This is a genomic window from Rhodococcus sp. T9N, assembly GCF_024436645.1.
Classification (GTDB): Bacteria; Actinomycetota; Actinomycetes; order Mycobacteriales; family Mycobacteriaceae; genus Rhodococcus_F; species Rhodococcus_F qingshengii.
Genome location: NZ_JAMSKS010000020.1, coordinates 1 through 115343 on the forward strand (window position 1 = coordinate 1; position 115343 = coordinate 115343).

Annotated in this window: 107 protein-coding genes and 7 pseudogenes (1 of these 114 running past the window's edge); 58 read left to right on the plus strand and 56 right to left on the minus strand. The window is 61.5% G+C overall.

Features of this window, described 5'->3' with window-relative positions; all coding sequences use genetic code 11:
• Positions 1-433 precede the first annotated feature (433 nt).
• Entirely contained in the window at positions 434-1042 is a 609-nt protein-coding gene (locus tag M1L53_RS25950; protein WP_064074603.1) for a hypothetical protein, read from the minus strand.
• Positions 1043-2034: 992 nt separating this feature from the next.
• Here M1L53_RS25950 and M1L53_RS25955 point away from each other — a divergent pair.
• Positions 2035-2874, plus strand: coding sequence for a nucleotidyltransferase domain-containing protein (locus tag M1L53_RS25955; protein WP_064074604.1), 840 nt, complete (start codon positions 2035-2037; stop codon positions 2872-2874).
• Positions 2871-3494, plus strand: coding sequence for a metallophosphoesterase (locus M1L53_RS25960; RefSeq protein WP_064074605.1), 624 nt, complete (start codon positions 2871-2873; stop codon positions 3492-3494). Before M1L53_RS25955 ends, M1L53_RS25960 begins: the two co-directional genes overlap by 4 nt.
• Positions 3495-3507: 13 nt before the next feature.
• On the opposite strand, the gene M1L53_RS25965 is transcribed toward M1L53_RS25960, so the two are convergent.
• Positions 3508-5142: a tetratricopeptide repeat protein gene (locus tag M1L53_RS25965; RefSeq protein ID WP_261949281.1), complete on the minus strand. Its 1635-nt coding sequence runs from the start codon at positions 5140-5142 to the stop codon at positions 3508-3510.
• A 164-nt stretch (positions 5143-5306) separates the two neighbouring features.
• Here M1L53_RS25965 and M1L53_RS25970 point away from each other — a divergent pair, with 164 nt between their 5' ends.
• Entirely contained in the window at positions 5307-6062 is a 756-nt protein-coding gene (locus tag M1L53_RS25970) for a hypothetical protein (RefSeq protein WP_197486209.1), read from the plus strand.
• Positions 6063-6211: 149 nt separating this feature from the next.
• Here the strand turns inward: M1L53_RS25970 and M1L53_RS25975 are convergent, their stop codons facing one another.
• From M1L53_RS25975 to M1L53_RS25990, 4 genes are all read right to left on the minus strand, one after another.
• Entirely contained in the window at positions 6212-7387 is a 1176-nt protein-coding gene (locus tag M1L53_RS25975) for a hypothetical protein (RefSeq protein WP_058038015.1), read from the minus strand.
• A 200-nt stretch (positions 7388-7587) separates the two neighbouring features.
• The gene (locus M1L53_RS25980) at positions 7588-8997 is read right to left on the minus strand and encodes a hypothetical protein (protein ID WP_058038016.1); all 1410 of its coding nucleotides are present in this window, start codon (positions 8995-8997) and stop codon (positions 7588-7590) included.
• A 100-nt stretch (positions 8998-9097) separates the two neighbouring features.
• Positions 9098-14098, minus strand: coding sequence for a DEAD/DEAH box helicase (locus tag M1L53_RS25985; RefSeq protein WP_058038017.1), 5001 nt, complete (start codon positions 14096-14098; stop codon positions 9098-9100).
• Positions 14099-14194: 96 nt separating this feature from the next.
• The gene (locus M1L53_RS25990) at positions 14195-14365 is read right to left on the minus strand and encodes an XRE family transcriptional regulator (RefSeq protein WP_397517566.1); all 171 of its coding nucleotides are present in this window, start codon (positions 14363-14365) and stop codon (positions 14195-14197) included.
• 185 nt (positions 14366-14550) lie between these two features.
• Between M1L53_RS25990 and M1L53_RS25995 the strand changes: the two genes are divergently transcribed.
• A complete protein-coding gene (locus tag M1L53_RS25995) occupies positions 14551-15126 on the plus strand; it encodes a hypothetical protein (RefSeq protein ID WP_054801997.1) in 576 nt (191 codons plus the stop codon).
• A 365-nt stretch (positions 15127-15491) separates the two neighbouring features.
• Here the strand turns inward: M1L53_RS25995 and M1L53_RS26000 are convergent, their stop codons facing one another.
• From M1L53_RS26000 to M1L53_RS26055, 12 genes and pseudogenes are all read right to left on the minus strand, one after another.
• Positions 15492-15635, minus strand: coding sequence for a hypothetical protein (locus tag M1L53_RS26000; RefSeq protein ID WP_172827053.1), 144 nt, complete (start codon positions 15633-15635; stop codon positions 15492-15494).
• A gap of 26 nt (positions 15636-15661) precedes the next feature.
• On the minus strand, positions 15662-16363 hold the full coding sequence (locus M1L53_RS26005; RefSeq protein WP_058038019.1) for a hypothetical protein: 702 nt from the start codon (positions 16361-16363) through the stop codon (positions 15662-15664).
• A 392-nt stretch (positions 16364-16755) separates the two neighbouring features.
• A pseudogene (locus tag M1L53_RS26010) lies at positions 16756-16872 on the minus strand (SOS response-associated peptidase); the annotation flags it as partial.
• 48 nt (positions 16873-16920) lie between these two features.
• A complete protein-coding gene (gene arsA, locus M1L53_RS26015) occupies positions 16921-18675 on the minus strand; it encodes an arsenical pump-driving ATPase (protein ID WP_064075214.1) in 1755 nt (584 codons plus the stop codon).
• A gap of 17 nt (positions 18676-18692) precedes the next feature.
• Complete coding sequence (gene arsD / locus M1L53_RS26020; protein WP_058038021.1) at positions 18693-19100, minus strand: arsenite efflux transporter metallochaperone ArsD; 408 nt, start codon at positions 19098-19100, stop codon at positions 18693-18695.
• Between the two features lie 34 nt (positions 19101-19134).
• On the minus strand, positions 19135-20202 hold the full coding sequence (locus tag M1L53_RS26025; RefSeq protein ID WP_058038028.1) for an ArsO family NAD(P)H-dependent flavin-containing monooxygenase: 1068 nt from the start codon (positions 20200-20202) through the stop codon (positions 19135-19137).
• A 66-nt stretch (positions 20203-20268) separates the two neighbouring features.
• Entirely contained in the window at positions 20269-20679 is a 411-nt protein-coding gene (locus M1L53_RS26030) for a low molecular weight phosphatase family protein (protein ID WP_054802002.1), read from the minus strand.
• A 28-nt stretch (positions 20680-20707) separates the two neighbouring features.
• Positions 20708-21703: a thioredoxin-disulfide reductase gene (gene trxB / locus M1L53_RS26035; RefSeq protein WP_058038022.1), complete on the minus strand. Its 996-nt coding sequence runs from the start codon at positions 21701-21703 to the stop codon at positions 20708-20710.
• 41 nt (positions 21704-21744) lie between these two features.
• Positions 21745-22161 (minus strand): arsenate reductase ArsC, encoded by a 417-nt coding sequence (locus tag M1L53_RS26040; RefSeq protein WP_058038023.1) that lies wholly within the window; start codon positions 22159-22161, stop codon positions 21745-21747.
• 41 nt (positions 22162-22202) lie between these two features.
• Positions 22203-22859, minus strand: coding sequence for an arsenate reductase ArsC (locus M1L53_RS26045; RefSeq protein ID WP_371335444.1), 657 nt, complete (start codon positions 22857-22859; stop codon positions 22203-22205).
• A 24-nt stretch (positions 22860-22883) separates the two neighbouring features.
• Positions 22884-23981, minus strand: coding sequence for an ACR3 family arsenite efflux transporter (gene arsB / locus M1L53_RS26050; protein WP_011133472.1), 1098 nt, complete (start codon positions 23979-23981; stop codon positions 22884-22886).
• Positions 23978-24364, minus strand: coding sequence for a helix-turn-helix transcriptional regulator (locus M1L53_RS26055; protein ID WP_020971547.1), 387 nt, complete (start codon positions 24362-24364; stop codon positions 23978-23980). Before M1L53_RS26055 ends, arsB begins: the two co-directional genes overlap by 4 nt.
• 109 nt (positions 24365-24473) lie before the next feature.
• Here M1L53_RS26055 and M1L53_RS26060 point away from each other — a divergent pair, with 109 nt between their 5' ends.
• Together M1L53_RS26060 and M1L53_RS26065 are read left to right on the plus strand one after the other, a co-directional pair.
• Entirely contained in the window at positions 24474-24878 is a 405-nt protein-coding gene (locus tag M1L53_RS26060) for a MerR family transcriptional regulator (protein WP_011133470.1), read from the plus strand.
• On the plus strand, positions 24875-25213 hold the full coding sequence (locus M1L53_RS26065) for a hypothetical protein (protein WP_020971548.1): 339 nt from the start codon (positions 24875-24877) through the stop codon (positions 25211-25213). The genes M1L53_RS26060 and M1L53_RS26065 overlap by 4 nt, the downstream gene beginning before the upstream one ends.
• A gap of 102 nt (positions 25214-25315) precedes the next feature.
• Here the strand turns inward: M1L53_RS26065 and M1L53_RS26070 are convergent, their stop codons facing one another.
• On the minus strand, positions 25316-25774 hold the full coding sequence (locus M1L53_RS26070) for a heavy metal-responsive transcriptional regulator (protein WP_011133469.1): 459 nt from the start codon (positions 25772-25774) through the stop codon (positions 25316-25318).
• 305 nt (positions 25775-26079) lie between these two features.
• Between M1L53_RS26070 and M1L53_RS26075 the strand changes: the two genes are divergently transcribed.
• The 4 genes from M1L53_RS26075 to M1L53_RS26090 are packed head-to-tail and all read left to right on the plus strand — an operon-like array spanning position 26080 to position 29578.
• Positions 26080-26460, plus strand: coding sequence for a helix-turn-helix transcriptional regulator (locus M1L53_RS26075; protein ID WP_011133468.1), 381 nt, complete (start codon positions 26080-26082; stop codon positions 26458-26460).
• Complete coding sequence (locus M1L53_RS26080) at positions 26453-28405, plus strand: cation-translocating P-type ATPase (RefSeq protein ID WP_020971549.1); 1953 nt, start codon at positions 26453-26455, stop codon at positions 28403-28405. The genes M1L53_RS26075 and M1L53_RS26080 overlap by 8 nt, the downstream gene beginning before the upstream one ends.
• Positions 28402-28926: a signal peptidase II gene (gene lspA / locus M1L53_RS26085; protein ID WP_011133466.1), complete on the plus strand. Its 525-nt coding sequence runs from the start codon at positions 28402-28404 to the stop codon at positions 28924-28926. Before M1L53_RS26080 ends, lspA (M1L53_RS26085) begins: the two co-directional genes overlap by 4 nt.
• Before the next feature lie 49 nt (positions 28927-28975).
• The gene (locus tag M1L53_RS26090; protein WP_020971550.1) at positions 28976-29578 is read left to right on the plus strand and encodes a cadmium resistance transporter; all 603 of its coding nucleotides are present in this window, start codon (positions 28976-28978) and stop codon (positions 29576-29578) included.
• A gap of 362 nt (positions 29579-29940) precedes the next feature.
• Here M1L53_RS26090 and M1L53_RS26095 read toward each other — a convergent pair whose 3' ends face one another.
• The 6 genes from M1L53_RS26095 to M1L53_RS26120 form a co-directional block, all read right to left on the minus strand.
• A complete protein-coding gene (locus tag M1L53_RS26095) occupies positions 29941-31308 on the minus strand; it encodes a rhodanese-like domain-containing protein (RefSeq protein WP_003944677.1) in 1368 nt (455 codons plus the stop codon).
• Between the two features lie 53 nt (positions 31309-31361).
• Positions 31362-31631, minus strand: coding sequence for a metal-sensitive transcriptional regulator (locus M1L53_RS26100; protein ID WP_003944639.1), 270 nt, complete (start codon positions 31629-31631; stop codon positions 31362-31364).
• A 78-nt stretch (positions 31632-31709) separates the two neighbouring features.
• The gene (locus M1L53_RS26105; RefSeq protein WP_003944622.1) at positions 31710-32483 is read right to left on the minus strand and encodes a sulfite exporter TauE/SafE family protein; all 774 of its coding nucleotides are present in this window, start codon (positions 32481-32483) and stop codon (positions 31710-31712) included.
• Positions 32483-32899 carry a DUF302 domain-containing protein gene (locus M1L53_RS26110; RefSeq protein ID WP_011133463.1) on the minus strand — a complete coding sequence of 139 codons (417 nt, stop codon included), beginning with the start codon at positions 32897-32899 and terminating at the stop codon, positions 32483-32485. Before M1L53_RS26110 ends, M1L53_RS26105 begins: the two co-directional genes overlap by 1 nt.
• 44 nt (positions 32900-32943) lie before the next feature.
• Positions 32944-33195 carry a YgaP-like transmembrane domain gene (locus M1L53_RS26115; protein ID WP_003944652.1) on the minus strand — a complete coding sequence of 84 codons (252 nt, stop codon included), beginning with the start codon at positions 33193-33195 and terminating at the stop codon, positions 32944-32946.
• 26 nt (positions 33196-33221) lie between these two features.
• A complete protein-coding gene (locus M1L53_RS26120) occupies positions 33222-35378 on the minus strand; it encodes an MMPL family transporter (RefSeq protein WP_019747395.1) in 2157 nt (718 codons plus the stop codon).
• A gap of 544 nt (positions 35379-35922) precedes the next feature.
• Between M1L53_RS26120 and M1L53_RS26125 the strand changes: the two are divergent.
• From M1L53_RS26125 to M1L53_RS26135, 3 genes and pseudogenes are all read left to right on the plus strand, one after another.
• Positions 35923-36309: pseudogene (locus tag M1L53_RS26125) on the plus strand (HAD-IC family P-type ATPase); the annotation flags it as partial.
• A gap of 56 nt (positions 36310-36365) precedes the next feature.
• A pseudogene (locus M1L53_RS26130) lies at positions 36366-36686 on the plus strand (DUF3703 domain-containing protein); the annotation flags it as partial.
• 91 nt (positions 36687-36777) lie between these two features.
• Positions 36778-37116 carry a hypothetical protein gene (locus tag M1L53_RS26135; protein ID WP_003944633.1) on the plus strand — a complete coding sequence of 113 codons (339 nt, stop codon included), beginning with the start codon at positions 36778-36780 and terminating at the stop codon, positions 37114-37116.
• Positions 37117-37480: 364 nt separating this feature from the next.
• On the opposite strand, the gene M1L53_RS26140 is transcribed toward M1L53_RS26135, so the two are convergent.
• Positions 37481-37846, minus strand: coding sequence for a DUF4229 domain-containing protein (locus M1L53_RS26140; protein ID WP_019747393.1), 366 nt, complete (start codon positions 37844-37846; stop codon positions 37481-37483).
• A 128-nt stretch (positions 37847-37974) separates the two neighbouring features.
• Here M1L53_RS26140 and M1L53_RS26145 point away from each other — a divergent pair, with 128 nt between their 5' ends.
• The 6 genes from M1L53_RS26145 (at position 37975) to M1L53_RS26170 (ending at position 43718) form a co-directional block, all read left to right on the plus strand.
• Entirely contained in the window at positions 37975-38613 is a 639-nt protein-coding gene (locus M1L53_RS26145) for a TlpA disulfide reductase family protein (protein ID WP_003944602.1), read from the plus strand.
• Positions 38610-39254: a TlpA disulfide reductase family protein gene (locus tag M1L53_RS26150; protein WP_261949282.1), complete on the plus strand. Its 645-nt coding sequence runs from the start codon at positions 38610-38612 to the stop codon at positions 39252-39254. Before M1L53_RS26145 ends, M1L53_RS26150 begins: the two co-directional genes overlap by 4 nt.
• Positions 39251-40057, plus strand: coding sequence for a cytochrome c biogenesis CcdA family protein (locus M1L53_RS26155; RefSeq protein WP_261949283.1), 807 nt, complete (start codon positions 39251-39253; stop codon positions 40055-40057). The genes M1L53_RS26150 and M1L53_RS26155 overlap by 4 nt, the downstream gene beginning before the upstream one ends.
• Positions 40054-41685, plus strand: coding sequence for a cytochrome c biogenesis protein ResB (locus M1L53_RS26160; protein ID WP_058228113.1), 1632 nt, complete (start codon positions 40054-40056; stop codon positions 41683-41685). Before M1L53_RS26155 ends, M1L53_RS26160 begins: the two co-directional genes overlap by 4 nt.
• A gap of 89 nt (positions 41686-41774) precedes the next feature.
• Positions 41775-43283 (plus strand): apolipoprotein N-acyltransferase, encoded by a 1509-nt coding sequence (gene lnt, locus M1L53_RS26165; RefSeq protein ID WP_231917504.1) that lies wholly within the window; start codon positions 41775-41777, stop codon positions 43281-43283.
• A 213-nt stretch (positions 43284-43496) separates the two neighbouring features.
• Positions 43497-43718, plus strand: coding sequence for a PASTA domain-containing protein (locus M1L53_RS26170; RefSeq protein WP_261949285.1), 222 nt, complete (start codon positions 43497-43499; stop codon positions 43716-43718).
• A 294-nt stretch (positions 43719-44012) separates the two neighbouring features.
• Here the strand turns inward: M1L53_RS26170 and M1L53_RS26175 are convergent, their stop codons facing one another.
• Positions 44013-44339: a metal-sensitive transcriptional regulator gene (locus M1L53_RS26175; protein WP_051720984.1), complete on the minus strand. Its 327-nt coding sequence runs from the start codon at positions 44337-44339 to the stop codon at positions 44013-44015.
• A 521-nt stretch (positions 44340-44860) separates the two neighbouring features.
• Between M1L53_RS26175 and M1L53_RS26180 the strand changes: the two genes are divergently transcribed.
• From M1L53_RS26180 to M1L53_RS26205, 6 genes are all read left to right on the plus strand, one after another.
• Complete coding sequence (locus tag M1L53_RS26180) at positions 44861-45703, plus strand: F510_1955 family glycosylhydrolase (protein ID WP_030537778.1); 843 nt, start codon at positions 44861-44863, stop codon at positions 45701-45703.
• A 7-nt stretch (positions 45704-45710) separates the two neighbouring features.
• Entirely contained in the window at positions 45711-47636 is a 1926-nt protein-coding gene (locus M1L53_RS26185) for a copper resistance protein CopC (RefSeq protein ID WP_030537779.1), read from the plus strand.
• Positions 47637-48155: 519 nt separating this feature from the next.
• Complete coding sequence (locus M1L53_RS26190; protein ID WP_223304577.1) at positions 48156-48827, plus strand: DUF305 domain-containing protein; 672 nt, start codon at positions 48156-48158, stop codon at positions 48825-48827.
• Between the two features lie 143 nt (positions 48828-48970).
• Positions 48971-50197: an Ig-like domain-containing protein gene (locus M1L53_RS26195; protein ID WP_037127158.1), complete on the plus strand. Its 1227-nt coding sequence runs from the start codon at positions 48971-48973 to the stop codon at positions 50195-50197.
• 399 nt (positions 50198-50596) lie between these two features.
• Complete coding sequence (locus tag M1L53_RS26200) at positions 50597-50956, plus strand: BlaI/MecI/CopY family transcriptional regulator (protein ID WP_019747377.1); 360 nt, start codon at positions 50597-50599, stop codon at positions 50954-50956.
• Positions 50953-51900, plus strand: coding sequence for a M56 family metallopeptidase (locus M1L53_RS26205; protein ID WP_019747376.1), 948 nt, complete (start codon positions 50953-50955; stop codon positions 51898-51900). Before M1L53_RS26200 ends, M1L53_RS26205 begins: the two co-directional genes overlap by 4 nt.
• A gap of 239 nt (positions 51901-52139) precedes the next feature.
• On the opposite strand, the gene M1L53_RS26210 is transcribed toward M1L53_RS26205, so the two are convergent.
• Positions 52140-53369, minus strand: a complete 1230-nt coding sequence (locus M1L53_RS26210) for a prolipoprotein diacylglyceryl transferase family protein (RefSeq protein ID WP_051720982.1) — start codon at positions 53367-53369, stop codon at positions 52140-52142.
• A gap of 586 nt (positions 53370-53955) precedes the next feature.
• Between M1L53_RS26210 and M1L53_RS26215 the strand changes: the two genes are divergently transcribed.
• On the plus strand, positions 53956-54720 hold the full coding sequence (locus M1L53_RS26215) for an acyl-[acyl-carrier-protein] thioesterase (protein WP_030537783.1): 765 nt from the start codon (positions 53956-53958) through the stop codon (positions 54718-54720).
• A gap of 149 nt (positions 54721-54869) precedes the next feature.
• Here the strand turns inward: M1L53_RS26215 and M1L53_RS26220 are convergent, their stop codons facing one another.
• Positions 54870-56051, minus strand: coding sequence for an ATP-binding protein (locus M1L53_RS26220; RefSeq protein WP_030537784.1), 1182 nt, complete (start codon positions 56049-56051; stop codon positions 54870-54872).
• Positions 56048-56806, minus strand: a complete 759-nt coding sequence (locus tag M1L53_RS26225; RefSeq protein ID WP_030537785.1) for a response regulator transcription factor — start codon at positions 56804-56806, stop codon at positions 56048-56050. The genes M1L53_RS26220 and M1L53_RS26225 overlap by 4 nt, the downstream gene beginning before the upstream one ends.
• A gap of 140 nt (positions 56807-56946) precedes the next feature.
• On the opposite strand from M1L53_RS26225, the gene M1L53_RS26230 reads away from it, so the two are divergent.
• The 6 genes from M1L53_RS26230 (at position 56947) to M1L53_RS26255 (ending at position 65526) form a co-directional block, all read left to right on the plus strand.
• Complete coding sequence (locus M1L53_RS26230; RefSeq protein ID WP_030537786.1) at positions 56947-57216, plus strand: SHOCT domain-containing protein; 270 nt, start codon at positions 56947-56949, stop codon at positions 57214-57216.
• 81 nt (positions 57217-57297) lie between these two features.
• Positions 57298-58881, plus strand: coding sequence for a multicopper oxidase family protein (locus tag M1L53_RS26235; RefSeq protein WP_030537787.1), 1584 nt, complete (start codon positions 57298-57300; stop codon positions 58879-58881).
• Between the two features lie 514 nt (positions 58882-59395).
• A complete protein-coding gene (locus M1L53_RS26240) occupies positions 59396-59623 on the plus strand; it encodes a heavy-metal-associated domain-containing protein (RefSeq protein WP_030537788.1) in 228 nt (75 codons plus the stop codon).
• 48 nt (positions 59624-59671) lie between these two features.
• A complete protein-coding gene (locus tag M1L53_RS26245; RefSeq protein ID WP_047270630.1) occupies positions 59672-61975 on the plus strand; it encodes a cation-translocating P-type ATPase in 2304 nt (767 codons plus the stop codon).
• 363 nt (positions 61976-62338) lie between these two features.
• Entirely contained in the window at positions 62339-64801 is a 2463-nt protein-coding gene (locus tag M1L53_RS26250; protein ID WP_058228111.1) for a cation-translocating P-type ATPase, read from the plus strand.
• A gap of 38 nt (positions 64802-64839) precedes the next feature.
• Complete coding sequence (locus tag M1L53_RS26255; protein WP_047270628.1) at positions 64840-65526, plus strand: DUF305 domain-containing protein; 687 nt, start codon at positions 64840-64842, stop codon at positions 65524-65526.
• A gap of 755 nt (positions 65527-66281) precedes the next feature.
• Here M1L53_RS26255 and ccsA read toward each other — a convergent pair.
• The 7 genes and pseudogenes from ccsA to M1L53_RS26290 form a co-directional block, all read right to left on the minus strand.
• Positions 66282-66458, minus strand: a pseudogene (gene ccsA, locus M1L53_RS26260) (cytochrome c biogenesis protein CcsA); the annotation flags it as partial.
• Positions 66459-66573: 115 nt separating this feature from the next.
• Positions 66574-67050 carry a hypothetical protein gene (locus M1L53_RS26265; RefSeq protein WP_047270626.1) on the minus strand — a complete coding sequence of 159 codons (477 nt, stop codon included), beginning with the start codon at positions 67048-67050 and terminating at the stop codon, positions 66574-66576.
• 314 nt (positions 67051-67364) lie between these two features.
• A pseudogene (locus M1L53_RS26270) lies at positions 67365-68541 on the minus strand (IS3 family transposase).
• A gap of 205 nt (positions 68542-68746) precedes the next feature.
• Positions 68747-69435 (minus strand): annotated as a pseudogene (locus M1L53_RS26275) (cbb3-type cytochrome c oxidase subunit I); the annotation flags it as partial.
• 132 nt (positions 69436-69567) lie between these two features.
• The gene (locus M1L53_RS26280) at positions 69568-71190 is read right to left on the minus strand and encodes an NlpC/P60 family protein (RefSeq protein WP_081377629.1); all 1623 of its coding nucleotides are present in this window, start codon (positions 71188-71190) and stop codon (positions 69568-69570) included.
• A gap of 255 nt (positions 71191-71445) precedes the next feature.
• Positions 71446-72297: a hypothetical protein gene (locus M1L53_RS26285; protein WP_052959930.1), complete on the minus strand. Its 852-nt coding sequence runs from the start codon at positions 72295-72297 to the stop codon at positions 71446-71448.
• A 250-nt stretch (positions 72298-72547) separates the two neighbouring features.
• Positions 72548-72910, minus strand: coding sequence for a helix-turn-helix transcriptional regulator (locus M1L53_RS26290; protein WP_047270658.1), 363 nt, complete (start codon positions 72908-72910; stop codon positions 72548-72550).
• Between the two features lie 101 nt (positions 72911-73011).
• On the opposite strand from M1L53_RS26290, the gene M1L53_RS26295 reads away from it, so the two are divergent.
• Together M1L53_RS26295 and M1L53_RS26300 are read left to right on the plus strand one after the other, a co-directional pair.
• Positions 73012-75027: a heavy metal translocating P-type ATPase gene (locus M1L53_RS26295; protein ID WP_047270622.1), complete on the plus strand. Its 2016-nt coding sequence runs from the start codon at positions 73012-73014 to the stop codon at positions 75025-75027.
• A gap of 195 nt (positions 75028-75222) precedes the next feature.
• Entirely contained in the window at positions 75223-75390 is a 168-nt protein-coding gene (locus tag M1L53_RS26300) for a hypothetical protein (protein WP_155419211.1), read from the plus strand.
• A 272-nt stretch (positions 75391-75662) separates the two neighbouring features.
• On the opposite strand, the gene phoU is transcribed toward M1L53_RS26300, so the two are convergent.
• From phoU to ccsB, 5 genes are all read right to left on the minus strand, one after another.
• Positions 75663-76328, minus strand: a complete 666-nt coding sequence (phoU, locus tag M1L53_RS26305; protein WP_047270619.1) for a phosphate signaling complex protein PhoU — start codon at positions 76326-76328, stop codon at positions 75663-75665.
• Positions 76329-76561: 233 nt separating this feature from the next.
• A complete protein-coding gene (locus M1L53_RS26310; protein WP_232354283.1) occupies positions 76562-76738 on the minus strand; it encodes an ANTAR domain-containing protein in 177 nt (58 codons plus the stop codon).
• Between the two features lie 1506 nt (positions 76739-78244).
• Positions 78245-78574 (minus strand): hypothetical protein, encoded by a 330-nt coding sequence (locus tag M1L53_RS26315; RefSeq protein WP_054827429.1) that lies wholly within the window; start codon positions 78572-78574, stop codon positions 78245-78247.
• On the minus strand, positions 78571-78840 hold the full coding sequence (locus tag M1L53_RS34910) for a WhiB family transcriptional regulator (RefSeq protein ID WP_052959928.1): 270 nt from the start codon (positions 78838-78840) through the stop codon (positions 78571-78573). Before M1L53_RS34910 ends, M1L53_RS26315 begins: the two co-directional genes overlap by 4 nt.
• A gap of 270 nt (positions 78841-79110) precedes the next feature.
• Positions 79111-80097 carry a c-type cytochrome biogenesis protein CcsB gene (ccsB, locus tag M1L53_RS26320; RefSeq protein ID WP_047270614.1) on the minus strand — a complete coding sequence of 329 codons (987 nt, stop codon included), beginning with the start codon at positions 80095-80097 and terminating at the stop codon, positions 79111-79113.
• 931 nt (positions 80098-81028) lie between these two features.
• On the opposite strand from ccsB, the gene M1L53_RS26325 reads away from it, so the two are divergent.
• The gene (locus M1L53_RS26325) at positions 81029-82372 is read left to right on the plus strand and encodes a magnesium transporter MgtE N-terminal domain-containing protein (protein WP_047270613.1); all 1344 of its coding nucleotides are present in this window, start codon (positions 81029-81031) and stop codon (positions 82370-82372) included.
• A 43-nt stretch (positions 82373-82415) separates the two neighbouring features.
• Positions 82416-84038, plus strand: a complete 1623-nt coding sequence (locus tag M1L53_RS26330; protein ID WP_047270656.1) for an Nramp family divalent metal transporter — start codon at positions 82416-82418, stop codon at positions 84036-84038.
• Positions 84039-84101: 63 nt separating this feature from the next.
• On the opposite strand, the pseudogene M1L53_RS26335 reads toward M1L53_RS26330, so the two are convergent.
• Positions 84102-84365 (minus strand): annotated as a pseudogene (locus M1L53_RS26335) (cytochrome b); the annotation flags it as partial.
• Positions 84366-84566: 201 nt separating this feature from the next.
• On the opposite strand from M1L53_RS26335, the gene M1L53_RS26340 reads away from it, so the two are divergent.
• The 3 genes from M1L53_RS26340 to M1L53_RS26350 all read left to right on the plus strand — a co-directional run bounded on the left by M1L53_RS26340 (position 84567) and on the right by M1L53_RS26350 (position 85283).
• A complete protein-coding gene (locus tag M1L53_RS26340; protein WP_223304459.1) occupies positions 84567-84698 on the plus strand; it encodes a MerR family DNA-binding transcriptional regulator in 132 nt (43 codons plus the stop codon).
• Positions 84699-84759: 61 nt separating this feature from the next.
• Complete coding sequence (locus tag M1L53_RS26345) at positions 84760-84978, plus strand: MerR family DNA-binding protein (RefSeq protein ID WP_261949286.1); 219 nt, start codon at positions 84760-84762, stop codon at positions 84976-84978.
• Positions 84975-85283 (plus strand): hypothetical protein, encoded by a 309-nt coding sequence (locus M1L53_RS26350; RefSeq protein ID WP_047270607.1) that lies wholly within the window; start codon positions 84975-84977, stop codon positions 85281-85283. The genes M1L53_RS26345 and M1L53_RS26350 overlap by 4 nt, the downstream gene beginning before the upstream one ends.
• Positions 85284-85419: 136 nt before the next feature.
• Here M1L53_RS26350 and M1L53_RS26355 read toward each other — a convergent pair whose 3' ends face one another.
• Positions 85420-85683 (minus strand): DUF4229 domain-containing protein, encoded by a 264-nt coding sequence (locus M1L53_RS26355; RefSeq protein ID WP_080961187.1) that lies wholly within the window; start codon positions 85681-85683, stop codon positions 85420-85422.
• 230 nt (positions 85684-85913) lie between these two features.
• On the opposite strand from M1L53_RS26355, the gene M1L53_RS26360 reads away from it, so the two are divergent.
• From M1L53_RS26360 to M1L53_RS26390, 7 genes are read left to right on the plus strand one after another with little or no spacing between them, the layout of a single operon-like run.
• A complete protein-coding gene (locus M1L53_RS26360) occupies positions 85914-86555 on the plus strand; it encodes a TlpA disulfide reductase family protein (protein WP_047270605.1) in 642 nt (213 codons plus the stop codon).
• Between the two features lie 26 nt (positions 86556-86581).
• Positions 86582-87196, plus strand: coding sequence for a TlpA disulfide reductase family protein (locus tag M1L53_RS26365; RefSeq protein WP_047270604.1), 615 nt, complete (start codon positions 86582-86584; stop codon positions 87194-87196).
• Entirely contained in the window at positions 87193-88002 is an 810-nt protein-coding gene (locus tag M1L53_RS26370; RefSeq protein WP_058228108.1) for a cytochrome c biogenesis CcdA family protein, read from the plus strand. Before M1L53_RS26365 ends, M1L53_RS26370 begins: the two co-directional genes overlap by 4 nt.
• Positions 87999-89630 carry a cytochrome c biogenesis protein ResB gene (locus M1L53_RS26375; RefSeq protein ID WP_054827427.1) on the plus strand — a complete coding sequence of 544 codons (1632 nt, stop codon included), beginning with the start codon at positions 87999-88001 and terminating at the stop codon, positions 89628-89630. Before M1L53_RS26370 ends, M1L53_RS26375 begins: the two co-directional genes overlap by 4 nt.
• The gene (lnt, locus tag M1L53_RS26380) at positions 89627-91228 is read left to right on the plus strand and encodes an apolipoprotein N-acyltransferase (protein ID WP_054827437.1); all 1602 of its coding nucleotides are present in this window, start codon (positions 89627-89629) and stop codon (positions 91226-91228) included. Before M1L53_RS26375 ends, lnt (M1L53_RS26380) begins: the two co-directional genes overlap by 4 nt.
• 60 nt (positions 91229-91288) lie before the next feature.
• Positions 91289-92089 (plus strand): DUF3105 domain-containing protein, encoded by an 801-nt coding sequence (locus M1L53_RS26385; protein ID WP_047270598.1) that lies wholly within the window; start codon positions 91289-91291, stop codon positions 92087-92089.
• A complete protein-coding gene (locus M1L53_RS26390; protein ID WP_047270597.1) occupies positions 92082-92825 on the plus strand; it encodes a DUF305 domain-containing protein in 744 nt (247 codons plus the stop codon). The genes M1L53_RS26385 and M1L53_RS26390 overlap by 8 nt, the downstream gene beginning before the upstream one ends.
• 59 nt (positions 92826-92884) lie before the next feature.
• Here the strand turns inward: M1L53_RS26390 and M1L53_RS26395 are convergent, their stop codons facing one another.
• Together M1L53_RS26395 and M1L53_RS26400 are read right to left on the minus strand one after the other, a co-directional pair.
• Entirely contained in the window at positions 92885-93820 is a 936-nt protein-coding gene (locus tag M1L53_RS26395) for a cytochrome c oxidase assembly protein (protein WP_054827426.1), read from the minus strand.
• 42 nt (positions 93821-93862) lie between these two features.
• A complete protein-coding gene (locus tag M1L53_RS26400) occupies positions 93863-94405 on the minus strand; it encodes a copper resistance CopC family protein (protein WP_223304457.1) in 543 nt (180 codons plus the stop codon).
• A gap of 183 nt (positions 94406-94588) precedes the next feature.
• On the opposite strand from M1L53_RS26400, the gene M1L53_RS26405 reads away from it, so the two are divergent.
• The 3 genes from M1L53_RS26405 to M1L53_RS26415 all read left to right on the plus strand — a co-directional run bounded on the left by M1L53_RS26405 (position 94589) and on the right by M1L53_RS26415 (position 96232).
• Positions 94589-95245 (plus strand): DsbA family protein, encoded by a 657-nt coding sequence (locus tag M1L53_RS26405; protein WP_047270652.1) that lies wholly within the window; start codon positions 94589-94591, stop codon positions 95243-95245.
• Positions 95242-95892 (plus strand): vitamin K epoxide reductase family protein, encoded by a 651-nt coding sequence (locus tag M1L53_RS26410; RefSeq protein ID WP_052959927.1) that lies wholly within the window; start codon positions 95242-95244, stop codon positions 95890-95892. The genes M1L53_RS26405 and M1L53_RS26410 overlap by 4 nt, the downstream gene beginning before the upstream one ends.
• A gap of 148 nt (positions 95893-96040) precedes the next feature.
• Positions 96041-96232 (plus strand): antitoxin, encoded by a 192-nt coding sequence (locus M1L53_RS26415; protein ID WP_047270593.1) that lies wholly within the window; start codon positions 96041-96043, stop codon positions 96230-96232.
• Between the two features lie 131 nt (positions 96233-96363).
• Here the strand turns inward: M1L53_RS26415 and M1L53_RS26420 are convergent, their stop codons facing one another.
• The 6 genes from M1L53_RS26420 to M1L53_RS26445 form a co-directional block, all read right to left on the minus strand.
• The gene (locus M1L53_RS26420; RefSeq protein ID WP_223304456.1) at positions 96364-96900 is read right to left on the minus strand and encodes a hypothetical protein; all 537 of its coding nucleotides are present in this window, start codon (positions 96898-96900) and stop codon (positions 96364-96366) included.
• Between the two features lie 28 nt (positions 96901-96928).
• On the minus strand, positions 96929-98686 hold the full coding sequence (ctaD, locus tag M1L53_RS26425; protein ID WP_047270592.1) for a cytochrome c oxidase subunit I: 1758 nt from the start codon (positions 98684-98686) through the stop codon (positions 96929-96931).
• A 117-nt stretch (positions 98687-98803) separates the two neighbouring features.
• Positions 98804-99754: a M56 family metallopeptidase gene (locus M1L53_RS26430; RefSeq protein WP_047270591.1), complete on the minus strand. Its 951-nt coding sequence runs from the start codon at positions 99752-99754 to the stop codon at positions 98804-98806.
• Positions 99755-100114 carry a BlaI/MecI/CopY family transcriptional regulator gene (locus M1L53_RS26435; protein ID WP_003944627.1) on the minus strand — a complete coding sequence of 120 codons (360 nt, stop codon included), beginning with the start codon at positions 100112-100114 and terminating at the stop codon, positions 99755-99757.
• A gap of 32 nt (positions 100115-100146) precedes the next feature.
• A complete protein-coding gene (locus tag M1L53_RS26440) occupies positions 100147-100920 on the minus strand; it encodes a M23 family metallopeptidase (protein ID WP_358344645.1) in 774 nt (257 codons plus the stop codon).
• 244 nt (positions 100921-101164) lie between these two features.
• Positions 101165-103096 carry a bifunctional copper resistance protein CopD/cytochrome c oxidase assembly protein gene (locus M1L53_RS26445; protein ID WP_047270589.1) on the minus strand — a complete coding sequence of 644 codons (1932 nt, stop codon included), beginning with the start codon at positions 103094-103096 and terminating at the stop codon, positions 101165-101167.
• Between the two features lie 179 nt (positions 103097-103275).
• Here M1L53_RS26445 and M1L53_RS26450 point away from each other — a divergent pair, with 179 nt between their 5' ends.
• From M1L53_RS26450 to M1L53_RS26475, 6 genes are all read left to right on the plus strand, one after another.
• Positions 103276-104196: a cation diffusion facilitator family transporter gene (locus M1L53_RS26450; protein ID WP_003944635.1), complete on the plus strand. Its 921-nt coding sequence runs from the start codon at positions 103276-103278 to the stop codon at positions 104194-104196.
• Complete coding sequence (gene lspA / locus M1L53_RS26455) at positions 104193-104720, plus strand: signal peptidase II (RefSeq protein WP_011331644.1); 528 nt, start codon at positions 104193-104195, stop codon at positions 104718-104720. Before M1L53_RS26450 ends, lspA (M1L53_RS26455) begins: the two co-directional genes overlap by 4 nt.
• 244 nt (positions 104721-104964) lie before the next feature.
• Positions 104965-106026, plus strand: a complete 1062-nt coding sequence (locus M1L53_RS26460; RefSeq protein WP_011331645.1) for a multicopper oxidase domain-containing protein — start codon at positions 104965-104967, stop codon at positions 106024-106026.
• Entirely contained in the window at positions 106023-107285 is a 1263-nt protein-coding gene (locus tag M1L53_RS26465; protein WP_011331646.1) for a ZIP family metal transporter, read from the plus strand. Before M1L53_RS26460 ends, M1L53_RS26465 begins: the two co-directional genes overlap by 4 nt.
• On the plus strand, positions 107282-107701 hold the full coding sequence (locus tag M1L53_RS26470) for a ubiquinol-cytochrome c reductase iron-sulfur subunit (RefSeq protein WP_011331647.1): 420 nt from the start codon (positions 107282-107284) through the stop codon (positions 107699-107701). The genes M1L53_RS26465 and M1L53_RS26470 overlap by 4 nt, the downstream gene beginning before the upstream one ends.
• Before the next feature lie 89 nt (positions 107702-107790).
• A complete protein-coding gene (locus M1L53_RS26475) occupies positions 107791-108507 on the plus strand; it encodes a TIGR02206 family membrane protein (RefSeq protein ID WP_003944610.1) in 717 nt (238 codons plus the stop codon).
• Between the two features lie 443 nt (positions 108508-108950).
• On the opposite strand, the gene M1L53_RS26480 is transcribed toward M1L53_RS26475, so the two are convergent.
• Positions 108951-109832 carry a metalloregulator ArsR/SmtB family transcription factor gene (locus M1L53_RS26480; RefSeq protein ID WP_037131630.1) on the minus strand — a complete coding sequence of 294 codons (882 nt, stop codon included), beginning with the start codon at positions 109830-109832 and terminating at the stop codon, positions 108951-108953.
• A gap of 99 nt (positions 109833-109931) precedes the next feature.
• Here M1L53_RS26480 and M1L53_RS26485 point away from each other — a divergent pair, with 99 nt between their 5' ends.
• Genes M1L53_RS26485 through M1L53_RS26495 form a run of 3 tightly spaced genes read left to right on the plus strand, consistent with a single transcriptional unit; the run spans position 109932 to position 113587 of the window.
• Entirely contained in the window at positions 109932-111284 is a 1353-nt protein-coding gene (locus M1L53_RS26485) for an NAD(P)-binding domain-containing protein (RefSeq protein WP_003944612.1), read from the plus strand.
• 10 nt (positions 111285-111294) lie between these two features.
• Entirely contained in the window at positions 111295-112530 is a 1236-nt protein-coding gene (locus M1L53_RS26490; RefSeq protein WP_011331649.1) for an MFS transporter, read from the plus strand.
• A 16-nt stretch (positions 112531-112546) separates the two neighbouring features.
• Positions 112547-113587 carry an NAD(P)/FAD-dependent oxidoreductase gene (locus M1L53_RS26495; RefSeq protein WP_003944645.1) on the plus strand — a complete coding sequence of 347 codons (1041 nt, stop codon included), beginning with the start codon at positions 112547-112549 and terminating at the stop codon, positions 113585-113587.
• Positions 113588-113668: 81 nt separating this feature from the next.
• Here the strand turns inward: M1L53_RS26495 and M1L53_RS26500 are convergent, their stop codons facing one another.
• The 3 genes from M1L53_RS26500 to M1L53_RS26510 form a co-directional block, all read right to left on the minus strand.
• Positions 113669-113929 carry a hypothetical protein gene (locus M1L53_RS26500; RefSeq protein ID WP_003944643.1) on the minus strand — a complete coding sequence of 87 codons (261 nt, stop codon included), beginning with the start codon at positions 113927-113929 and terminating at the stop codon, positions 113669-113671.
• The gene (locus M1L53_RS26505; RefSeq protein WP_003944658.1) at positions 113926-114729 is read right to left on the minus strand and encodes a hypothetical protein; all 804 of its coding nucleotides are present in this window, start codon (positions 114727-114729) and stop codon (positions 113926-113928) included. The genes M1L53_RS26500 and M1L53_RS26505 overlap by 4 nt, the downstream gene beginning before the upstream one ends.
• 94 nt (positions 114730-114823) lie before the next feature.
• Positions 114824-115343: the 3' portion of an SOS response-associated peptidase gene (locus M1L53_RS26510; protein ID WP_003944653.1), read on the minus strand. Its footprint extends 203 nt past the window's final position; 520 of the gene's 723 nt are visible here — the last part of the coding sequence; its start codon lies beyond the right edge, outside the window; the stop codon is at positions 114824-114826.

Here is a 115343-nt window from a genome sequence, read left to right on the forward strand (position 1 = left end):
TACTCCTCAGTGACTGATACTTTCAAAATCGATCACGGAAAGTGGGCCAGAACCAAGATTCAGATGCCGTTGACACACTGCGTTGTCATGACATAGCTGACACTAACTCAGGTGCAGGGGTTGTTAGGTTTTTGCGTGGTCCACCGCGTCCGTTGAGGCCGCGATGGTAGGTGCCGCGAGCGCCATCACGGAAAGTGGGCCAGGACCAGTTTTCAACCGTCGTCAACACGAACCACTTAGGGCTCCAAACTTGGCCCATTTGTACTCCCACGACGTCACTCGATCAGGTTGTCCATCAACAAAACTCGGACGACAGTCTCGCTACCGACCCTTGACTGGACTCTCCACGACGCGATTCATGCGCGCAATCGCCGGCGTTCGCGGACTAGCTCGGAGCTCTCGGGTGACCGGCCCGTTCGAGACGTCCGACAGGTCACGCGCCGAGGGGAATCGGGGCTCTGTCATGGAATACGCGCAGCACGTTCGCAGAGTGGTGCATGTCCTCGACAACGCGGTGAGCGGGTGCCCCATATTTGGCGACGAGATCGAGACGTGATTTCGTCCGTTCGCGGTCGAGGCGCAAGCCAGCTTCGCGGAACGACGAGGCGTCGATAATCCGGTAGGAGAACAACGCGTCTGTCTTCGGCATCCACCGCGCCAGGAACTCGCGGTCCATGCGGTGGGAGCTGCCGCATAGTGGAGTCGAGCTGTCGACGCCCCACCGCGCGAGGAGATCGACAATATCGGATTCGAAGCCGGACAGATCCTGCGGTGCGTTGTCGCCGGCTGCTGCGATTTCAGTACGTAGATCGGCGAATAGCCCGTTGTCAGTGTGCATTCGCTTCACGACGTCGAACGCTGGATCGGTGTGAAGTCGGTCGATCAGGGCAGATGTACCGGTGGTGACTGCGAGGGCCTCGAAACGCTCGATCGGCATGAGGTCGGCAGAGTACAGCGCGAACCCGATTTCGAGGATCTCGCAGACTTCGGCTTCGGTGCCGGTGGTTTCGAGATCTACGAACACGAATCCGTCGACGCTCATCTTGTGTCTCCATTTCTCGTTTGGTGATGCCGCTGGGGACGACGCTGGGCCGTTCACTGCCGCGCCGGCATACCGTCGCGGCGGTCTCTGTGACGCTACGGGCCATCGTCGCCTATCGGTCCGACAGGTTTCCTTGCTTCGACGGCCCGCAGCACACGCTGCGCGTGGGCGTTCTGCTTCCGGAGTTGGGTATGTAGCGCGCCAATCGGGAGCCCTCCCGTGCCGGCACCCTGCGGGTTCGTTGTCGGCCGAGACCTGCCCATCCGCGGCTGCACGGTGATCGATGATCGGTGTCGACAGCATCTGCATCTCCCTGCCCAGTTTCTCCGCCCGCCCCGCCGGTACACCGCAGGTCGATACTCACGCTGGATCGGGCGACGCTTGGGTTTCGCTTCGGGGAGTTGTACATACGGAACGTCGGCACCCCACACGAAGTCTGCGGCCAGGGGTGCCCACACAGGCCGGAGGTCGCGCCCATTCAAGGCTTCGTCCACGCCGTCTGACACGCCAGCAGTACATGCCGAAGTTAACGCTGCAAGTCGGCGGGGAATCAGCCAGCAACCTTGGGCTTGGTCAGCTGAAAGCCCTTCAGCTCCCGGACTGCAGCGCGATGTAGATCGGTGAGGTGAAACCTCAGCGGTAGAGCAAATTGCGCATCAGTCGTTAGCGTCGTCAGACGGCTCGACGCAGGCTGGCTTCATCGATGTCGATGCCTCACCGCGAGATCTGTCGAACACCGCTGAGCGGCTCGCCTGGACCGTCCCGTCGCACAACCTGTCAATGGCACCTGAATTTTGACAGCAGAGCCACTGCGGCGGGGTGTGGACGGTCTATGTGGGCATTACACGATGAGGTCCCACTGGCAGCGCTCCACCCGAGGCTGCCGTGCATAATTGAATGGCGCTGCAGAGCGCTATCGCTTGGGTACATACACGGGCAATGTGCACCCGAGGCCATCGTCCATTGCTGATCAGTACGGAAGGACGATAGGTGTGACCAATACTGATCCATTCGAGTTAGATTGGCACGAACCTGAATCGCCGGTCGATCTTGAGGCCATCCGCAAAAAACTCGCGGAACTTCTGGTCGACGACATGCTCATTGAGCAGGTCTGCACGCGAGTTCAGGGAAACGCGATTGGTGTACTGCTTTACGGCAGTTGGGCGCGGGGCGATGCATCAGCCACTTCTGACTTAGACCTTCTCGTTATGTCACAGTTCCGGGCCGACTCCGGAATGGAAGGCAAGTTAAGCCTGAGCGCCTACACCCCCACCCAACTGGCCGATGCCCGAGCTACCCTCTTCGGGATGCATCTGGCGAGGGACGGGATTGCCTTGCACGACACCGAAGGCCGAATGGCCGAAATCTTGAGCACGTTCACCCCGCCCGACCCACAGGAGTTACTCCAACGGATTCGCGAGTTCGCAATTGTTCTCGATCTGCCACGCGAGGAGCAATCTATCTATCTGCCGGGGTTGTGCCAGGTCGCTCGGTACTTACTCCGCACGGCCATCTACACCCTGGCTCTACGCGATGGGCGTCCATGCTTCTCAGTCGAGGAATTGGCGGTGCGGTTCAATCAGCCAGAGTTGACTATCTTGCTGTCGTCGCATCCAGAGCAGTATCCTGCTCCTAGTCTCGGTGTCCTCGACGATTTGCGCCAACGCCTGATTGAGGTAGTAGGCGCACCCGGCGACAACCCGTTTGGATCCCTACACGCGCTCATCGTTAGCTCATCGACAAGCAATCCTGACCTTGAGAAGCTGGCTACCTTAGCTCTCGGCGTGGACGAATCCCTTCCTTACGCCGAGCTTCCGAAAGTAATTCTATGAACGAGATCGGGTTCATCGGTGATATTCACGGTTGCATTGAAGAACTGGACGAACTCGTAACAGCGGCACGCTCTCGCACCTCCCACCTTGTCTTCCTCGGTGACTACGTGAACCGTGGACCGCACTCTCGTGAGGTAATTGACTTCCTGATCCGACTGCAGCAGACCAAGGGAATCTCTACGTCATTCATCATGGGGAATCACGATCAAGCCTTCCTTGACTCGCTAGTGGGCGACGGTTTTGACAGCTTCTTGCGGATCGGGGGAGCATCCACGGTTGTGTCCTACGTCGGTGCGCCGCGAGCCGACGTACTGTCCCAGCTTCGGGAAAGTGTTCCCGCCACACACATTGACTTTCTGAACTCGCTCGCCAATCAGGTTGTGGTAGACGGCGTTGTTGCAACGCATGAACGCCCGGCCCATGAGATCGACACGACAGGGGACACCGAGCGATTCGCAATCTATGGTCACTCTCCTCAGCGTCGCCTTCTCCCCCGGATCGAACACGATCGAGCCTTCATCGACACAGGTTGCGGCACGCTGCCCGACGGCCGGCTGACCTGTCTATTCTGGCCGAGCCTCACTTGGATTCAGTCGAAGCCTTGTAAGCCGATTCGATGACGAGAATTTACTACTAGGTCCCCGCTGCGCTGAGCTTCACGGAGGTTTGCTCGATGTCCCGATCCAGCAAGGGGCTCTGAGCCTTCCTGGCGTGTACAGTCGCTTCCCTCAGTAGCGCCCTCGCGCGTGAAGTCCCTCCTTTCGCGAATGCCACCTCCGCGAGCAGCCAGGCTGCTGTGCCAAGGCCGGCAGCATTGTTCGACTTCTCGCTCTTCTCCTGCGATACGAGCGCATGCCTCTCAGCCTCATCCGGTGCGCCTTCCAGCAACAGGAGCTGCGCAAACAGCGCGTGCGCAATGCTGACCCCATCGGAGTTCTGGATTCGTTCATTAATTTTGAGTGCCTGCTCGATGTGGCCCTGGGCCCCGTCGGCCGCACCTTGCCGCAGCCCCGACTCCGCGAGACCCGACAACGCGTTGGCCATCAGGTGATCATCGTGATCGTCTCGTAGAAAGTCGATTGCTTCGGCGAACCTCGCTTCCGCTGCCGCGTAGTCGCCAAGGCGCATTTGGCTCCGACCGAGATTGATTGCAGACTGCGCTAGTTCTTTCGGGGACCCAAAATCCTGACGCAAACTGTGTGCCTCTTCGAAAAGTTGAATGGCTGCATCAGGTTCCGTGATCTTCAACAAGGTCAACCCGTAGTTGTCCAGCGCGTAACACAGTTTCTGATTGATGGGTTGCGCGCTTGCCCGTGCAGTTTCGACGGCCTCGTGCAACAGGTCCCTGGACTGGGTCAACTCACCACGCTTACGATGAATCACACCCATATTGGCTAAAGAATTTGTTTTATAAGCGACCGCTTCGGCGTCGCCTCTGGCCAGTAAGGCGGGATCTGCGAGTAGCTGATTGTTGAGCGCGAGAGCCCGTTCGAGCCGCCCTGTTCGCCTCATGAACTGGGCGAACTCCGTCAATGCCTCGGGATCCCCGTCCTTAATTGCATGAGAGAAGGCCGCTTCGGCCTGCATCAGGTGCCCAGCCGCCGCGTGCCTCTTGGCAGTCGCGAGGAGTTGCATCGGTGTTGAGTCCGAAAGCTCATGCATCGGTGTTGAAGCCGATAGCTCAGCTGGAGTCATCTGCGCGGGCAACGTGATCGTCTGTGGAACGCGAACTCCAAGCGGTTGAGCCGCCCATTCAACGAGATTCCGCGTGATGACGCCCGACAGACTGTCGTCCGAATCGAACGTATCAAACAACAAGCTCTTCGACTGCTCCAAGCGGTCACGAAAGTCCATCACCTTGCAAAGTTGTGGGCCTGGGTCACGGAGACGGCCGGCGTCAATCGTCTTGAACAGAACGAGGAGATCACGCATGCAGGCATCCGATGATTCCAACAGCTCAAGGCAGCGATGGAACTCCTCCTCCGTACCCGACGAATAGGGCCCGTCGAGGCTTGGAGGAGAGCCCCAGTGATCTCCCAACATCAAGATCATGAAATCGCAGTCGTCGATATACGGATTAATCCTCGCTTGCGGCCTTCCGACACCCGCGGGGAACTGTTCCCAACCTCGGACGAGAAAGTGAACCCGGGCGGGGTTGGCTCGTTCCTCATTGAACGCGGAGACGGTCTTTCGACAAATATCCCGTTCGTGTGCGAGGTTCCCCGGCGACGCCAAGAAGATCGGACGACCTGAAAGCTCAATCGGCATAAAGCAACCCTAGCGGTGGCACTATCATCTGGATCGGGTACGGGGTCGTCGATATACAAAGCACCGGCTCCGCCGAAGAAGCCTAGCTTCGTCATCTCTTCGTGCTATGTGGTGCCACTCCATAGGCTGGGCAGATGCAAAAATTTTTGAGACGCTTGGGCGCTGTGACTGCCCTGGTCATCGCTGGCTTTGTGGGTGGAATATTCGGCGGTATCACCGTTCGGGGTGGCTGGAATACGCAGGTATTTGGACCGCTCTCCGCATGGGTGGCAGCATCGGTCACCCTCATCGCCGTAGTGGTTGCCCTCACCTCGTCTCGGAAGTCAATTGGGATTGCTCAGCAGTCCGCAGTGATCGCGGAGAGGTCGGTGGAAACTGCGGAGACACGCGCAATCCGCGAACGCGAGTTCAACCATCGCCGAGATAACACGAAGGCCATCGCAGACATGTGGGCACAGATTGGATCAATCCGACCGGCCCTGGAGCGCTCCAGAGACGCAGCGAGACGCGGTGACAAAGACGAGTTAAAGACCTCAGATTCACTTCTGCGGGACCGGATCGCCGCGGCTTCCGGTGCGGTCTTCTACGCAAAGACTGTGACTTTGGAGGCCGAAGTTCGTTCGGCAATTGAAGACATGTCCAAGCAGTTCGACGACTTCGAAACGTCCTGGAGCGATGGCCCCGGTTGCGGGCCTGACGATGCCTACGAACTGACGAAATGGTTCGACAACGTCATTGCGGCGTACGAGAAGGCAGAGACGTACCGCGGGGAATCGAGTGATTTGCTCCGCCGGCGATTGCCTCTGATCGATAGTGCAGAAGCTGAGATCGCGCACATGTTGCAGCAGCAGTCTCCAGCCGCCCAAGCCAGACTGAAAAACCTATTGGAAACGATCTTATGGGACAAGACCTCACTGTGAACGGGGGCAGTCCCCAACTCCACGAAACTTGAAGAACACTAAAGTCTCCGGAAGCCGTTGCTGTTCACGGAGTTTGCCCTGAAACGCAACAAAAAGTCACGAGTCGGGAAGATTTCTGGCAACAGCAGTCCCCTCAGCTCTCAGATCGGCTATCCGTCGGTCTGGCGGCGGACTAGCTTGTCGGTGAGCTCGATTGTGGACAAGTACCACCAAAAGATCCAATCGAGATACGCATCGTCATACTCGGGGTGTTGTTTGGCATCTCGATGCCGAATGGCGAACTCGTTTGCAATCTGAAACAGCGCTCCTTCGTCTTTCTTGAAGAGTTCAGATTTCAGAAGCGCGCGCCGCTCTTCGAGCAAGCTTGCGAGCACGGTGCATGCACTGCGCTTCTCATCGCGACCCGCGTTTCGTGAGCGAAATAGTGCGATGGCGTGCGAAACAGACACTCTCCGTTCCTGATCCGGAGCGTCCAACGCAGAATCGATGAGGTCTTGGCGTCCCTCGTCGACTCGATGAGCCAGTCGTCCAGTGTCTTCCCCGCTCTTGGTCAGAATCAGATCGATCCCGTGACGCTTCAGCATTCGGTTGACCGTCCACCGGTACAGCACTTGCGCCGGATAGGGAGCAAATCGTTCGTAGTGCCATCCGCAACCGTTGAAATTGTGGAGCCAGCGATCCCGCGGTCTAGCCACGAGATCATGGAAAACTTCGATGAGACTGTAGAACGTTTGTTCGTCCCATACTTCTGGGCGTGGCCACCACAAGCCAGCTTCGCCCAATCGTTCAGCGATCACCTCGTCTAGCTTGAGGTCTTGATCCTGCAATCCAGGAAAATCGTCATCGACGCACGGGCGGGGGGCAACTCGATCTAGATATCCACGATTTTGAATGAGTGCCACTTCTCTTAACCAATCCCGTTGCGCAGCAGCCAGGTCAGGACTGTCACGGTGGGCAGCTTCAGACGAGCGACTGGATACTCGGGCGGCGTAATAGGGTCGCGGTGAATGTTCTTCAGGAAGTCTTTCAGCGGCCGAAATCAGATCTTGCAGAAACAGGGTCTCCGGTTTAGTACCTATGCGCCCCAGCTTGGCCGGAGTCGATGCCCACACGTCACTTGAGCGAAGGAATCCTTGACTAGCTTCGCGAAAATCGTCGGCAGGTACATCTGCGACGAATGCTTCAGTGAGCAACCACTCGACTCCCCTGTTCCACTCCGCTTTGTTACTCAATACAAGTTCGCGCAGCGCTTTGGATTCGAGAACGAACAGTTCCCTCGGCCATCGAAGTGTGTAGTCCGGTCCCGGATGACTGGTATCGAGCACAGGTACACACGCTATCGGGTGAGGGTCGATTTCGAAAACGAACAACAGCATCCTTATTCACCGACGCGATCGTCTCCACTGTTTGCAACTTGTCATCGGTTTGCGCGGGGTCTCCATCGGGGCGATTCCACCACAGCGTGCACGGAACTGTCAGTGGTCCTAAGTCGCTAGCGGAGTTCCGTTTTCCAGGTCACCGCGCACTACGTGAGGCCCGGAACGTCGTACCGCCGAAAGAGTGCTTCGAAGAAGTCCTGGACCAACTTTCGCGACTGCGCGTCGTTTCGCAGCTCAGTGGCACCGAACCGGAAGACCTCGTACCCACGCAGCTTCAGCTCGCGATCGGCGCACACGTTCTTCGCGTACTGCCGCGGGTCGGGTTTCCCATCGGTTGCATAGTGATGCTGCCCATCGACTTCGAGGACGATCCGCGTGCTCCCCGGCATGAGCAACAGAAAGTCCATACGGAGTCTCGGCAGAGCATTCACGCCGCGGTGCCGGATCGTTTTGGGGTCCCAGTGCAGCCATACTTCGGGCAGGAGCGCGGGAAGGTCTTGGACGAAGTCTTTGAAGATGTGGTGGTACTGGTCGAACAGAAAGGCCTGTGGCGGGGAAGTCTTGGGGAGACTGGACCGAAGACGTTTGTACAGCGTCGATTTCGCTAGTTCGTCGTCATCCAAACCTTCCGTTTCTTTCCACCAGGCCTGCAAATCACGCCAACAGATACCGTCCGGGCCAATGGAGCGGTCGTAGACAAGGGCTCTGGTGTCGGCATCCTCGTGATCGACGATCTCGATGTCGTTGTCGACAGCGTCGACGAAACGGATGTCCGGCCGCACCGGTGAGGCGAAGACGAGGTTCTTCGGCCGCCTGTTGCGCGCTACCGATGTGGCAACAACTTCGAACACCGGGTAGCCGCCATCTGCACCGGTCTCGATCAGTGCGAGCCCCACCGCATGTAGGTGCGGATTCACTGTGTCGACGAGACGTCGCTGGACCGCCTCGTCGAGGACGACGTCAGCTGACATCAGTCGTTCGAGGAACATCGCGAACCGCCGGTCACTCGCCTCGAACGCTCCGAGTTGCTCGAACAACTCTTCGGTGGACCAGTCCCCAGGATTGTGGATGACGTGCCGGTGGACGCGGTCTCGCAGGTTTCCCCGGTCATTGAAGAGGTCGCCGAACAGTCTGTCGTCGAGGATCCACAGTGCGTCCAGCATCGAGACGAGCCGCTCTCCACCTATGGCCACGTCCTCGATGTCGAGGCTTCGTGCGATGTCCCGCCGAGTTCGGCGCTCGATCTGTGGTGAATCTGCCAAGGCCCAGAGCGCATCCTGAACTGCATTGCGCGTTGCTGCAGCCATCCTCAGCTCACGTAGGACCGCCACGGCGACCTGAGGAAGGTCACTGTCGGGTAATGCAGTGAAGCTCGCACCGATGCGCTCGGCCTTCGTGCCTTCGCCGGGCGGCGTCGGCAGGCCGAGATGCTCGCACCCCGCCGCAAGTTTATCGCCGTTATGAAGGTCACGAAGGCTCGCGATCACGGGTTCGAGTTGGTCACGTAAGACCGCTAAATCGTTGTCGCGCTCCTGACTTCTGGACGTCGCACTCAACGGTTACCGCCGCCCGGAACTGCGACGGCATGGCACGCCCTACACCTCGGCGATTGTCTACGGGGTCGCGATTCGCGCCACGCGCTGCGATCCGTTGTCTTCATGCGCGAAGTCCATCAACAGTTTTCATGGTTTCGACTGCGACAGTGGTGACACGCTTGATCAACTCGACAATGTAGGTCGGGTCGTCATGCTCGTCGCACCAGCCGTTGGGATCGCTGACGATCCCGGATGCCTTGTCGGTCTTGACTTGGTAGCGCTCGATGATCCACGCCAACGCCGAACGCGAGCCGAGCATGAAGCGTTCAGCTTCCTCCGGAATACCTGTGATGGTGACCTTCGGGTTGTAGACGATGGTAGTGCGGTCGTCGACGTTCTTACCCGTATCCGGGTCTTTCCGCTTGCCCCACTTCATCTTCGAAATCCGCAGCGTCTCACGGTCGTCCAGGTTCGCGCCGGTCTTGAGCTGCACGTCGAGGTCGTACGGCGCGACGGACTCGTAGTTGACGTGCAGTTCGGACAGCCGGCGACCGGCCGCGGCGAACTGCTCGAAACGTTCCCGGCTGTCCGGGGTCGGGATGTGCGGGAGCATCTTCTTCAAGTCCGCCGAGTAGGTCTCGCGGTAGGCGGGATCGTGCAGCAGTCCGTAGACGTAGTAGAAGATGTCGTCCTTGGTCACCTGATCGCCGACCGCGCCGACATAGAGGGCTAGGACGCCGTCGGTGATGTTGTCGACCCGGCGGTAGCCGTGCTCGTCGACCTCGGTGGTGTCGGTGGAAGCGAAATCTAGCTCACCATCAGCCGATTCGGGCTTGACGTAGGTCCATCGGGAGAAGAACTGACCACTTCCCGAGCCCCAGAAGGACAAATCGGGAATCTCGTCGGTCATCAACGCTGAGAACAGTTTGTCCGAGCCTGTACCGACCACGTAGAAGCCGATGTTTGTGTGGTGCGGTGTGGGGAACATCGACGGGATTTGGTAGATGATGTCGTTGACCTTGCGGTCAAGGTAGGCACGCTGCTTACAGAACGGCCGATAGCTGCCGATACGCATCCCATCCTCGTCGGCGGTCAGCGGGGCGTATCGTGCCGCGCTATTGATCAGGTTCCGGCTCCATTTCAGCTTCGTGCCGTCAGCCAGGTCTGGTCTCTGATCAAGGAACTTGCTCATCGCGACACCGGTTCGTGCCATTTCCCCCTTACTTACGAGCGTTTCGAAAGTCGTCGCGGCAAGATTGACGTTCTCGAGAAGTCGGTCGATGTTGGAGGTCAGCGCATCACCTGCGAAGTTATAGCACCAGGCGTCTTTCGCGGAGTTGAGTCCCATTGAGAACTGAGCGAACACTGCCGTACTCGCGGTCCCCTTCTTGTCTCCGATGGCCGGCCAGGTCGTGAACGTGTCGTCACGCTGATTTGCCCAGTCTCCGTGACTGTTTGGGGTGATCGCCTGCCACTCGACGGTATTGAGGTGCCCTTCGGAGACAATCCAGAGTTTGTCTTCGCGGGTGAGGTAGTCGCCGATGTCGCGGTAGTGGATCTCGCACAGACCGTGATGCGCCGGGTTTTTGATGCCGATGAAGATGGCGACGGTGTTGCGGCTACCGGAGCCGAAAACTTTTCCGCCTTCCTTGCGAGACAGTTCACCGGCGGTGCGCTGGTTTCCGCGCAGGTTGTAGACGTAAATGTGTGCGTATTCCTCGGCCATGCTCAGTCGGATTCCGTCGGCGGTGTTGCCGTCCACCCAACCGCCGTTGGAAACGAATGCGACCACACCGGAGTCACCGATGCGGTCCGTCGCCCAACGGAACGCGCGCAGGTAGGAGTCGTAGAGGCTGTTCTTGTTCGTCGCGGTCGAGAGCTTCGCGTAGGTGTCGGCGATGCGGCCGTCCAACGTCGGGTAACCGACGTTCGCATTCAGATCGTTCGCGCTGGTCTGCCCCACCGAATACGGCGGGTTGCCGATGACGACGTTGATGCGGGTGTCGTTCTGGCGGATGATCCGAGCATTGTTCTGCGGGAACATCTCCGCGTCGAGGCTGTCACCGCTTTCGGTGATCTGAAAGGTATCAGCGAGGACGATGCCCTCGAACGGAACGTACGCCGCGTCTCCGCCCTGATCCACCAGTGCGTGATAGGTGGTTTCGATATTCACCGCGGCGACGTAGTAGGCGAGCAGCGTGATCTCGTTGGCGTGCAACTCATTCGCATACTTGCGGGCCAAATCGGTCGGGTTGATGAGCCCGGATTGCAGCAGCCTGGTCATGAACGTTCCAGTTCCGGTAAATGGATCGAGAACATGCACGTCTTCGTCGGTGAGGCCACGTCCGAACGAATCCCGCAGTGCCGCATCGGCGGCGCGGAGGATGAAGTCGACGATCTCCACCGGGGTGTAGACGATACCGAGGGCGTCGGACTGCTTCTTGAAGCCGATCTTGAAGAACCGTTCATACAGTTCCGCGATGACTTTCTGTTTGCCTTCGGCGCTCGTCACCTCGGTAGCCCGGACTCGCACGGAGGCGTAGAAGGCGTCGAGGCTGGCGGTTTCCGCTTCCAGACCGCTGTCGTCGAGGGTGTCGACCATCGACTGCATCACCCGCGAAACCGGATTGTGGGATGCGAAGTCGTGCTCGGCAAACAAGGCGTCGAACACGGGCTTGGTGATCAGATGCTGCGAAAGCATGCTGATCGCGTCGTCGCGGCTGATCGAATCGTTGAGGTTGTCGCGCAAACCGGTGAGGAACCGCTCGAACTCTTCCGCCACTGCGGTGTTGGCGCCGGCGAGGAGGGCGTTGATGCGGGTGATCTGCGCGGCGGCGATGTCGGAGACGTCACCGGCCCAGTCTTCCCAGTAGGCGCGGGTGCCGACCTTGTCGACGATCTTCGCGTAGATCGCTTCCTGCCATTCGGAGAGGGAGAACAACGCCATCTGCGTCGCCATCCCACCACCGTCGCCGGTGTTGGTGCCGTCGGCGACACCCTGCGCAGAATCGTTGCCGGAACCCGTTCCATCGACACCATTACCGCTGCTACCGCTACTGCTGTTGCCGTTGTTGTCGAAGCTCTCGCCCACCTCGACGAGTGGTCCGATGTGCCCACCGAGGAGGCGGTCGTTGCCCTTGCCGTCCTTCTTGTTGGTGGTGGCGTTGAGGGCGATGGAGTTGACCATCGCGTTGAACCGATCATCATGGGCGCGAAGCGCGTTGAGGACCTGCCACACCACTTTGAACCGGGTGTTGTTCGACAACGCCTCCGACGGGCTGACTCCGGCCGGCACCGCGACCGGCAGAATGATGTAGCCGTAGTCCTTGCCGTCGGATTTGCGCATCACCCGGCCCACGGATTGCACCACGTCGACCACCGAGTTGCGGGGGTTGAGGAACATCACCGCATCCAACGCCGGAACATCCACGCCTTCGGAGAGGCAGCGGGCGTTGGTCAGGATCCGGGCTTCCCCCTCAGGGATCGGTGCCTTGAGCCAGGAGAGTTGTTCGTTGCGCTGCAGCGCGTTGAACGTGCCGTCCACATGGCGCACCGAACACGTCAAGTCCAGGTTGGTGGAATCGACCGTGCCGCCGTCGTTTTCGCTGTTCTCGAGCAGGTCACGGTAGGCATCGACGACCGTCGGGAATACTTCGGCGACCTGCTTGGAGGCGGCGATGTCCTTGGCGAACGCGACCGCGCGGCGCATCGGCGCCTCCCCCGGTGCGAAGCCTGTTCCTTCGGGGGTTTCACCGGCGCGCTTGGCCAGCGCGTTCCAGCAGCCGATGATCTTCGACGCATCATCGAGACGCAGTTCGCTGTGCACGCCGGCAAGCTGATCTTGCAGTGGCGCGGCCATCAACGATTCGTCGACGGTCAACACGATCACCTTGTAATCGGTGAGCAGACCCCGCTCGACAGCCGCACCGAACGAAAGCCGGTGAAACTCCGGACCGTAGACGGTTTCGTCGTCCATCGACGTCAACTCGGCCGAATGCTCTTCGGCCTTGTCCTTGACCGTCTCGTCGAAGATCCGCGGCGTCGCCGTCATGTACAGCCGGCGGGTGGCCTTGAGGAACTCGGCATCGTGGACGCGGACGAAGTTCGAATCGTCCTCCCCGAACAAGGTGACGCCGGTGGTGCGGTGCGCTTCGTCGCAGATCACCAGGTCGAACGGATCCACCCCCAGCTCTTGCGCTTTCGCGACGGCGGGCAGGGATTGGTAGGTGGTGAACACCACCGTCAAACCTTTGGCGCGTTTACGGTGCGCCATCTCCGCCGCCAGCTTCGCCGGATCGGTGGTGACCGGGATCGCGACGTCGTGGATGTTGAAGTCTTCGGCGGAGCGGGAGACCTTGGTGTCCGAGCAGACCGCGAACGCCCGCAGATCCAACTGTGTTTGCGCGGTCCACTCCCGCAGGGTTTGTGAGAGCAGGGAGATCGACGGCACCGCGAACAGGATGCGGGCGTTGCCGCCGTTCTCCAATGCTGCACGTTCCGCGATCTTGAGCGCTGTAAAAGTCTTTCCGGTACCGCACGCCATGATCAGCTTGCCGCGGTCGCTCCCCTTCTCGAACCCGGCGAAGACATCGTCGATCGCGGTCTGCTGATGCAGCTTCGGCTCGTGACGTTTCGCCTCCGACAGGTTGACCTGCAGCTCCCCTTGGGGCCAGGCGATGTCCCAGTCGATCGGGGATTCGGCGATCTCGGCCATCCCGATCCGCTGCACCGGGATCGACTGTCCCTCCAGAGCCTCTTCGGCGTTCTTCCCCCACCGATCGGTCGTCGAGATGATCACCCGATTGGAAAACGGAGCCTTACCCGATGCGGTGAAGAAAGAGTCGATATCGCCCTTGGAGAGGGTTCTGGTGGGTTCGTAGAACTTGCACTGGATAGCGGTGTACTCGCCGGTGTCGCGTTCGCGGGCTACGAGGTCGATGCCGGTGTCCGGCTTACCCTTACGGCCAGGCCAGTCGATCCAGCGCCACACCTTCTCGTACTGTTGCGAAAGCAGCGGATCGAGCTCGAAGTACCGGACCATCAACTGCTCGAACTTCGTGCCCCGCTCCGAATTCGACGGAGCCTCACGGAACGCCTCGATGACCTCGTGCACTGAACCCATGACAAATCCGACCTCTCGCGACAACTACCGTGCTCAGCCCACAATCTTGCCTGCACGCGGGACCCGTTCATGCACCGGGCGCACGTCAGTGATCGGTTAGGCATCGGTGTCGACATGCACTCCGACGTGCACACCGACCTTGCTACCCAGATTGACCAAGGCATCGAGCGAGAACTTACTCAACTTGCCGCGATAAAGATCCGACAGCCGCTGGGTGACACCGAGATTCTGGGCAGCAACAACCTGCGACCACCCGAACCGGTCGATCTACCCTCAGACCGCGTCAGTGCTGCGCCTTCTGATCCGTAGCTCAGGGGGCCACGCGAATCTTCCGGCGTTCGGCATCGAGCATCCGACCAACTCGGCGACGCTCTCGCGAACGCTTCTACCCCGTAAGAGATAAATGCTGTGTGGCCCAACGAAACAACAGGACGCGGTCTAGTCTGCGAGGCATGCACCTGGTCCCGACCCCTGACGACGACTACGACGACACCTTCGATCCGGATGCTCCGACGTTGACACCACGCCAGTGTCACATCGTTTCGCGGGTAGCGTCGGAGTTGGCGGATGCAGTGCTCGCCGACGTTCACATGCTCGGCGATCTCGCGGTCCAACCAGGTTCCGGATGCATGGTGCTCGCGGAGCTTCCGGAATGCACCTGGACCCAGGATGCGACGTGGCGACAAACAATGGCCAGGGCGTTCGACGATCTTTCCGCCGATGCAGCTGCGGAGCTCGATCCCGAACCTCGCTGTACCGGTGAGGAAATGGCGCTCCATCTGATCATCGGAGCTGCCCGCACAGCCATGCCAGCAGACCGGTTCATCGACGACATCGCGGATCTTCCTCCATACAAGGACGACGACGACTGGGACGGCCCACTCGACTACCTCTTCCAGGACCACGACGTGCTGACACTGTTCTGGCCGGAACCCATCTCGGACGGAGTCAACCTCGACCCCGCAGACTGGTTCACACCGTTCGAACCGGAACTCGCACGCGACCAACCACACGGCTTCCGCACATAGCCACCTCACGAGGCGTCATATGCTCGCTTCCTGATGTTCAACGACCCGGCCGAACGCCGGTGGCGTCGCCGAAACGCGCCGCGGAACCAACTCCGAGGACGTCGCCATACGACTCGTCGCCAACATCGGCACGGGCTGACAGACAACGAAACGCTCGGCGCGGCCAGAACATCCTGAACCCGGACTTCTTCAACGGGTTAATCACCTTCTGGGGGTATGCGGCGGGAACCCTCAAATAGCTACCTTGAACAGGGACGATGACACGTCCCCCTCATCGCCGGCCGCACGCACACTTGACCCTCAGTCAGATCGCCATCGAGCAGTCGCAAGATCGGGCGGACCCGCTGCCCCGCTCTCACTCCGGTCTAACGGATCCGGGTTTCGTTGCGTTCGTCGAGGACCCGATCCACAACCGCCGTCGAGACCGAAAAGTCCTGCCCTTCCACCGAGCGTAGGTATCGGCAGACATCAGACAGCATCGCCAATTCTTCGTCGACACGATCACTCATACGGGCAGTATGCAGCCCCGACGCCGTCAGTGTCCGGAGCGTGCGGCCCGCCAGATGGCGTGGTCGATTTCCCACGCAGTCACCACGCGACCCGTCTCCGTGGTCAGTGCCCGAGCGATGTTCCGTAGAAGCAGACGCGCAGAATCCGGTGTCGTCTCCGCGCCGTGGCGAGCAAGCCACCGCAACACCATCCGATCGGGTTTGACTGTGTCCTGGTCCCCGATCAGCATCCACAGATAGCCGCGGCGCACACCCGCACTGCCCTCACCGGGTACCTGTCGCAGCGCGGCTTCGACCGCGTCGAGCCGGACTGTGTCGGTCAGTAGTCGGCGGGCATCGTTGAGGGTGAGCACGCCGTGCTCGTGCAGCACCGTCGCATACCGGAGTGCCGCGTCGGCTTTGCGTATTCCGCCGCGGGTCGAGGTGTTCTGTCGGTTCTTCGTCGTGTCCAACAATGCTTCCACCGACGTGTAGCGGTCGAGGAACACGTCGAGCGGGACCGGATCTGCTGTCTCCGGCACCGACATCTGCACTGACGGCGACTGCACCTCGAAGTCCGCTGCGACCCGCTCGACCACCGGCACAACATGATTGTCGTAGTGAGCACCGATGCTGTAGACGGCGTCGAGCACGCAGAAGCTCACGCTCACCCACCGCCGCTCCCGGGGCTTGGGGTCCAGCTCGCGAACCGCGGCCACCAGCCGCGCCATCTCCTCGTCACTGTGCATGCGCCGTACCGTAACCGACCTGGCAGACACTCCCCTGCGACTAGACACCACAACCCACCCTCGGCAGACGCCGGCACCCATCCACCACAAAGAATGGGGACATGTCATCACCCCAGGTCAGAACGCCAAACGATGCGCCGAACGGCCGCCCAGGACCACCAGGCAGCACAGCCGACAGCTTCTCTACCCGCGACCGAGCCATGAACTCCGCATCGGCCGACCCGAGCAAACTCGGGTCCGAAACCTGAAAGCACAGGGGGCGGTGTCGTCACCGCTGGCGATAGTCCGACTACTGCCCGATACCGCCAAGAAATGTGCATTGACCATAGGAAACGACATGTCCCCTCCCCTATCACTGTGCCGGGTCTTCGGCGCCAAGCGAGAAGCTGCGGTCAGACTGGATTGAGAAGCTCCGGGGTGTTGTTGCGGGGCGAGTTGACCGCGGTTCCGACTTCGTAAGGTTCGAGGTGCGATTCAGGGACCGAATTCAGCAGCGCGTCAACGTCTTCGAGACTGGTCATTGCTCACCGAGCCGATTCGTCTCTGTCGCGGGATGGCTAGGCCTTACACAAAGCCGTCAATGCGGTTGTGCCGACGGGTTCTTCGGCAAGCATCGGAACGATCGCCGTTCGCTGACTGTATCGGCGTGTAATGCTGTCGATCTCGGTGATCTCACCCGCCGCACGCTGCTGCAGAAGCGGCGAGGTCGGTTCGGCAGCAGCGAGGGAATTGTTGACCACCCACGCCCAAGGCTCAATTCCCGCACGCTGCAGATCCGCTTGCAAACCAGCAGCTTCGAGCACCGGTGTGGTTTCCGCGAGGGTCACGAGCAGGACCTTCGTGGCCTGTGGGTCCTGAAGTCGCATCAACGGTGTCGTGAAGTTCGTGTTCTCCCCCATCTGGCGGGCGATCTCGCGGTGATACGAGCCGGTCGCATCGAGCAGCAACAGCGTGTGACCGGTCGGGGCCGTGTCCACGACGACAAATTTGCGGCTCGATTCGTGGATGACTCGCGAAAATGCTTGGAAGACCGCCACTTCCTCCGTGCACGGCGATCGGAGGTCTTCGGCGAGGTTGGCGCGGCCTCGTTCGTCGAGGTTCTTGCCCTTGGTGGTCAGGACGCGGTTGCGGTACTGCTCGGTGGCTTCCGCGGGGTCGATACGGGAGACCTGGAGGTTGTCGAGTTCTCCGCCGAGAGTGTCCGTGAGGTGCGCGGCGGGGTCGGTGGTGGTCAGATGCACCTGATGTCCACGGCCGGCGAGGGCGACAGCGATCGCGGCGGCGATGGTGGTCTTTCCCACTCCGCCTTTGCCCATGCACATGATGAGGCCGTGATCGTCTGTGTCGAGTTCGTCGATCAGGGCCGAGAGCGGAGCGCTGAGCGGCTGCGGGGCTGCAGCCGGCGGTGCAGCTACCGCGCCGGTGTCGGGGATGAAGAGGCCCTCGAGTGCGTCGATACCGACGATGTTGGCCGCTTTGAGTGGGACCTGATCGGTGGGCAGTTGCGCCAATTCGTCTGGCAGGGCGGCGATCGCAGCTTGCTCGCGTCGGTGGATCGCGGTCTCGAGTGGATCGGTGTCGTCGGCGGGTTCGGGGAGAACTCCGTTGATGACGACGTGTTGGTGGGTCAGTCCGATGTCGGCGAGTTCGCGGTGGGTGCGGGTGATTTCGGCGAGCGTCGAGCGCTGGGCACGTGAGACCAGGACGAGGCGGGTCCGCTGCGGATCGGCGAGCGCAGCGACGGCGTCGGCGTAGATGGCGCGCTGCTTGTCGAGCCCGGACAGCGGCCCCAGGCATGATGCGTCGCCTTTGCCGTCGTCGAGGAACTCGGTCCACGATCCGGGGAGTTGAAGCAGCCGGATGGTGTGCCCGGTCGGGGCGGTGTCGAAGAGGACGTGGTCGAAGGCGGCGGTGATGTCGTCTTGGCCGGAGAGCAGTCCGGTGAACTCGTTGAACGACGCGATTTCGGTGGTGCAGGACCCGGAGAGCTGCTCGGCGATCGCAGCGATGTCCTTGTCCGGGAGCAGCCCGCGCACGGGGCCGATGATGCGCTCACGATAGGCGGCGGCGGCTTGTTCCGGGTCGATCTCGAGTGCCGACAGTCCGGGCGCTGCGGGGATGTCGGTGATGGTGTTGCCGATGCTCACCCCGAACACCTGCCCGACGTTCGAGGCGGGATCGGTGCTCACGAGCAGCACTTTCTTCCCCGCACGGGCGAGGGTTATTGCACTCGCGCAGGCGATGGACGTTTTGCCGACACCTCCCTTGCCGGTGAAGAACAGGAATCGGGGCGCGTCGTTGAGGAACTTCATAGCGTTCGTGGGTGCTTTCAGCAGCAGGTGGTGGAGTCGGCGTCGTCGGTGGCGCAGCATGCCGAGGTGTCGGAGAGTCCGAGCATCATGATCCCGGCCGGCGCCTCTGCGGCGGCGGGTTCGGTGAGGCCGGCCCATTTCGCAAGTTGGCTGCGGGTGGGATATTTGCCGGTCAGCGCGGTGACTCCGTCGACGAGCGCCAACGGGAGCCCTTCCGAGCCGGACAGCTTGAGAAATGCGGCGACGGTGTCGTTTCCGGCGAAAGCGAGGGGGTCATTGGCGAGGTTGTGGCGCGTGATGGTGCCGCCGTTGCCCGCGACCCAGTCGAGGTCGGCGGTGAAGGTGATCAGTGCCTGGTCGACGTCGTCGCCGCAGACTCCGGTGTTGCAGCACAGGGCGGGTTCGAATACTTCGATGGTGCTCATGGCGATGTCCTCTAGTTGTTGGGTGTGGTCTAGCTCAGTTGACGGGGAGAGCAAAGACTTCGTCGTCGAGTGCTGCGATGGCGTCGCGGGCAGTGCGGCCGACACCGATGATGGTGGCCGATGCGGGTCCGGTCCAGTCGCCGTACCCGAGGAAAATCAATCCGGGTTCGCCGGCGACGTGCGCTCCGTCCATGTCGATGCGCCCGGTCTCGGCATCCCGTAATCCGAGGGACTGCAGATGCCGCAGTACCGGACGGAATCCGGTGCACCAGATGATCACGTCCACCGGTTCGACGTGATCGCCGAAGACCAGTCCGGTGGCGGTGAGTCGGTCGAACATCGGGTGCGCCACCATCACGCCGCGGTCGCGGGCGGCTTTGACCGGCGGCACCATCACGATGTCGCCGAGTCCGGCGATGCCACCGGAATCGGTTTCGCCAGCTGCGATTTCACGGGCATGTTCACGCGCGACGTCGAAAAGGACCCGGCCGTCGACGTCGTCGGGCAGGAATCGTGGTTCCCGCGTCGTCAACCAGAGTGTCTCGGCGACGGTGGAGACTTCGGCGACGATCTGCGCAGCAGAGTTTCCGCCGCCGACGACAGCAACCTTGCTACCGGCGAACGGTGCCGGCGATTTGTAGCTGGTGGTATGGATTTGGGTGCCGGTGAACTCGCGGATACCGGGGTAGATCGGCCAGAACGGTTGGCGCCACGTACCGGTGGTGTTAACGACAGCCCGCGCGAACCAGCTGCCGCGATCGGATTCGACGAGATACCCACCGCCGGACCGGGTTACCGAGGTGACTCGGACCGGGCGCTGCACCGGCAGGTCGTATCGGGTCTCGTAGGCGGTGAGGTACTCCGCGACATGTGAGGCGGGCGGGAAACCCGGGCTCCATGCCGGCATCGGCCAACCGGGCAGTGAGGAGTACCCGGCGGGTGAGAACAGGTGCAGTGAGTCCCAGTAGTGCTGCCACGATCCACCGGGCGATGTTTCGGCGTCGAGGATCACGAAGTCGCGCCCGGTGCGGCGCAGGTAGTACCCGGCTGCCATTCCGGCTTGACCACCTCCGATCACGACCACGTCGGTGGAGATCGGCATCTGTGAACTCACGAGTGTCCTTTCCTCATCCAGGATTTCGATTGTGCGGCTGCGCTGATCGAGGTGTCAGGGCGTGGTCAGACGATCGGCGAGTGCGTCGACGCGGGCGGCGATGTCGTCGCGGACCAGGCGCATTCGTTCGATTCCGTCGATGCCGCGTTCGGACGGCTCGTCGGTGTCCCAGTTCTCGAAGTCGGTGCCGGCGACGGAGTCGACCTTCGCTTCGTTGCCCAGGGTGACGACGAGGTCGACATCGCGCACGAGTTGCGGATCGATCAGCGTCGGAGTTTGTCCGGTGATGTCCACCCCGACTTCGAGGAGGGTTTCGGCGGACAGGGCGTTGACCGCGTCGCCGGGTTTGGTGCCGGCGGAGTACACGTCCACCTGGTCGCCGGCGGCTTTGCGCATGAGGCCGGCGGCCATCTGGGATTTTCCGCCGTTCTTGACGCACACGAACAGCACTGACGGTGTACTCATCGAAAATTCCTGTCTCTGGGTTCGATTGTCAGGGGGCGCCGACGACATCGACGGCATGGCCCGCTGCGTCGAGGGTGTTGGCGGTGATGTCGCCACGATCGGCAAGCCAGCGTTCGGCGTCGATCGCAGCGGAGCATCCGGTGCCGGCAGCGGTGATCGCCTGACGGTACGTGTGATCGACCAGGTCGCCGGCCGCGAAAACACCGTCGACGGAGGTGGCGGTGGAGCCCGGGGCGACGCGGACGTAGCCGGCGTCGTCGAGATCGACCTGGCCCTTGACGAGTTCACTGCGCGGATCGTGGCCGATGGCGACGAACATGCCCGTGATGTCGAGGGTGGACGTCTCGCCCGTAACGGTGTCACGGACCTTCAGTCCGGTGACGCTGTTCTCGCCCAGGACTTCGAGGGGTTCGGTGTTGACGAGGAATCGGATCTTCTCGTTCGCCTTGGCGCGCTCGAGCATGATGCGCGAGGCCCGGAACTCTTCGCGGCGGTGCACGAGGGTAACGCTGCGGGCGAAGCGGGTGAGGAAGGTTGCTTCTTCCATGGCGGAGTCACCGCCGCCGACCACGACGATGTCCTGGTCGCGGAAGAAGAAACCGTCGCAGGTGGCGCAGGCGCTGACGCCGCGGCCGAGGAGGCGTTCTTCACCGGGAATGCCCAGGTAGCGGGCTGCCGCGCCCATGGCGAGGATGATCGCGTGCGCGGCGTAGGTTTCGCCGTTCGCGACGACGGTCTTGATCGGCTTGCTCAGATCGATCTCCTCGACGTCCTCGGTGCGGATGTCGGTGTCGAAGCGCAGTGCCTGCTCGCGCATCTGTTCCATCAGATCGGGGCCCATGATTCCTTCGCGGAATCCGGGGAAGTTTTCGACTTCGGTGGTGGTCATGAGGGCGCCACCGAACTGGGTTCCCTCGAAGAGGAGGGGCGCGAGCTCAGCACGCGCGGTGTAGACACCAGCGGTGTAGCCGGCCGGTCCGGAACCGACAATGATGACGTCATGGACCGCGGACGGGATGGTCATAGTGTCTCTTTCACGGGATCGAATACGGGAAGCGTGGGCGGTCAGCGCGATACCGACGGGGCGGTGAGTTCGCTGATCAGGGCTTGTACGCGAGTCTTGATCTCGTCGCGGATCGGGCGAACCGCATCGATGCCTTTGCCGGCCGGATCGTCGAGGACCCAGTCGCGGTAGCTCTTGCCGGGGAAAATCGGGCAGGTGTCGCCGCAGCCCATCGTGATCACGACATCGGAGTCCTGCACGGCGTCGGTGGTGAGGATCTTCGGGGTCTGGGCGGAGATGTCGATTCCGAGTTCGGCCATCGCTTCGACTGCGGCGGAGTTGATGGTGTTCGCGGGGGCGGATCCGGCGGAGCGGACCTCGATGGCGTCGCCGGCGAGGTGGCTGAGGAATCCGGCGGCCATCTGCGATCGGCCGGCGTTGTGGACACAGACGAACAGGACGCTGGGCTTGCTGGTCATGAGGATGAAGGTTCCCTTCGAAGACGGAAGTAAGAGGTCGGTCAGACGGCGACGGGTGTGGTCAGTTCGGTGAGCAGCGCGATCACCCGTGCATCGAGGTCGTCGCGGATTGCCCGCACCACCTCGAGGGGTTGCCCGTCCGGATCGTCGAGAGCCCAGTCGAGGTACCTCTTCCCCGGGTAGACGACGCACGCATCACCGCAGCCCATCGAGACGACACAGTCCGCCGCGGCGACCACATCATCGGTGAGCGGTTTCGGGAACCCGTCGGCCAGATCGATCCCGATCTCGGCCATCGCCGCGGTGACGGCGGGGTTGATCTCGTGGACCGGCGCGGATCCGGCTGAGCGCACATGAACGCGGCCACGGGCGTGGTAATCGAGTAGTGCCGCCGCCATCTGCGACCGCCCCGCGTTGTGCACACACACGAACAGAACTTCGGGCACGTCCTTGGCGAGTGCTCCGCTGGACTGGGCCAAAGCGGTGAGGCGGTCGGCGGCGAACCGCGCCGCGAGCGAGGTGAGATGAGTGTGGATCTTCGCGGTCCGGCGCAGCGCCGTGTAGGACTCGAAGACATAGCGTTCGACGGTTTGCGCGGAGAACACTCCGACGTACTTCGCCGCCAAGTCGTGCGCGGTGCGCGAGAGAACGGCCTGCGGTGAGAGGAGATCGGGCTGGGCGCGGTGCTCGTTCATCATGACTCCCGAAGAGTTGTAGGTGACTTACGTAGCGGTGGGTGCGGGTGAAACCTCTTTGACGGCAAAGCGTTTGCGTAGAGCAAGGGAGACATAGACCAGCCCGACGAGCACCGGTACCTCGATCAGCGGGCCGACAACACCGGCAAGAGCTTGCCCCGAGGTGGCGCCGTAGGTGGCGATGGCTACGGCGATCGCGAGTTCGAAGTTGTTGCCCGCTGCGGTGAACGCCAGGGTCGTCGTGCGTTCATAGCCCAATCCGATTGCGGCGCCGAGGATGTAGCCTCCGCCCCACATGAGCGCGAAGTACGCCAGCAGCGGCAACGCGATCCGGACGACATCCCAGGGCTGGGAGGTGATCTGTTCGCCCTGCATCGAGAAGAGCACGACGATGGTGAACAGCAGACCGTAGAGCGCCCAGGGGCTGATCTTGGGGATGAACTTGGTGTCATACCAGTCGCGGCCTTTGGCGCGTTCACCGAAGAAGCGGGACAGAAAACCTGCCAGCAGCGGGATACCGAGAAAGATCAGGACCGATTTCGCAATCTGCCAGGGCGAGGTGTCGATGGTGGTCTGTTCGAGGCCGAGCCACCCGGGCAGGACCGAGAGGTAGAACCAACCGAGCACGGCGAACATGATCACCTGGAACACCGAGTTGATGGCGACCAGCACCGCGGCGGCTTCGCGGTCTCCGCACGCCAGGTCGTTCCAGATGATCACCATCGCGATGCAGCGAGCGATACCGACGATGATCAAACCGGTTCGGTATTCCGGCAGGTCGGGCAGAAACAGCCAGGCGAGGGCGAACATCAGCGCCGGGCCGAGAACCCAGTTCAGGAACAGGGAGCCGGCGAGGAGTTTCTTGTCCCCGGTGACTGTGTCGAGGCGGTCGTAGCGGACCTTCGCCAACACCGGGTACATCATGATCAGCAGGCCGAGGGCGATCGGCAGGGAGATGCCGTCGATCTGCACCTTCTCCAGGGCAGTGTTCACACCGGGGATCCAGCGTCCAACCAACAGGCCGACGACCATGGCCACGCCGATCCAGACCGCAAGATAGCGGTCGAGGGTGGAGAGTTTTCCGACGACTTCGGGGTGTTCGGTGGTGGCAGCGGTGTTGCTCATGCGGTGACCTCTGCGCACGCGTCCGCGACACTCACGCTCGTACCTTCGACCAGGAGCACGGCGGAAAGCTGTTGCAGCGCAGCCGGAATAACCCAGTAGTACACCCAGGTCCCGCGGCGTTCACAGTCGAGCAGCCCGGCCTGTCGCAGCACCTTGAGGTGATGCGAGATAGTCGGCTGAGACAGGTCGAACGTATCCGAGATGTCGCAGACGCAGGCTTCACCACCCTCGTGACTTGCCACCAAGCTCAGCAGGCGCAAGCGGACGGGATCGCCGAGGGCTTTGAACATCCGCGCCAGGTCGCCGGCCCAATCCTCGGTCAACGGTTCACGGACGAGCGGCGAGCAGCAAGCGCCGGCCTCCGCCCCATCTTGATTCGACATGCTTCGATATTGACAGATATCGAAATAACGCGCAACCAACCTCAGATGAATTTCCGCCGACGAGAGACGACTTGACTCCGTAGCCGGGTACCGGGTTCACAATGGCGACATGCGTAGCAGTGAACTGGCCACCCTCGCCGGGGTGAACGTACAGACGTTGCGGTACTACGAACGGCGCGGACTCCTGCAGCACCCGCCGCGATCCACCTCGGGATACCGCTCATATCCGGACGAAACTGTCGAAATTGTCCGGTTCGTCAAACGCGCCCAAGAACACGGCTTCAGCCTCGACGAAATCAACGAACTTCTCCATCTCGCCGGCGGCGGACCGGACGATTGCGACACCGCTCGGCGACTGGCGCAGACGAAGATCACCGAGTTCGGCGAAAAGATCCGAGATCTGCAACGCATGCGGGCCTCGCTGACCGAGTTCGCGTCCACCTGCGCGCGACCGCGAGCGGACCGGCACTGCCCCATGCTCCAGACACTGCACACCGACAAAGGACGACCATGATGCATCTCGAAATTCTGCAGGTCCCGGACTGCCCTAACGTGCCGCTCCTCGAACAACGAATCGAGCACGCTCTTTCAGGCGTGCCGATCGAATGGGAACTGCGCCACGTGATCATCGAAGATCCTCGATCAGCGGAACTTGCGGGCATGGCGGGATCTCCGACGTTGCTCGTTGACGGCCACGACCCCTTTGCCGAACCGGATCAGGTGCCAAGCGTGTCCTGCAGGCTCTACCGCGACGCCGTGGGCGCGGTCGGTGGCGCTCCCACTGTGACTGCCCTGAGGAATGCATTCGAACGGGATTCACCCACTGCCGCTACTTCCGTACCTGACTGATCAATACACCGACAACACCACTACAACCGCTTCGCGCACCTCATCACGTTGCAGAGCGCCGAACCTGCTGAAATAGGAAGGGATGCATGGCCGCAATCAATTTCACGATTCGGCAACACCTTCCTGAGACTCGGATTCCAGGATCCAGCACACACCGACATCGTCGGCTTCCGACGGAATCTCACCTTCCGCTCGACTCAGCAAAGCAACAAGGTTTGTTTCGAGCGTGGCAAGTTCGCGGATCTTGCCACGAACCTGGGAAAGATGCTCCGAGAGCATCTCCACGACCTGTTCACAAGGAGCCGCCCCGCGGTCATGGGTGGTGAGGATCTCGCGGATCTCTCGCAAGGTGAAACCTGCAGACTGGGCGCTGCGGACGAACCGCAAACGCGCAAGAGATTCCGGACCGTAGTCCCGGTAGCCGTTGGACTTTCGGACCGGGACGGGAATCACCCCACTGTCCTCGTAGAAACGCAGCGTTTTCGGGGCAACGCCACTTCGAGCGGCCAGTTCACCAATTTTCACGAGATCCTTGACCTTCCATCGCACTGGAATGTCCATTATGGATGACGTTCGGGAACCGCAGGTGACTCGGACCGTTCGTCGCCGCGCTGGCGATGAACACTCAGAAGGAGGTGAATGAAATGAATCCACTGGAGATGTTGTGCGACTGGCTGTGTCGAGCGATGGGTCCTTGCTGTCCCCCCATGTGATGCCGTGGCGAGCAACTCGCAAACTACAGATGTCACTTCGCCATTCCTGGTGAGGTACGTCGGCCGGCCACCGTTCGGCTGACGTACCGCATCTACTTCAAGTCCAGTGCGTCCACCCTTCCTGGAATCGTCCAATATTGCTATCATCGTCGTATGACGATGAATAACGAGCCTGGATGCCTCGCCGCAACCGGCAGCGGGTCGAGCCTGGATGCGGCAGTGGCACTGTTCCACAGTCTCTCGGACGGCACCCGGTTGTCGATCGTGCGCCGTCTCGCCGAAGGAGAGGCGCGGGTTGCGGATTTGATCGGTGAACTCGGCCTCGCCCAGTCGACGGTGTCCGCACATGTTGCATGCCTACGTGATTGCGGTTTGGTCGACGGCAGACCGGAAGGTCGGCAGGTGTTCTACTCGCTGGCCCGGCCGGAATTGATGGACCTACTCGCCTCGGCGGAGACGCTGCTTGCCGCGACGGGGAACGCGGTTGCCTTGTGCCCGAATTACGGCACCGCCATCGGAGATAGCCGTGAGTGACGCATGCGGTTGCGGTCACGACGAACCCCGCGTCGAAGGCGAGGAAGAACACGGGCCCGAAAAGTGGTGGCAGGTTACCGAGATCCGGGCGGCTGCAGCTGCGGGCGTGCTGCTGATCGCGGCGCTGATAGTGGGCCTGGCCGGTGGGCCGGATGCTCTCGGGCTCGGTCTCGAGGTGGGCGCCCTGCTCATTTCCGGTTACACGTTCGTCCCGTCCACTCTCGCACGCCTGGTCAAGGGCAAGATCGGGGTCGGCACCCTGATGACGATCGCGGCTGTCGGCGCGGTACTGCTCGGTGAGGTGGGCGAAGCGGCCATGCTCGCGTTCTTGTTCGCGATCAGCGAGGGACTCGAAGAGTATGCGGTCACCCGCACTCGCCGGGGCCTGCGGGCCTTGCTGTCTCTGGTGCCGGCCACCGCGACAGTTCTCCGCGGCGGCCGCGAGGAAACCGTTCCGCCCTCCGAACTCCAGCTCGGCGAGCTCATGGTCGTCAAGCCTGGGGAACGGATCGCCACCGACGGGGTCATCCGCACCGGACGCACCGCTCTGGACACCTCCGCGATTACCGGTGAATCGGTGCCCGTCGAAGCCGGTCCCGGCAACGAGGTGTTCGCAGGATCGATCAACGGCACCGGCGTCCTCGAAGTCGAGGTCACCGCAGATGCGCAGGACAATTCGCTGGCCAAAATCGTGCGGATCGTCGAGGCCGAGCAGTCCCGCAAGGGCGAGGCGCAACGCCTCGCCGACAAGATCGCCAAACCGCTGGTTCCAGGTGTGATGATCGTCGCCGCAGTTATCGCCGCGGTCGGCAGTGTGCTCGGCGATCCGCTGGTGTGGATCGAACGCGCCCTGGTGGTGCTGGTCGCCGCCTCCCCGTGTGCGCTGGCCATCGCGATCCCTGTCACCGTTGTCGCCGCGATCGGTGCGGCGTCCAAGCTCGGTGTCCTGGTCAAGGGCGGCGGTGCACTCGAGGCCCTCGGCCGGATCCGCACCGTTGCGTTGGACAAGACCGGCACCCTCACCCGCAACCAGCCTGCCGTGATCGATGTGGCCACGGCGGACGGCGCCAGCCGCGAGGACGTTCTCGCGGTGGCCGCAGCGTTGGAGGCGCGCAGCGAGCACCCTCTCGCTCGCGCGATTCTCGCCGCCGTCGACGACTACGCACCCGCCGACGACGTGGACGCGGTCACAGGGGCGGGCCTGACCGGGGCCATCGACGGCATACCTGTGCGCCTCGGTCGACCGGGCTGGATCGACCCGGGTCCGCTGGCAGGGGATATCGAGCGGATGCAGCATGCCGGCGCCACTGCGGTGCTGATCGAGCGCGCCGGAACGGTCATCGGGGCGGTCGCCGTCCGTGACGAGCTCCGACCGGAAGCACGTGAGGTGGTTGCCGGGCTACGACGCGGCGGGTACACCGTCGCGATGCTCACCGGCGACAACGAACGCACCGCCCAGGCGCTGGCCGCCGACGTCGGGATCGACGACGTGCACGCCGACCTGCGCCCGGAGGACAAGGCACGGATCGTGGAAACCTTGCGTGCGAGCCGCCCGACGGCAATGGTCGGGGACGGTGTCAACGACGCCCCCGCCCTGGCCACCGCCGACTTGGGCATTGCCATGGGCGCGATGGGTTCCGACGTGGCCATCGAGACCGCCGATGTTGCTCTGATGGGTGAGGACCTGCGGCACCTGCCGCAGGCGTTGGCGCACGCGCGCCGCTCCCGGACCATCATGTTGCAGAACGTCGGACTGTCGCTGGCGATCATCACCGTTCTGATGCCGTTGGCCTTGTTCGGGGTTCTCGGCCTGGCCGCCGTGGTCCTGGTGCACGAGGTCGCTGAGATCGTGGTCATCGCCAACGGTGTCCGGGCCGGCCGCGCGCAAGCCTTCCCCACCGGATCGGTACCCGCACCGGCGGGGAAGGTCGAGGCCCGCACGTGAGCGAATTAGCGGCTCGATCAATCCGCACAGGTAGCACGCGGCGGGTGATTCTCGTGGTCGTCGGTCTCGCTCTCATCGCGATCGCACTGTCGGCCGAACCCGTTGCGCGCCGTACCCTTTCCGGTGCACGCACCGTCGATATGGGATTGCTGCAACTGAAGTTGGCGTACAACAGCGGTGTCGCGTTCAGCATCGGCCAACAGCTTCCGGCCTGGATCATCCTCGCGGTCACCGCCGCCATCACTCTCGGCGTCGGAATTTACGCCTGGCGCACCGTCCCCACCGCTTCACTGGTGGGGACGGTGGGTTGGTCGGCGATCCTCGCCGGAGCTGCCGCCAACGTGATCGATCGTGCCGTCGACGGAAAGGTCACCGACTATTTCCACACCGGCTGGTGGCCCACCTTCAACCTCGCCGACACCTACATCACCTGCGGCGTCGTGCTGCTCGTCGCATCACTGATCTTTGAGTCCACCCACGACCCGGCCGATCCCCCGCCCGCACAGGAGAGTTCGAAATGACAGCAATACCCGAGATCAGGCCGCGCCGCGGCAGCCGCCGGATGCGAGGATGATCGGCACCATCGCCGCGGCGGTAGCGATGTTCGCCGGCACCAACATCGACGACATCGTCGTACTGACCGTCCTGTTCGTCGCCTCCGCCAGTCAAGGACGGCCGCGGGCATGGCAGATCGTTGCCGGCCAGTACCTCGGCCTGATCACCCTCGTCGCGATCAGTGTGGTCGCCGCCCTCGGGTTGGTGATCGTGCCCGAGGACTGGGTTGGACTACTCGGGTTACTTCCCCTGTCGCTAGGAATCTGGGGACTGATCCAGGGCTTACGCAGCGACGGAGACGGTGAACCCGTAGTCCTCGCGGCCGGGACGATCAGCGTCGCCGCCATCACCATCGCCAACGGCGCCGACAACATCGCCGTCTACACCCCGGTCTTCCGCACTCTCGGTGCGCCCCAGACCATCGTTACCATCGCCGTGTTCCTGATCTGTGTCGGACTCTGGTGCGCCGCCGGCAGAATGCTCGGCACCCACAAGAAGGTCATCGACACCCTCGAGCGCGTCGAGCACTGGCTCGTGCCCACAGTCTTCATCGGGCTGGGCGTCATCATCCTGCTCGAATCCGGTGTGATCGGCCGCCTGATCGCCGCCGCGGCATGACCGACACTGCTGGCACGGTGGCACCTTGATCCGTCCCGGCTCCTCGCGGTCGCCGGGGCACTCGGATGTCTGCGACTCCGCGCACCGCATCCCGGCCGGAGCCGTGCATGGCGCGTCACAACGGTCCGGCCACCGAAGCAAAGGCGAGCGGAAGATCCAGTGCGAATTGGCAGAACGACAAACTCGGACGGCGCCCGAATGATCGTTGGACCAGCGGTGGCCGCCTTCTCGGACGTCGGCACGGGCAGGGGTTGGGCTTCCTGCCCTCTGTCGGAATTATCCGATGGCCGTTTGCTGAAATCGGGGAGATCAGCCCCGTGAACCACTCGCATCGTGCGGCTTGCGCAGCGGCGGCGCATTCGTCAGGCGGGCGATGTGTGGAGACCGAGCTGCACGGCATGCTCGTAGTCATCGTCGATGAGGACCACTGTGCGGTGTTCGCGGTCGAGAAGTGAAGCGGCGATCGATGCGCGGTAACCGGATGCGCAGTGCACCCACACTTCGGCCGCGGAAACTTCCTCGAGTCGGTGTGGTAGCTCGTGGAGGGGGATGTTCACGGCACCAGGAAGGTGGCTGTCCGCGTACTCGGACTGTTGACGCGCATCGAGGACGCTTATCTCACGTTCGCCGGTGGCCGCCGCGAGTCCGGCGAAGTCGGATACATCGTAGGAGCGGACCTTTCCGTCGCCGACGAGCGAGTGAATCTCACCGACGGCGGATCCGGAGGGACTGTCGATGCCGATCCGAGCCAGCTCGCGGGTCGCCTCGGCGATCTGGTCGGTTGTTTCACCGATCAGCGTCAACGGCACGCCCCACTGATAAAGCCATCCGAGATAGGTGACGAAGCTGGTCGACAGTTCGAACCCGAGAGAGCCATCGACGTGGCCGGCGGCGAAAGCGGTGCGTGCTCGTAGGTCAACGACCCATTGCCCGGCGTCGATGCGGCGACGTAGTTCGTCTGGATCGACGGGCTCGGGCATGGACAGGTCGATCGGGGCCGGCCCTTTGGTGTTGATGACGCCCATATGGGCGTAGTACGCGGGATATGCAGACAGGCCCGCGATCAGCTCGTCGACATAGGTGTGTTCGTCCTGAGTCAGTGCGGGGTTGGACTGCTGCTGTTCACCGATGGTGGATGAGTCCCCGCTGGTCGGAGTTGCGGCACAGAAGCTACCGAACCCATGTGTGGGGTAGACCTCCACCTCAGCGGCCAGTTCGGCCGCGATGCGGCGGACCGAATGGTACTGCGCGTGGGTCAGTTCATCAGTGTGCTCGGAGCCGAGCAGGTCAGTACGCCCGGTGGACCCGTAGAGCATGGAGCCGCCGGTGAAGATTGCGATCGGCTCGCCGCGCCGGTGCAGAACGTAACTGACGTGGTGATGAGTATGCCCTGGGGTGTGCATGACCTCGAACGTCGTCGATCCCGCGTCGACGACATCGCCGTCGACGACTGCTCGGCGCTCGTATTCGACCGGATCGCCGTCCGGGACGACGTATTCGGCACCCGTGGCGCGCGCAAGTTCCAGGCCGCCAGTGACGTAGTCGTTGTGGATGTGAGTTTCCAGCACGTGGGTGATGACAGCGTTCTTTTCTGCTGCCAGCGCCCGGACGCGGTCGATGTCGCGTTGTGGATCGATCACCACGGCGATACCGTCGTGGCTGATCAGATAGCTGCGGTCGCCGAGGCTGGAAGTTTCAATGATGGCGATGTCCGGGTCGGTCGTGCTCATGGGGAGCTCCTACATGTTGTCGGTCGGCCTCGTTCCTGATGTGAAGCGGGCGTTCAGGCCAGCGCCAGGAAGAGCTTTTCCAGTTCTGCTTCGGTCATGGGTTCTTTGTTGTCTGCCGCTTCGCCTGTCATACACTCTCGGAGACCGGTAGCGACGATCTTGAAGCCCGCTTTGTCGAGGGCCCTGGAAACAGCGGCGAGCTGGGTGACAACGTCTTTGCAATCGCGTCCGTTCTCGATCATGCCGATCACTCCCGAGAGTTGGCCGTGTGCGCGGCGGAGGCGGTTGAGGACCAATGCGATGCTGTCTTCGTCGCCGATCATGGGGTCTCCTTCAGATGCATGATGATGCCAGAAATTGCCAGATTACCCCCGGGGGCATCCAACGGGGTGCACGGTAGATCATCCGAGAACGAGAGTGTCGATGAGGACGTAACCTGCCACGACAAACACCAGGTAGGCGAACCACTGCCGAAGTGAGTCCGTGGCGATGCGTGTACCGAATCGTCCGGCCACCAACGAACCCGCAATGGCTGAACCTGCGAACGCTGCCGTCAAGGGCCAGTTTCCACCGAGGCCGTCGGCCTGAGCGATGAGTCCGGCGGCGGAGTTGGCGACGATGACCACCAAAGAGGTTCCGACGGCGACACTCATCTCGATTCCCAGCAGCAGAACCAATGCGGGGATGATCAAGAAGCCCCCGCCGACGCCGAACAGTCCGGTAAGGACACCGACGCCGAATCCGGTCGGTATGGACCGAGGTGCGCATCGGCGCCAGTTGATCCCGGAATTGCTCGTCCTGCAGGCGGTTCCGGGATTGTCGGGGCTGCGCAGCATGCGTGCCCCCGCGAGGATCATGACGATCGCAAAGCCGATCATCACGGCAGTTTCAGGTAGATGCTTGCCAAGGGCAGTGCCGGCCAGGGTGCCGAGGACTCCGGTGGCGGCGAAGATTGCCGCGAGTCGCCATTCGATGAGCCGCGCCCGCACCTTGGAGATGACCCCGACCGCGGAGGCGACACCGATCACCAACAGCGAAGTCGGTATCGCCTCCGGCAGGGGGAACCCGAGGGCGTACACGAGGATCGGGACAGCGAGGATCGATCCACCGCCTCCGAGGAGACCGAGCAGGATTCCGACGGTGAGGCCGAGCGCCAGCGCCAGGGTCAACGTCATCAACTGCGCACTGCATCCCGACTGCCGAGCGTGTCCAGGGCGGCTTGGAGTTTGGTGGTGGCCTCGGCCGCGACATCTGACAGTGCTGGTTCGCCCGTCACTTGGACCATGAGGTCCGGGTTCATCGCCTCGACGATGACCGATCCGGCGGTGGTGTCGGCACGGACGACGACGTTGCAGGGCAGTAGCAGGCCGATCTCACGCACGATTCCTACGGCGCGGTGTGCAAGCGTGGGATTGCACGCGCCTAGGATCAGATACTTCTCCATGTCTGTGCCAAGTTTGGCTTTCAGGGTGGCCTGCATGTCAATTTCGGTCAGCACACCGAAGCCTTGCTCGGACAGTGCTGCTTTGGTGGCGGTGACCGCCGTCTCGAAGTCGGTGTCGGTCAAGGTGGTCGAGAGTGCGATGGTCATGGTGGAGAATTCCTTCCGTTCGTCGAACTGCGGCAATTGTGTGCCTATCCGCTTCGGGGGTGGCGAAGACTTGGTACGCCCGCTCTGGTGAGAAGCGCACTTGCCGGGCACCAGCCGACCGCGGCGTAGAGGGCGAGGTTCGCGGCGGCGAAGGCGCTGAGCAGCCTCCACCGTGGTGCGTGGAGTTCGCCGAGGGTCAGGCCCGTGGCGGTGACGCCGGCGGCCAGTGCGGGGACGATACGTTCGATCGGCCACCCGGCAGACGTGCTCGAATGCGTGATGTTCGGATCGGTCATGATTCCTCCGTGAGGTGTTGTAATGGTCAGTGCGAGAAGCGGATCGACGGCAACATTCTGCGCAGCCAGCCCGGTGCCCACCATGCAGCGTGACCGCTCAGCCGGAGCAGGACCGGGAGCAGGATCAGCCTGATCAGGAAGGCGTCGAGCAACACCGCGACGCCGAGGATGATGCCCATTTCCTTGGGTGGGAGCGGATCGGAGAGCGCGAAGGTGAAGAACACGGCGACCATGACCGCCGCAGCGGCGAAGATGACGCGTCCGGAGTGCGCGAGGCCGTCAACCTGAGCAGCCTTCGGGTCCCCGGTCTTCTCGTAGTGTTCTTTCGCGGTGGCGAGCAGGAACACGGTGTAGTCCATGGCGATGGCAAAGATCATCGCGAAGAAGAACACCGGCCCCCAGCCGTCGAGGAAACCTTGAGGGGTGAAGCCGAGCAGCGACGATCCGTGTCCGTCTTGGAAGATCAGCTTCGCAACCCCGAACGCTGCGGCGGTCGACAGCAAACTGACGGCGGTGCCGAGGATCGCGATCAGTGGTGCCTGCAGAGCGACGAGCAGCAGGATGAAGCCGAGGGCGAGGATGATCCCGATAACCAACGGTAGGTAGTCGTTCAGGGCTTGCTGCAGGTCGAGGTTCTCCGCTGGCGCGCCGCCGACGAGCGCGGACTCCGGTAGTTGTGCGCGTAGGTCACCGAGGATCGTGCCCATGGCCTCTGCGGAAGGGTCCACGGCAGGAAACGCTTGCAGCAGTGTGTAGTTCGAATCGTCTGTTGATGGTGTGGGCGGGGTGACCATCGAGATCCCGTCGACGCTGCTCGCTGCCGCGGCGGTAGCAGCCGCATCGGAAGACGGGACAACTATCTGCAGCGCGCCGGGTGCCCCGTCACCGAACTGGGCCTGAACCAACTCGTAACCTTGCCGAACGGGCGCATCGTCGGGAACGACAGCGATGGACGGCATTGCCACCTTCAGTCCCAGGACAGGTAAGGCCAGGGCGACGAGGATGCCGACGGAGACCAGCGCGAACGGCCATGGGTACTTGTGAAGCAATTCGCCCCACGCAGCGAACTTCGGGGATCGGTGCTGTTGGCGTTTCGCGTAAGGCAGGGATGCTGCGTTGACCTTGGGGCCGAGTGCGCCCAGCGTGGCCGGAAGAAGTGTCATGGTGGCGATCAGAACGAACGTGACGGCCAGCATGATGCCTACGGCCATGGTGCGCACGGCCGGTGCGGGAACGAGCAGCACTGCCGAGAGGCTGACCAGGACGGTAAGTCCGGACAGGATCACCGCTTTGCCTGCGGTGTCCATGGTTTCGGCAACGGCTGCTCGTGGATCGGCCGTACGGAGGGCGTCGCGGAAGCGGGCGACGATGAACAAGGCGTAGTCGATGCCGAGAGCGAGGGCGAACATCATCGCGAAATTCATCGCCCATACCGAGATCGGTGTGACCTCGTTGAGCAGCACCAAACCGCCGGCGGAGGCGACGAGTCCGGCCACTGTGAGCAACAGCGGCAGCCCGGCAGCGACGAGGGAGCCGAATGCGAGCACCATGATCGCCAAAGTGACTGGCCAAGAGAATAGTTCAGCCTGAATCATCGCATCGTGGTTGGCTTTGTTGAAGTCGGACCACAACGCGGAGGATCCGGTGGGATAGACCTCGATACCGTCGCCGGAGAGTGCGGTCAGCTCGTCTTTGACATCGTCGACGGCTTTGACCATGTCGTCCGCGTTTGCGTTGGCGCCGGCGATGAGGATGCCGGTGTGGCCGTCGGGGCTGATGGTCATACCAGGCTGTGGGGCGATGACGGCACCGAACCGGGTGTCACCGTCGAACACAGCTGTGACGTCGATGAGTCTCTGCTGCACGGTGGGATCGTCGATCGACGCGGTGTCCGAATGGACCACCACCTGAACCGCGGCCGAGGAGTTCCCGCCGAAATGCTGTTGCGCGAGTTCACGGACCTGGACCGATTCGGATCCGTTGGCTTGCCACCCAGCACCCGCCAGTGACGAAAAAACCGACGGCGCTGCAGATCCGAGCGCGACAAGCGCGATCAGCCAGACACCGAACACCCATCGGCGGCGTGCGACCATCGCGCTTCCCAGGCGTCCGAGTATGCCGGGTGTAGATACGCGATCACGATCGTCACGACCGGTGGCCGTCACGGTGTCGGGCACAGACATAACTTCTCCTAAAATACGGGCTGGGGTATTCAAATGAGCGAGCTAGACCTCGGTAAACCTGACCCAATTGGAAGGTTAGGCCCTTGCACTCGCGACCGGGATTGGCGGCGAAACAGCGATCGCGAGGCGCTGGCGCCGATCGATAGGACCAACGGTCTCAGCAGAGCAGGTGCACTGCCGAGGCCGTGAAACATCCTTCGTGACGTCGTCGACATGTCGATCGCAACCTGCCCACGCGATCTTGTCGCATATCGGGCACGGGACGGGGTAACACATAGACAGTCCTTTCTGACGAGCGTCTACCCACTGTTGCATATACCCAGGGGGGTATGCAAGTACCCCTGGGGGTATACGCTCGGGTAGGCCGTTCGCTCCTCTCGGGCGCCCACCCGAGGGGGTGGGCCGTCCGGGTCGTCGAGTGCCCAGGCGAGGTACCGCTTTCTGGGTAGCCGACGCACACGTCGGCGCATCCGTCGAGACGACTCAGTCCGGGTGCGGCGGCCACGCCATCGGTGAGAGGTCTCGGGAACTCGTGGCGTGGATCGAGCGCGCCGGAACCGTCATCGGGGCAGTCGCCGTACGAGACGAGCTCCGACCGGAAGCACATGAGGTGATCGCCGGGCTACGACGCGGCGGGTACACCGTCGCGATGCTCACCGGCGACAACGAACGCACCGCCCAGGCGCTGGCCGCCGACGTCGGGATCGACGACGTGCACGCCGACCTGCGCCCGGAGGACAAGGCACGGATCGTGGAAACCTTGCGTGCGAACCGCCCGACGGCAATGGTCGGGGACGGTGTCAACGACGCCCCCGCCCTGGCCACCGCCGACTTGGGCATTGCCATGGGCGCGATGGGTTCCGACGTGGCCATCGAGACCGCCGATGTTGCTCTGATGGGCGAAGACCTGCAGCACCTGCCGCCGGCTCTGCATCCGATGAACCGAATGCTCGCACAATTGCGCAGTGTCTACACGAAGCGCATCGCTTGCACGACCGACACAGCGCCGTCGCGTTTGGGCCCGCAAAGAGGACCGCAGCCGGCCGCACCAGCGATGACACCCAGCGTTGGCATCACCTCGAACGCACACATGTCCTCTCCCAGCCCTGTCCATGGCCACACAAACCACCTCGCCATGCTCCCCTGGCCTTACATCAGCGTGACTGCCGCGAAGCCGTCGGGCAGGTTCTTCGCATCATCGTCGTCGCCGCCCCGGGATCCGCACTGGGCCGCTATCCGGAGGGCAACACCGAACGAACTCGTGCCGGTCTTATGACACCGATGCCGATACCTGACGATCTTGCCGAGAAAATGCAGACCTACCAGTCCTGGGTTTCGTTTACCGCGAGCTGTCCTGCACTGCCGCATACTCGAAACCACACGCCGACGGAGGAACACCATGATGCACCTTGAAATTTTGCAAGTCCCGGACTGCCCGAACGTGCAGCTCCTCGAACAACGGATCGAGCACGTTCTCGCGGAGGAGTCCATCGATTGGGAACTGCGCCACGTAATCGTCGACGATCCTCGATCCGCAAGGCTTGCGGGCATGACCGGATCGCCGACGTTGCTCGTCGACGGCCGCGATCCGTTTGCCGAACCGGACCAGGTCCCCAACGTGTCATGCAGGCTCTATCGAGATTCCACGGGCGAGGTCGGTGGCGCTCCTACCGTTGCTGCACTGAGGGGTGCGTTCGGTATGGCTGCGCCCACAGCTGATGTAGAGGGCGATGAGTGAAAGTATCGGCCACCCACCGGTGGTCCCAACAGGGTCGTCTCCAGCAGCAGCCCCGGGGTTCCTCACAAGGGCGAGCTGACTCAACGGTCCTCCGTACTGCGCCTGCTCGAGTCTCGTCCGCCTGATCCCGCAGCTTGTACCGATTCCGAAACTCGAGACCACCACGGATACCGCCGACTCCGCACCTGATCCCGTCACCTGACATCTTCATCCCAATGCCAATCAATGCATGATCGCGCGCCCTCGGCATCACCCAGGAAGGCAGCTTTGAGCGGTCATACGTCCAAAAAAGACAGGTTGTGGCACCGATGCTGGGCATTTTCGTTACTGGAGCTTTCACGCGCACCTAACCGGAGGGAACCCTTCACCGGGTGCGCATTGCACGCCGTTTTTCATCTACGACCATCACTTCTTCATTGATCCGGCGGCGCAATGACCGGAACGCGATCGCAGAGATGGCGAATCCGAGCAGCACCGCCCCGAACAGTGCTAACACACCGGGGATTTCGAGTTCGAGTATGGCGTTGATTCCCATGATGATCACTGCGAGGCCGGCGATCAGGGCGAGTCGAACCGCGGTGTAGTACATCACCAGACGCACGAGCTTTGACCGTGCTACACGGTTGATCCGCGCCACGCGCGTCTGCGGTGCTTGATGGGCACCCAGTGCCGCAATTTCTGGGCTGACTGGTGGATTGATACGGCCCTTCGGAGCGGACTGGCGTTTCACGATGCTCGATTCTCGGGTTCGGATCCCGCCTCTGGTTGGCGGGGGCGACAGAACGAACCATATGTCTACTATGCACAATAGTAGTTCAGTGTTGTCCCGGTTCACCGCACCACGCTTGGAGGAAGTGCATGCAGGCACAGTCTCGGTGGTTCCTGCTCTTCCTGGTTGTGATCGGTCTTCTCGTCGTGGCGATCTGGCCTCGATCAACGTCAACCGAGACCCATTCCTCGACCCGGCCTCAAGTGCCTCCGGCCGCCCAGGCAGATGAAGATCGCGTCGACTCGGGGTTTTCCTCGAAGTCCGCGGCAGCAGCGGTTCCCTGTCCTGTGGCCCCGGCAGTACCGCCCGCTGGAGGAGAACTCCTGGGAATCAAAGCGACGTGTCTTGGCGAGAATACTGTGGTCGACCTCGGTGCAGCGCTGTCCGGGGAGCCGACCCTGATCAACCTCTGGGCCTCGTGGTGCGGGCCGTGCCGATCGGAAATCCCGGTCCTGAATGACTATGCAGGTACTCCGGGCTCCATCCGAGTAGTCGGGATCAACGTCCAGGACGACATGTCCACAGCACTAGCGCTTCTCACCGCTGCAGGCGTGCACTATCCCTCGTTCGCTGCGGTCGACGACATCGGAATTGCGCTATCGGCGCCGCCAGTTCTGCCGCTGAGCTTTCTCGTCCAACAAGACGGGTCCGTCGAACAGATTACAACCCCCATGGTTTTCGAAAACACTGACCAAATACGCTCCGCTGTAAGTGAGTTGATGAAATGAATGCCCCCGCACTCCCTCGCAAATCGAGACAACGCGTACTCGGAACACCGACCCGCATCCTCCCACTGGTCGCTATTCTCACTGCGATCGTCGTCGCCGCGAGTGGATGTGCAACCGGCACCGATGCAGTCGCTTCGGGTGCGAATTTCGATTTCGTGTCACCGGGAGGACAAACCGATATTTTGTACGACCCGCCCGAATCGCGAAACATGATCGGTGTATTGGCCGGACCTGACCTCATGGCCGACGGTAGCGATATTTCACTCACTGATTACGCCGGTCAGGTCGTCGTGATCAATCTGTGGGGGCAATGGTGCGCCCCGTGCCGGTCCGAGGCCGACGATCTCGAGCGCGCGTACGAAGCAACCGAAAGTCTCGGTGTTCAGTTTCTCGGGATCAACGTTCGAGATCCTCAACGAGACAAGGCCCAGGACTTCGTCGTCGACAACAACGTCAGCTACCCCTCGATCTACGACCCGTCGATGAGAACTTTGACAGCGCTCGGCGGAAACTATCCGACAAGCGTGATTCCCTCCACCTTGGTGTTGGATCGCAGACAGCGCGTCGCCGCTGTGTTTCTTCGCGCACTTCTCACCGAGGATCTGCAACCGGTCATCGAGCGCGTGGCGGCCGAGCGGTGAACGAACTCGCCCAAGGTGTCGGCTCCAGCTTCCAGACCGCCGCCTCGAGCGGCCCGTTACTGCTCGCCGTAGCAGCGTGCATTCTGGCCGGTCTGGTGTCGTTCGCATCGCCGTGCGTGGTGCCGCTCGTTCCCGGATATCTGTCGTATCTAGCCGGCATTTCCGGAGCTGATTCTCCAGCGGTGACCCGTGGCGACGAGACCTCGGAACCTGCAGGCAGATGGCGGGTGACAGGCGCGGCAACGATGTTCGTTGCCGGATTCACCGTGGTGTTCGTTCTCGCCACCGCATCGGTATTCGGCGTGATCAGCACCCTGCGCATCAACGAAGCGCTGCTCCAACGTGTGGGTGGTGTGATCACCATCGTGATGGGGTTGACATTCATCGGCCTTATTCCTGCCCTGCAGAAAGACGCACGATTCGCGCCGCGACGTATCTCCTCCCTTGCCGGCGCACCTTTGTTGGGGGGCGTGTTCGCGTTGGGTTGGACACCATGTCTCGGCCCCACTCTCGCAGGGGTTCTTTCGGTGGCGGCCGGAACTGAAGGCACGACGGCAGCGCGCGGGGTGCTGCTGATCGTCGCCTACTGTCTAGGACTTGGATTACCGTTTATCGTGCTGGCGTTCGGGTCGGTGAAAGCGCTCCGAGGCGTCGGATGGCTCAAACGCCATTCACGAACGATTCAGATCGTCGGCGGAATAATGCTCGTCGCTGTCGGTCTGGCACTGGTCACCGGTGTGTGGGGCATGTTCGTCGGCTGGTTACGCAACGAATTCGTCAGTTCGGTCGTGCTGCCGATATGACAGATAACGCCACCGCGGGAGGTCGCATCCGCCGCCTACCGAGACTGATTATCCGAGAAAGCGTTCGACTACTGCGCCACAATTGGCGCCGGTTGACGTCGATGAGCACCGCGCTCGTGCTCCTGTTCCTCTTGGCACTCGCAGCACTTCCCGGTGCTATGTTGCCTCAGCGAAATCTCAACGTACAGAAAGTTTCCCAGTACATCGCGGCGCAGCCAACCCTCGGCCCGCTATTCGACAAGCTGGAGTTGTTCGACGTCTTTTCCAGCTTCTGGTTCACTGCGATCTACGTCCTGCTGTTTCTCTCTCTCATCGGCTGTCTTGTTCCACGCCTGCAGGCGCATCTCGGCGCGCTTCGGAGCCAACCTGTACGAGCACCTCGGAATCTGTCCAGGTTGCCGCACCATTTCCACGGCGTAGTTGACATCTCGCATGACGAGGCCCTCACCAGAGTGCGGCAGTCGCTCAAGGGCTGGCGGGTAGCCGTCAGGTCCGAAAAGGATTCCGAGGTATCGGTTTCCGCGGAAAAGGGGTATCTGCGTGAGGCCGGGAATCTGGTGTTCCACTTCTCGCTGATCGGGTTGCTCGTCACCGTCGCGATCGGCAAGTTGGTGGGGTACGAGGGTTCGGTGATCGTCATTGCCGACGGCGGCCCCGGTTTCTGTAATACGTCACCTGCCGTGTACGACTCGTTCCGCGCGGGAAGTGCTACTGACGGCACGGGTCTCGCGCCCTTTTGCATCAAGGTCAACGACTTTTCCGCAGATTATCTCGATACTGGTCAGGCCGAAATGTTCACCTCCAACATTTCGTATCAGAGCGGGCAGGATATCGCGACCAATACCTGGAAAGACTATCGTCTTCGGGTCAACGAACCGCTGCGTACCGACGGTGCCCGTGTTTATCTGACCGGCCATGGGTACGCGCCGCAGTTCACCGTCACTTTTCCCGACGGACAGTCCCGTACCGAGACGATGCAGTTTCAACCGGACGATGCGGTCACGTTCCTGAGCAGTGGGGCGTTGCGGTTCGATCCGCCAGGTGGATCGTTTCCGAATCCGGACGAGCGCCGGAAGAATCAGATCGCCATCGAGGGACTCTTCGCGCCGACCGCTTCCTTCAGCGGGACGCTTCTGACTTCGTCGTTTCCCGATGCGCGTGACCCTGCGGTCGCGATCGACATCTACAAGGGCGATACGGGTCTGGACACCGGCATCCCGCAATCGATCTTCTCGTTGAACAAGGAAATGATCAACCAAGGAAGGCTGGTCAAACAAGATCGTGTGAACCTCCGCCCTGGAGAGACGCGGACTCTCACCGATGGAACACAGGTTCGGTTCGACGGCGCCAAGGAATTCGCCAATCTGCAGGTGTCGTACGACCCTGCGCAACAGTGGGTTCTCGTCTTTGCGATCACGATGATGCTCGGACTTCTGATCTCGCTCGTGATCAGGAGGCGGCGAGTGTGGATCCGCCTACGCCCGGGGACGGGACCGGAGCAGGCTGATCTCGAACTCGGTGGACTCGCGCGGACCGATCATGCCGGCTGGGGCGGCGAATTCGACGATCTCTGTGAGAAATTGTTGACTGACCAGCGCAGTTCTCCTTCTACGAGAGCGGGCCTGTGAGGGTCCTTTCGGTCGACCGTGCGATCACTGCCGACAGTGAATTAGATGCATGCCTGAAGAGTGGTCGCCCCAAACGGCACCACGGTGGGATCGCTTTGCGTCTCGCTCTTTCGGTGGGCGCTGGGTGGCTGCTGTTTCTCAGCTTTCCGCCGCGCACGCTGTGGTTTCTCGCCCCTGTAGCCATCGCCCTGCTGACCGTCGTTCTCCAGGGGCGCAGTCTCCGTGCGGGTTTCGGATTCGGCTATGCCGCGGGACTGGGATTCTTCGTTCCCTTGCTGCCATGGGTCGGAGCGTACGTGGGTGCAACGCCTTGGTTGGCGTTGGCGGCGATTGAAGCGCTCGCGTTCGGAGTGTTCGGCGTACTGGCGGTGGCCGTCGGCCACGCTCCGCTTTCCCCGGTGTGGATTGCGGGTGCATGGGTCACCGCAGAAGCACTTCGTAGCCGAGTTCCGTTCGGCGGTTTCCCGTGGGGGCGTTTGGCCTTCGGGCAGGCAGACGGCCCGCTGCTGCCGTTGGCTTCGATCGCGGGGGCGCCAGGTCTTTCCTTCGTGACTGCACTGATCGGAACACTCATCGCCTGGTCACTGGCTGGGCCCTTGAATGTTCGATGGCAAGCATTGGCGAAAGGTGGCGCTTGCATCGTCCTCATCTTTGTGAGTGCATTGGTGACCGGTTCTCCCGGTGCCGCCCCTGACGAGGTCGTCACTGCGACCGTCGTTCAGGGCAACGTGCCGCGACTCGGCCTCGATTTCAACGCCCAACGCCGAGCTGTGCTCGACAATCATGTTGCCCGCACCGAACAACTCGCAGCTGAGGTCACAGCGGGCCGAGCAGCCCGGCCACGACTTGTCATCTGGCCCGAAAACGCTTCGGATATAGATCCTTTGACGAATCGGGATGCGGCGGATCGACTGGACCGAGCAGCCCGTTCTATCGGCGCCCCGATCCTGGTCGGTACGGTCCTGCAGGGCGAGCCAGGAACATCGATCAACAGTGCCATGGTCTGGGATCCGACGGACGGCCCTGGGCAGCAACACATCAAGCGGCAGCTTGTGCCCTTCGGGGAGTACCTGCCGCTCCGATCGATCGTTAGTGCGGTGTCGTCATATGCCGATTCTGCGGGCAATTTCGTTGCCGGGAACGGGAACGGCGTCGTCGACCTCAACGGAATTCAGGTAGCTGTTGCCACGTGTTACGAGGTGGCCTTCGACGATCTGGTGACCGAGTCCGTCAAGGCAGGAGCCACCGTCATCGCGGTTCCCACCAACAACGCGACCTTCGGCCGGACCGAGATGACCTTTCAGCAGCTGGCCATGTCGCGGGTGCGGGCGGTCGAACACGGCCGCAGTGTGCTGATCGCAGCAACCAGCGGTGTCAGCGCAATCATCACGCCAGCGGGTGTGGTGCGTCAACAGAGCGAGATCTTCACAGCACAAGCATTGACCGACGAGATCGCCGTTCGCTCCGATCTCACGTTGGCAACACGTGTGGGTTCGATTCCGGAACTCGCGTTGTCTGCGATCGTGCTTTCTCTCGCCGCTTCGGCACTCTTCAGAGGCATGTACCGGGTTCGGCGGGGTGAAAGAACGAGAACATGAATTACTATGCATGATAGTAATTCAGTGTCGGTGCCAGTGCACAAGCGAAACGAGTTCACCAATGACGATTTGTACGGCGGCAATGAACCTGCCCGAACGTGGTACAACGCGATGGGACCGATCGCGAGCAACTTCGGACCCATCACGCTACCCCCGCTGGACCAGAAATATGTTCGCGGTTCGGCCGGGGATCAGGTACCCGACGTGGTCGGGATGACCGAGTCCGCCGCAACATCTCTGTTGCAGAACGCCGGGTTCAAAGTGACGGTCTCCCTCACGTCAAGTCCGAGCGCGAGAGGGACAGCAACCGCGACAGCTCGGTCGGGAGCGGCACTTCCGGGCTCCACCATCACCCTGTACATAAGTGACGGATCCTCGACACCGAGCACCACCACGACGAGCCCATCACCGTCAGATACCCCAGGCCCACGATAAGCCCGGGTGCGCCACCATGATGCTTCGGCGATCCCCACCCGGTGGGGACTGCCACCGCACGCGCTCATCATGAACTCGATTCCCGTCGAGGACCTCGGATCCCGGTTGTGGCGAGCAGAAATCGCTCCGGAATACGGAACATGCGGAGTGCTTCCCTATGTGCCGCCCGCTCCCGCATTCAAAAAACATGATTCGATCGTAACTACATTCTAAGTAAATGACTTTCGATAAAACGGCATCGAAATTCCGCCCCACCGACTAGTAGATCGTTTCGGACATCAGATGGGAGGGTCCTCACGAATTCACGAGCCGTCTGATCGCCTCGGCGGCCTCCCTGATCTTGGCGTCGGATTCGGCGCCCCCTCTTGCGGCGGCATCGACGACACAATGACTGAGATGGTCTTCGAGCAATTCCATAGCTACTGCATGCAGCGCTTTTTTCATCGCCGATATTTGGGTAAGGATGTCAATGCAGCACCTTTCTTCTTCAACCATTCGCTGCAGCCCTCGCGACTGACCCTCAATACGCTTGAGGCGTTTGAGGTACAAGTCCTTTGCGCTGATGTATCCGTGGGTCGCATAGTCACGACGGCCTGGACCAACCGGATTAGTTGTGCCCACGAGATTCCCCTGGTCTCGTCGCCCGTAGTGGGCCAGACGCGAAATCACGTCGTCTCCATGGTGGGCGACAATCGATTGGACCTGCCCTGGCTACGGTGTAGTGCAGCAGTGGCACACACGAAGGCACGTTGAGCAGCATCCCGTCTGTATGGGCGCTTCGCCAACTGCAAGATCTCCGGGTAAGTGACCACACGAGAAGAACTCTCAATCATTCCTGCCACCAGGGCTAGGCAGTACCGCTGCACCCGCCCTGTGTTCAAACTTCCTGCCCACCGCCGGTTGCGCCACCAATGACGCGATGCGCCGTCATCCCGTCGACCCGTGCGTGGGACCAGACCAATTGCACCTCCCTGCCGTATCAGATCAGGGGCTTCGACGGCGAGCATTTCCCTTGCACTAGACCATTGCAGGGGGTGAATTCGCAGCCAGCCAACACCCTCATCTACTATGCATCTTAGTAGATAAGGTACCAGTCGCCCGGAAATGTTGCCATCCCTTCGAATACAGGACGAGACACCCAGATGCCCAATAGTCGTCGTGCGCGAACGTCCCCAATCGTGGGGCTCGTCGGCGCCGCTCTCATCGCCGTTTCTCTTGCGGCTTGTTCGACGCAGGGAAACGACGACAAGGCCGGCCAGTCCATCGTCCCGCCCATACCAGGGGTGGAGCTCACACCCGAACTTGACCATCTGCACGGGTTGCATATCAACGCCGATGGCACCATCTTGGCGGGTACGCATCGCGGACTGTTCGCGATCGGAGATTCGGGCGACACAGTGCGAGTGGGTGATTCCGACGACGATTTGATGGGGTTGGCGGGCGTGGCGGGCAGTGACACGCTCTTTTCCTCAGGGCACCCGGGACCGTCCAGTACCGCAGCCAACCCACTTGGCCTACGCACCAGCAACGACGGCGGCCGAACCTGGACGGATAGCTCGCTCGCGGGACAGGTCGACTTTCATTCTCTGGTTACAGATGGCACGACACTCGTCGGCTTCGACGGGGCCAGAGGTGTCACGGTGTCGAAGGATCAGGGAAAGTCGTGGGAATCCGGCGGTGCCCTGGGTGTGGCGTCCCTCGCTCTCACCGAGAGTGGGACATGGGCTGTCACCTCGTCAGGGCTGCAGTACAGCAGCGACGACGGGCGCACCTTCACAAAGTTCGCTGGAGCGCCGTCCATGGTGCTGATCGCGGGCTCCTCGGATGCACTGTGGGGGGTCGATCAAGATGGATTCGCCTGGCGGAGCAGGGAGGGAAAAGGCTGGGAGAAGCGCGCTAATGTCGGAGCAGTCGAAGCGTTGACTGCGGCGAGTTACGACAGCGCGTACGCGGCGACTTCTCAGTCTCTGTATGCCTTGAACTGACCTGAACATGTCGTTGTTCGTTCGAATGTTCCAGAGCATCACACTTGTGCTCGTTGCGGGAGTCCTTGTGGTTCTGGGCGCCGGCATCGCCAACGCTCACCCCACGCTGCTCTTTACCGAACCTGGCTCGGAGACTGCCGTTTCCGAGCCTCCGCAAGCCATCACCCTGATCTTCAACGAACAAGTCACCGCCGGGACCGATGCGATCAAAGTCCTGGACGGCGCAGGCCGTGAGAGCCCGATGGAGGCAGCAGAGTCGTCCAAAGGTGGCCGTGCAATCACTTCCCGGCTCTCGGATGCTCCGTCGCCGGGCACCTACACCGTCCGGTGGCAAGTGATCGGCGCAGATGGTGACCTCGTCGAGGAAGACTTTCGGTTTGCCGTCGGCCTCGCTTTGACCGACAGCGGCGGTGGCGGTGGCGACGACAGCGCCTCGACCTCGTGGACGGAAACCGTGCTCCGGTGGCTGCTGTTCGTCGGGTTCGCCCTCGCGCTCGGGACACTTGTCGCGGAGAGATTGTCGTCTGTACCGCACGCCGAGAACCCTTCGTTGAAGAAGTTGCGCACCTGGTTTCCGGCCGGCGCTTGTATTGCTTTGGTAGGTGTTGCAGGCCTTATGGTTTCGCTCGCCGCTTCGTCCAGCGTTGCTGCGCTATGGCAAGAACGTGCGGGCATCATCTTGCTCGTAGAGACGTGTGGGCTCATGTTGGCCTTGGCGCTGAAAGCCGCGGGGAGCCCCAGACTTGCGAGCGCAGCCCTTCTGCTGGTCATTGCCGCCGAAGGGCTGCGCTCGCACGCAAACGTCGTCGCTCCCGGATGGGGCGCGTTTCTCACCGCCGTTCATCTCGCGGCAGCGGCAATCTGGGTCGGCGCTTTGCTCCACACGGTTCGCACTGCATTCGCGTGGCGGGGTCAGCATGCCCCGGTTCGGTGGGTCGTGGCCGGTTACACACGACTTGCGCTGTGGACCTTCATCGTCGTCGTGACCACCGGTACGATCTCGGCATTGTTGCTGATCCCCGTTGCCGCAATGTTTTCCACCCCGTACGGGCAACTTCTGACGGTCAAACTACTCTTCGTCATCGCCGCCTCGGGTGTGGCGATATCTGCACGGCGGACGATGCGCAGAACTGAACAAGTGGGCAAACTGCGCAATCAGATTCGTATCGAGAGCATCCTCCTGATCTCCGTGCTCGCCATCAGTGCTGCATTAGTCTCGACGGCGCCTGCCAATTCACCCGCCCAGCCGGGACCACCTGCAGCCATCGGTCCGGTTCTGCCGCTGGGAACATTGGCTGGACAGATTGGGGTGAGCGTCGCCGCCAGCGAAGGGCAGCTGGTGGTTCGACTGTCGACTCCGCGCCGCGTCGACTACTACGCTCAGGAACCGGACCAGGAATACACCTTGATCGGCGCACTGCGGGCGAGCGGGCAGAACACTTCCCTTCCCTTGCGCGGGTGCGGATCCGGATGCTTCGTGGCGCAAGCCGATTGGCCACTGGGTGAAAGCATGCTCACGCTCGAGGCCGCGGCGACAGGGTGGCTGGGCGGGACGGTCAGCATGTTAATTCCATGGCCTGTTCAGTCCGGGGACACCGATCTCGCTCGAGCCGTAGATATCACCCGCACTCAGAAGAATCTGACCTTTTACGAATCGGTGACCAGTGATGCCGCAAACGTCGGACCCGAACCTCAGCAACTAAGTCTGTCCAGCGAGTTCTTCCTCGCCCAGGAGCCGTATGCGGACGGGACTGCGCCCATCGCGGTGCGCTTACCCAGCGCCGGACGGCAACTCCGTCTGGCATTGGGCTATCCGGCTGCGGGTATGAACGTACTGCTCGACCTCGACCAAACTGGACGAATAGTTTCCGAAACACTAAGCGATGCAAAACATCTCATCACCCGCACCTTCGTCTACCCCGAAGTGAACTGATGGGGGAGAACTGACGAGATATTCACGTCCAGTGAACTGTCACCGTGCAATAGGAACGGAAGCTGCGATGATCTCCCCTTACTCGTTCATTCACCCCTGCCAGTTCTGTCGCACCCGCGCACTGGCCGCGCCCAGGCCTTCGAAATTCCTACGGCATACGCAGGGTGACGAACCGGTAGCGGTGGCTCTGGCCTGCAGTCTGTTCAACCACTCATCCCCTGCTGTCGCTTGTCTTGATCACCGCAACCTTCTGATTGCAGGTTCCACCGTCACCTCGCTGGTCCTGCCCGGCGCGCACGACACCACGCTGATCACCGCGACAGTCGTCATCGAGCGCGAAGACAAGGATCATACCGGCACGCGTGAGTGGAGGGTTGCACGTTCCCCTGTTGCCGCAGACGTGCATCGTGCACGACACCTTGCCCCTACACAACCAACTGTCGGCGCTGCGGATACGACAGACGCTCATAGCGGAACTACTGACCATCCGAGTCGACGGCCCCTCCCCAGAAGAATTTTTTGCACAACAACACATTCCAGGAGAAAAATATGATGCTTACACGTGCTGTTTCCACACGTATCGCAGTCTCAGCGGGGTCTGCCGCCGGTCTGATGCTGATCGCCGGCTGCGGCGGCCATGACATGAGCCAAATGTCGAGCAACGACAGCGGAAACATGTCCAACTCCTCCGCGGCCTCGCAGCCCAACGGCGCCAACAGCGCGGATATGCAGTTCGTCGCGATGATGTATCCACATCACGCACAGGCCGTCGAGATTGCAAAGATGGTTGACAGTCGCACCACCAATCCTCGAATACTCGAACTCGCCGCTTCGATCCAAACCGCTCGCGGGCCCGAAATGGATCAGATTGCAGCGCTCATCGAACAATGGGGTCAACCTACGTCCGACGCCACCTCCCCTGTGGACTCCATGGATGGAATGGACCACGGCGGGGTTGATTCAGGAATGATGTCCCAGCAGCAGATCGCTCAATTGGAGGGGCTGCGCGATGGGGACTTCGACACCGCGTGGCTGAAGATGATGATCGAACATCACTCCGGCGCGATCGCGACGGCCCAATCGGAACTATCCGATGGCGACAACGCCGACGCCAAGCAATTGGCTACCGATATCATCGCCGCACAGCAGTCCGAGATCACCGCGATGCAAGCACTTTTGCAACAGAACTGATCCGGAAACTGGCGAGTGGCTAGGCCTGTCCGTCGAAGCCTCTCTTCTCGTTGTCCGCTCTGATCTTCCATCTGATTACTTGCGTCCCTTGCGAATCACTGTCTTCGTCGGCGCTCCCCACCCACTGACGTGAAGGAACAATTATGGCCTCAACACGGCATACAGGGTTAGTCGTCCTTGTCCTTATGGTCGCAACGCTGACAGGATGCACCTCCACAGCACCGCAGTCCGCACCGAGTGACACGGGTGCGCCCGCCGAGAACGACTCTCCTGTCTCCGCGCTGGTGATGACTCCTTCCGGGGGGACAGATACCGTCAACCCCCTTGATCCGGTCACGGTGGAATCTGTTGGCGGGAGGCTCGACTCGGTAGTGCTCACCGAAGTGGGCGGGGCTGTGGTCGATGGCATCTTCACCCCTGACCGGCAGGTGTGGAAACCCGGCGCGTCCTTGGACTACGGGAAGACCTACACGATGACAGCGTCAGCCACCCAAAACGATGGCTCACGTCTCGATCAGTCCAGCACCTTCTCCACAGTCAAGCCGCGGAACCTGACCAAACCATCCTTCGTGACGGCCGGGGGTAACCTCCTCACAGATGGTGGCACTTTCGGGGTAGGGATCGTTATTGTCACGCATTTCGACGAGCCGATCCTCGATCGTGCAGCGGCGGAGAAAAGCCTGACTGTGCAAACGTCGGTGCCGCTCGAAGGCTCGTGGTACTGGGTGGATGACCAGAATGTTCACTGGCGACCTCGTGCGTACTATCCCCCCGGCACCGAGGTCACGGTCCGGGCTGCGGTCTTCGGCGTCCCGCTCGGTGGCGGACTGTTCGGACAGGAAGACGCCACGACTGCATTCACCATCGGCGACTCGCATATCGCCGTCGCCGACGATACGACCAAGCAAGTGACGGTCACGAGCAACGGCAAAACTGTGCGCACTATGCCGACATCGATGGGCATGGGAGGAACCGAGCTCGTCAACGGCCAAACGATCTCCTTCTGGACCCAACCAGGCATTTACACCGTCCTCGATCAGGCCAACCCCGTGATCATGGACTCGTCGACCTACGGACTTCCCGTCAATTCCCGGCTGGGGTACAAGGAAAAAATCAACTACGCCACCCGAATAAGCACCGACGGAATTTACCTTCACGAACTCGAAGACACAGTCTGGGCGCAAGGCAATACCAATGTTTCACACGGCTGCTTGAACCTCAGTCGCGCCAATGCTCAATGGTTCTATGATTTTTCGCTTCCCGGAGATGTCGTGGAGATACGCAATACCGGCGGCGCCCCTCTCGAATTGTGGCAGAACGGCGACTGGAGTGTGCCGTGGGACCGATGGTCGGAAGGCAGCGCGCTGTAAGACCTGTCGCCCTGCCGGCAAACGATGCTGAATCGCAAACAGAAGCTCCGCGCGAGACGTTCTCCCGTAGTCGACGCGAAAGTGCTGGATAAACCTTTTGACACTGTCAGAGCTGACAGGGGTTCGGCAGATCGTCACGGGAGGAGGTCGCCAGACACCGCCGCCGTATCGGGGCGGCGACGGGAAGCAGAACAGATAGTATTTCTACAGGGCTTCGGTTCGCCGTCTCGGCAACCTCCAGCGTGCAGAGTCGACACGACACCCTCATCGAGCGGTCCCACATCACTGTGACCGACGAATCACCGACAGCGCTGGTTGGGCCCCGTACGAAAGCGACGGAGGTTGCAGGTTGGGCACTCGCACGGTGCGGTGACGAATGCAGCTCTACGAGGAGGAAAAATGCAAGGTCTGGGAGAGCTCGAGGCGCTGGTGATGGATGTGCTGTGGCGCTCCACCGAACCGGTCCGTGTGCGCGACGTCATCGACGGCCTCGATGACGACCGTGAACCGGCGTACACGACGGTGATGACCGTCATGGACAATCTTCATCGCAAAGGTTGGGTGCATCGTCAGCGAAACGGGCGCGCGTACTGGTACGAAGCCACGCGAAGCCGCGAGGAAGCGGCAGCTGACGGGTTGCGCGCACTTCTCGAATCCACCGGAGACCCGACCGGGGTCCTGTTGCATTTTGTTCGCGGGACATCCGACGTCGAATCGAAGATCCTGGCGCGTGGATTGCGTGAACGAGGCAAGAAGTGACAGCCGTCCTCGCGTGGGCGGTCGGTGGCCTTCTCGTTGCCGCACTCTCCCCGCTGTTCCTCGGATCGATGATGCGTCGCGGCGTTGATCCGCATGTCGTCCTCGTCTTGTGGGGCGCTCTGGCACTCGGAACTGTAGTGAGTATCAGTGTCCCGGTGATCTTGAGCCTTTTACCCAGTCACGGTGGTGTCTCGTCGCTGATCGAATTCGCCCACAGCTGTTGGCTCGCCCTTCACGACGACGCGCCGGCCAGGCTCGAGACGGCGGTGGGTGTACTCGGTGGGTCAGCCCTGGTCATCGGGGCGGTGCGAGGCACCGTCCATCTGTTCAGCTTCTCCCGCACTCGCCGCGAGCTACACCAGCAGCACCTCGGGTTGCTGCGCATTCTGGGGGGTGCACGGTCCTCGTCACTGCTCTGGCTCCCGGTTTCTGTGCCCTTCGCCTACAGTATCGCTGGGCGCCCCGCGCTTGTAGTTGCGAGCGACGGATTGAGAGATCAACTCGACACCGAGGCTCTTGCTGCAGTACTCGCACATGAACGAGCACACATCACGGGGCGGCACCATCTGCTCGTCAGCGCAGCTCAAACGCTCGCCTACGCGTTTCCGTGGCTTCCGATCATGCGATCTTCGCCCCCATTGGTCCGTGCGTTGGTGGAAATCGAAGCCGACTCCCGAGCCGTTCGTCAGCATGGGCGCGAATCCGTGCACCGCGCACTCTGCAGTATGACACCTCACGAGGTGCCCGTGGCGGCTCTGGGAATAGCGCAGGATTGCCTGGCGTTGCGACTTGATCGTCTGTCCTCCCACCGCACCCACCACCCGGCGCCCATTCGCTACCTCCGCACCCTTGCTGCCTGCGGAACGGCGATCGTCCTACCTGCGGCGCCTCTTCTGGCGCTACTGGGTGCGATGGCGATGGCTTCATGCGCAGCAGGTGCTTGAAACAGTGCGAAACCGGGTCGTGGACGAACAAGGAGTCCGGCCCGCAGGGGGCCAGTGCTCAAGGCCGGTTCACCCCCTCCTCGAACTGAACCGGCCTCATGCACCGAACGCGGCGCCAATCGAATTGGCCAGATCCCGCGCGAAACTTGATTCGTGGCCATCCCAATTTTCGTGAGACTCACCTTCTGCGCACGTGGCATCGGCAGAAAAGCGCAAAAGGCTACTACTCTGGGTCACGATCACACCACGCCCAGCAGAATCGTCGCGACGATGACAATTCCGCATGCCGCGCTGGTCAGAAGCCGCCCGCGCCGTGTATGAGGGTCCGCACGATAGGGGAACAACCCTTGACGGACCCACGTGTAGATAGCCGCGGCGACAACGAATACTGCTCCGTCATAGGGCGTTTCGGTGCCGTAGAGGACGAAAATCAGTGTCGCGAGGCCGATGATCAAGCCTGCGAACGCTTCGATCAGTTGCACGGGGATTCGGCGCACCGCGAGAGTCCGGTCCGAAGCCCACATTCCCCATCTCGACCTGGTAGGTCGACCCGAACAGCATCCTGTCAAAAAGCATCCCGGGCGCCCGATCGCAATCCCGAGAAACAACCCGGGCGTTGTCATGTCCAGTAACACACCGACGCCCAGACCGAAGGCTGCTCCGCCGAGCACCAATACCGCGAGCGACACCACCAAAAATCCTTGTATGCATGCGCCGGCAGAGACGAATTTTCGAAGGCTCTGGCGGTGAAGTGCCAAGTACCAGAGCTTCGCACCCACGTAGCCGAGAAGGCAGCCGAGGATCGAAATGAGAACTGCCGCAGTGGCGTTCTCGCTCATACGGGTCAAGAGCAGTGCCTGCATGACGATGGCGAACACTGCACCCAAACCGACCAACAGCGGCCACGTCCAGAGTCGCACGCCGGGCCCGTGCACCAATGGCGCTGCGGTAGTCCAGGCCGTGGCGGTCTGCGGAGCTGCGATGTCGAACTGCCCGGTGGTGTCGTCCGGAGTTTCGATGCGCTCGGCACTGACAGTCCAACTACCAGTGGCGATTCCGCGGATTCTCGCAGTCACCGCGAAGCGTTCCCCCGCTGGAACACCGTTGACGTGGGTGACCCTCTCGAAACGTTCCGGTTCGCTGCCCGGGCTGTTGCGGGCTCCTCGGAACAGAATCGACAGATCGGAAGTAACCTCGGGCGATTCTCCCCAGTACGTTGCTGCGAGCCCCTGTGGTTCTATCTGCGTGAACGCTTCAGCGCACCCACCGCCGGGCGCAGCGAGTTCCGTTGCAGCGGTCGACTCGTCGTCACCCAATGGCCGGGCAACGCGTTCAGTGCCCGATGGCTTGGTGGGCATCGCCTTTTCGGCGATGGCCGGCGCCGGCGGTGCTTGAGCCAAGGCCGAGGCTGGCGTCGGCGCTGCTTTACTCAGATACGCCGCTGCGGCCGCTGCGGCCAGTTCTTCCACGGCACTACCGGCCGGACTGGGCCTAGCACGGGGTGTTGTGCCGACTTCGTCGTGCGGTCGTGAAGTGGGGTTCCGCTTCGGTGACGTGGCGCGTCGGGCTCGACTCTGCGTCGTAGACCGCTGTTTCGCGCGGGTTTTGGTTGATTTTTTGCTCACCGTCGCCCCAATCTCTCGGTTGGCGCGGATGCCCACCGAACTACTAAGGTCGATAGTAGCTGAACTACGAACCTGGATAGTAGGTAGAGGTCGAGCGCGAACGCGCGGGTGGGCACTGCGGCGAGACGAGGCGCTTCGAGGCCGAGCCGAGGAATATGGGAATTCCATGGTGCCGCAACGATCTTGGGCACACTCAAGAAGGACCTGGAAAGGACATCGAACGTCAACCGGCAATCGCGCGGACAGTGTAGTAGTTTGCGAGACTGGATAGGCTCCTTGTTCACCATGTTCGGAGACCGGGCACGGACTACTGGGTACGACTGCGGCAGACCCGGCGGCTGATGCGGGACTGGGCGTAGGGATCGCACTACGTTGCAGCAAGGGTGTGCAAAGTATCGAAGCGAACAATCACATCTAAGGGATCTGCAAAATGGAAGCTGACGCGATGCGCAACCACCGCCTGGTGGATTTGCCGACCAATGGCGCGGTGTTCGAAACCTCTCGGCCGGTACGGACGGGAGATATCGACGTCTCCGGGACGGTGCGACTCGATGGCGTTGCACGTTATCTGCAGGACATCGGTTTCGACGATCTCGATGCGAGCGGCGCAGCGGCTGCCCACCCGGTGTGGGTCGTGCGCCGCACAGTCATCGATGTCATTCGTCCGGTCAGCTGGCCGGCTCGTGTGCGCATGCGCAGATGGTGCTCGGGGTTGTCGAGCAGGTGGTGCACGATGCGTGTCCGCATCGAATCCGACGGCGGCGGCTTGATCGAGACCGAAGGATTCTGGATAAATCTCAATCCGGTCAACGGGATGCCTTCCAGGATCGAAGAGAGTTTCATGGCCGGACTCGGTTCGACCGCCAACGATCACCGATTGAAGTGGAAACCCTGGCACACCGCTCATCCGGGCGATGGGGAGGAAACGACATTCGTCTTACGATCGAGCGATATCGATCCGTTCAACCACGTCAACAACGCCACGTATTGGCAGCCTGTCGAAGACCTGATCAGAGATTGGGCCGGACCCCGAAATCCACTCCCCTACCGAGCGATTCTCGAATATCGCTCTCCCATCACCGCGGGAAACGACGTGACCGTGCGGTATCACAGTTCAGGGGAGAGCCTGAGTAGTTGGTTCCTGGTCTCGGGTTCGGTGTGCGCGAGTGCCTACGTCACAGCGATCGAAGTGTAAGTCCCCGGGCCGGGTCACCTCTGCGCTCTGGTCTCTTGAATCGTCATTGATCGGTTCACCTCACGAGTTCTTGACCAGGTGTGCCGGTAGCGGCGGGGTGAGTGGGTGTTCCCGGAGCGTTTCCATTACCTCGAATGTCGCGTCGAATGTCACGCATCGACAGTTCCCCGGCAGTCGATGTGCCGCCCTTTCGGACGATGTACTGGCAACGCGATAACGAAGGTGGTGCCTTGCCCGGCTCCGTCACTCGCGGCGGTGATCTGTCCACCGTGTGCTTCGACGAGTGCTTTCGCGATGGACAGTCCGATCCCTGCCCCTCCGTGAGCACGATCGCGTGCTGCGTCGGCGCGATAGAAACGCTCGAACAGATAGGGGAGGTGCTCGGCGGCGACTCCATCGCCTTCGTCGGTGAGTGTGAGGATGAACCGATCCCCTTTCACCCGTCCCCGCACCTTCACTGTGCTCTGTGATCGACTGTGGCGCAGTGCGTTGTCGAGCAGATTGCTCAACACTTGCCCTATGCGCTCCGGGTCCAGCCACACCGACGGCAGATTTCCGGGGACGTCCACGCTCAGAATGACTGCTTTCGTGTCGTATCGTTCTTCGTGCGCCGCTACCGCTGAGCTCACCAGTACCTCAGGTCTGGTCCATGTCGGTTCGATTGCAGCTCGATTCGTCTCGGCATCGGACAGCGCCGAGACGTCGCCGGAAAACCGTGCCAGACGTCGGGTCTGATCTCTGAGCATCGCAATGGTGTGATCATCGAGAGCTTCCACTCCGTCTTCGAGCGCTTCCATGAATGCTTCGAGAACAGCTACCGGCGTCCGGATCTCGTGCGCGAGATCTGCCAGCAACCGTCGACGCATCGACTCGGCAGACTCGAGACGGACCGCCATTTCGTTGAAGGCCGTCGCAAGTGCGTCGAAGTCGTCACCGAGCTGCGGCGGCGGGACTCTGGCCGCGTAGTTTCCCGCCGAGACTGCCGTGGCGGCAGTTGACACCGCAGTCACCGACCGCTGCAGCCGACGACTGAGATACCAGGTCACAGCCAGCGCGCACAACGCAGCTGCGCCGATCGCCACGGACAACGAGACCGCAGTTGCCGAGCGATATGCCTGCTCGGCATGCATTTGCTCCTCAGACATCGGAGGCACGCCCGCGCGGCGCAGATGCTCGCGGAACAAACTCGGACCGACAGTGACTGCAACGACCCATGAGGTGGCCGCTCCTGCCACCAAGACCAGCGTTTGGGCCATCAACAAACGCACGCCGACACCGAGTCCTCGGCGGGTACGCCCCTGATGAGACGAAAGTTCTTCCAGGGTAGTCATTTTCCGGAACCCATTCGGTACCCGATGCCGCGCACGGTATTGACATACAAAGGCGCGGCGGGATCATCGCCGAGTTTGCGGCGCAGATGACCGATATGAACATCGACAAGATGTTCGTTCCCCGTCCACGCAGGACCCCACACTGCTTCGATCAGTTGCCGACGGCTGAACGCCATCCCCGGCCGAGCGGCCAATGCCGCCAACACGTCGAATTCCGTCCGAGTCAGCAGAACCGGTTTCTCGGCGACCGAGACCTCTCGCCCGGCAACGTCGATCCTGAGCACCCCGAACGTCATTGGCGGACTCTCCTCGTCTCGGGTTACCGCTCTCGCAGTTGTACCGTGCGCGACTCCGCTGCGGGGTCTGCGCATCATCGCGCGGATCCTCGCTACCAACTCTCGGGGGCTGAACGGCTTGCTCATGTAATCATCGGCACCGACAGAAAGCCCGACGATGGTGTCCACTTCCTCACTGCGAGCAGTCAGCATCACCACGTATGCATCCGAAAATGTACGAAGTTCCCGGCATACCTCGATGCCGTCGATACCGGGCAACCCGAGATCGAGGACCACCACATCAGGATCGACCTCACGTGCCAGGGCGAGAGCGTCGAAACCGTTGTAGGCCACACTCACCTCGAATGACTCTCGTTCGAGGTAACTCGAGATGATCGAGGCCAGTGGGCGTTCGTCGTCGACGACCAGTGCCCGAAAACCTGCGTACCCGTCGGTTGACCGTGTTGACGTACTGTCCATGCCACCATCGTGGACTGCTCAGTCGCCGCTGCGCACGCGATACACGGTATGCGGTCACCTCTTCAGCGAATCTTCATAGAAAGCACACCGATCCCAGAGGGTTCGGCGAGCACTGTCGAAGGTGAGGAGAGTGAACGGACATGATGTGGTGGAGCGAGAATTCGGGTTATGGAATGGGTTGGGTCAGCTGGATTCTGATGGCGCTGGCGATGATCGCATTTTGGGGGTTGGTCATTGCGGCCCTACTTGCTTTGTTTCGTCCCAGGCGCAGTACCCGCAGCGAACTCCGTGGTACGAATGCGCAGCATCTGTTGGATGAGCGCTACGCCCGCGGCGAGATCGACGATGACGAGTATCGCTCCCGCAGTGAAGCTTTGGATCGATCCTCTCGTCGACACGAGAGTCGTTGACCTCTGCCGCACGCGCGCCCCGGGCTCGGTGGCGTATCAGTTCCGTTTCTCCACAACGACTAGACAAGGACAATCACAATCATGGCTATTGCGCCGTTCACAGGATCGGCTTTCAGTCGACGTACGTTTCTCGCCGCCACGGCGGCGGGGGCGGGTGGCCTGGCGTTGACCGCATGCACCACCAGCGGATCGTCCAACCCGAACCCCCCGCCGTTCGACAAGAATGCCATCACGTCCGCTGAGGCAGCGCGCCCGCATACCGGTCGCACCGTGGACTACACGCTCAATCCGCAGGGTGCCGATATCGATCTCGGCGGCATCACGGTGCGCACTCTGGCATACGGCGACAGTGTTCCCGGTCCGTTGATTCGCGCGAATGTCGGTGACGAGTTGGCGATCACCGTCAACAACGGACTCGATCATCAGACATCGGTGCATTGGCACGGCATCGCGCTTCGCAACGACATGGACGGCGCCATGCCGGCAAGCCCGAACATCGAATCGGGGCAGAACTTCACATACCGGTTCTCAGTACCTCATTCGGGAACGTATTGGGCTCACCCGCATGTCGGTCTCGACACCGACTACGGCCTGTATCTCCCCATCGTCGTCGACGACCCCCGCGAGCCCGTCGACTACGACGCCGAATGGATCGTGGTTCTCGACGACTGGACGGATGGAGTCGGCACGAGTCCGCAACAGATCCTCTCCGACCTTCAGTCCGGAAACGGCATGGGTTCGATGGGCGGATCCGGGATGGGCAACATGCCTGGCATGGGTGGAATGAACCACGGGTCGGCCGAAACCACGCTGCCCGCCACCTCGGGTGGCCCTAACTCGGTAGAATCAAGCGCTCTGCTCGGTGGGGACGCGGGTGACGTCAGCTATCCGTACTATCTGATCAACGGGCGGATAGCTTCTGCACCGACAACTTTCTCGGCCGCTCCCGGTCAGCGTGTGCGTATTCGCATCATCAACGCGGGTGCGGATACCGCTTTTCGAGTCGCCCTTGCCGATCACGTGATGTCCGTGACCCATACGGACGGTTTTCCGGTCGTACCGACAGAAGTCGATGCGCTTCTCCTCGGCATGGGTGAGCGCTACGACGTGATCGTCACGGTCAAGGACGGTGTATTCCCGCTCGTCGCCGCGGCCGAGGGTAAGAACGCTCAGGCTCGGACGCTGCTGCGTACAGGCTCGGGCGCTGCGCCCGACGCGTCGTTCCTCCCTCGGGAATTGGCAGGTCGAGTGGGCACGGTCGAGTCGTTCACTGCAGCCGAAAGTGTCGTTCTGCCGCGAAGCGATGGCACCGGTGTCGATCTCGTGGCAGACCTCGGGGGGGACATGATGAGCTACCAATGGACGATCAACGGTCGGAACTACGACCAAACCGAACCTCTGACCGTCAAAGAAGGGGACCGAGCCCGGCTCACGTTCACCAACATGACGATGATGTGGCATCCCATGCATCTGCACGGGCATACGTTCCAAGTGGTCAAAGGTGACGGCGGTGTCGGCCCTCGTAAGGACACAGTCATCGTTCGTCCGATGGAATCTGTCGCTGTCGATCTCATCGCCGACAACCCGGGCGACTGGATGCTCCACTGCCACAACGGATATCACCAGGAGTCGGGTATGATGACCCGCTTGGGCTACATCGTCTGACACGTGGAGACGTCCGAACACACGATCACACCAGCACGGGAGGCGCGACCTGATTGGGCCGGCATCTCATTCGATGCCTCTTCCTACCCCGTTCGGCGAGGTGAGATTGTGGCCGCCCCGGCATCGGGTCAGCGTCCCGGAATCCCCGGCCTCTGCCCTGCCGCTGGACTGGGATCGAAATCCCGCGAACGGCGCAACTGCCCATGGCTCCGGTGTACACCTGGCGACACTCCACGGGCGCTCGAAATTCGACGTTCTCTGCGCGGGCGAATACACGAGGGAGAATCCGACCAAATGTCCGACGGAAGTAGTCGAGGCGCAGCCTTGACTCACCTTCTCCTAACGCGAGTATAGTAGAAACAGGTACCCCCCTGGGGTACCAGACGGGAAGGGAATCATGAGCGGTCAGACTAACTCGCAGCCGAATCTACTCGATAAGACGCAACGCGGCTGTGGATGCAACTCGACGAAGAAATCACCCACGACATCCGCGCCCACCCCTACGGAGGACATCATGTCTGCAACCAACAACACGTTCGCGGTCACCGGCCTCACCTGCGGGCATTGCGTCGGCGCCGTCACGGACGAGCTGCGCGCCCTCCCCGGAGTGAGCGAGGTCGAGATCGATCTCGTCGCCGGAGGAGTCTCCACCGTGACCGTCACAGCTTCAGCGCCACTGACCGAGGAACAAGTAACTGCCGCGCTCGACGAAGCCGGCAACTATCATCTCGCGAACATCTGACCGGGCGCCCACACCGCCAGCGTAGGCAGGTCAGGAGAGGTACATCTGATGAGCACCCTGGACAACACGACCGTCGCTGCCGAGTCCGCACACAGTGTCGAACTGGTCATCGGCGGCATGACCTGCGCCTCCTGCGCCGCGCGAATCGAAAAGAAGCTCAACAAGATCGACGGCGTCACCGCGACAGTGAACTACGCGACCGAAAAGGCGAAGGTCGATTTCACGGGTGCGGTAGCACCTGAAGACTTGATCTCCACCGTCGAGGCAACGGGATACACCGCCACCTTGCCTGCCCCCAAGGGCTCGTCCGGGGAGGTCGGCACTACCGACGGGGTGGACGCCCGAATCCAGGACGAGGCTTCGCAACTGCGGACCCGACTGCTCGTCTCGCTCGCATTGACTGTGCCTGTGGTCGCATTGTCGATGATCCCGCCATTGCAGTTCACGAACTGGCAGTGGCTGGCCTTGACGCTCGCATCTCCCGTCGTCGTCTGGGGCGCACTCCCCTTCCACCGCGCTGCACTGACGAATGCCCGACACGGCGCGGCAACAATGGACACTCTGATCTCGGTGGGGGTGTCGGCGGCCTACCTGTGGTCACTGTGGGCGTTGTTCTTCGGTCATGCCGGAATGGCCGGCATGAAGATGGAGTTCAGCCTGTTCCCACAGCAGGAGGGCGGAGCGGACCACATCTATCTGGAAGTCGCTGCTGCGGTCACCGTCTTCATACTGGCGGGGCGATATTTCGAAGCCCGCGCCAAGAAGCAGTCGGGTGCAGCCCTACGCGCACTGATGGACATGGGAGCCAAAGACGTAGCGGTGTTGAGGGAACACACCGAGATCCGAATTCCCACCGAACAATTGGTGGTCGGTGACATCTTCGTCGTACGCCCCGGCGAAAAGATCGCGACCGACGGCATCGTCACCGACGGCACATCTGCGGTGGACGCCTCCATGCTGACCGGCGAATCCGTGCCAGTCGAAGTGCGCCCTGGCGACGCCGTTGTCGGCGCCACCGTCAACGCTGGAGGGCGACTCCTCGTTCGAGCAACTCGTATCGGCGCCGACACTCAGCTCGCTCAGATGGCACGACTGGTCGAAGATGCACAGAACGGCAAGGCTCAGGTCCAACGTCTCGCCGACCGCATCTCCGGAATCTTCGTCCCGGTCGTCATCGTTCTCTCACTGATGACGTTGGGTGCGTGGCTTTTGACCGGTCACTCGATGGTGACGGCGTTCACCGCCGCCGTTGCCGTGCTGATCATCGCGTGCCCCTGTGCATTGGGGTTGGCAACACCGACGGCGCTGATGGTCGGAACGGGCCGCGGCGCCCAGTTGGGGATTCTCATCAAAGGCCCCCAGGTTCTCGAATCCACCCGTCAGGTCGACACCATCGTGCTCGACAAGACCGGGACCGTCACCACCGGGCGCATGAGTGTCGATTCGACAGTCGGCGCAGATGGCGAGAATATCGACGAATTACTTTTTGTCGCAGGAGCGTTGGAGGACGGCTCCGAACACCCGATCGCGCAGGCCATCACTCTTGCAGCTCGGGCTGACGGCCGGCCGTTGCCGAGAATCGAAGGTTTCTCCAACCACGACGGCCGAGGCGTCTCCGGTGTCGTAGACGGCCGAGCCGTTGCTATAGGTCGGCGAACCTGGTTGGAGCAGGACTGGTCTCTCGTCGCACCCAAGAATCTGGAAGTGGCCGCACACGACGCGGAAGCCGACGGAAAGTCCCCGGTGTGGGTTGCGTGGGACGGTTCGATCCGCGGAATCGTGGTCGTGTCGGACACTGTCAAGGACACCTCGAAAGAGGCCATCACTGCATTCCGAACCTTGGGACTACGTCCCATCCTGTTGACCGGCGATAATGCTCGCGCCGCCGTCGCCGTCGCAAAACAAGTGGGGATCGAAGCCGCCGATGTCATCGCCGAAGTCTTGCCCGCGGACAAAGTAAGCGCCGTCAAAGACCTCCAAAGCCGTGGGTATACAGTCGCTATGGTCGGTGACGGTGTCAACGACGCCGCTGCTCTGGCACAAGCAGACTTAGGTCTGGCCATGGGCACCGGCAGCGATGTCGCCATCGAAGCCTCCGATCTCACCCTTGTCCGAGGCGACCTGCGCTCCGCCGCAGATGCGATCCGTCTGTCGCGCTCGACGTTGAAAACCATCAAAGGGAACCTTTTCTGGGCCTTCGCCTACAACGTGGCGGCGTTGCCTCTGGCGGCGCTGGGGTTGTTGAACCCGCTGATCGCCGGCGCTGCCATGGCTTTCAGCTCCATCTTCGTCGTCACGAACAGTTTGCGCCTACGACGATTCACCAGTCATGCCACAAGCTCCGATCACTGATTTGATCCCGAATTCGACTGCCCCGATGACCTTCCGTCTGCCCTGAACTCTTCGGACGCGATGTGCGGGAGAGGTCCCACTGTCCACCCGCAACGAATCCAAAGGTTTCACTTCACGACGACCACCATCACGGACGAGGGCAGTCGTCGACTGCTTGGGACACCATGGTCCTTCATCGAATCTTCACCAAACATCTAACCAAGGCATATCCGCCACCGGCAGGCTCAGTATTGAGACACACGTGGACCCCACAACATCACGCCCCAGAGGTGCCGACGATCTGCCACAACACGGGAACATGCCACCGAGGTATCCGCACAGTCGCTGCCGCAAGAATGGCGGTCACAACGAGAGGGCGCAGAGATGAATCGAACCACCGTTCTCGAAGTACAAGGATTGCAGTGGGCGACATCGAAAGCCGCAGTCGAATCAACTCTCCTTCGCCGACGTGGCGTCGTCTCTGCTGAGGCCAACGTCCTCAACCAAACTGCCACGGTCACCTACGACCCGGCTGCAACCTCGATACCCGAACTGTCCCAATGGATCCGGGACTGCGGCTATCACTGCGCAGGGCGATCAGTGCCCTCCCACAGCTGCGACCCCCTCTCCGAACCAAACGACAGCACCAGCGCCACGCCCTCTGAATACCACGTTCATTCAGACCACGCCGACACATCAACCGACGCACCGGTCGAACACCCCGGCGAATCTCCTCACGGCGAACACACAGCGCACGAACCACATGCTCAACACTCTGCACAGGACATGATGGGGCACGGAGGCGCCCACGCCGGAATGTCGATGGACGACATGGTCCGGGACATGCGAAATCGCTTTCTCGTCGCTCTCGTTCTGTCCATTCCGATCATGCTGTGGTCCCCGATGGGGCGCGACATGTTCGGATTCACAGTTCCCGCCCCGTTCGGACTCCGCGACGACGTATTCACCCTGATACTGAGCTTGCCAGTGGTGTTCTACTCGGCCTGGATCTTTTTCGACGGCGCTTATCGGGCTCTGAAGGCCCGCACCCTCGACATGATGGTCCTCGTTGCCGTCGCCGTCGGGGCGGGTTGGCTCTACAGCGTCGCCGTCACCTTCACCGGCGGCGGCGAGGTCTTCTACGAGGCCGCGTCGGTGCTGACGGCTTTCGTCCTGCTCGGACATTGGTTCGAGATGCGAGCCAGAGGTGGAGCCAACGACGCGATTCGCACACTGCTCGAACTGACCCCGCCATTGGCAATCGTGTTGAGAGACGGCGAACCCGTCGAAGTTCCCACCGCCGACGTTGTCGTCGGAGACCTGTTACTGATCCGACCAGGCGGCAAAGTCCCTGTCGATGGAACGGTCGAGAGCGGAACTTCCGAAGTCGACGAGTCAATGGTGACCGGGGAAAGCCTTCCCGTATCCAAAGAACCGGGATCCGCAGTCATCGGGGCTTCCATCAACACGACGGGCACACTTCGCGTCCGAGCAACCAAAGTCGGTGCCGACACCGCCCTGTCCCAAATAGTGGCGTTGGTCCAGGAAGCGCAGAACTCGAAAGCGCCGGGGCAACGGTTCGCTGATCGGGCCGCGTTCTGGCTCGTCCTTGTTGCTTTGATCGGCGGCACCGGCACCTTCCTCGTCTGGTGGGCGGCGGGTGCAGGAGTGCAGACCGCGCTTCTGTTCGCGATCACCGTCGTTGTCATCACCTGCCCCGACGCTCTCGGTTTGGCCACGCCCACCGCCATCATGGTCGGCACCGGACTCGGAGCTCAACGAGGAGTGTTGTTCAAAAATGCCACCGCGCTGGAATCCTCGGCGCGCATCGAGACGGTAGTGATGGACAAGACCGGCACCCTCACCAAGGGTGAACCCGAAGTCACCGACGTCGTCGTCGACGGTATCGGCACCGATGAACTCCTTTCCCTCGTCGCGGCGGTCGAACGCGAGTCCGAACACCCCCTCGCCGGCGCGATCGTCCGCTACGCGACCGAACGCGGCGCCCCGGAGTTTCCCCTCACAAATTTCCGTAATGTGCCAGGTCATGGTGCGGCTGCGGAGGTGGACGGTCGTCGAGTGGCGGTGGGCAACCGCAAACTGATGATCGCCGAAAACGTCGACTTCGGCACATTGATGGGTACACGCGACGACCTCGCGGCCAGCGGGCGCACAGCAGTACTCGTTGCCGTCGACGGACAGGGCGTCGGGGTGATCGCACTCGCCGACGCTGTCCGAGAGACTTCCGCCGCCGCAGTGGCGGCGCTGCACGACTTGGGCGTCGAAGTCGTCATGCTCAGCGGCGACAACGAAGCCACCGCACAGCGCATCGCGGGCCAGCTCGGTATCGATACCGTCATCGCGGAAGTGCTCCCCGGCGACAAAGCCGCCAAGATCGTCGAGCTGCAAAATGCCGGCAAAAAGGTTGCGATGGTCGGGGACGGAGTCAACGATGCTCCCGCGCTCGCACAAGCGGACCTCGGTATCGCCATCGGCGCAGGTACCGACGTCGCAATCGAAACAGCGGACCTCGTGCTGATGCGGTCGGACCCACTCGACGTACCGGTCGCTCTACAAATCGGGCGAGGCACCCTCCGCAAGATGAGACAGAACCTCGGATGGGCAGTCGGGTACAACGTCATCGCCCTCCCCATCGCCGCTGGAGTCTTCGAACCCTCCCTCGGACTTGTACTTCGCCCCGAGATCGCGGCGCTGTCGATGTCCGGGTCCAGCTTCATCGTCGCAGTCAATGCACTACTGCTGAAGCGGCTACGCCTCCCTTCTCCCCCAGATCAACACCGGCCTTCACCCAGCACTACGAAGTCCACCTCACAGAACGTCTCATGACCCGACAACCGATCTCCCAGCGAAAGGGATTCCCCGATATGAAGAAGGTCCTCGCAATCAGTGCTGCAGCAACTGCAGCACTATTCGTCCTCACCGCATGTAACAGCTCCAATACCGATGAAACTACCTCCACGCCAACGTCAATGAGTGCCGAATCCAGTTCATCGGCGAACGCGAGCACTCACAATCAGGCAGATGTGACATTCGCCGAGCAGATGATCCCGCATCACAGTCAGGCCGTCCAGATGAGCGACATGCTCCTCTCCAAAGACGGTATCGACCCCCGAGTGACGACGTTGGCAGAACAGATCAAGGCAGCGCAAGCCCCAGAAATCGAGCAGCTGCAGGCCTGGTTGACCAGCTGGGGACAGAGTTCGTCCTCCTCTGGCATGAATATGCCGACCACCTCCCACAGCATGGAAGGCATGACACCCTCTACCAGCATGAACATGCCGATGCCCTCAGAGAGCATGGGGATGACGCCGGGAATGATGGAGGGGATGATGTCCGCCGATGACATGACCGCGCTGCAGAATGCACAGGGAACCGATGCCGCGAAACTGTTCCTCGCTCAGATGATCGACCATCACCGCGGAGCTGTCGCAATGGCGCAAACTGAAGTTGATTCCGGACAGTATCCCGAAGCTATCTCCATGGCGCAGACCATCATCAGCGCGCAAAACCAGGAAATCACCACGATGGAAGGCATTCTCGCCACGCTGTGATCACGACTTCCGGCGTTCATTGCTCAGATTTCAGTCGGATGTGAGCGCACGCGGCTCGGTGTCTCTGCTTGACAATTGACCTCGGCAGAGGCACCGAGCCTTCTAGGCGACAGGTCAATACCCCGGAGGACACCGAACACTATCGAGGCAACCTCATTTGTTGGAGGGTTTGGTAATTACACCCGAAGATATCCCGAGATCCGCACGCGCCGTCCTGCGTGCGCGGTCACATTCGTCGGGCTCAACATTCTGGTCAGGCTCCGTGGGATACCCACCAGCACGAGGTAGGAACGGGTGCACAAAAACCCACGCCTGAACCGAACCGATCTATTTGCATCAATCAGGTCCAGGCGCAAACCGAGCCCATCGATTAACGAGGGACAGGCCGGGTACGCAAACGAGAACAGACGACATGGAGGTCATGATGCAGGACGTTCGGCGGGGGATGACCGACTCCGAGTTGATCGCGGAGGCGTACCGACTCGAAAGCCAGCCGGTATTGAGCAGGTGCGACCACATCAGGTTGACACTGATACACGATGAACTCGAGTGTCGCGCAGGATGTCGGGAAAAGAAACTCCCTGACGCGGCGCCACAACGGCTTCCGCCTTGCAAGGGCAGGAAGTGCGCATGATTGACAAGTTTGATCACCACGTTCACACACTCACATCAGAATGGCTGCGCCACTCCCCCGGCATGCAGGCGCGGGGCTCCCCTGATCCATATGCCCCCGCGCCACTCTCACCCGCTCGCTCTCAGTTGAGTCCCGCGTACGAATGGAGGCCGGAGACATCCATCTTGATGATGAAGAGATTGAACAGCATTGCGACGAAACCGGCAATGATTATCCAGGCGGCACGGGTATCGCGCCAACCAGAAGTAGCACGCGCGTGCAGAGAGGCGGCGTAGATCACCCAAGCGATGAAGGAGATGTGAACGACGGTTGAAAACTAGACCACCCGTCGTTTCTGGACTAGTTTTCAACCGTCGTCAACAGGAGACCGTTTCCTTGGGGTCCCATCCTTCTTGACAACATCCAATCGCGCACTAGGAGCGTTCGGGGACCGCAGTACCGATCGAGTCCTTCGACACACAAGTACGCACTCCGCACGCCCGCTCACCTTTCAACCGCTGCCGAAACGCGCCCGCCATCAAAGCCAGTGAAATCAGCCCCAGGACCGGTTGTATCGGTGCCCACAGATTCAACGCACCCGTCACACCGACAGTCATGATCACCAATTTGTTGCACACCGGACAGCCGACGGCCAACAGAGCCAGCGCATTGCTGCCAATGCCCACGCGCGAGGGTGCTGCAGAACTGGATTGCGTTCGCACATACGTCGCGAGTATCAATCCACTCAATATCGCGTTCGCGATCCACACCGGATAGTTCCACCACAGCACCGGAGTCATCCGCTGGTAGAACGAAGTCGGCACTATCCCGGTGGGGACGCCGACGATGAGCGCTGCTGCCACCGCACCTGCCGACGCAGTAATCCAACGCCAGAGCGACCAATTCGTCATCGCCGATGTCCCTCCCTCATACAGTGAACTACTAAAAGAGATAGTAGTTCACTGTATGAGACGACCGGAAACGGCAATCCTTCAACGACTTGCATCCCACCCGACAGGGGTATCACCGAGGTGCACGTGTGTGAAAGCGAAGTCTCCACGGCGATCGAATACGATGCGCGGGACAGCGGGAGTTTGCGCAGCGTCGAGGCAGGGCAACCGAGGCCCGCACCGACAAACGTGAGCGCGGTAAGAGTTCGCGTAACAACGAATCGGTCAGTGCGGCTGTCGTCTTGGTAGGACCCCGTTTGGTGAGCCACTCGCTATCAGAGAATCAATGCGTGTGAATACAGCTGGCAGCTGTACTCATTCGGAGTGCGGTAAGCCAGCGATGAATGCCGATGTCGGGTGTTGTAGTCCTCCTTCCCGTCCTCGATGACCACCCGGGCTTCGAGGAGGCTGTGGAACTCGTTCATGTTCAGGCATTCGTCACGGACTCGGTTGTTGAAGGATTCGATGTAGCCGTTCTTCCACGGCTGACCAGGGGGAACATATCCGATTCCCAGTCGGTCCTCGCAGAACGTCCGCAACGCCTCGGAGATGAATTCGGGTCCGTTGTCGCACCGCAACACCTGTGGCGGGCCGCCCCAGAGCGCGAACACTTTCTCCAGGGCGGCGACGAGATCCTCTGCCGGGATGGATCCCTCGACCATGTTGAGCACCGACTGGCGCGAATGCTCGTCCACCATTGACGCGATCTTGAACTTCCGTTCGTCGGTGGTGAAGTCGAACTGGAAGTCGATCGCCCACACCACCTTCGGTGCATGTGCCTCGGCAATCGGGGTGGTCGAAGCGTCGGCTCGTTTGCGGATTTTGCGGACCTTCACCCGCAACCCTTCCTCGCGCCAGAGACGCTGAACCTTCTTCTTTGTTAATCACCCAGCCCATGGCACGCAAGTCCGCCCACGCCCGACGAAACCCCTTGCGGGCATTCGCTTTGGCCCAGTCTCGCAACCACTTCCGCAGATCGGCGTCCGGATCGTCCGGGGTGTCTCTCGCAAGCGCTTTTCGTTGGGTGGATCGCGGTTGCCCGACGATTTTGCAGGCGAAACGCTGTGAGAGCCCCATCGTTTCCTGGAGCATGACGACAGCGTTTCGTTTGGCGGTCAGGCTCAGAATTTTCCAGTGATAATGGAATCAACCCGTTGACGGAACGGCCTGACCCAGAATTTTCCGAGCAATCTCCTTGAGTGCAGCCTTTTCGAGTTCGGCTTCGGCGAGGAGCTTCTTGAGCAGGGCGTTCTCGTTCTTGAGTTCTTTGAACTCTTTGGCGTCGTCGGCTTTCATGCCGCCATACTGCTTGCGCCAGTTGTAGAGCGTCGGCACCGAGACGTCGAGTTGTCGGGCGATTTCCTCGTCGTCGGCGCCTGTGGCGGCAAGTTCGTCGCCGTGGCGCAGTTTTCGGATGATCTGTTCGGGCGTGTGCCGTTTGCGTCCAGCCATGAGTTGCAGCCTTTCATGCCCTTGATCAGGGCGGAAGGATTCTCATAGCTTGCGGGTCACTTGATGGGGGTCATGCCAGTCTCATCCGTCGCCGGCACAGTCATCACCGAAATTGGGAACGAACTCATGGCGACTTCGTGTCCTCACTTCTTCCCGTCATACGTGCGACATATATTGCGTACACGTAGTTTGCGGACGACACGGCTCACTCGGATCCGTTTCCCGCCAGTGTGCTCGTTGTGGGATGGAACCTTCCGGTGTGAGCTTCAGCCCGAATCCGTTCCACCATGTGTGGGTGGTGCATCTCGAACGCCGGACACTCGGAGCGGATAGGGGCTCGGTGAAGTTGTGGCGTGGCGGCGGACAGCTGGTCGCCCACTCGAGAGAATTGCCATTGCCCCACGGATCGTCGACCGTGACGACTTCACCAAATCTGTAGCTCCTGAAGACGTTCCAGATGAACGGCAAGGTGAATGGTGAATGCACCCAAGACGAAGGACTCTACGGTCGAGATGGAGTTCAGTACCGCAAAGTCGTCCAAAGGTAGGTAATCCGCTTAGCGGCGCGGCATCCCCTCGACGCCGAGCCAGTGCTGCACGAGGAAGGTCATGTGGAATCCGCGAACGCCGCTTAGAAATGCCATTTGCCCAGCCACTCATCCATCACTCGGCCAGTCATCTTAGGGAACCAGAAGTAGATCCGCGCGTACGTGGTGAACACAACCGTACCGAAGACCACGTAGTGAAAATGTGCCACGCCGAAGTAACTGTCGGTGACCTGAAAATCGAACGGTGGTCTGGCCAGAAGCACCTCCGAAAGACCATCGACTAAGAAGGTGATCAAGAAACTGATCGAGAACAGCATCGGCGACTCGAAAGTCAATTGCCCCTTCCACCAATCCCGATAACGCCAACCCCACGATCCCCACATGTCCGCGCGCACGCCCGGCGAAACTCTTATGGAGACAGACGTACGCAACGATTTTCGCCGACCTCTGAAGCCAACCGTACCGCCGACGGAGAAGAGCTAGAGAAGCCTGGTCACATTGGGCACCATGCCGTCCCAACGCACCGGGGAAACCTTGACCACATCGCCGGACTGCGGGGATTCAAGCATCTGATTGTTGCCAAGGTAGAGCGCCTCGTGCTGACTTGCGTTGGGCCCGTAGAAGATCAGATCCCCTCGCTTCATCTGAGAGGCTGGAACCTGCCTTCCCGCGGTGTACTGGTACCCGGAGTAGTGCGGAAGTGAGATTCCCACACCAGCAAACGCATAGATCATGATTCCGGAACAGTCGAAGCCTGCATTTTCGAAATCACCGAAAGTGTCCGCGACTCCGCCGTCACGAATTCCGACGGTCGGCCCGTTTGCGTCTCCGCCTCCCCACGAATAGCGGACACCGAGTTGCGACATTGCCCGGTCGATGACAGTTTCGATGGCACCGTCACCGGTGACCGAATTCTGACCGTCGTCACTCACGCCACCTCCGGGCTCCGTCGTAACCGACGGAGCCTTGGTTGGAGAAGCAGGCGGTGACGGCGTAGCCGTCACCGACGTGGGAGCCCTTGTAGAAGCAGCAGACGGTGACGGCGTAGTCGTCACCGACGGCACCTTCGTCTCCGAGGAATCATCGCTGATCTGGGTATGCGGACGCTGTCTGCTGGCAATGTCCGCGGCGCGATCACGTGCAATTTGATCCGCAGCAACCCGGGTCGCAGCTTCCGATGCTGCTTGCTGCGCTGCGGCGATCGCCGCAGCGGTAGCTGCTTCCTCTGCTCTGCGCTGAGTATCCCACTGGTCGTAGACCTGACGCTGGTTCTGCAATCCCGTCGCGCTGTTTCTCGCTGCCTCCAACTCGATTTGCGCGGAATCGCGCTCCTTCATGACCACTGCCTGTTGCTCTGTTGCCGACTTCTGCGCATCCGTCACGCGCTGGATTGCTTCCATTGCGAGGGCTTTGTTGTCTTCTGCTCTGGCTGCAGCAGCGTCGGCGGTCGCCTGGGCCGCCCGTGCCACAGACTCCGTGTTCGATCGCGCCGTTCGTGCGCGCTGAAGCTCGTCCATGACCGCGTTGTGCTTCTTCGTAATCATCCGCACCAGGTCAGCTTTGGCCAAGAGATCGTCGGGGCTGTCGCTTCCGAGGAAGACGGTCAGCGAGCCGGCGGTGCTGCCTTGTCTGTAGCTGGCGGCAACGAAATCGTCGAACTGCTGTTGCGCCACCTCGATTGCCTGCCCAGCCACTCCCATGTCGGTGCGTGCAGCTGCCCCAGCAGCAGTGGCGGCCACCGCGACATCACGGGATGACTGAAGGTCCACCAACGCCTTGTTCACGTCCTCCCGCTTGATCGCAACCTGGGCGGCGATCTCAGCGAGTTGCGCATTCGCCGACGCAACGTCGTTGATCAGATCGCCGATACGGCCCAGAGTTTGATCCACGCGTGAGTCTGCCTGTTGCAACTCGGTATCGCTCGGATTCGGTGGCGGCGGCGGAACCGCCATCGCGATACCGGGAGTGGTTGCGACGATCGATCCGGCGAGAGCCAGACCAAGGACGGCGTGAGCGACTCTCGTGCGAGCATGCGTGAGTCGATTCCGTTGCCTCACAAACACCCCTCGTCCTCGACGACTCAAACTGCGCTCGACACCCATGTACTAAGGACAATAGTAGATAAACATCATCAACTGCCCCATATGACAAAAAGCGTCACATGTTTCCCTCGCGCACCACAGATCGGCTAACCGTGCTGTCGTACCGGATTGGACCAGAACGGCAATGCTCCTGACCTCGGGACCGTTCGCACCCGCTGCGTGGAATCGCCACCCCGCCTTGCTCAGGAATGTCGGGTGCACGCACGAGGCGCCGGCGGGCACATCCCGATTGTCATTGCGCCTGCTGAAGGTTCGTTACAGAGCGATGGTGATCGCCGCGGTGTGCAACTGGCCTCCTGTCTGGAACTCGATGAACAGTCGCCAGTCGCCGGATTTCGAGAGTTTCGCAGGTACATCGAATTCCGGACCTCGCTGATCGCTGTCCAGTGGCGTCAGATCAGCAAAGGCGAGAGTCTGTGCATGGATTGCAGTGACATGGACATAGGCGCCCTCGTAGCGCTGCACGTCGGATCCCTGCTCGTCGCCTCCGGCAATGTCCACCGTGAGCTCTCCCGACTGGCCGGGTGTGAGTTTCCCCGCGACCGTGAGCGTGTAGCCGTCGACCGAGGTCGACGGCATGGCGTGTGGAAGCCTTTCCGGAGTCCCCTCCCCAGGAACTGTGACCAGCTGCGAAAGCACCTGCGTTTCAGAGGTTTTCCCGCTAAGAGCCCTAAACTGGGCGTATACGCGGTATCTCCCGGGTACGAGGCCTGAGATCGGGGCGCTCCACGTGCCGTCGCCAGCCATGATCGGATGCAGATGCGCGAATCTCGTCGAGTCATCCCGAATGAAATACAGATGCATGAGCTGGCCTTGCTCTGCCTCGTACTCGGTTACCGCGCCACCCCCTGAATCGTCGATTCGGAATCTCCACGTCGTGGCTTGACCGGCGGGAATCATCGAATCATCAGTAATCAGCGCCATATCGGAGGTGCTGGACTCGAGCCCATTCATCACTGCCGAGGGTTCGCCGGCCTTGCTCGACGATGACTGAAGGGAAGGCTCCGCACTATCGGTACCGCTGTTCGTGCAGGCCGTGAGTGATGTCACGGCGGCGGCGACCACAGCCGCCACCGTCATGTACCGAGGCAGACTGCGAATATCCATCGGGTTGGATCGCTTTCTTTGTTCCACCGACCAAGGGAGGAGATGTCAGGGGTCGAAATGAAGGGTAGCCCGATCAGGAGATTGCCGATTGATCAACACATTCATCTCGCCCCAGCGAGTAGATCGAGGTTGGTAACACCACTGCAGCATGAGCTTCAGCGAGTGTGTCGCCGCACGCACTGATCACCTGGTCGTCGGACGCGCCGCCGAGGGACTCCGGCGTCGATTGGCCACATATGGGGTGAGCTCTTTACAGGGCAGGGATCGGGTCGTCGGCGATTCCGAGCCCGAGATGTTCGATGTGATAGACCGCTTCGTCGAGAAGCATCGCCACATGATTGTCGTACAGGCTGTACACGACGTTGCGGCCCTGCCGCGTCCCCGTCACCAACCCCATCGCACGCAGCAGTCGCAGTTGATGCGAGACAGCGGACTGCTCCATCCCCACCGCCTCCACCAGGTCACCCACAGAACACGCCCCGTGCCGCAGCCGAGTCAACATCCGCAGTCGACTCGGCGTCGCCAACGCCTGCAACGTGGCAGCCACCGTCGCGGCCGACTCCGCATCGAGCTGCGCGGGCGGTGTGGACGTGCCTTCGACTCCGTGACCCATGTGAAGCATCTTACCCATCATGATTACATGAAGAGGTCTTCATGTTTTCCTGTATCGTGGCGTTCGTTCCTACCCCCCTGCCCCCAGCCGGAAGCCGTGCCATGACCACCCCTGTACGCAGCGATCCACACACCGAGCCCGCGGCGCCCCGGGCCGCAACCGCCGTCCGCACCCGGCCGTTCGCACTCCCGGAAGTGCGGTGGGCAGCCATCGCGACCGGGCTGTTCGTCCTCGGGCTTGCCGCTCAGTTCGGCGGTGCCCCGACCTGGCTGTGGTGGACGCTGTATCTGGGCTGCTACGTCACCGGCGGGTGGGAGCCCGCACTGGCGGGCTTGCAGGCGCTTCGAGAGAAAACCCTCGACGTCGACCTGCTCATGATCGTCGCCGCGATCGGCGCCGCGGCGATCGGCCAGGTCCTCGACGGCGGCCTGCTGATCGTCATCTTCGCCACCTCCGGCGCGTTGGAAGCATTCCTGACCCAGCGCACCGCCGACTCGGTGCGCAGCCTGCTCGATCTTGCTCCCGAACGTGCCACCGTCATCGGCCCTGACGGGCACGAAACCATGGTGGATGCGGCGTCGTTGACGGCAGGTGATGTGATCGTCGTCCGGCCGGGCGAGCGGATCGGCGGCGACGGCCGGATCATCTCCGGAAGCAGCGATGTCGATCAGGCCTCGATCACAGGAGAACCCCTACCAGTGGCAAAACATCGCGATGACGAGGTGTTCGCCGGAACCCTCAACGGGACCGGCACTCTGCGAATCCGGATCGATCACGCGGCATCGGAGACGGTCGTCGCGCGGATCGTGGCGATGGTCGAAGAAGCGTCCGCCACCAAAGCGAAGTCGCAGCTGTTCATCGAGAAGGTCGAGCAGTACTACTCGGTCGGAGTCGTGGCCGCGACCCTCGCAGTGTTCTTCATCCCGTTCGCGCTCGGCGGCGCCCTGCAACCGTCGCTGCTGCGAGCGATGACGTTCATGATCGTCGCCTCCCCGTGCGCAGTCGTGCTGGCCACGATGCCGCCGCTACTGGCGGCGATGGCCAACGCCGGCCGCAACGGCGTGTTGGTCAAATCCGCCGTCGTGATGGAGCAGCTCGGTTCGGTCACCACCGTCGCATTCGACAAAACCGGAACCCTCACCAAGGGGTCCCCGGCCCTGACGGACATCCGGCCGATGAGCGGGGCGAACCTCGCCGCCGACGAGCTGCTCACGTTCGCCGCCGCGGCCGAGCATCCCAGTGAGCACCCGCTCGCTGACGCGGTCGTCGCCGCTGCCCGCCAACGCGGGTTGCAGGTGCCCCCTGTCGAAGAGTTCGACTCCGCCCCCGGCCGGGGAGTGCGAGCACGCCTGAACGGTCGCCGGATTCAGGTCGGCAGCCCCGCACACCTGCTTCCAGCGGCGTCGGCCGCGATCGCGGACCGTGCCACGGCGCAAGCGATGTCTGCGGCCGCCGAAATGGAAGCCGGCGGAAAGACCGCGATCGTGGTGATTGTCGACGCCGCACCGATCGGAGTACTCGGACTGGCCGATCAACTCCGCGACGGCGCCCGCGACGTCGTCGACGAACTGACCACCCTCACCGGACACACTCCGGTTCTACTGACCGGCGACAATCCCCGCGCCGCCGCTGCGCTCGCCGCACAGGTCGGGATCACCGACATGCGAGCCGGACTCCTCCCCGAGGACAAGGTCACCGCCGTCGCCGACCTCGAACGCAGCGGCGCGAAAGTGCTACTGGTCGGTGACGGTGTCAACGACGCCCCCGCACTCGCCGCCGCGCACACCGGCATCGCCATGGGCCGCGCCGGATCCGACCTCGCACTCGACACCGCCGACGCCGTCATCGTCCGTGACGAACTCGCCACCATCGCGCGCGTGATCGCCCTCTCACGCCGTGCCCGGCGCATCGTGATCGCCAACCTCGCGATCGCCGCCACCTTCATCACCACCCTCGTCCTGTGGGACCTGTTCGGGCACTTACCGTTACCCCTCGGCGTCGCCGGACACGAAGGCTCCACCGTCATCGTCGGACTCAACGGAATGCGACTACTTTCCCAACGCGCGTGGCGCTACGAGACAGGCAACCTCGGGTGGCGCCGGGCTCGATCCATCTAGAGAAGAGGTACATCTCCCAAGCAAAGGTCGTCCGCCTTCGATTGCCTGCGCGCTACGTAGTGGCGAAGGGAACCCGCGAGTTTTGCCGCGGGACGCCGTCAATGGACCACCCGCCATGAGCAATCTACTATTGACGATAGTAGGTTGTTGATCGACACTGTCCCAGACCGCTCGATCCGAGCATAGGAGAACTCCATGAGCTTGGCGCCGTTCCTCGTCGTAGTTCTCGGAATTCCAGCAGGAATGGCCGCCATAATTGGACTGATGACCGCGGGCAACGAGAGAAAGAGCCGAGTTGACCGACCGATGCGACGCATGCGCGCGGAGATCAGTCGACTCAATTCGGAGAACGCCGCACAGTAGCCCGGCACGGCATCAACCATGCTCACCGCCGATACACTCGTGCTGCATCTCATCTCGCAACCACGAGCGGGACCACGGACGTGGGGTCAAGATCCTTCCTCGGGAGAGGCGACGTCGTGCAGCCAAGGTCGGGCGCGAGAATCGAACTCCCAACGCAACACCAAATCGGATCTCATCACACTGTCCACGTCTTCCGACTGACCAGACAGCCGGCTTCCACATCGGGGCCGGAATGCGTCATCTCCCCTCCTGACATCCCGGCAAGCTTCAACCTACGGAAGGAGCGCGTCGGGTCGGGCGGGGAGTCGACCGGTTTCGAGGAAGATGATGCGTCGTCCGATTTCCACAGTGTGGTCGCAGAATCGTTCGTAGAACCGTCCGAGCAGGGTGATGTCGACAGCAGCTTGCACTCCGTGCGGCCATTGTTGGGCTTGGGTGACGGTGAACAGGCGCCGGTGCAGTTCGTCCATGACCGTGTCGGCGGCCACAAGCTCTTGCGCGTGAGCAGAATCGACGTGCCGCAGTATTACCTGGGTTTCGGTCGCCCGAGCCACTGCTGTCCTTCCCATGTCCGCTACGACTGCCCGCGCTTCGGGCGGTACGGCCGACGTCGGGTGGCGCAGGCGCGCGATCTTGGCGATGTGGACGGCCAGTGCGCCCATACGTTGCAGACTTGCGGCGATGTGCAAACCGCCAACGGTAAATCGGAGGTCATGTGCCACAGGGGCTTGTAAGGCGAGAAGTGAGAATGACTTGTGTTCCCAGTCGGAGGCGGCCCGCTCGAGGTCGGTGTTCGCGTCGAGTACTCGCTCGGCGGTGCGAAGGTCGGCATCGAGGAGGGCTGCCGTTGCCTCCGACATCGCTGTCACGGTGAGCCCGCACATCGACGCCAGGCCACACGAGAGGTCGTCGAGGCTGTCGGCGAAATGTGTGCGCATCTCATCACCCTAGATGTGTACCCAGCGGTTGTTTCGTCTTCAGTTCGATCCGGGGCATCGGGTCCATTGCGCCTCTTCTCGGCCTCCGTCCGGGCAATACCGTTTCTGTGCCCGCCGGTGACGGGTAGAAATGGATTGAAGCCGACAGCCGTAATGGGTGCTGTCGGCGAGGTGCCTGTGGTTAAGCAGTCAGCCGCAGGTGCCGACCACAACGCGATTCAGTCTGTCATCGGTCACAAACCGAGCAGCAGCTGATCGAATTGCGAACGCAACCCACCGAGTAGAGCGAAGTCTGCGCGAACACGGGCGCTCAACTGCTCGGACACCTGGCGGAGTTTGACGTTCTTCTGCTCCAAGCGCCAGATGAGAATGTCGAAGGCCCGCTCCGCGGAAATTCCGTACACGATCATCAGCATCACTTTGGCCTGCTCGATCGCTCCACGGGAGCTACTGATCTCATCGACCAACTCGTCGACCGACTCCCTGACCCATGCGGTCGAGCGTTTCGGTGACGTCTATGTAAAGACCGGCACTACCGATTACTTCGTCGTTGCCGCCGAGGATGCTGTCGCCCACCACGATTCACCGATCTCGTCACACCATTTGTGTCGACGATGCGATGTCTACTACTGAACGGCCCAAACTGGTCGCCGCCGGCACCGCCCTCTACGAGGCGTGAGGCATTATCTTCCTCGAAGACCAACTCGCGGAAGCCCGCCGCATCAACACCGAACTTCAACAGCAAGAAAGCGGACCCGGCGCATCACCCGAATACGCCCAGCACCTCCGACATCACCCCTCCCCCAATACTCTCCGCTACGCCACCACACCCACCTTCGCGGACTGCATCTTCACAGGGCGGATCTGTCCGAGCGGAAACGTCAGGAGTCGAACGCAGACAATGCTTTCGCTACAGTCGATCAATGCAGCACCATCCCGACGTGGCGTTGCACTCGGCCCACCGAACGCGATGTCGCGCAGGCCGAAAATTCGGTGGGCCGCCTCTGACTGCGCGCCCGTCGACCCTGACACCGGGCCGCACGGCCCATCAGGTCGGACGTCTCACCCTGACCTGGTGAACCACGGTGGAACTGTGTCCCCCCAACTGGCGAAAACACATACCCTCGCTCGGCCGCCGAAAACATGGGTACAGAAGAATTTCACCCCGGACAGCGCCTAGGAACCTTCGATCTTGCCGCAACGCCTGGCCGGGGGCAACGCCTAGAACACACACTCGTCTACGCGACCCCCATGGTGGCAGACATGGATTGATGGTGTCGACGTGTGCTCAGCACGTACCCGTGCGATCGCGTCGCGTTTCACTCGCGAGTGCATGGCAGCATTTTCCGAAATGAGGAGAGTGGGGCAAAGCACCACGGCAAACAGGACAAACCTCACCTCGACCGCCCGCGAAGCGTACGGCCTAGTCGTACACGTCCGGGAGCGGGCGCCGGCATCTACCGGTCTCATCGGTCCTCTGCCTTGTATGGTCGTCGAGACTGCCCTCCCGGCGTCAGCGCCCCATCGGTTGGGTAGAGCACATATGGTCCTGCAATGATGCACGGCCCAATCTCGCAGTTGCACCGAAAGCTCGCTCTCACTCGTCGATCTCGGCCAGAGAACCACGAACGGCACGGAGGACCTCACGAGATCAGTCCGAAAGCGAACTCCATGCCACCACAGCATTTTTCGCCGTGTCGCAAAGTCAAGACGGTCGGTGCTACGCCTGCAGCGCAAGTTTTCCAATCTGTAACTTCGATTATCTGTGCGCTAGCCGCCGAAAAGCAGTCCAGTGCAAGCCGAACCTCTACGCAATACAGTCAGGAGAACCTGATGACACCACACCCGAAGAGGGAGCATCACCGTGATCCGTCAAACGCCTGAGTCCGCGGGCGTGAGTGGTTTCAGCGACCGCCTCAGTGCTCGTTGATCCCAGGCCCTTGATGAGTGTGTATTGCGCACCGATTCGACACCGTAAAATCGACCGGGAAGCCATGCAGTGCAGTTATTCGCGTAACACGCGAATCTCGGATCTCTCCATCCCAGGCATCGTCGTGATCGCGCGCAGCGGGAGTTGGCATGCCATGTTCGAGCCCACGAGCTTTCATTTCCCCGTTCACATAGTAGAACCGCGCCTTTTGATTCGGGGTGTGGCGATCAAACCTGTCGTACAAGTATTGGTACTCCGCGACCAGGTCATCGCCCGTCATTCGGTAAACCGACAGAGGCGCCTCGTCATTCGTCATCGAATCGCCTCCTTGATACAGCGGCGCCGCAAGAGAATCTCGAAGACCATTCCCCGGCCGAGCGGACTTCGCAACGTGGATTTGCGGTTGACCCACGGGACAATTACACACCTGTCTCCGACGGGGTCAAAGGATGATCCCAGCTTTCGATCGGCTTCGGTCATGCCACCCCAGGTTCCGTACGGCTCACCAGCACCCAGGGCATACTCGCGACAACTACCGAGCAGGGGCAGTTCTGACAAATCCGCCGAGTCGGCGAATCCCACCGGCTTCCAGCAGTAAGACCACCCTCCACCGGCACTCGAACCTCGCCTTCCGTCACGCCCTCACCCGAATAACCTATAACCAAACCCGTGACTGCATTCAAACAAGCAGCAGGAAGGCAAGACACGAAGGAACCCCCCGCCGCCTCGAACGCACCAGTCGCGCCCCGCGACGTAGCCTACGAAGATCATTCTTTGGGCACTCATACGTTGTCTTCGCTTCGAACGCCACCGTGGACGTGCCCGTCGAGCTTCAATTCGATCACGAATCGCTCAGCTCAGACCGGCGTAGGAGTGCAATCCGGACACGACCATGTTGATGATGAACAGATTGAACAGCATCGAGACGAATCCTGCGATGTTTATCCAAGCGGCTTTGGTCTCGCGCCAACCTGCGGTCGCTCGGGCGTGGAGGTAGGCGGCGTAAATCACCCAGGCGATAAACGACATCGTCTCTTTGGGATCCCACCCCCAGAACCGACCCCAGGCTGCCTCCGCCCAGATCGCGCCGAGGATGACTCCGATACCAAAGAGAGGGAAGCCGACGATGACGGTTCTGTAGGCCAACCGGTCGAGTGTCTGGGCGTCGGGCAAACGACGAGCCATCGAACCTACAGGCCCGCGGCGCTCCGCGCCGGCGGGCTGTCGGATCCGTAGTAGGAACGCGAGGCTGGCCACGCCGGAAACCAGGAAGACGCCGCTGCCGATGCTGACGATTGTGACATGGATCGGAAGCCAGTAGGACTGCAGAGCCGGAACGACAGGCGCTGCGTCGGCGTAGAGCAGGGTTGCCGCAACGAACATCAGGATTAGGACCGGCGCCAGAAGAAAAACCCACATCGCGCGGTATGTCTGCCCACGCAGAAACACGATGCCAGTCGCCGTTGCGGCCGCGGTGGCCATGGTGACGAACTCGTACATGTTGCCCAACGGGAAACGTCCGGTTGCGAAGCCACGCAACACGATCGACACAAGGTGCAGTCCCAAGCCCACGACGAGAACCGCGGCACCCATGTTGCCGAGACGCTCGGGCACTGGCTTCGGCGGAGCCGAAACGATCCGTCCGGGCACTTCCGGCGACGGCGCCGAGACTCCCCCTGCCGCCACAAGCTTCCTGCTCCCCAACTCGAACCGGTGGACGTGGTCGGTGCGTGTCGCGGCGTAGTGCCAGATCAGCAACACGAGGGCTAACAGATACACGGCGAAGGCCGACTGGAACGACAGGTCACTCAGCCTGGCAATGGTTTGGTTGATGGGCACGGTGGGTCCTCTCCTGAGCCATCCGGGTTCTCAGATCAGATGCGGCCGCACCCGTCCAGCGAGTTTCTACTACTCGTACGTCATTCGTGGTCCATTAATCCGTGCCGCAGACTTGGCAGAATCGCACAACCTACAATTCCGTCTGGGATGCGCCGGACCCGCCGTACGCGTCATTGCCCGACCTCGGCGCACTGCGGTTTCGATCAGTCGTCCGTTCAGATCAGCATGCCCGTAGAGGTCGGCGAGGGCACATATTGACTACTATGCCCGATAGTAGTCAATGTTGTGTGGCTCAACGGGGAGTCACCCGGAAAATGAGGCTGCCGTCGGATACCGCGTTCCGCGGCGCTGAGTGATATGCCAAACCCCTCAGGGCGCAAGGGCTCGCTGACGCAACGAACATTGCCATGTCACCGAGCGAACACGTTGACGCATTGATCTGCTGACCGACCCTCCGGGGACGCGACTTCGCGCTCACGGCAACGCTTCTAGGTGCACTGGACCACGTGCGCGATAGATGGGCGGATGTATGAATACGCTCACCAAAGGCGGGGTCGACCGTGCATCCGCATTGAGCCTCTGCTCCGACAACCTCACAACCCGAACCGCTACGCCAGAAGTCGCCGAGCTTGAGAGTCGCCCCAAACGGCTCCCAAACCGGACTTTACATGCATAGGTGCGCATGTAACAATACCGGAGCGGGAAGGCTTGTCCGCGAAGCGAGAAGGTGGCGTGCTTGAAGTTTTGGTCGCGAGTTTCAACCATGCAGATGCGTCGTCACCGGCGAACTGAGTCGCAACTGACCGAGCCGCGCCGAACTTAGGCCACGCTTGTCCGTCCACCGACCTTTCAATCGGACATCAATAGCCGTCGCGCGAGTGTGCGCATCCTGCGTGGCTCGTCCCACCACCCACCGACGCGAGGAGTGCCGATGACCGAGTCAGCGACCGACGGAGCCCCCACGCATCCGGTGATCCATCTCTCACAGCTACTGAAGCGACCAGTGATCGCACGGAATGGGGACATCGTCGGCGCCCTAGACGATCTGATCGTGCGATTGCTCGGCGTGGACACCTACCCGACGGTATCCGGGCTGGTAGTCAATGTCGGTGGTCGGCGAGTGTACGTTTCTGTCGAACGGATCGAGCACCTCGACGGGGACCGGGTGATGCTGGCGCAGAACAAGGTGGACCTGCGCGGGTTCGAGCGCCGCGAGGGCGAGGTACTGCTGCGTTCCGACGTCCTTGGCCATCGGCTGATCGACGTCCCGGCCGCGGAGCTGGTGCACGCCTACGACATCGAACTCGAGAACCCCGGTCACGGGTGGGTACTCGCACGGCTCGACACTCGCCGCCCGGCCCGGTTCTTCGGCTTAATCAAATCCCATGGAGGACACGCCAGTCGGGATTGGAAAGCGTTCGAACCCTTGATCGGCCACAAACACAGCATGGTAGTGCGGCGGGTCGGCGGGCGAGTCGGCACCCTTAAACCGGCGCAGATTGCAGATCTGCTCGAGGGCGCAGACAAGCGCGAGGGTGGGGAAATCCTTGACCGCGTCCACACCGACCCCGAGCTTGAGGCGGACGTTTTCGAAGAGCTCGACCCGGGCAAGGCCAACAAGCTGCTCGCCGACATGAGCGACGTCGAGGTGGCCGGTGTGCTTGGTCTCATGCGCGCAGACGACGCCGCCGACGCAGTCGCAGAGTTACGACAGTCCCGCCGTCGACGAGTGCTCGATCTGATGCCGGCCGGCCAACGCACGAAGGTGATCACACTAATGGGGTTCAATTCGTCCAGCGCCGGCGGCCTGATGAGCGTCGACGTCATCTCCTGCGCCGCCACCGCCACTGCGGCGCAGGCCCTGTCGGCAATCTCAGCAGCACGGTCCATGCAGCCCGAGGCTCTGCTGAAGGTGCACGTGCTCACCGACGCCGGCCGGCTGATCGGGGTGGCGTCGGTCATCCGGCTGCTGCAATCGGAGTCGGTGACCCCGATCGTCGACATCATGGACACCGACCCTGTGCGCGTGACCCCCGTGGCGGACCTAACCGAGGTGGCGGTGCTGATGGCCGACTATAACCTCGCGACGATCCCAGTCGTCGACGATGCCGACCACGTCGTCGGCGTGGTCACCGTCGACGATGTCCTCGAGGCCTCCATCCCCGACGACTGGCGACGGCGAGAACCTGCACCGAGGCCCATCGTCGAGCGCGCCACCGACCACCCTACGACCAACACCACCTCCACAGATCCAGGCGGTGATGACCGTGGCTGAACCCGAGATCACCGACGCCACCCCGGCACATACGCCTGTCGGTATGCCTGAACCGCGACCGTCCGCAGTCCTCGATTCCGCGCACCTCGGCGACATCGAGGGGGCGCTCGGAAGAATCAGTTTGTCCGACAAGGAATCTCGCCGCACTTTCAAGGCTCGGATGCTGACCATGTTGGCGATCGTCGGGCCTGGCCTCATCGTCATGGTCGGTGACAACGACGCCGGCGGTGTTGCCACCTACGCGCAGGCCGGCCAGAACTACGGGTACTCGCTGCTTTGGGTGTTGCTATTGTTGATTCCAGTGCTGATCGTCAACCAGGAGATGGTTGTCCGACTCGGGGCGGTGACCGGGGTGGGGCATGCCCGGCTGATAAACGAGCGCTTCGGCCGCGGGTGGGGCTGGTTCTCGGTCGGCGATCTGTTCGTATTGAACTTCCTGACCATCGTCGCCGAGTTCATCGGAGTTTCACTGGCCGCCAGCTACTTCGGCGTCTCACGGTACATCGTCGTGCCGACCGCTGCGGTCGCGTTGATCGCGATCATGGCCACCGGCAGCTTCCGCCGCTGGGAACGTGCGATGTTCGTCTTCATCGCCGTCACGGCGGTACAGATCCCGATGCTGCTGCTCTCACACCCAGACTGGGGTCGCGCTGCCCGAGACTTCGCGATTCCGGGCGTCCGAGGCGGGATCACCTCGGACGCGGTGTTGTTGATTATCGCAATCGTCGGCACCACTGTCGCGCCGTGGCAACTGTTCTTCCAACAGTCCAACATCATCGACAAACGGATCACCCCGCGGTTCATCAGCTACGAACGAGCCGACACCGTCCTCGGGGCGCTGGTCGTCGTCGCCGGCGCAGCGGCATTGATGATGACCGCCGACTACGCCGCCCGCTCAACTGGCAGTGTCGGAGAATTCGTGGACGCCGGCGACATCGCGCGCCTACTCAGCGCGAATGGTTCCGTCCTCGGCCCGATCTTCGCGATCGTGCTTCTCGACGCCTCGATCATCGGTGCCGCTGCGGTCACTCTGTCGACCAGCTACGCCTTCGGTGACGTGTTCGGGATCAGCCACTCGCTACACCGAGGGTTCAAGGAGGCCAAACCCTTCTACCTCTCATACGGTGCCATGGTCCTCCTTGCCGCGGGGATCGTGCTGATCCCCGGCGCACCGCTTGGACTGATCACTACCGCCGTGCAGGCTCTTGCCGGACTGCTCCTGCCCAGCGCGAGCGTGTTCCTGTTGCTGCTGTGCAACGACCGGCAAGTACTCGGACCCTGGATTAATCCGCGCTGGCTCAACCTCGTCGCCGGGCTGATCGTCGCGGTCCTGCTGATGCTCTCGGGAATCCTCATGGCCACCACCGTTTTTCCCGACCTCAACGTGGTGACCGCCTCAATATACCTAGGGATAGCGTTGGTCGTCGCTGGCATCGTCGCAACAGTTGGCGTGCGGTGGCTCGACCGGCGCCGCGGCGTAGTCACCGCTCTGCCCCCTGACGTCGGGCGAGAGGCAAAGATGCAGTGGCGGATGCCGCCGCTGACGCTGCTCGAACCGGTCGTGTGGTCCTCCGGAACGAAACTGGGCATGCTGGCCTTGCGGGGCTACCTCGTCATCGGCGCGATACTTCTCGTGGTCAAGGCTATTCAACTCGGCAGCCGATAGGATGCCGAGCCGCAGCCAAATGAGAGTGCGAGTACCAGCAGCTCGGGAGTCACCACCACGCGGGATGCCGGTCTCGATGCCGTGCTCGAGAACCTCACGGTCGCTGCGCCGCAGACCCAGGCAGAACCGGTAGGTGACGAAGAACGCGATCGGGGGGCAGCAGCACCATGCCGATTCGGCCGATCCACATCATCGCGTTCAGCGAGATGTTGAACTTGTACGCAATGATGTCGTTGACGCAGGGGATCGTCAGACCAGGTAGAACGCGATGACCATCGCGCCGATCGCGGTGCGGACCGGAACGTCCCGCGGACGCTGCAGCAGGTTTGCCTGCGTGCGGTGGTAGTCGGAGATTCAGCACCGATCGCAGGGCTCGCGGGTTCGGATGCTGCGCTTCCTCGTCGTGGTCGTGGTACTGATGGCCGACTATAAACTCGCGACAATCCCAGTCGTCGGCGTGGTCACCGTCGACGATGTCCTGCCGCCGGGCAGAACAACTTGACTCCGTAGCCGGGTACAGGGTTCACAATGGCAACATGCGTAGCAGTGAACTGGCCACCCTCACGGGTGAATGTGCAGACGTTGCGGTACTACGAACGGCGCGGACTCCTGCAGCAGCCTCCACGATCCGCCTCGGGATACCGCTCATATCCGGGATGAGGCGGTCGAGATTATCCGGTTCGTCAAACGCACCCAGGAACACGGCTTCAGCCTCGAGGAGATCAACGAACTTCTCCACCTCTACGGTGGCGGACCGGACGATTGCGACGCAGCGCGGAGACTCGCCCAGAAGAAGATCGCCGAGCTCGACGAAAAGATCCGAGATCTGCAATGCATGCGGGCCTCATTGACCGAATTCGCTTCCACCTGTGTACTACCGCGAGCTGACCGGCACTGCCCCATGCTCCAGACATTGCACACCGACGAAGGAACACCATGATTCAACTCGAAATTTTGCAAGTCCTGGACTGCCCCAACGTGCCGCTCCTCGAACAACGAATCGAGCAAGCTCTCGCGGGTGTATCGATCGAATGGGAACTGCGCCACCTGGTCATCGAGGATTCCCAATCAGCAGCACTCGCGGGTATGGCCGGGTCTCCGACGTTGCTCGTCGACGGCCACGATCCCTTAGCCGAGTCAAATCAGATCCCGAGCGTGTCCTGCAGGCTCTATCGCGATGCCGCGGGCGCTGTCGACGGCGCTCCTACTGTGTCGGCGCTGAGGAGAGCATTCGGAATGGATTGACCAACGTGGACAGTCGTTGACTGCTGCTCCGAATTCGGCTTCGGCAGCAGCGATCGCCGCGACCTAGCCCCTTCCCGGGTGACACCGGGGGATGAAGGAGGCTTCATCTATGCCGGCGTGGCCGCGGGAAACTTCTTCACGCGGTGCGCGACGCGCGACGCCTCTCATCTACGACCATCACCTCGTCGTTGATCCGGCGTCGCAACGATCGGAATGCGATCGCAGAGATGGCGAATCCGAGCAGCAAGGCCCCGAACAGTGACAAAGCGCCGGGGATTTCGAGGTCGAATACGGCGTTGATTCCCATGACGATCACTGCGAGCCCAGCGATCAGGGCGAGTCGAGCTGCGGTGTAGTACACCATCAATCGCACAAGCTTCGACCGTGCGATTCGTGTCATTCGCGTCGGCGGCCCTTGATGTGAATCCAGTGCTGGAATTTCGGGGCGGGCCGACGAGCTGGGACGACCCTCCGGGGCGGATTGACGTTTCACAGTGCTCGATTCAATAGTTGGACTCGGGCCCCTGCCGCTGCTGAGCGAGGGCCGGTGGAAGAACCAATATAGCTACTATGCACAATAGTAGTTCAGTGTTGTTCCCCGATTCGCCGCACCATACTTGGAGGAAGTGTATGCAGGCACGGTCGCGATGGCTCATGTTCTTCTTGGCCGTGATCGCCCTCCTTGTCGTGGCAATCTGGCCTCGATCCGAACCAACCGAATCCCACTCCCCAACCCGACCGCAAATGCCCCCGGCCGCATCCCAAGACGACGGCGAAGCTCTCGACCCGAGCTTCACATCTGCGACCGCAGCAGCGAAGGTTTCCTGCCCTGCGGCCCCGGCGGCACCGCCCGTGAACGGAAAACTCCGGGGAATCAAAGCGACGTGTCTTGGCGAGAGCACTGAAGTCGACCTCGGCGCAGCGCTGTCCGGGGAACCCACCTTGATCAATCTCTGGGCTTCGTGGTGTGGGCCGTGTCGATCGGAGATCCCGGTTCTGAACGATTACGCAGGCAGCCCCGGCGCCATCCGTGTGGTCGGCGTCAATGTCCAGGACGACATGTCAGCAGCACTAGCACTTCTCACGGACGCCGGCGTGCGCTATCCCTCGTTCGCCGCCATCGACGACGTCGGAATTGCACTGTCGGCGCCGCCAGTTCTGCCGCTGAGCTTCCTCGTCCAACGTGACGGGTCCGTCGACCAGGTCACAGCCCCCATGGTTTTCGAAAACACGGACCAAATACGCTCCGCCGTAAGTGAGTTGATGAAATGACAGTCCCCACACCCACGCGACAACGGATGCACCGCACCCCCCGAGCGCATGCCCATCCCCTCTCACTCATTGCTATCCTCACCGCGGTGGTCGTCGCCGCAAGTGGGTGCGCGAGCGGTACCGACGCGGTCGCTTCGGGTGCGAACTTCGATTTCGTCTCGCCTGGGGGGCAAACCGATATCTTGTACGACCCACCCGAGTCGCGAAATAGAATCGGCGCATTGGCCGGGCCTGACCTTATGACCGACGGTAACGATATCTCACTGACTGACTACGCAGATCAGATCGTCGTGATCAATCTGTGGGGACAATGGTGCGCCCCATGCCGCTCCGAGGCCGACGATCTCGAACGCGCCTACGAAGCAACCAAAGACCTCGGCGTTCAGTTTCTCGGGATCAATGTTCGAGATCCTCAACGTGACAAAGCTCAGGACTTCGTCGTCGACAACAACGTGAGCTACCCCTCGATCTACGACCCGTCGATGAGGACCTTGATAGCGCTCGGCGGAAACTATCCGACGAGCGTGATTCCCTCCACGTTGGTGTTGGATCGTCAGCATCGCGTCGCCGCAGTGTTCCTTCGTGCACTTCTCACTGAGGATCTACAGCCTGTCATCGAGCGTGTGGCGGCCGAACGGTGAACGACTTTGCCCAAGGCATCGGGTCCAGCTTCCAGACCGCCGCCTCGAGCGGTCCGTTGCTGCTCGCCGTAGCGGCGTGCGTTTTGGCCGGTCTGGTCTCTTTCGCCTCACCGTGCGTGGTGCCACTGGTTCCCGGATACCTGTCGTATCTAGCCGGCATTTCCGGAGCTGATTCTCCGGCGGTGACCCCTGAAGACGCGACCACGAGACCCGCAGCAGGCAGATGGCGGGTGACAGGCGCGGCAACGATGTTCGTCGCGGGATTCACGGTGGTGTTCGTTTTCGCCACCGCATCGGTATTCGGCGTGATCAGCACCCTGCGCATCAACGAAGACCTGCTCCAACGGGTGGGCGGGGTGATCACCATCGTGATGGGGTTGACCTTCATCGGCCTTATTCCTGCCCTGCAGAAAGACGCACGATTCGCGCCGCGACGAATCTCCTCCCTTGCCGGCGCACCTTTGTTGGGGGGCGTGTTCGCGTTGGGCTGGACACCATGTCTCGGCCCCACTCTCGCAGGGGTTCTTTCGGTGGCGGCCGGAACTCAAGGCACGACGGCAGCGCGCGGGGTGCTGCTGATCGTCGCCTACTGTCTAGGACTTGGATTACCGTTTATCGTGCTGGCGTTCGGGTCGGTGAAAGCGCTCCGAGGCGTCGGATGGCTCAAACGCCATTCACGAACGATTCAGATCGTCGGCGGAATAATGCTCGTCGCTGTCGGTCTGGCACTGGTCACCGGTGTGTGGGGCGTGTTCATCGGCTGGTTGCGCAACGAGTTTGTCAGTTCGGTCGTGTTGCCGATATGACAGAGAGTGTCCCCACGGGAGCTCGCATCCGTCGCCTCCCGAGACTGATTATCCGAGAAAGCATTCGAATGCTGCGCCAGTACTGGCGCAGATTGACGTCGATGAGTACCGCGCTCGTGCTCCTGTTCCTCTTGGCGCTGGCAGCACTCCCCGGAGCAATGCTGCCTCAGCGAAATCTCAACGTGCAGAAAGTGTCCCAGTACATTGCGGCCCAACCAACCCTTGGCCCACTGTTCGACAAGCTGGAGTTGTTCGACGTCTTTTCCAGTTTCTGGTTCACCGCAATCTACGTTCTCCTGTTTCTCTCTCTCATCGGCTGCCTGTTTCCACGCTTGCGGGCGCATCTCGGCGCACTCAGGAGCCAGCCTGTGCGGGCACCTCGGAATCTGTCCCGGTTGCCGCACCATTTCCGCGGCGAGGTAGATATCTCTCACGACGAGGCCTTGACGAGAGTGCGCCGGTCTCTCAAGGGTTGGCGCATCGCAGTCAATCCCGAAAATGATTCCGGAGTATCGGTTTCGGCGGAGAAGGGATATCTGCGCGAGGCCGGGAATCTGGTTTTCCACTTCTCGTTGATCGGGTTGCTCGTCACCGTCGCCATCGGCAAGCTGGTGGGGTACGAGGGTTCGGTCATCGTCATTGCCGACGGTGGTCCTGGATTCTGCAACACCTCACCCGCTGTGTACGACTCATTTCGCGCTGGAAGTGCAACTGACGGAACTGGTCTCGCACCGTTCTGCATCAAGGTCAACGATTTTTCCGCGGACTATCTCGATACTGGTCAGGCCGAAATGTTCACCTCCAACATCTCATACCAGAGCGGGCAGGACATCGCGACCAATACGTGGAAGGACTACCGTCTTCGAGTCAACGAACCGTTGCGTACCGATGGCGCCCGCGTCTATCTGACCGGCCACGGGTACGCGCCGCAGTTCACCGTCACTTTCCCCGATGGCCAGTCCCGTACCGAGACAATGCAGTTTCAACCGGACGACGCGGTGACGTTTCTCAGCAGTGGGGCGTTGCGTTTCGATCCACCCGGCGGTTCGTTCCCCGATCCGAACGAGCGCCGGAAGAATCAGATTGCCATCGAGGGACTCTTCGCGCCGACCGCGGCCTTCAGTGGGACGCTCCTGACTTCGTCGTTTCCCGACGCACGTGATCCTGCGGTCGCGATCGACATCTACAAGGGCGATACGGGTCTGGATACCGGCATTCCGCAATCGATCTTCTCGTTGAATACGGAGATGATCAACCAAGGAAGGCTGGTCAAACAAGATCGTGTGAACCTTCGACCGGGAGAGACGCGGACTCTCTCTGACGGAACACAGGTTCGGTTCGACGGGGCCAAGGAATTCGCCAATCTACAGGTGTCGTACGACCCTGCGCAACAGTGGGTTCTCGTCTTTGCGATCACGATGATGCTCGGACTTCTGACCTCGCTCGTGATCAGGAGGCGGCGCGTGTGGATCCGTTTACGCCCGGGGGCAGCACCGGAGCAGGTCGATCTCGAACTCGGAGGCCTCGCGAGGACCGATCATGCAGGGTGGGGCGGCGAATTCGACGATCTTTGTGAGAAATTGTGGACGGACCAGCACAGTTCTCCTTCTACGGGAGCGGGCCTGTGAGGGTCCCTTCGTCCGAACGTGCACTCACTGCCGACGGTGAACTCGATGCATGCCTGAAGAGTGGTCGCCCCAAACGGCTTTACGGTGGGAACGCTTTGCGTCTCGCGCTTTCGGTGGGCGCTGGGTGGCTGCTATTTCTCAGTTTTCCGCCGCGCACGCTGTGGTTTCTGGCCCCTGTCGCCATCGCCCTGCTGACCGCCGTTCTCCAGGGTCGCAGTCTCCGTGCGGGTTTCGGATTCGGCTATGCCGCGGGACTGGGATTCTTCGTTCCCTTGCTGCCGTGGGTCGGAGCGTATGTCGGTGCAACGCCTTGGTTGGCGTTGGCGGCGATTGAAGCGCTCGCGTTCGGCGTGTTCGGCGTACTGGCAGTGGCCGTCGGTCGCGCTCCCCTTTCCCCGGTGTGGATTGCGGGTGCATGGGTCACCGCCGAAGCACTTCGTAGCCGAATTCCGTTCGGCGGTTTCCCGTGGGGGCGTTTGGCCTTCGGGCAGGCGGACAGTCCGCTGCTGCCGTTGGCTTCGATCGCAGGGGCGCCAGGTCTTTCCTTCGTGACTGCACTGACCGGAACTCTCATCGCCTGGTCACTGGCCGGACCCTCCCGTGTTCGATGGCAAGCATTGGCGAAGGGTGGCGTTGCCGTCGTCCTCATCTTTGTGAGTGCATTGGTGACAAGTTCTCCCGGTGCCGCCCCTGACGAGGTCGTCACTGCTGCCGTCGTTCAGGGCAACGTGCCGCGACTCGGCCTCGATTTCAACGCCCAACGCCGAGCGGTGCTCGATAATCATGTTGCCCGCACCGAGCAGCTCGCTGCCGATGTCGCGGCGGGTCGCGCAGCCCGGCCACGGCTTGTTATCTGGCCCGAAAATGCTTCGGATATAGATCCTTTGGTGAATCGGGATGCGGCAGAGCGACTGGACCGAGCAGCCCGTTCGATCGGGGCACCAATCCTGGTCGGTACGGTTCTCGTAGGTGAAGCGAGCACATCGATCAACAGTGTCATGGTGTGGGATCCCACGGATGGCCCTGGCCAGCAACACATCAAACGACAACTCGTGCCGTTCGGGGAGTACCTGCCGCTCCGACCGATCATTCGTGCAGTGTCGTCGTACGCCGATTCTGCGGGCAATTTCGTTGCCGGGAATGGGAACGGTGTCGTCGACCTCAACGGAGTTCAGGTAGCTGTTGCCACGTGTTACGAGGTGGCCTTCGACGATCTGGTGACCGAGTCGGTCCAGGCGGGAGCCACCGTCATCGCGGTTCCCACCAACAATGCGACCTTCGGCCGGACGGAGATGACCTTTCAGCAATTGGCCATGTCGCGGGTGCGGGCAGTCGAGCACGGTCGCACTGTGTTGATCGCCGCGACCAGCGGTGTCAGTGCGATCATCACGCCGACGGGAGAGGTACGCCAACAGAGCGAGATCTTCACAGCACAGGCATTGACCGACGAGATCGCCCTGCGTTCCGATCTCACACCGGCAACACGTCTGGGCGCGGTTCCCGAGATCGCCCTGGCGGTGATCGTCCTTTCTCTCGCTGCCGCATCTCTCTTCGGGGGCGCGTACCGCTTCTGTCTCGGCAGAAGAACGAAACCATGAATTACTATGATTGATAGTAATTCAGTGTCGGTGCCAGCGCGCAAGGGAACGAGTCCACCAATGTCGAAGAACCGCAAGAAGAACACACCCCGCCCCCGCGGCGGTGGGGTGCCCGGTGGCCGAAGTTTTCCGTGGTCGATATCGATCGCAGTCCTGATTATCGCCGGCCTGGTCTCGGTCATCGCCTACAACATGGTGCCCAAGGCCATCGAGAGGACCGAAGCACAAAAATACGCTCCGAGCGCGGACAACCCGGACCCCTCGCTGTCCATCGAAGGGGTAACCGAAATCGAATACGCGGCCGGCAATCATATTCAAGCGCCTCAGCGCGTTGCATACGATCAAACTCCCCCCTTGGGAGGAGCGCACGATCAGTACTGGGCGACATGCACAGGCATCGTCTACCCGGAGCCGATACGCACTGAGAATGCGGTGCATTCACTCGAGCACGGTGCGGTCTGGATTGCCTACAACCCCGACTCGTTGAATCCGTCCGACGTCGACGCCCTTACCTCCCAAGTCAACGGTAAGCCGTATTCCCTGATGTCACCGTTCCCTGGCATCGATTCCCCCGTTTCGATTCAGTCGTGGGGGCACCAACTCAAAGTCGACAGCGTCGACGACCCCCGTATCGCAAAATTCATCACCGCCCTCAAACAGAACCCGAACACCCATCCAGAGGCCGGTGCCAGCTGTGCAACGGTCCCGGGAGGATTCGACCCGAACGCTCCTTTCCCCTTCGACGCATCTCCGCCAGGCCCTGACGCGATTCCCGCAGCGTCGGAGCAGTCAGCCACTGGTCTTCCCGCAGCAACGACCCCACCTGCGCCGGCGATCACGAGGAGTCGCGAAAATGGTTGAACACGAGGCGGTATCGATTCAATCCGAGTCGGTATCCGATTCATCGGGCAAACGCCATGCCACGCCGGCCGCAGTGTTGGTGGTCGGTATTGTCATCGCTCTGTTGATCGGAATCATCATCGGCCTGTGGGCAAAGGGGCGGATCGAGAACACCTCGCAGGGGGTCCCAGCCGTCGGCGCAGTGGAGGTCGGCTTCGCGCAGGACATGTCGGTTCACCACGGGCAAGCGGTCGAGATGTCGTCCCTCGCATTGGTGAACACTGCCGACCCCGCTATCCGTACGCTCGCGTACGACGTCGTCACTACTCAGCAAAGTCAGATAGGAATGATGCAGGGGTGGCTGTCCATCTGGGATCGACCCGCCCGGAGCACGGGCGAGTATATGGAGTGGATGCCCTCAACTTCCTCGGCGATGAATCACTCGATGCCCGGCATGAGCACCGGACAAAGTGATTCCGGCGTAACTGAATCAGTCGCGATGCCGGGAATGGCTTCTCCCGCCGAACTCGCGGAACTACGCACCCTGACCGGACCGGCATTTGAGATTCGCTATTTGCAATTACTGTTGCGCCACCATCAAGGGGGAATTCCGATGGCCCAATACGCCGCTGACAATGCCGATCTCCCCGTCGTGACAAATCTTGCTCGACAGATCGCCGCTACACAGCAGGCCGAATCGACCGCATTGCGAGAACTGCTCGCAGTGAGAGGTGCCCAACCGATCCCGATGAACTGACCACTCATCTCACACACCGTCGCATCCGCCGAACCCGATCATCGAGATGCCGAGAGCAGTCATCGACGGGGAAGGGTTTTGAGGAATTCGTTGTAGGCCTCGAGGTCGACGTCACCGTCCCTGGCGGCCTTTTTGTCGACGGCGGCGTTGGTGCGGGTCTCGTCGCGATTCCACCTCATCGCGAAAACCACCATGATGATCAACGCGACGGGTTCTCCGTACGACCATGCCAAAGCCCCCGCCATTTGTTGATCGGCCATCAGATCGACGTTCCAGGACGCCGGCGGATTGGTGAAGGTACTCAGGAGTGGCGAGGTTGCCATCATCAGGATCACGCCGATGAAAACATGGAGAGGCATTTCGACGAAGAGGTCGAAACATCGACCCAGGTTGCTTTGCTTGACGGGCAACGGCCCAGATGAGAGCACCGGAACGATGAACAACACTCCAGTGGCCAGGAAGAAGAGCTCCAGGCCTGTGTGACCGACCCAGGACGACGCCACCAGGTCGAATACCGGCGAGAGGTAGATGCCGTAGTAGCTGAACAGGAACAGTGGAATCGTGACGCCGGGGTGTAGCAGAATCTTCGCCGTCCGGCTTCTGAGTGCCGTCAATGCCAGCTTGAGGATCGGAATTCCCCACCCTGTGTGAGGGGTGGAGCGCAGCAGGAGAAGACCTGGGCTGCCGAGAACGAGCAGTGGTGGAATCGCCATCGACAAGGTCAAATGCTGGAACATCCAGATACTGAAGAGTTCGTACCCGTAGCCCTCGACGGCGAGCCCCGTGACCAGGATCAGCAATATACAGCCGAAGAGGAAGCTGGCCGTCCTCGTCCACGGCCACACCCGACCGGAAGACGTCACCCGGTAGACACCCCAGCCATACCACGCTGCCAGTAGGACTCCGATCAGTGGTAGGACCGGGAGCGGCTGCGGCGCCCACCCCACCATTGCTCCGAACGAAGGCACGGCCTCGGGTAAACGTATCCAGTCCATCACCTACGTGGTCCCTCCCCGCTCGTACTGTGTTGTAACATCTCAGCGCTTCGAGCGCTTGTCTCCGCGGAGAACGATGACCATCCCGATCACGAACAGGATTGCCACTGCGCCACCGAGAATCGGCAACAACAGTGGGGATCCGTCGTCGGAGTCGGCATCGGCGGTCGCCGCCGACGGCGCAACAGTTGCCGGAGGTGTTGCACCTCCGGGAAGCGGCGCCGCATTGTTCTTCGCCGCGTTCAAGGTGAAGGAGTACGACCCCGTGATCGGGTGTCCGTCCTCAGAGATCACCCGGTAACCAACGGTGTAAGTGCCAGACGACATCTGACCGGTCGTCACGAGAGAAACGCGCTCTCCCTGCACCGACGGCTCCCCGGCTCCGACCTGCGTCCCGTCGGCCGCACTGACGGTCACGTTCGCGAAACTCGTCTGAATCTCCTGATTGAAAACCAATTCCACCGAACTCGGCGCAGTGTCGAGAACTGCGTCGGCGGATGGAGTCGATCCGACCAGTGCACTGTGTGCTTGCGCGGTGCCTGCGCTTATGAGCGCACACCCCGCAGCCACCAGCAGCACAACCATTGCACGCCTCAAAATCTGTTCCTCCTACTCGGCTCACACCATCGAGGTGCGGAGTCCGGCGATCGATGCACACCGCACTTCGCTGAGACAATACCTCCGACTACTATGTTGCATAGTATTCAGGGCTGTGTGGTGGCCGGAAGGTTGCACGCATCGACGAACACCGACCAGGTAGGCGGATCCATGAAGTTGACCACCAACGCGAAATTCTCGATAGCCCTGATAGCTGTCTTCGCTGTCGTCCTCGGCGCGCTGTTGCTCGGCAACCGCAGCGGGAGGGAGACAAACAGCGCCAGCGCTTCGGACGCATCGGTTCTTCGCGACGACACGCATCTACTTTCCTCTGCGCCGGACAACGATGTCGTTCTGGTCGAATTCCTCGACTTCGAGTGCGAGGCATGCCTGGCGATGTATCCGACGATGGAGCGGATACGTGCTGAGTACGCTGACCGCATCACGTTCGGTGTACGGTACTTCCCCATTCCCAGTCACACGAACAGTCGACTCGCGGCGCGAGTCGTCGAAGCGTCGTCCAGGCAAGGGAAGTTCGTGGAGATGTACCAGCGAATGTACGACACGCAGACCCAGTGGGGCGAGTCGTCCGAATCTCAAGTAGCCCTCTTCCGTACGTTCGCCCAGGATCTGGGACTCGACATGGCGACCTTCGAAGCAGATATGAATGATCCCGCAGTCGCAGAGCGTGTCGAAGGGGACTTCAACGAAGGTATCGACCTGGGCGTGCAGGGCACACCGACGCTGTTCCTCAACGGCGTCCAGTTGCCGTCCATGCCGACATATGACGATCTCACCGCTCGCATCGACGCAGCGCTGGCCCAATGACATCAACGGGAGCACGCGGTGCCCACGTCGACACTGGTATACCTCCGACTGTCGACTCGGCCCCGAAAGTGTGCTCCCCCTATGTCGTCGGATGGATTCTCACTGCAGCAGGCGCTCTCGGCTTGGCGGCGTCTCTGATACTGACTATCGAGAAGTTTCAGCTTCTCGCGGATCCCTCATATCGCCCGTCCTGCAGCATCAACCCCGTCCTCAGTTGTGGATCGGTGATGAGTTCTCCACAAGCCTCGATCTTCGGTTTCCCGAATTCGATCCTCGGTATAGTCGGGTTCACCGTCCTACTGACCACGGGAATCGTGACCCTCACCGCCGCAAAGGCACTACCTCAGTGGTATTGGCGCTGTATCGTCATCGGCTTGCTCACCGGAGCGGTGCTGGTTCACTGGCTGATTTTCCAAAGCCTGTACAGAATCCAGGCACTGTGCCCATACTGCATGGTCGTGTGGGTGGTGACGATGACAGCCCTCTGGTATGCCATTTTGCATCTAGGTGCTCGTAGCGCGTCGACCTCCTCGCGAATCGTGACCGTCGGCACCGAGAAACACACTCTCGTGCTTACTATCTGGATCGTGTCCGTCGCGAGCATGATTCTCAGCGCATTCTGGGACTACTGGTCGACACTGGTCTGACGAGTCCCACGAAAATCTGCCAACGCCGTCGCACTCGGCCAACTGTTGCACGATCAGTCAACCTTCAACTCAACTACTATGGATCTTAGTTTTTAGATCCGCAACCCTCCCGAGTAGAGGGCGATGAGGCCAGGAGAAGGAGACGAATATGAAATTCATGGGTGCAGCGAAAGCGCTAGTCGACAAGGGCAAGGAGGCTGCCTCGAAGAACGCAGACAAGATCGAAAACGCGATCGACAAAACCGCCGCGTCTGCCGAAGCCAAGACCGGTGGAAAACTGACCAGCCAGATCCGGAGGGCTGCGCTTGCGGCAAAGAGAGCGATTCCTCCGAAGAAGTAGCGACTCTCTTTGCCTTGCCGCCTGATTGCTCGTTGGTCTCCACGCCGTACGACTGAGAATCGGCGTCGAGAGCGCGAATAATCTCGCTTCGGTGTGCCCCCCTCGTGACAGCACACCGAAGCGAGGAGCGCTCAGGGTTCGGTCTGCGGAATCACGATACTCGCGTGAAAATCTCTGTGCCACAGCCGCGCAAGGAGGGCGTAATAGGATTCGGTTACCCTCGATTGCGTCGAGAGCGCCGCTTCCGACGACTCGATTGTCGTCGGAACGAGAAGGAGGGCACGATTCGCCAATGCCGCCGCGGAACTCCCGATATCCATCACTGCGCCACTGATACTGGCCGCGGCGTTCAGCACGGGGTCTGGAAGGACAGTGGTGGAACGCATGAAGGTCCGCTCTGCGTCAACGAAATCCGCTCCGGTCTGGAGATGATTCTCGATTGCGGCGATTACTTCGCTGACTCGACGGGTGTGAACCCGAAGTTTGCGGGGGTGCCGGATGTGGCGACGAGATACCGGTGGCAAAGTCCGCAACCGGGCACCAGCATGGTTCGCCACGCCGCCGTCGAGAGCGGTCGGCAGTACGTCTCGAATCAACCAGTCCGTGAGTAGGGCGGCAGCGGTATCTGTTGCCGGGACGATGACCACCGGCATTGTTCGTGTTGACATTGACTTTCCCATCGGTATGGCCGCCGAGCTAATTCTTCTCGTCATCATCGGACGTGGATGCGGTAAGTACCTTCTCCGATTCTGATGAACTCGTCTCCGGCCGGTGACCGGCCCCGACGTGTGCTTCTGCTCGCATCCGAGCAACCATGTGCGGGTAATGCAACTCGAAGGCCGGACGCTCGCTGCGGATGCGCGGCAACTCGGTGAAGTTGTGACGCGGCGGCGGGCAGGTCGTTGCCCACTCCAGCGAGTTTCCGTAGCCCCACGGATCGTCGACAGTGACCACTTCGCCGAATCGGTAGCTCTTGAAGACGTTCCAGATGAACGGGAGAGTGGAGGCTCCGAGAATGAAGGAACCGATGGTCGAGACTGTATTGAGTGTGGTGAACCCGTCCGCGGGTAGGTAGTCGGCGTAACGACGCGGCATACCCTCGGCACCGAGCCAGTGCTGAACGAGGAACGTCATGTGAAAGCCGACGAACGTGGTCCAAAAGTGCCACTTGCCAAGGCGCTCGTCCATCATGCGACCGGTCATCTTCGGGAACCAGAAGTAGATACCGGCGTACGTCGCGAACACGACCGTACCGAAAACCACGTAGTGGAAGTGGGCGACCACGAAGTAAGTATCCGTGACCTGAAAATCCAGCGGAGGGCTCGCCAGCAGCACACCGGACAGACCACCGAAGAGGAAGGTGATCAAGAATCCGAGAGAGAACAGCATCGGTGACTCGAACGTCAGGTGTCCCTTCCACATCGTGCCGATCCAGTTGAAGATCTTCACACCCGTCGGCACGGCGATCAGGAACGTCATGAACGAGAAGTACGGCAGGAGAACCGCGCCCGTCGCGTACATGTGATGCGCCCACACTGCGATCGACAGCGCCGCGATACCGAGCGTCGCGTAGACCAGGCCGCTGTAGCCGAAGATCGGTTTGCGGCTGAAGACCGGAAATATCTCCGAGACGATACCGAAGAAGGGCAGCGCGATGATGTAGACCTCGGGGTGGCCGAAGAACCAGAACAGGTGCTGCCACAGCAGGACTCCGCCATTCGCGGGGTCGAAGATGTTGCCACCGAGGCGACGGTCGTAAAGCAGTGCGAAGAGTGCGGCGGTCAACAGCGGGAAGGCCAACAGAATCAAGACAGAGGTGATGAAGATGTTCCACGTGAAGATCGGCATGCGGAACATCGTCATACCGGGAGCGCGTAAGCAGACAATGGTGGTGATCATGTTGACCGCGCCGAGAATCGTGCCGAGACCGGAGACGAGAAGCCCCACAATCCACAGATCCGCACCGACCCCAGGTGAGCTGACTGCCGAACTCAGAGGCGTGTAGGCCGTCCAGCCGAAATCTGCGGCACCTCCGGGAGTGACGAACCCGCCCGTAGCGATGAGAGCACCGAAAAGGTAGAGCCAGTAGCTGAACGCGTTCAGTCGCGGGAAGGCGACATCCGGCGCACCGATCTGCAGGGGGAGAACGAAATTGGCGAATCCGAACACCACCGGCGTCGCGTACAGCAGCAGCATGATCGTGCCGTGCATGGTGAAGAGTTGGTTGTACTGCTCGTTCGACAGGAATTGCATGCCCGGAATCGCCAGTTCGCTGCGCATGATCAGCGCCATGAGCCCGCCGATGAGGAAGAACGCGAACGAAGTCACCAAATACATCAAGCCGAGCGTCTTGTGATCGGTCGTCGTCACAAGGTTCCGCAGCACCGATCCCTTCGGCGCCCGTCGCGCGGGGTACGGCCGGGCGGGGATCGGGGGTGATGCAATTGCGGTCATAGTCAGCCCGCTTCCTGTCGAGACGCAAATAGAGTGTGCGACAGAAGCATAACCCAAATACTACGTTGCATAGTTTTTGGGTCCGGGTGGCGCCTCGGCCACCCTTTCCGACTGCCGTCAGGTCACGAGGGCATGAGCGGACGCAGAGAAGACGACCATGGTGGTCAACGCGGCGATGACGGGAACGATCATCGGGAGCATCGCAGCAGAGATGCAGACCAGTTTGGTGCCGCGAATCCGGGAATCCGTCTGCAGCCTGACCAAGCGCACCGAGATCTCGTCGTCACCGAGCCCGAGAGTCCACACCGGCTGAGGTAGCGGCGACGTCGCCACCACGCGCAACGCCGACCTGACGGCATCGGGGCTGGTGGCCTGTGCGGCCCGATCATCGGCAGCGAGCTCGACCAGCCGCCGCACCGCAGCGGGAGCCGCTTTGAACAGCGGGATCACCGGCAGCGCCTTCGCGAAGACTTCACACACATTGATGATTCGGTGATGGTGACCTCGCAAGTGTGCCCGCTCGTGGGCGATCACCGCTTCACGCTCGGATGCAGTCAAGCAATCGGAGAGACCTTTGGTCGCTACGACGAATCCCGGCCGTCCAGCGACGCTGTAGGCCATCGGCATCGGATGATCAAGCCAGAGAACGTCATCCGATGCCGGATCTGCGCGGGCGATGATCGATACGACATCACGGTGGTAGTCGCGGACCTTGGCTCGGCCCTTATGTTGCCGATGAGCCAAGAACAAGCTGCGAACGGCGATGAGCGCGGTAACCGCAACTCCGCCGACAGCGAGCGCTTCCCCGATCCAGGGGGCCATCGCGTGTTGGAAGGCAGTGAAGCATCGCACAAGGGCCTCGGAGAGCCCTTCCGCTGGTGCATGGCTCGGCCACAGAAGGATCACTACTGCCGATACGGCAAGGAATCCCAGACCCACGATGCTGCCGATCCATGCCGCGAGAATCGCTGCAGGAGCCAGAGTGGTCGATTCGAAACGCCGCAAAACCTTGGGCATGAACGCTCCGATGAGCACGGCCCCGAGAAGGAGGACTGCGGCGAGAGTCATCTACCGAACCTTGCCGTGATCCAGTGCTCGCCGCAGTGCCTCGTATTCGTCATCGGAGACGTTTTGCGCGAAGTGCAGAAGCGCTGAAACAGAGTCATTGCTGTTGTCGAGTAATTCGCGCATGGCCAGTGAGGTCGCTTCATCGCGGCTACGCGATGGCGAATAGATGTATGCGCGGCTTCGTTTTTCCCTCTGCACCCACCCTTTTTCGTGAAGGTGCGTCACGACGGTCAAGATCGTGGTGTATGCCTTCGGGGCGCCGCCCTCGAAGCGGTCGACCAGATCCCGCACAGACTGCGGCTCTTCTGCATCCCACAGGAGATCCATCACTTCGGATTCGAGCCCGCCGAGTCTCTTCATCTTCCTTCCCCCTTCGGAAATCGTCGATTGCGTCAGTCACTGACGGCCGGAGGCTGGATCTGTACCCCACGCGCGTCCAACCATGCCATGGGATCGACCTTCTGGCCGTCTGCCTGCCACACCTCGTAATGCAGATGTGGCCCTGTTGATTGTCCCCTGTTTCCTACCGTCGCAATCAATTCTCCGGCACGCACCTTTTGACCCGCGGTTACCAGAGTCTCGTTGATGTGTCCGAAGACCCCGATTGTCCCGTCATCCTGCAGGATACGGACCCACAGTCCGAAACCGGACGCAGGTCCGGACTCGAGTACCGTGCCGTCGGTGACGGACACGATAGGTGTACCGATCTCATTGGCAATGTCCAACCCGTAATGAGTCGACCCCCAACGCGGTCCGTAGTTCGACGTCAATGTTCCGCTGACAGGAGCCATCGTCAGCGGTTGGCGTGCAGCTGCCTCTCTCGAAGCGCGATCGGTGTCGCGTTCGGTGCCTCGAGCCAACTGTTCGGCCAGCCTCCCCAGCTCGGCCAGTTTGGGAACCTGGAGAATTTCCGGAGCCGATGCCAGCGCCTGCTCGAGAGGTGCCAACGGTTGCTGGTCGAGCTCGACGGGAACACTGACGCTCCCTGTCGATGCATGTGAGGCGGATGTGCCGGCGGCAAGCAAAGCGCCGGTGGCGACAGAGAGAACCAAAGCCCGTCCACCAGGACGATTGCGGGACTGTCGGCGATGAGCGCCGCCGCGTCGCGCCTGAACGCTTGCAGCGACGGATTCACGGTCGACTGCAGATGCGGTGGAGATGTACATCGTGTCGACTGGCAGGTCGCGATCGCTGCGTGGCGTGTCGAAAAAGCTACTTTCCCGAAGTGGGCAGTCGAGATCGTCGGTGTCGGGCTTGCGGTGTCGGGCCAAGATCGCATTCCTTGCGTCGCGGAAGGTCACAGAATGGTGACGGTCCCAGACAGCGTACTACTATTTCGCATAGTTTTTGGGCGAGCGTTGACAAAATTCAGAATCTCGACGAGACGCCCCGCTGCAAATGCACCTTCTCCTACTCATCTGCCGCGCGATGACATCTCGGCGAGCAGCACGCGTTGAGGAGAAGCCCTGTCGCGATTGCCAGGGGTATTGCTCCGATCGCGAGTATCAGTCCGGCACCGAACCGTTGATCTCGTGCGAGGTCGTCGAGCCAGCCGCGCTGCAACGATGTGAAGTACTGATCGGCAATCACCGCGTCAGTGGTGATCAGTGCTGCTGCGAGGCCCCCGTAGGCCAAGAACGCCGCAAGGAGCAGGGCCGTCCTGATCGCGGCGCTCGCTCGTCTCGGCAAGGGATCGACGCCGACCATGACCCAGAAGAACATGAAACCGCAGATCAGCAGGATTCCGTTGATCACCAGGTGGGGGACGTGCGAGCCGGCGACAGCGCTGTACATCCCTCCCAGGTAAAGGAGAGGCAGGGCTCCGGCGAAAATCACAGCAATCACATAGGGCTGGGACATGAATCGGAACCAGGAGCCTCTGTACACGCTTTGCGCCCATTCCCTCAGCCCCGGCGCATCTCCGGACGATCGCCGAACGGAGAGCCTGAACAGCGTGAACGGGGCGCCCAGGACCAGACAGAGTGGAGCAAGGACCGCCACGGCGGACGTTGCCGCCATATGCATACTCATCACTGCAGGTGCATACCTACCCACTCCCGATGATGTTGCGACAAGCAACACCAGGCACCCCAGAGCCCAGCTGACCGATCGGAACGTCGACCACTGCACGCCCTGCTGTCGGAGGCGAAAAACGCCGACGACGTAGCACGCAGCCAACACCACGGCGAGAGTTCCGAAAATGAGATCGAATCGCCAGTCGACGAGCAAGCGGCCCGCAGTCGGTACGCCATCGAGCGCATACCCGAGCACCTCCTCGACTCTGCTCGGATCCTGTCGCTCCGTGGGCGCCGGGGGCGGCGTGCGGCCCAGGGCGACGGCGATACCGACGGTTACTGCGAGAACCACCGACTCCACCACTGCCAGACGAATGAAGGTGCGACCGTCGCTAGGATCCTTCGTCAGTTCGGCGATCGCGATTTTCCGTTGGCGCCAACCTGCCAGTCCGGTGAGGACCAAGGCGGCGACTTTGGCAAGAATCAAGACACCGTAGGTGCTACTCCACACCGCGGTGAGCGGCACCCGCACGGCAGCGTTGACCACACCGCTGATCGCTATGACGACGAACGCCATGAGTGCCACGGCCGAGAAGCGGCGCGCGGCGAAGTCGAGATAGCTCCCCTTTCTGCGGGCATGCAACACGAGAGCCGCTATTCCTCCCATCCAAATCGACGCCGCGAGGATATGCAGAACCAAACTGTTCGTGGCGATGTCGTGGGATCCACCCGAAGAGGAGTGACCCGACAATGCCCTGGGGAGCAGGCTGAACAAAGCGAATGCGAGAAGTAACGGTGTCCACGAATATCGCAGGGTCAGACGACACGCAATCGCGAGCACGAGTGCGAGCCCTGCGGTCCATGCCCATGCAGTTGTGACATCGATGTCCGAAATCGCGCGAGCGAACAGCCCTGGATCGGCGAACACGACGGAGAGAGGTTGGCCTGAACTGTCCGAGAGGGTGAGTGGAACGAGCAGCGCCGCGCATACCGCCCAGATAGCGGCGGCGACGCTTGCGGTTCGTAGCGCCAGATATCCGTCGACATCGAGTACACCTGAGGCTTGAGGCGGAACGAGAACGGCAGCCAAAAGTAGACTGCCTACGGTCATCACGGCGGCAACCTCGCCGAACGCCATCACCGCCGGGAGTCCGTAAATCGTCAAGGGCCCCGGATCTGGAAGTCCGAGCAATCGCAGCGCCTCGGAAGTTGATGCGCGCGCCAATGCCGCCGCAGTGATTGCAGCTATGACACCCCATCCCAATACTTTCCGTATGGGTCGTCCGACGACGAGGGTATCGGCGCCGGACGGTTCGGTTTCGATCATTTGCGGGTGGACCTCTCAGCATTGTGGATCTCGCCCGCGCGATCGGCGCTCCGGACCAAAATACTATGACGGATAGTTGCATGGGTGCTTCAGCCAGGGTTTACTGAAACTCTCTCGTTGGCAAATATGCGCATATGAGAATACGACGCTCCAGTCATAGGCGAGAAGGGCATATCGAGATGGGTCACGGCCATGGGCACGGCGTTGCGGAACAAGCTGCGAGTGCATCGGGTAAACATGTCCGCAAATTATGGATAGCCGTCGGGCTCGGTCTGGTCACGTTCGTCACGCAAGTCATCGTGGGGTTGTCCACGTCATCGCTCGCCCTGCTCTCCGACTCCGCACACGTCTTCACCGATGTGTTCGGCATCCTCATGGCATTGACCGCTATCTTGCTTGCGCAAAGAGCGCGATCGCGCCCGGATCGCACGTTCGGTATGTACCGGGCGGAGGTGTTCGCTGCCTTGTTCAATGCCCTACTCCTGTTCGGTGTCGCCGGATGGGTTCTCTACGAAGCTCTCGGTCGACTTTCCGATCCGCCTGAGGTCCCTGGACTCCCGGTGAGCATTGTCGCTGTCGTCGGCCTCGTGATGAACATCGCGGCATTCTTGCTCCTTCGCAGCGGGGCGAAGGAAAGCATCAACGTCCGGGGCGCCTATCTCGAGGTCATGGCTGACATGCTCGGGTCCGTTGGAGTCCTGATCAGCGGATTGGTCACACTGATCTTCGGATGGCGGTACGCGGATCCGGTGATCGGTGTTGCGATCGGCTTGTTCGTCCTACCGCGTGCCTACAATCTCGGCCGCCATGCCCTGCGGATCCTGCTCCAGCACGCCCCCGCCGGCGTGAGCATCACCGAGGTGACGCAAGCCTTGCAGGGGATCCCCGGGGTCAAGGACGCCCACGACCTTCACATCTGGACGCTCACATCGGGCATGGAAGTTGCGTCGGCGCATCTGACGATCGACGAGGAGTCCGATCCGACCAAGGTTCTCGCTGCTGCCCAGGATCTGTTGGCCACCCAGTTCAATCTCGTTCACGCGACCCTGCAGGTAGAACCCGCCGCGGGTGACGGGCGTTGCCAGGAGCTTCCGTGGTGAGTACCAACGAGGTGACCACGAACGACAAATCCCCCCATCGCAAGAAACGAATTCTCTTCGCTACGACGGTGCTCGTTTCGGTCGTCGTCGCCCTGACGATTGAGCCCGTTGCGCGGAAGCACCTGTCCGGGGCCAACGAGATGGATCTGGGCGTCGTCAGTTTGAGGCTGGCTTACAACAGTGGTGTCGCCTTCAGCCTGGGCAATCAGCTGCCGAGTGCCGTCATCATCGCCTTTACCGGCCTCGCCACCATGGGAATCGCCGTATACGCCTGGCGGAGTGTCCCGCAAAGTCGCGGGGTGGCCGTGATCGGTTTCGCTCTGATTGTCGCCGGAGCTGCCTCCAACGTGGTCGACCGAGCCCTCGACGGGAAGGTCACCGACTACTTCCACACCGGCTGGTGGCCCACCTTCAATCTTGCCGATACCTACCTCACCTGTGGATTCATCCTGGTCGCCGTGTCGCTGCTGTTCGAATCCGCGCGCGGGTCCGAACGTGAGATTCAGCGTCCGCAATCCGTGTGACCTGATTCGAGCGAGGAGGGAGCCGGAGCGCTGTCGACAGGGAAGCAGTCCATCTCTGCGAACTTCTGCGGTTCGAGGTGGCGAAACCACGACGCCCCACTCGTCGAAAATTTCCGCGGTCCGCCTGTTTTCGGTCGAATGCGTTCGGATAGTTTGGGGGCTATGAAAATAAAGTTCGGCATGACAAACTTTGAGGTGTGACTCTTTTGACTGCCAGGAATGTCGATGCTTCGGTCGGGTGGCCATGAGCGCACCGTCGCGGCGACAATTGTTGATCGGTGGGGCGCTCGCCGGATCAGCCGGACTCATGATGAACGCAGGAAGAGTTGCGGGCGCATCGCCTACCGAGCATCCCGGAAACACCAACCCGGGTACCGCCGCACCTGACGGAGACGGCGGAGTCCGTCACGGCGGCACGAGCGGTGCGACCTTTCGGGCCGGTCAGCAGGTGAACCACACTGCCAACGGGTTTCATCCCACGGCAATGCTGCGTGACTTCGACTACGGGACGACTTCCGAATTGCCTGACGGTCGAACGCTACGCGAGTGGGAGATCTTCGCAGCCGACGAGGAGATCGAGGTAGCACCCGGAGTCTATTTTCCCGCGTGGACCTTCAACTCCCGCATTCCAGGTCCCGCCTTGAGATGCAGTGAGGGAGACCGGCTCCGGGTGCGGTTCGTCAACGGTTCCGCGCACCCTCACACGATGCACTTTCACGGAATCCATCCCGCTGACATGGACGGAATTCCCGGGGTAGGTCGGGGCATCATCGAGCCGGGCGAATCATTCACTTACGAATTCGATGCAACCCCTTTCGGATTGCATCTCTATCACTGCCACGTCAATCCACTTGCAGAGCACATTGCCCGCGGCATGTACGGCACATTCATCGTCGATCCAGCTCAGGGGCGCCCGGCGGCTGACGAAATGGTGATGGTGATGCACGGCTACAACACCACATTCGACGGGCAAGGAAACCAGCTCTACGCGGTCAACGGCATCCCGTTCCATCACATGCACGAACCGGTACAGGTGAAACGAGGCGAGCTGGTTCGCATCTACCTGGTCAACGTCCTCGAATACGATCCGATCAACAGCTTCCACGTGCACGGGAACTTCTTCGACTACTACCCGACCGGGACTCGGCTCGAGTCCAGCGAATTCACGGACACGATCATCCAGGCCCAAGGTCAGCGCGGAATATGCGAACTGCGCTTTCCCTACCTGGGCAAGTACATGTTCCACGCCCACAAGACCGAATTCGCCGATCTGGGCTGGATGGGATTCTTCGAGGTGACCGAATGACCGGCACCCCAGATCCTCCCTCTCCTACGAGCACTCATGAGAATTCCTTTGACACTGCGGGTTCCGCGCATACAGAGTCCGATCAAACAGGCGCATCTCGCACCGGCCTTTGGCTCCGAGGCGCCGCAGTACTCGCGATCATCGTCATCGCCCTGACTGCGCTGGCAATGCTCGCCGGACAAAGCCTCCCCGAACGCACCGGCCCACCGATCGAGAACATCTCCGTCGAACGAACGGCCCTCGAACCAGGCCGAATCACGTTGACGCTACGCAACACCGGCCCCGACGCGGTGACCGTCGCGCAAGTTGCCGTGAACGACACATTCGTCGATTTGGTAGGCGCTGCAGATCCCATCGGCAGACTCGAGTCCCAGACGATCACCCTCGACTACCCGTGGATCACCGGACAGCCGTACCTCGTCTCGATGCTCACCTCCACAGGGTTGGTCATCGAACACGAAATTCCCGCTGCCGTAGCAACTCCCGTCCCGGGAGTGGCGTTCTTCGGCTTGATGGCTCTATTGGGCACATACGTCGGAGTCATCCCGGTCCTGCTCGGGATGCTCTTGCTACCTGTGATGCGGGGCGCCGGCGTCAGGGCAGTCAGATTCGTGCTGGCCGTCACGGTCGGTCTGCTCGCCTTTTTGATCTTCGACGGCACGAGCGAGGGGTTCAAGCTGGCAGCAGCCTCGAGCGGAGCCTTCGGCGGCGGCACTCTCGTCGTTCTCGGCGCGGCGATCGCCTTCCTGACGCTCACGTGCATCGACCGCTACCTACGCGGAAGACGCCCAGCCGGTACGACAGGTGCATCCGAACTCAGACTGGCACTGATGATTTCCATCGGCATCGGATTGCACAATCTCGGAGAAGGCCTCGCGATCGGATCCGCGTATGCGGTAGGTGAGCTTGCGCTCGGCGCGTTCCTCGTTATCGGATTCACCCTGCACAACACAACAGAGGGACTCGCGATCATCGCACCGTTGGCTCGGCGACGTACCCCCCTGTTGACCTTGTTGGGGTTGGGATTGATCGCGGGTGCGCCGGCAATTCTCGGTGCTGTTATCGGGGCGGGCGTCGACAACCGTGAAGTATCTGCGTTGCTGCTCGGAGTCGGGGTCGGCGCAATCATCCAGGTCGTCATCCAAATTGCACCGTCCTTGCGCACACAAGGCCGCTCGGATCTGGATCCGATGGTTCTCGTCGGCGTCGGTGTCGGAATACTCCTGATGTTTCTCACTGGTTTGGTGGTCCCCGCATGAGCACGATCGATCCATCCGACATCAAGGTCGGGCGCAGAACGGTCCTCCTCACAGCCTGCGCGACAACTTGTCTCGCCGTTGCCGGATGTAGCACCCAGAACAACAGCAATGCACCCGGCGTAACCCTGGGCAGTGCCGAGGTTCCGATATCAGCGGTTCCTGTCGGCGGCGGAGTCATTCTGGCGGACGAGCAAGTCGTGATCACCCAGCCGCAGGAAGGCGTGTTCCAAGCCTTCTCTGCGGTATGTACCCACCAGGGATGCGTAGTCTCCGAGGTCAGCGATGGAACGATCAACTGCCCATGTCATGGCAGCCGATACTCCATCGTCGATGGCTCGGTCGTGCAACGACCTGCTCAGAAGCCACTGCACAGCTACGCCCTTTCTCGCACCGCGGACACGATCATCGTCAACTAAGCCGGAGAACGGCACTTCCGAACTGGGACAGCTATCTGCGAAGGTTGTTATGGAACAGTGCGTTCGGCGGCGCTGAGGAAGTGAGAGATGTGTATTCTGCACAACCCGAGTTCTCGGCGTACGGCCCATCGCATTGGGCAGCCATCGCTCTGTTTGTCGCGGGTTCGGTGTTTCTGATCTGGGCGGGACGTAGACAGACCGAAGCGCAAGCTCGCCACCTCAGCCGCGCCCTCGGCGGAATACTGGCGGTGATATACGGCTCGGCGGTGCTCTACTCGCTGTCCTCACCCACGCTAGGAGGATCCGTACCCTTACAACTCACCGATCTCGCGACAGTGTCCGCGATCTACGCATTGTGGTCGCACCGACATTGGCCGTTCGCCCTCACCTACTACTGGGGGCTTGTATTGAGTACGCAGGCGTTGATTTCACCGGCTCTGGCCGGGCCCGACTTCCCCGGTTACGAGTTTCTTGCCTTCTGGGCGATTCACCTGTTTGTCGTCTGGGCCGCGATCTATCTCACGTGGGGCCGGAGAATGCGACCTACATGGCGCAGCTACCGCTTCGCGGTACTGGTCACGCTGACATGGGCGATAGTCACTTTCATCTTCAATCGCATCGCCGATACCAATTACGGCTTTCTCAACGCCAAACCTTCCACCGCATCGCTGCTGGACCTGATGGGTCCGTGGCCGGTGTATCTGTTTTCTGGGATGACAATCGTATTCATCATCTGGGCTCTGATGACGTGGCCGTGGGAGAGAGACGGAATTCTCGACAAGGACGCCGCGCAACCCGTGGTCTAGCCGTCCTCGCTCGACCTCCGCACCCCTGGCATGGACCGACCGCTTTTCAGCAACAATCTGCACAGTCCTGCCCAATCGAGCTACCGGGCAGCCGAGTGACAGGCAAGCGAGAGCAGCAGATGTGATACTCAACCGGCATGTAGATGCAGGCGGCGTTGCACACTCCGATCGGCGACTCGCGAAGACTTTCAGTTTCACCCGCTCCAGTTCGTCTGCACGTACATCCCCGACGGTGACCGCTCTGCTGTGAAGCCGCTGATCCCGAGCCCTCAAGAACTCACTGCAGGAGGACGTGACACCAGCCCACGAATAATTTGCCAGTTACAGCGGGAATCACGTCTCAGCAGATTCACTCTGCACTCGAGCTAAGGGGTTGCTTCGAGTTGCTGATCACATATGGCGGATCGATTGCCGAAAAATGCTTCGATTGGCGGTTCAGAAAATCAGGAATCCGCTGCCGTTCGGCGTTCGAGCAGGACTGTGTCGCGCCAGATCCCGTCGAGTTGGGCGATCTTCTCGCGGATCCCGATGGTGCGGAACCCTGCCGAGTGATGCAGGGAGACGGAGGCGCGATTTTCAGGGAAGATCGACGTCTGCAGGGTCCAGAGCCCATCCGCGTCCGCTGCCATGACTTGCTTGCGTAGCAACGCTTTTCCGACACCTCGCCCGCGCATCCCGTCGGCGACATAGACGGAATTTTCGGCGACTCCGCGGTAGCAGTCCCGCCCGGAGGTCGAACTCAGGGCAGCCCAGCCGACGACGACATCGTCGATGGTGGCGACCCAGCGATGATTCGGCAGCCACTGCGCATCGAGATACTCCCGGCTGGGGACTTCGGTGGTGAAAGTGGCGTTGCGCGTGGCGATCCCTTCGCCGTAGATCCGCAGAACGGCGTCCCAGTCGTCATCGGACATGACCCGGACGGCGACATCGTCAGGAAGATCGCTCGGGCAGCACGGCCGCGGCGCGAGAACTCCCATCACGATGTCGGCGGCCTGCGGCAACGCGACGCAGCACGTCGGATTCATCGCGACAACGGTGCTGGTCCCCTCTTTGCGCAGGCTGACGAATCCCACATCGGCGAGCTTACGTACATGGTGGGAGACCGTGGGCTGCCCGATCCCCAACGCCTCGGCGAGAGCCCCGATCGTGATGCCGCCAGCAGCGCTCGCGACGCGGTGCAGCAGCCGCACCCGCATCGGTTCGGCCAGGCACGCGAACCACTGCGCGTAGGTGTCGGCGTCAGCTTGCTCGAGCACATTCGAGTCGACCGCACCTGGGTCCGAATCGCCGACGCGCACCGTCGGGGTCTGCAGCGATGTCATGCACACACTATATCGACCTTCGTCGATGGTTGCATTCATCGACTGATATCGATACAGTTCGAATTAAAGATCGATCATTGTCGATGAAAGGAATTTGTGATGACCGAACTACCCGTTGTCGTGATCGGAGCTGGACCGATCGGCCTCGCCGCCGCCGCGCAACTGCGCGAACGAGGACTCACGCCGCTGGTGCTTGAGCGAGGCGCCGTCGCCGGTACGGCGATCGCCGAATGGAATCACGTCCGGCTCTTCTCCCGCTGGTCCGAACTCGTCGATCCCGCCGCGCAGTGTCTGCTCGAGCAGAACGGGTGGAGCGCTCCCGACGTAGATGCGTACCCGACCGGACAGCAGTGGCGTCAGCTCTACCTCGAACCCCTCGCCGCCGCCCTCGGTGATGCGGTGCAGTTCGACACCGAGGTGATCGGCGTCGCCCGACGTGGCCGCGACCTGGTCGTCGACGCCGGCCGCGATACCGAACCTCTCTCCATCCACCTGCGCCGCGCCGACGGCAGCGAGGACCGCGTCTTCGCCCAGGCCGTCGTCGATGCTTCCGGCACCTGGGGCACCCCGAACCCGCTCGGCGGGGAAGGACTGCCCGCCCTCGGCGAGAGGGCTGCCGCTGCCGCGATCACCTACCGTGTGCCCGACCTCGACGACGAGGCGATCCGTGCCCAGTTCGCCGGGAAACACACCGTCATCGCAGGCAGCGGCCATTCCGCACTGACTGCCATCGTCGCGCTAGCCGGACTCGAAAAGCAAGCCCCCGGTACGCGCATCACGTGGGCTGTTCGCCGCGGGGCTATCGGTTCCGCGTTCGGCGGCGGTGAGTCGGACGAGCTGCCCGCTCGCGGCGCACTCGGACTCCGCGCGAAGAAGGCTGTCGACGACGGACTTCTCACCGTGGTCACCGGTTTCCGCACCGCCGCCGTCGAATCCGCCGACAATGGTCAGCTCGCACTGGTCTCCGATGCCGGCACCCGGATCGAGAACGTCGACAACGTCGTCACCTTGACCGGATTCCGCCCCGACTTGTCGTGGCTGTCGGAAATCCGACTCGGCCTCGACCCCGTGCTGCAGGCCCCGACACAGTTGGCGCCTCTGATCGACCCGAACGTCCACTCCTGCGGCACGGTCTATCCGCACGGCGCGAAAGAACTTCGCCATCCCGAACCGGGTATGTACCTGGCGGGGATGAAGAGCTACGGCCGCGCGCCGACGTTCCTGGCGATGACCGGGTACGAGCAGGTACGCAGCATCGCCGCCGAACTCGCCGGCGATCACGAGGCCGCCGCCCGGGTGGAGTTGATCCTCCCGGAAACCGGAGTCTGCGGCGGCGCTGGTGTTTTCGACGAACCCGATACCGCGGAATCCGAGGGTGGCTGCTGCGCCGCACCTGCTCCGGAGCTGATCTCGCTGTCCAGTCCCTCCGGCAGTTCCAACTCCTGCGGATAGGGCACAGCCGATGACGACCATCGAAGATCCGCCTCGCCCCGTCAGCCTCGATCCGTCGGGGCTGCGGCGGGTCCTGGTGGCGCTGTGTCTGACCGAAATCACCAGCTGGGGGATTCTGTACTACGCGTTTCCCGTTCTGTCGGTAGCCATTTCCCGCGATACCGGATGGTCGAGCGCTGTGATCGTGGCGGCGTTCTCGGTCAGCCAACTCGCCGCCGCCGCCGTCGGCATACCGGTGGGACGGATCCTCGATCGCCACGGGCCCCGCTGGGTCATGACCACAGGATCTGTACTCGCTGTACCCGCACTGGTGGTCATCGCGACAGCTCACACCCTCCCACTGTTTTTCGCGGGTTGGGTGTTCGCCGGAATCGCGATGGGCGCGGTGCTGTATCCACCGGCATTCGCCGCACTGACTCGCTGGTACGGCGACAACTACGTCAAAGCACTGATGATTCTCACCCTCGCCGCGGGTCTGGCCAGTACCGTCTTCGCGCCGCTGTCTGTCGCTCTGGCCGATCGATTCGATTGGCGCACAACCTACCTGATCCTCGCGGTCATACTGGCTGTGATCACCATCCCCGGACATATCTGGGGTTTGCGTGGCGGATGGCCCAACCCCGACCGGCTACCCCATGCGCAGCCCGGCGACTATCACCGCACCTCCCGCAGCATCCCATTTCTTGCTCTGCTCGTCGCCCTCGCTGCAGCTGCCTTCGCCGCATCCGCCGGCGTCTTCAACCTCGTACCGCTGCTGATCGAACGCGGTTTCAGTCCCAGCCTCGCCGCACTCACTCTCGGATTGGGCGGCGCCGGTCAGGTCATCGGCCGCATCTTCTACCTACCGCTCGCAGCGAAAACCAGTGTCCGCGTACGCACGGTATCGGTCATCGTCGTTGCCGCCCTGAGCACCGCGTGGTTAGGTCTGGCGAGCTCGGCGGCGGCGTTGATCGGCATCGCCGTCGGCGCCGGACTGGTCCGCGGCATCTTCACGTTGATACAGGCCACCGCCATCACCGACCGCTGGGGCGGTGAACACTACGGGCGCCTCAACGGGCTGATGTCCGCGCCGATCGTCATCGTCATGGCCTTGGCGCCGTGGGCCGGCGCCGTGCTTTCCACCTGGACCGGTACTTACGCCCACGCCTACCTCGTCCTTGGAGCGATCGCCCTGGTCGGCGCGGTGATCAGCGCAGCAACCATCCCCGCCCTCCGCACCATCACAACGATTCCGATCACTTCCTGACCGAAAGAGAACTCTCATGACGCACTACGACGCGATCGTCGTCGGGGGCGGTCAGTCCGGCTTGGCCGCAGCGCATCATCTGCGCCGCCAGCGGCTCGACACCGCAATCGTCGAAGCTGGTAGCGAACCTGTCGGATCCTGGCCGCAGTACTACGACAGCCTCACTTTGTTTTCACCAGCAAAGTACAGCTCCCTCCCCGGTTTACCGTTCGGCGGCGACGGTGACCGCTATCCCGGCCGCGACGAAGTCGTCGACTATCTCCGGCGTTACGCGAAGACTCTCGATGTGGATTTCCACGTCAACGAGCGAGCCGACACGGTCACCACCAGCGAGGGCCAGTTCACCGTCCGGACCGACAGCGGATCCATCTTCACTGCCCCTCGAATCATTGCCGCCACAGGAGGATTCGGCACTCCCCACATTCCCGCACTGAAGGGGCTCGATGCCTTCACCGGGACTGTTGTGCACGCCGCCGACTACCGCGAACCCACCACCTACACGGGGCAGAACGTCATCGTCGTCGGAGCCGGGAACTCGGCAGTACAGATCGCTGCCGAGCTCGCCGAAACAGCCGATGTGATCCTGGCCAGCCGAAAACCCGTGACATTCGCGCCGCAACGCCCTCTACGTCGCGACATGCATTTCTGGTTCAAGTACACCGGAATCGACACCCTCCCGATCGGGCATCTCCTCTCGCGGCCACCGACGTCGCCGGTGTTCGACACCGGCCGCTACCGCGCCGCGCTCACCGCCGACGCACCGCAACGCCGCGCCATGTTCACCAAACTCGAAGGAAACCAAGCCTTCTGGCCCGGCGGCACCACAACAACCGTCGACGCGGTCATCCTCGCCACCGGATACACCCCCAACCTGGACTACCTCACAGAACTAGGGGCACTCACCGACACCGGCCGTCCCCGCCACAAGAAAGGTCTGTCCACCACCCACCCCGGGCTCGGGTACGTGGGACTGGAATGGCAACGAAGCCTCTCGTCCGCGTCCCTACGTGGGGTGGGCCGCGATGCACACCATGTCGTCCGGACTCTCGGAGTCTGAAACCGACGTGATGGCATCGTCTACCGAAAGTCTCGTCTCCTCAAAGCTTCACCCACCCACATTTGCAGATGTGGTCAATGGTCAACCGCAAAGTCTGTCTACAAGCCAACCATTGGCCATCGTGCATTTTCCCGCCCAGTACCTCAAAATTCCGTCCAGGTATCCGGACATGTACAGCGCGGACGTTTTCACCCGCATGCTCACGTGATCGGCGCGTGATGCTCCCCCACGCCCGAGCGGGAGCGCGCGGCCGATGTCGACTTTCACTGCCCTCGGCTCGTCGAATGTCCTGATCACGGGGTGATCGGGCCAGCGTTCGGTCCAGTGGTCAGTGTTGATCACTGTGCAGCCCTCAATGGCGGTGTCGATGCGAGGGCGGTGTCGTCGACGGTCGCCCAGCGGAGCTGTCCGCTCTCGTCCCGGATCTCCAGGCTGCCGGTGCGTTGTTGAAATCCTTTGCCGACGGCCGCGACGTCGAGCCGAACCCCTGTCACACGCCCTCTCCCCGCCGTGAGTCCTGTGTATCCGGCCACCCGCGACGAGATCCGCAGATCCGGACCGTCCCATTGCCCTTCAGTGACAATCAACAGCGATCCCTTACTCCTCGCACGCGCGGCCACAGCCCTTCCGCGAGAGGGCGTTACAGCGCCACCAGAGAGGCCCAGGACAACCACGTCGAAACCCTCCAACAGAATTGCGGCGCAGTCGATTCCAGCATCCTTGGGCTGCGGCACGAGCGCGACCTTCGCCAAGTCGCCCCCTTGCTCGTGGAAGGCGAGAAGTCCGAGACCGGGCATTCCGATCACCGCCACGTGCCCACCGGCAGCGGTGACGGTGGCGAGTAGGCCGATCAGGACCGAGGCTGCGCCGTCGACACTGACGACGGTCCCTCGTGCCAACCCCCCGCGTGGGAGCAGATCACCGATCGGCTCCGGAACGGGAAGCATCCGGAGAGTCGATTGCGCGGTGGCCACGATCGGAGTTGGCTCACGCTCGCCTACGGGTTTGAGCATCACCGACGGAGTAGCTGGTTCGGTGCCGTCCGCGCGGGCAGGGATCGAGGCCATCTTGCGGCGTAGCTGTTCGAGCTTTTCCGCCTTGGTCAGCACTGTTGTTGCTGACGAGTGGGGCTTTTGGTTCATCGTCGCCCCGCTTTCCTGGATCCGCACGCACTTCCCGCCCACCAGGATACTCGAACACAGGTTCGATAAAAACAGAGTCGGGAGCGGTTGGGTTTTACGCCGGTCCAGCGATCGGCTCCAGCAAACTCGGATCGTTATTCCTCGGAGAGTTCACCGCGGTCGAGACTTCGTACGGTTCGAGGTGCGACTCCGGAACGGAGTTGATCATGGCCTGGACTTCACCTTTGTCGGTGAGATTCGGATCGAGCCAGTGTTCCCAGAACGATTCAGGCAGAATCAGCGGGGACCTGTCGTGTATGTGTCCCAAGGAATCTGAGGCTGGCCGAGTCAAGACTGTGCAGGTCCATACCCACTTGTTCGGATCATCTTCGGGCAGTTCAGGATCGGGCCACAACTCGTAGAGCCCGGCCATCGCGAGAATGTCGTCCTCGCCGTGAAGAAAATAGGGAACCTTCGACCCTGCTTCACTTTTCATCCACTCGTAGTATCCCGTGGCCGGGATGATGGCACGCCTTTTGGAAGCACTACTTCTGAATGAGGGCTTCTCCGTGACGCTTTCACTGCGGGCGTTGATCAGCTTGGACGCCATCTTCCGGTCTTTTGACCAAGCAGGG

Coding starts and splice junctions, on each gene's coding strand:
- M1L53_RS25950 (WP_064074603.1), bottom strand. CDS start 1,042: ATGAGCGTCGACGGATTCGTGTTCGTAGATCTCGAAACCACCGGCACC.
- M1L53_RS25960 (WP_064074605.1), top strand. CDS start 2,871: ATGAACGAGATCGGGTTCATCGGTGATATTCACGGTTGCATTGAAGAA.
- M1L53_RS25965 (WP_261949281.1), bottom strand. CDS start 5,142: ATGCCGATTGAGCTTTCAGGTCGTCCGATCTTCTTGGCGTCGCCGGGG.
- M1L53_RS25985 (WP_058038017.1), bottom strand. CDS start 14,098: ATGGGTTCAGTGCACGAGGTCATCGAGGCGTTCCGTGAGGCTCCGTCG.
- M1L53_RS25995 (WP_054801997.1), top strand. CDS start 14,551: ATGCACCTGGTCCCGACCCCTGACGACGACTACGACGACACCTTCGAT.
- M1L53_RS26000 (WP_172827053.1), bottom strand. CDS start 15,635: ATGAGTGATCGTGTCGACGAAGAATTGGCGATGCTGTCTGATGTCTGC.
- M1L53_RS26005 (WP_058038019.1), bottom strand. CDS start 16,363: ATGCACAGTGACGAGGAGATGGCGCGGCTGGTGGCCGCGGTTCGCGAG.
- arsA (WP_064075214.1), bottom strand. CDS start 18,675: ATGAAGTTCCTCAACGACGCGCCCCGATTCCTGTTCTTCACCGGCAAG.
- arsD (WP_058038021.1), bottom strand. CDS start 19,100: ATGAGCACCATCGAAGTATTCGAACCCGCCCTGTGCTGCAACACCGGA.
- M1L53_RS26025 (WP_058038028.1), bottom strand. CDS start 20,202: ATGCCGATCTCCACCGACGTGGTCGTGATCGGAGGTGGTCAAGCCGGA.
- M1L53_RS26030 (WP_054802002.1), bottom strand. CDS start 20,679: ATGAGTACACCGTCAGTGCTGTTCGTGTGCGTCAAGAACGGCGGAAAA.
- trxB (WP_058038022.1), bottom strand. CDS start 21,703: ATGACCATCCCGTCCGCGGTCCATGACGTCATCATTGTCGGTTCCGGA.
- M1L53_RS26040 (WP_058038023.1), bottom strand. CDS start 22,161: ATGACCAGCAAGCCCAGCGTCCTGTTCGTCTGTGTCCACAACGCCGGC.
- M1L53_RS26045 (WP_371335444.1), bottom strand. CDS start 22,859: ATGATGAACGAGCACCGCGCCCAGCCCGATCTCCTCTCACCGCAGGCC.
- arsB (WP_011133472.1), bottom strand. CDS start 23,981: ATGAGCAACACCGCTGCCACCACCGAACACCCCGAAGTCGTCGGAAAA.
- M1L53_RS26055 (WP_020971547.1), bottom strand. CDS start 24,364: ATGTCGAATCAAGATGGGGCGGAGGCCGGCGCTTGCTGCTCGCCGCTC.
- M1L53_RS26060 (WP_011133470.1), top strand. CDS start 24,474: ATGCGTAGCAGTGAACTGGCCACCCTCGCCGGGGTGAACGTACAGACG.
- M1L53_RS26065 (WP_020971548.1), top strand. CDS start 24,875: ATGATGCATCTCGAAATTCTGCAGGTCCCGGACTGCCCTAACGTGCCG.
- M1L53_RS26070 (WP_011133469.1), bottom strand. CDS start 25,774: ATGGACATTCCAGTGCGATGGAAGGTCAAGGATCTCGTGAAAATTGGT.
- M1L53_RS26075 (WP_011133468.1), top strand. CDS start 26,080: ATGACGATGAATAACGAGCCTGGATGCCTCGCCGCAACCGGCAGCGGG.
- M1L53_RS26090 (WP_020971550.1), top strand. CDS start 28,976: ATGATCGGCACCATCGCCGCGGCGGTAGCGATGTTCGCCGGCACCAAC.
- M1L53_RS26095 (WP_003944677.1), bottom strand. CDS start 31,308: ATGAGCACGACCGACCCGGACATCGCCATCATTGAAACTTCCAGCCTC.
- M1L53_RS26100 (WP_003944639.1), bottom strand. CDS start 31,631: ATGATCGGCGACGAAGACAGCATCGCATTGGTCCTCAACCGCCTCCGC.
- M1L53_RS26105 (WP_003944622.1), bottom strand. CDS start 32,483: ATGACGTTGACCCTGGCGCTGGCGCTCGGCCTCACCGTCGGAATCCTG.
- M1L53_RS26110 (WP_011133463.1), bottom strand. CDS start 32,899: ATGACCATCGCACTCTCGACCACCTTGACCGACACCGACTTCGAGACG.
- M1L53_RS26115 (WP_003944652.1), bottom strand. CDS start 33,195: ATGACCGATCCGAACATCACGCATTCGAGCACGTCTGCCGGGTGGCCG.
- M1L53_RS26120 (WP_019747395.1), bottom strand. CDS start 35,378: ATGTCTGTGCCCGACACCGTGACGGCCACCGGTCGTGACGATCGTGAT.
- M1L53_RS26135 (WP_003944633.1), top strand. CDS start 36,778: ATGATGCACCTTGAAATTTTGCAAGTCCCGGACTGCCCGAACGTGCAG.
- M1L53_RS26145 (WP_003944602.1), top strand. CDS start 37,975: ATGCAGGCACAGTCTCGGTGGTTCCTGCTCTTCCTGGTTGTGATCGGT.
- M1L53_RS26150 (WP_261949282.1), top strand. CDS start 38,610: ATGAATGCCCCCGCACTCCCTCGCAAATCGAGACAACGCGTACTCGGA.
- M1L53_RS26160 (WP_058228113.1), top strand. CDS start 40,054: ATGACAGATAACGCCACCGCGGGAGGTCGCATCCGCCGCCTACCGAGA.
- M1L53_RS26170 (WP_261949285.1), top strand. CDS start 43,497: ATGACCGAGTCCGCCGCAACATCTCTGTTGCAGAACGCCGGGTTCAAA.
- M1L53_RS26180 (WP_030537778.1), top strand. CDS start 44,861: ATGCCCAATAGTCGTCGTGCGCGAACGTCCCCAATCGTGGGGCTCGTC.
- M1L53_RS26185 (WP_030537779.1), top strand. CDS start 45,711: ATGTCGTTGTTCGTTCGAATGTTCCAGAGCATCACACTTGTGCTCGTT.
- M1L53_RS26195 (WP_037127158.1), top strand. CDS start 48,971: ATGGCCTCAACACGGCATACAGGGTTAGTCGTCCTTGTCCTTATGGTC.
- M1L53_RS26200 (WP_019747377.1), top strand. CDS start 50,597: ATGCAAGGTCTGGGAGAGCTCGAGGCGCTGGTGATGGATGTGCTGTGG.
- M1L53_RS26215 (WP_030537783.1), top strand. CDS start 53,956: ATGGAAGCTGACGCGATGCGCAACCACCGCCTGGTGGATTTGCCGACC.
- M1L53_RS26220 (WP_030537784.1), bottom strand. CDS start 56,051: ATGACTACCCTGGAAGAACTTTCGTCTCATCAGGGGCGTACCCGCCGA.
- M1L53_RS26225 (WP_030537785.1), bottom strand. CDS start 56,806: ATGGACAGTACGTCAACACGGTCAACCGACGGGTACGCAGGTTTTCGG.
- M1L53_RS26230 (WP_030537786.1), top strand. CDS start 56,947: ATGATGTGGTGGAGCGAGAATTCGGGTTATGGAATGGGTTGGGTCAGC.
- M1L53_RS26235 (WP_030537787.1), top strand. CDS start 57,298: ATGGCTATTGCGCCGTTCACAGGATCGGCTTTCAGTCGACGTACGTTT.
- M1L53_RS26240 (WP_030537788.1), top strand. CDS start 59,396: ATGTCTGCAACCAACAACACGTTCGCGGTCACCGGCCTCACCTGCGGG.
- M1L53_RS26245 (WP_047270630.1), top strand. CDS start 59,672: ATGAGCACCCTGGACAACACGACCGTCGCTGCCGAGTCCGCACACAGT.
- M1L53_RS26250 (WP_058228111.1), top strand. CDS start 62,339: ATGAATCGAACCACCGTTCTCGAAGTACAAGGATTGCAGTGGGCGACA.
- M1L53_RS26255 (WP_047270628.1), top strand. CDS start 64,840: ATGAAGAAGGTCCTCGCAATCAGTGCTGCAGCAACTGCAGCACTATTC.
- M1L53_RS26265 (WP_047270626.1), bottom strand. CDS start 67,050: ATGACGAATTGGTCGCTCTGGCGTTGGATTACTGCGTCGGCAGGTGCG.
- M1L53_RS26280 (WP_081377629.1), bottom strand. CDS start 71,190: ATGGGTGTCGAGCGCAGTTTGAGTCGTCGAGGACGAGGGGTGTTTGTG.
- M1L53_RS26285 (WP_052959930.1), bottom strand. CDS start 72,297: ATGGATATTCGCAGTCTGCCTCGGTACATGACGGTGGCGGCTGTGGTC.
- M1L53_RS26290 (WP_047270658.1), bottom strand. CDS start 72,910: ATGGGTCACGGAGTCGAAGGCACGTCCACACCGCCCGCGCAGCTCGAT.
- M1L53_RS26295 (WP_047270622.1), top strand. CDS start 73,012: ATGACCACCCCTGTACGCAGCGATCCACACACCGAGCCCGCGGCGCCC.
- M1L53_RS26300 (WP_155419211.1), top strand. CDS start 75,223: ATGAGCTTGGCGCCGTTCCTCGTCGTAGTTCTCGGAATTCCAGCAGGA.
- phoU (WP_047270619.1), bottom strand. CDS start 76,328: ATGCGCACACATTTCGCCGACAGCCTCGACGACCTCTCGTGTGGCCTG.
- M1L53_RS26310 (WP_232354283.1), bottom strand. CDS start 76,738: ATGATCGTGTACGGAATTTCCGCGGAGCGGGCCTTCGACATTCTCATC.
- M1L53_RS26315 (WP_054827429.1), bottom strand. CDS start 78,574: ATGACGAATGACGAGGCGCCTCTGTCGGTTTACCGAATGACGGGCGAT.
- M1L53_RS26325 (WP_047270613.1), top strand. CDS start 81,029: ATGACCGAGTCAGCGACCGACGGAGCCCCCACGCATCCGGTGATCCAT.
- M1L53_RS26330 (WP_047270656.1), top strand. CDS start 82,416: ATGCCTGAACCGCGACCGTCCGCAGTCCTCGATTCCGCGCACCTCGGC.
- M1L53_RS26340 (WP_223304459.1), top strand. CDS start 84,567: ATGGCAACATGCGTAGCAGTGAACTGGCCACCCTCACGGGTGAATGTG.
- M1L53_RS26350 (WP_047270607.1), top strand. CDS start 84,975: ATGATTCAACTCGAAATTTTGCAAGTCCTGGACTGCCCCAACGTGCCG.
- M1L53_RS26355 (WP_080961187.1), bottom strand. CDS start 85,683: ATGACACGAATCGCACGGTCGAAGCTTGTGCGATTGATGGTGTACTAC.
- M1L53_RS26360 (WP_047270605.1), top strand. CDS start 85,914: ATGCAGGCACGGTCGCGATGGCTCATGTTCTTCTTGGCCGTGATCGCC.
- M1L53_RS26365 (WP_047270604.1), top strand. CDS start 86,582: ATGCACCGCACCCCCCGAGCGCATGCCCATCCCCTCTCACTCATTGCT.
- M1L53_RS26375 (WP_054827427.1), top strand. CDS start 87,999: ATGACAGAGAGTGTCCCCACGGGAGCTCGCATCCGTCGCCTCCCGAGA.
- M1L53_RS26385 (WP_047270598.1), top strand. CDS start 91,289: ATGTCGAAGAACCGCAAGAAGAACACACCCCGCCCCCGCGGCGGTGGG.
- M1L53_RS26390 (WP_047270597.1), top strand. CDS start 92,082: ATGGTTGAACACGAGGCGGTATCGATTCAATCCGAGTCGGTATCCGAT.
- M1L53_RS26395 (WP_054827426.1), bottom strand. CDS start 93,820: ATGGACTGGATACGTTTACCCGAGGCCGTGCCTTCGTTCGGAGCAATG.
- M1L53_RS26400 (WP_223304457.1), bottom strand. CDS start 94,405: ATGGTTGTGCTGCTGGTGGCTGCGGGGTGTGCGCTCATAAGCGCAGGC.
- M1L53_RS26405 (WP_047270652.1), top strand. CDS start 94,589: ATGAAGTTGACCACCAACGCGAAATTCTCGATAGCCCTGATAGCTGTC.
- M1L53_RS26410 (WP_052959927.1), top strand. CDS start 95,242: ATGACATCAACGGGAGCACGCGGTGCCCACGTCGACACTGGTATACCT.
- M1L53_RS26415 (WP_047270593.1), top strand. CDS start 96,041: ATGAAATTCATGGGTGCAGCGAAAGCGCTAGTCGACAAGGGCAAGGAG.
- M1L53_RS26420 (WP_223304456.1), bottom strand. CDS start 96,900: ATGTCAACACGAACAATGCCGGTGGTCATCGTCCCGGCAACAGATACC.
- ctaD (WP_047270592.1), bottom strand. CDS start 98,686: ATGACCGCAATTGCATCACCCCCGATCCCCGCCCGGCCGTACCCCGCG.
- M1L53_RS26430 (WP_047270591.1), bottom strand. CDS start 99,754: ATGACTCTCGCCGCAGTCCTCCTTCTCGGGGCCGTGCTCATCGGAGCG.
- M1L53_RS26435 (WP_003944627.1), bottom strand. CDS start 100,114: ATGAAGAGACTCGGCGGGCTCGAATCCGAAGTGATGGATCTCCTGTGG.
- M1L53_RS26440 (WP_358344645.1), bottom strand. CDS start 100,920: ATGTACATCTCCACCGCATCTGCAGTCGACCGTGAATCCGTCGCTGCA.
- M1L53_RS26445 (WP_047270589.1), bottom strand. CDS start 103,096: ATGATCGAAACCGAACCGTCCGGCGCCGATACCCTCGTCGTCGGACGA.
- M1L53_RS26450 (WP_003944635.1), top strand. CDS start 103,276: ATGGGTCACGGCCATGGGCACGGCGTTGCGGAACAAGCTGCGAGTGCA.
- M1L53_RS26460 (WP_011331645.1), top strand. CDS start 104,965: ATGAGCGCACCGTCGCGGCGACAATTGTTGATCGGTGGGGCGCTCGCC.
- M1L53_RS26465 (WP_011331646.1), top strand. CDS start 106,023: ATGACCGGCACCCCAGATCCTCCCTCTCCTACGAGCACTCATGAGAAT.
- M1L53_RS26470 (WP_011331647.1), top strand. CDS start 107,282: ATGAGCACGATCGATCCATCCGACATCAAGGTCGGGCGCAGAACGGTC.
- M1L53_RS26480 (WP_037131630.1), bottom strand. CDS start 109,832: ATGACATCGCTGCAGACCCCGACGGTGCGCGTCGGCGATTCGGACCCA.
- M1L53_RS26485 (WP_003944612.1), top strand. CDS start 109,932: ATGACCGAACTACCCGTTGTCGTGATCGGAGCTGGACCGATCGGCCTC.
- M1L53_RS26490 (WP_011331649.1), top strand. CDS start 111,295: ATGACGACCATCGAAGATCCGCCTCGCCCCGTCAGCCTCGATCCGTCG.
- M1L53_RS26495 (WP_003944645.1), top strand. CDS start 112,547: ATGACGCACTACGACGCGATCGTCGTCGGGGGCGGTCAGTCCGGCTTG.
- M1L53_RS26505 (WP_003944658.1), bottom strand. CDS start 114,729: ATGAACCAAAAGCCCCACTCGTCAGCAACAACAGTGCTGACCAAGGCG.